Annotated in this window: 106 protein-coding genes, 1 tRNA gene and 1 pseudogene (1 of these 108 cut by a window edge); 53 read left to right on the top strand and 55 right to left on the bottom strand. The window is 68.5% G+C overall.

What is annotated here, in order from left to right; translation table 11 throughout:
* From mgtE to Q7J39_RS04555, 5 genes are all read left to right on the top strand, one after another.
* On the top strand, positions 1–1,245 hold the 3' portion of the coding sequence (gene mgtE, locus Q7J39_RS04575; protein ID WP_304820892.1) for a magnesium transporter. It extends 210 nt beyond the left edge of the window; the window shows 1,245 of its 1,455 coding nt (coding positions 211–1,455); the start codon falls outside the window, past its left edge; the stop codon is at positions 1,243–1,245.
* Between the two features lie 67 nt (positions 1,246–1,312).
* Positions 1,313–2,728 carry a lysozyme gene (locus Q7J39_RS04570; protein ID WP_304820890.1) on the top strand — a complete coding sequence of 472 codons (1,416 nt, stop codon included), beginning with the start codon at positions 1,313–1,315 and terminating at the stop codon, positions 2,726–2,728.
* Positions 2,729–2,820: 92 nt separating this feature from the next.
* Positions 2,821–3,987: an isovaleryl-CoA dehydrogenase gene (locus tag Q7J39_RS04565; RefSeq protein ID WP_304820888.1), complete on the top strand. Its 1,167-nt coding sequence runs from the start codon at positions 2,821–2,823 to the stop codon at positions 3,985–3,987.
* Positions 3,988–4,058: 71 nt separating this feature from the next.
* The gene (locus Q7J39_RS04560; protein ID WP_304820886.1) at positions 4,059–4,469 is read left to right on the top strand and encodes a DUF3574 domain-containing protein; all 411 of its coding nucleotides are present in this window, start codon (positions 4,059–4,061) and stop codon (positions 4,467–4,469) included.
* 60 nt (positions 4,470–4,529) lie between these two features.
* On the top strand, positions 4,530–4,733 hold the full coding sequence (locus Q7J39_RS04555) for a YMGG-like glycine zipper-containing protein (protein WP_304820884.1): 204 nt from the start codon (positions 4,530–4,532) through the stop codon (positions 4,731–4,733).
* A gap of 188 nt (positions 4,734–4,921) precedes the next feature.
* Here Q7J39_RS04555 and Q7J39_RS04550 read toward each other — a convergent pair whose 3' ends face one another.
* Positions 4,922–5,371 (bottom strand): hypothetical protein, encoded by a 450-nt coding sequence (locus tag Q7J39_RS04550; RefSeq protein WP_304820882.1) that lies wholly within the window; start codon positions 5,369–5,371, stop codon positions 4,922–4,924.
* A gap of 97 nt (positions 5,372–5,468) precedes the next feature.
* Positions 5,469–6,830: a S8 family serine peptidase gene (locus tag Q7J39_RS04545; protein WP_304820880.1), complete on the bottom strand. Its 1,362-nt coding sequence runs from the start codon at positions 6,828–6,830 to the stop codon at positions 5,469–5,471.
* A gap of 112 nt (positions 6,831–6,942) precedes the next feature.
* Between Q7J39_RS04545 and Q7J39_RS04540 the strand changes: the two genes are divergently transcribed.
* Together Q7J39_RS04540 and Q7J39_RS04535 are read left to right on the top strand one after the other, a co-directional pair.
* A complete protein-coding gene (locus Q7J39_RS04540; RefSeq protein ID WP_304820878.1) occupies positions 6,943–7,434 on the top strand; it encodes an RNA polymerase sigma factor in 492 nt (163 codons plus the stop codon).
* Positions 7,431–8,177, top strand: coding sequence for an anti-sigma factor (locus Q7J39_RS04535; RefSeq protein WP_304820876.1), 747 nt, complete (start codon positions 7,431–7,433; stop codon positions 8,175–8,177). The genes Q7J39_RS04540 and Q7J39_RS04535 overlap by 4 nt, the downstream gene beginning before the upstream one ends.
* A 40-nt stretch (positions 8,178–8,217) precedes the next feature.
* Here Q7J39_RS04535 and Q7J39_RS04530 read toward each other — a convergent pair whose 3' ends face one another.
* A complete protein-coding gene (locus Q7J39_RS04530; RefSeq protein ID WP_304820873.1) occupies positions 8,218–8,487 on the bottom strand; it encodes a hypothetical protein in 270 nt (89 codons plus the stop codon).
* 333 nt (positions 8,488–8,820) lie between these two features.
* Entirely contained in the window at positions 8,821–10,590 is a 1,770-nt protein-coding gene (locus Q7J39_RS04525) for a patatin-like phospholipase family protein (RefSeq protein ID WP_304820871.1), read from the bottom strand.
* 131 nt (positions 10,591–10,721) lie between these two features.
* Between Q7J39_RS04525 and Q7J39_RS04520 the strand changes: the two genes are divergently transcribed.
* The 3 genes from Q7J39_RS04520 to Q7J39_RS04510 all read left to right on the top strand — a co-directional run bounded on the left by Q7J39_RS04520 (position 10,722) and on the right by Q7J39_RS04510 (position 13,856).
* Positions 10,722–11,129, top strand: a complete 408-nt coding sequence (locus Q7J39_RS04520) for a ribonucleotide reductase subunit alpha (RefSeq protein ID WP_304820869.1) — start codon at positions 10,722–10,724, stop codon at positions 11,127–11,129.
* Positions 11,130–11,503: 374 nt separating this feature from the next.
* Positions 11,504–13,126: a carboxyl transferase domain-containing protein gene (locus Q7J39_RS04515; protein ID WP_304820867.1), complete on the top strand. Its 1,623-nt coding sequence runs from the start codon at positions 11,504–11,506 to the stop codon at positions 13,124–13,126.
* 22 nt (positions 13,127–13,148) lie between these two features.
* The gene (locus Q7J39_RS04510) at positions 13,149–13,856 is read left to right on the top strand and encodes a hypothetical protein (protein WP_304820865.1); all 708 of its coding nucleotides are present in this window, start codon (positions 13,149–13,151) and stop codon (positions 13,854–13,856) included.
* On the opposite strand, the gene Q7J39_RS04505 is transcribed toward Q7J39_RS04510, so the two are convergent.
* Complete coding sequence (locus Q7J39_RS04505) at positions 13,853–14,053, bottom strand: hypothetical protein (protein WP_304820863.1); 201 nt, start codon at positions 14,051–14,053, stop codon at positions 13,853–13,855. The genes Q7J39_RS04510 and Q7J39_RS04505 overlap by 4 nt on opposite strands.
* A gap of 226 nt (positions 14,054–14,279) precedes the next feature.
* On the opposite strand from Q7J39_RS04505, the gene Q7J39_RS04500 reads away from it, so the two are divergent.
* From Q7J39_RS04500 to Q7J39_RS04490, 3 genes are read left to right on the top strand one after another with little or no spacing between them, the layout of a single operon-like run.
* Positions 14,280–15,116, top strand: coding sequence for an enoyl-CoA hydratase-related protein (locus tag Q7J39_RS04500; RefSeq protein ID WP_304820861.1), 837 nt, complete (start codon positions 14,280–14,282; stop codon positions 15,114–15,116).
* Between the two features lie 43 nt (positions 15,117–15,159).
* The gene (locus Q7J39_RS04495) at positions 15,160–17,037 is read left to right on the top strand and encodes an acetyl/propionyl/methylcrotonyl-CoA carboxylase subunit alpha (RefSeq protein ID WP_304820860.1); all 1,878 of its coding nucleotides are present in this window, start codon (positions 15,160–15,162) and stop codon (positions 17,035–17,037) included.
* Positions 17,037–17,444, top strand: coding sequence for a DUF1489 family protein (locus tag Q7J39_RS04490; RefSeq protein ID WP_304820858.1), 408 nt, complete (start codon positions 17,037–17,039; stop codon positions 17,442–17,444). Before Q7J39_RS04495 ends, Q7J39_RS04490 begins: the two co-directional genes overlap by 1 nt.
* A gap of 182 nt (positions 17,445–17,626) precedes the next feature.
* Here Q7J39_RS04490 and panC read toward each other — a convergent pair whose 3' ends face one another.
* Positions 17,627–18,475: a pantoate--beta-alanine ligase gene (gene panC, locus Q7J39_RS04485; RefSeq protein WP_304820856.1), complete on the bottom strand. Its 849-nt coding sequence runs from the start codon at positions 18,473–18,475 to the stop codon at positions 17,627–17,629.
* Between the two features lie 170 nt (positions 18,476–18,645).
* Here panC and Q7J39_RS04480 point away from each other — a divergent pair, with 170 nt between their 5' ends.
* Both Q7J39_RS04480 and Q7J39_RS04475 read left to right on the top strand, forming a co-directional pair.
* Positions 18,646–19,461, top strand: a complete 816-nt coding sequence (locus Q7J39_RS04480) for a division plane positioning ATPase MipZ (RefSeq protein WP_304820854.1) — start codon at positions 18,646–18,648, stop codon at positions 19,459–19,461.
* Positions 19,461–19,880: a molecular chaperone DnaJ gene (locus Q7J39_RS04475; RefSeq protein ID WP_304820852.1), complete on the top strand. Its 420-nt coding sequence runs from the start codon at positions 19,461–19,463 to the stop codon at positions 19,878–19,880. Before Q7J39_RS04480 ends, Q7J39_RS04475 begins: the two co-directional genes overlap by 1 nt.
* Before the next feature lie 3 nt (positions 19,881–19,883).
* Here Q7J39_RS04475 and Q7J39_RS04470 read toward each other — a convergent pair whose 3' ends face one another.
* Positions 19,884–21,236, bottom strand: a complete 1,353-nt coding sequence (locus Q7J39_RS04470) for a D-alanyl-D-alanine carboxypeptidase (RefSeq protein WP_304820850.1) — start codon at positions 21,234–21,236, stop codon at positions 19,884–19,886.
* A gap of 298 nt (positions 21,237–21,534) precedes the next feature.
* Between Q7J39_RS04470 and Q7J39_RS04465 the strand changes: the two genes are divergently transcribed.
* From Q7J39_RS04465 to rpiB, 5 genes are all read left to right on the top strand, one after another.
* On the top strand, positions 21,535–21,969 hold the full coding sequence (locus Q7J39_RS04465; protein WP_304820848.1) for a phasin family protein: 435 nt from the start codon (positions 21,535–21,537) through the stop codon (positions 21,967–21,969).
* Between the two features lie 133 nt (positions 21,970–22,102).
* Positions 22,103–22,564: a RidA family protein gene (locus Q7J39_RS04460; RefSeq protein ID WP_304820845.1), complete on the top strand. Its 462-nt coding sequence runs from the start codon at positions 22,103–22,105 to the stop codon at positions 22,562–22,564.
* Entirely contained in the window at positions 22,561–23,319 is a 759-nt protein-coding gene (locus Q7J39_RS04455; protein WP_304820843.1) for a glycerophosphodiester phosphodiesterase, read from the top strand. Before Q7J39_RS04460 ends, Q7J39_RS04455 begins: the two co-directional genes overlap by 4 nt.
* Positions 23,316–24,479 (top strand): GNAT family N-acetyltransferase, encoded by a 1,164-nt coding sequence (locus tag Q7J39_RS04450; RefSeq protein ID WP_304820841.1) that lies wholly within the window; start codon positions 23,316–23,318, stop codon positions 24,477–24,479. Before Q7J39_RS04455 ends, Q7J39_RS04450 begins: the two co-directional genes overlap by 4 nt.
* A gap of 111 nt (positions 24,480–24,590) precedes the next feature.
* The gene (rpiB, locus tag Q7J39_RS04445; protein ID WP_304820839.1) at positions 24,591–25,040 is read left to right on the top strand and encodes a ribose 5-phosphate isomerase B; all 450 of its coding nucleotides are present in this window, start codon (positions 24,591–24,593) and stop codon (positions 25,038–25,040) included.
* Between the two features lie 12 nt (positions 25,041–25,052).
* Here rpiB and Q7J39_RS04440 read toward each other — a convergent pair whose 3' ends face one another.
* Both Q7J39_RS04440 and Q7J39_RS20865 read right to left on the bottom strand, forming a co-directional pair.
* Positions 25,053–25,430, bottom strand: coding sequence for a DUF5655 domain-containing protein (locus Q7J39_RS04440; RefSeq protein WP_370689995.1), 378 nt, complete (start codon positions 25,428–25,430; stop codon positions 25,053–25,055).
* 6 nt (positions 25,431–25,436) lie between these two features.
* A pseudogene (locus tag Q7J39_RS20865) lies at positions 25,437–25,574 on the bottom strand (DUF4287 domain-containing protein); the annotation flags it as partial.
* Positions 25,575–25,698: 124 nt separating this feature from the next.
* Here Q7J39_RS20865 and Q7J39_RS04435 point away from each other — a divergent pair.
* On the top strand, positions 25,699–26,136 hold the full coding sequence (locus Q7J39_RS04435; RefSeq protein ID WP_304820837.1) for an HIT family protein: 438 nt from the start codon (positions 25,699–25,701) through the stop codon (positions 26,134–26,136).
* A gap of 118 nt (positions 26,137–26,254) precedes the next feature.
* Here Q7J39_RS04435 and Q7J39_RS04430 read toward each other — a convergent pair whose 3' ends face one another.
* The 5 genes from Q7J39_RS04430 to Q7J39_RS04410 all read right to left on the bottom strand — a co-directional run bounded on the left by Q7J39_RS04430 (position 26,255) and on the right by Q7J39_RS04410 (position 33,485).
* Positions 26,255–28,369: an ATP-binding protein gene (locus Q7J39_RS04430; RefSeq protein ID WP_304820835.1), complete on the bottom strand. Its 2,115-nt coding sequence runs from the start codon at positions 28,367–28,369 to the stop codon at positions 26,255–26,257.
* A 184-nt stretch (positions 28,370–28,553) separates the two neighbouring features.
* Positions 28,554–30,887 carry an ATP-dependent Clp protease ATP-binding subunit ClpA gene (gene clpA / locus Q7J39_RS04425; protein ID WP_304820833.1) on the bottom strand — a complete coding sequence of 778 codons (2,334 nt, stop codon included), beginning with the start codon at positions 30,885–30,887 and terminating at the stop codon, positions 28,554–28,556.
* A gap of 8 nt (positions 30,888–30,895) precedes the next feature.
* Positions 30,896–31,225, bottom strand: coding sequence for an ATP-dependent Clp protease adapter ClpS (gene clpS / locus Q7J39_RS04420; protein ID WP_293493014.1), 330 nt, complete (start codon positions 31,223–31,225; stop codon positions 30,896–30,898).
* A gap of 166 nt (positions 31,226–31,391) precedes the next feature.
* Positions 31,392–32,669 carry a DNA polymerase IV gene (locus Q7J39_RS04415; RefSeq protein ID WP_304820831.1) on the bottom strand — a complete coding sequence of 426 codons (1,278 nt, stop codon included), beginning with the start codon at positions 32,667–32,669 and terminating at the stop codon, positions 31,392–31,394.
* A 165-nt stretch (positions 32,670–32,834) separates the two neighbouring features.
* Complete coding sequence (locus Q7J39_RS04410; protein WP_304820829.1) at positions 32,835–33,485, bottom strand: hypothetical protein; 651 nt, start codon at positions 33,483–33,485, stop codon at positions 32,835–32,837.
* A 107-nt stretch (positions 33,486–33,592) separates the two neighbouring features.
* Here Q7J39_RS04410 and Q7J39_RS04405 point away from each other — a divergent pair, with 107 nt between their 5' ends.
* Both Q7J39_RS04405 and Q7J39_RS04400 read left to right on the top strand, forming a co-directional pair.
* Positions 33,593–33,958, top strand: coding sequence for a response regulator (locus Q7J39_RS04405; RefSeq protein ID WP_293493017.1), 366 nt, complete (start codon positions 33,593–33,595; stop codon positions 33,956–33,958).
* 5 nt (positions 33,959–33,963) lie between these two features.
* The gene (locus Q7J39_RS04400; RefSeq protein WP_304820827.1) at positions 33,964–35,328 is read left to right on the top strand and encodes a PleD family two-component system response regulator; all 1,365 of its coding nucleotides are present in this window, start codon (positions 33,964–33,966) and stop codon (positions 35,326–35,328) included.
* A gap of 231 nt (positions 35,329–35,559) precedes the next feature.
* Here Q7J39_RS04400 and rpmG read toward each other — a convergent pair whose 3' ends face one another.
* The 16 genes from rpmG to Q7J39_RS04320 form a co-directional block, all read right to left on the bottom strand.
* Positions 35,560–35,727, bottom strand: a complete 168-nt coding sequence (rpmG, locus tag Q7J39_RS04395; protein ID WP_215340033.1) for a 50S ribosomal protein L33 — start codon at positions 35,725–35,727, stop codon at positions 35,560–35,562.
* 104 nt (positions 35,728–35,831) lie between these two features.
* Positions 35,832–36,563 carry an NUDIX domain-containing protein gene (locus Q7J39_RS04390; protein ID WP_304820825.1) on the bottom strand — a complete coding sequence of 244 codons (732 nt, stop codon included), beginning with the start codon at positions 36,561–36,563 and terminating at the stop codon, positions 35,832–35,834.
* A gap of 63 nt (positions 36,564–36,626) precedes the next feature.
* Complete coding sequence (rnr, locus tag Q7J39_RS04385) at positions 36,627–38,936, bottom strand: ribonuclease R (protein WP_304820823.1); 2,310 nt, start codon at positions 38,934–38,936, stop codon at positions 36,627–36,629.
* Between the two features lie 53 nt (positions 38,937–38,989).
* On the bottom strand, positions 38,990–39,391 hold the full coding sequence (locus Q7J39_RS04380; protein ID WP_304820821.1) for a GFA family protein: 402 nt from the start codon (positions 39,389–39,391) through the stop codon (positions 38,990–38,992).
* A 63-nt stretch (positions 39,392–39,454) separates the two neighbouring features.
* Entirely contained in the window at positions 39,455–40,591 is a 1,137-nt protein-coding gene (locus Q7J39_RS04375; protein ID WP_304820819.1) for an AAA family ATPase, read from the bottom strand.
* Positions 40,592–40,597: 6 nt separating this feature from the next.
* The gene (gene topA, locus Q7J39_RS04370) at positions 40,598–43,261 is read right to left on the bottom strand and encodes a type I DNA topoisomerase (protein WP_304820817.1); all 2,664 of its coding nucleotides are present in this window, start codon (positions 43,259–43,261) and stop codon (positions 40,598–40,600) included.
* Between the two features lie 354 nt (positions 43,262–43,615).
* Positions 43,616–44,716 (bottom strand): DNA-processing protein DprA, encoded by a 1,101-nt coding sequence (gene dprA, locus Q7J39_RS04365; protein ID WP_304820814.1) that lies wholly within the window; start codon positions 44,714–44,716, stop codon positions 43,616–43,618.
* A complete protein-coding gene (gene plsY, locus Q7J39_RS04360) occupies positions 44,713–45,354 on the bottom strand; it encodes a glycerol-3-phosphate 1-O-acyltransferase PlsY (RefSeq protein WP_304820812.1) in 642 nt (213 codons plus the stop codon). The genes dprA and plsY overlap by 4 nt, the downstream gene beginning before the upstream one ends.
* A 25-nt stretch (positions 45,355–45,379) precedes the next feature.
* On the bottom strand, positions 45,380–45,922 hold the full coding sequence (locus Q7J39_RS04355; protein WP_304820810.1) for an AAA family ATPase: 543 nt from the start codon (positions 45,920–45,922) through the stop codon (positions 45,380–45,382).
* Between the two features lie 3 nt (positions 45,923–45,925).
* Positions 45,926–46,228 (bottom strand): helix-turn-helix transcriptional regulator, encoded by a 303-nt coding sequence (locus Q7J39_RS04350; protein ID WP_304820808.1) that lies wholly within the window; start codon positions 46,226–46,228, stop codon positions 45,926–45,928.
* Positions 46,229–46,286: 58 nt separating this feature from the next.
* Positions 46,287–47,579, bottom strand: a complete 1,293-nt coding sequence (gene pyrC, locus Q7J39_RS04345; RefSeq protein WP_304820806.1) for a dihydroorotase — start codon at positions 47,577–47,579, stop codon at positions 46,287–46,289.
* Entirely contained in the window at positions 47,576–48,157 is a 582-nt protein-coding gene (locus tag Q7J39_RS04340) for a TIGR00730 family Rossman fold protein (RefSeq protein ID WP_304820804.1), read from the bottom strand. The genes pyrC and Q7J39_RS04340 overlap by 4 nt, the downstream gene beginning before the upstream one ends.
* Complete coding sequence (locus Q7J39_RS04335; protein ID WP_304820802.1) at positions 48,157–49,134, bottom strand: aspartate carbamoyltransferase catalytic subunit; 978 nt, start codon at positions 49,132–49,134, stop codon at positions 48,157–48,159. The genes Q7J39_RS04340 and Q7J39_RS04335 overlap by 1 nt, the downstream gene beginning before the upstream one ends.
* Positions 49,135–49,452: 318 nt before the next feature.
* Positions 49,453–49,929, bottom strand: coding sequence for a Holliday junction resolvase RuvX (ruvX, locus tag Q7J39_RS04330; protein ID WP_304820800.1), 477 nt, complete (start codon positions 49,927–49,929; stop codon positions 49,453–49,455).
* Between the two features lie 71 nt (positions 49,930–50,000).
* Positions 50,001–51,041: a hypothetical protein gene (locus tag Q7J39_RS04325; RefSeq protein ID WP_304820798.1), complete on the bottom strand. Its 1,041-nt coding sequence runs from the start codon at positions 51,039–51,041 to the stop codon at positions 50,001–50,003.
* 190 nt (positions 51,042–51,231) lie between these two features.
* A complete protein-coding gene (locus Q7J39_RS04320; RefSeq protein WP_304820795.1) occupies positions 51,232–52,107 on the bottom strand; it encodes a LysR family transcriptional regulator in 876 nt (291 codons plus the stop codon).
* Between the two features lie 86 nt (positions 52,108–52,193).
* Between Q7J39_RS04320 and Q7J39_RS04315 the strand changes: the two genes are divergently transcribed.
* Together Q7J39_RS04315 and Q7J39_RS04310 are read left to right on the top strand one after the other, a co-directional pair.
* Complete coding sequence (locus Q7J39_RS04315) at positions 52,194–52,853, top strand: class I SAM-dependent methyltransferase (RefSeq protein ID WP_304820793.1); 660 nt, start codon at positions 52,194–52,196, stop codon at positions 52,851–52,853.
* Positions 52,854–52,985: 132 nt separating this feature from the next.
* A complete protein-coding gene (locus Q7J39_RS04310) occupies positions 52,986–53,417 on the top strand; it encodes a DUF6326 family protein (RefSeq protein WP_304820791.1) in 432 nt (143 codons plus the stop codon).
* A gap of 76 nt (positions 53,418–53,493) precedes the next feature.
* Here the strand turns inward: Q7J39_RS04310 and Q7J39_RS04305 are convergent, their stop codons facing one another.
* A complete protein-coding gene (locus Q7J39_RS04305; protein WP_304820789.1) occupies positions 53,494–54,576 on the bottom strand; it encodes a hypothetical protein in 1,083 nt (360 codons plus the stop codon).
* Positions 54,577–55,198: 622 nt separating this feature from the next.
* Here Q7J39_RS04305 and Q7J39_RS04300 point away from each other — a divergent pair.
* From Q7J39_RS04300 to gatA, 3 genes are all read left to right on the top strand, one after another.
* Entirely contained in the window at positions 55,199–57,481 is a 2,283-nt protein-coding gene (locus Q7J39_RS04300) for an ATP-binding protein (protein WP_304820787.1), read from the top strand.
* Positions 57,482–57,560: 79 nt separating this feature from the next.
* Positions 57,561–57,848 carry an Asp-tRNA(Asn)/Glu-tRNA(Gln) amidotransferase subunit GatC gene (gatC, locus tag Q7J39_RS04295; protein ID WP_304820785.1) on the top strand — a complete coding sequence of 96 codons (288 nt, stop codon included), beginning with the start codon at positions 57,561–57,563 and terminating at the stop codon, positions 57,846–57,848.
* A gap of 4 nt (positions 57,849–57,852) precedes the next feature.
* The gene (gene gatA / locus Q7J39_RS04290) at positions 57,853–59,325 is read left to right on the top strand and encodes an Asp-tRNA(Asn)/Glu-tRNA(Gln) amidotransferase subunit GatA (RefSeq protein ID WP_304820783.1); all 1,473 of its coding nucleotides are present in this window, start codon (positions 57,853–57,855) and stop codon (positions 59,323–59,325) included.
* A gap of 60 nt (positions 59,326–59,385) precedes the next feature.
* Here gatA and Q7J39_RS04285 read toward each other — a convergent pair whose 3' ends face one another.
* On the bottom strand, positions 59,386–59,691 hold the full coding sequence (locus Q7J39_RS04285; RefSeq protein WP_304820781.1) for a hypothetical protein: 306 nt from the start codon (positions 59,689–59,691) through the stop codon (positions 59,386–59,388).
* A gap of 109 nt (positions 59,692–59,800) precedes the next feature.
* On the opposite strand from Q7J39_RS04285, the gene gatB reads away from it, so the two are divergent.
* Positions 59,801–61,297 (top strand): Asp-tRNA(Asn)/Glu-tRNA(Gln) amidotransferase subunit GatB, encoded by a 1,497-nt coding sequence (gene gatB / locus Q7J39_RS04280; RefSeq protein ID WP_304820780.1) that lies wholly within the window; start codon positions 59,801–59,803, stop codon positions 61,295–61,297.
* Between the two features lie 184 nt (positions 61,298–61,481).
* On the opposite strand, the gene Q7J39_RS04275 is transcribed toward gatB, so the two are convergent.
* Both Q7J39_RS04275 and Q7J39_RS04270 read right to left on the bottom strand, forming a co-directional pair.
* The gene (locus Q7J39_RS04275; protein WP_370689994.1) at positions 61,482–61,862 is read right to left on the bottom strand and encodes an RcnB family protein; all 381 of its coding nucleotides are present in this window, start codon (positions 61,860–61,862) and stop codon (positions 61,482–61,484) included.
* Positions 61,863–62,035: 173 nt separating this feature from the next.
* Positions 62,036–62,521 carry a hypothetical protein gene (locus Q7J39_RS04270; RefSeq protein ID WP_304820777.1) on the bottom strand — a complete coding sequence of 162 codons (486 nt, stop codon included), beginning with the start codon at positions 62,519–62,521 and terminating at the stop codon, positions 62,036–62,038.
* A 342-nt stretch (positions 62,522–62,863) separates the two neighbouring features.
* Between Q7J39_RS04270 and Q7J39_RS04265 the strand changes: the two genes are divergently transcribed.
* A complete protein-coding gene (locus Q7J39_RS04265; protein WP_304774321.1) occupies positions 62,864–63,133 on the top strand; it encodes a sel1 repeat family protein in 270 nt (89 codons plus the stop codon).
* Positions 63,134–63,192: 59 nt separating this feature from the next.
* On the opposite strand, the gene Q7J39_RS04260 is transcribed toward Q7J39_RS04265, so the two are convergent.
* Positions 63,193–63,993: a polysaccharide biosynthesis/export family protein gene (locus tag Q7J39_RS04260; RefSeq protein ID WP_304820775.1), complete on the bottom strand. Its 801-nt coding sequence runs from the start codon at positions 63,991–63,993 to the stop codon at positions 63,193–63,195.
* An 88-nt stretch (positions 63,994–64,081) separates the two neighbouring features.
* Here Q7J39_RS04260 and Q7J39_RS04255 point away from each other — a divergent pair, with 88 nt between their 5' ends.
* From Q7J39_RS04255 to Q7J39_RS04245, 3 genes are all read left to right on the top strand, one after another.
* On the top strand, positions 64,082–65,584 hold the full coding sequence (locus Q7J39_RS04255) for a GumC family protein (RefSeq protein ID WP_304820774.1): 1,503 nt from the start codon (positions 64,082–64,084) through the stop codon (positions 65,582–65,584).
* A 194-nt stretch (positions 65,585–65,778) separates the two neighbouring features.
* Complete coding sequence (locus tag Q7J39_RS04250; RefSeq protein WP_304820772.1) at positions 65,779–66,480, top strand: sugar kinase; 702 nt, start codon at positions 65,779–65,781, stop codon at positions 66,478–66,480.
* Positions 66,477–67,742, top strand: coding sequence for an O-antigen ligase (locus Q7J39_RS04245; RefSeq protein ID WP_304820770.1), 1,266 nt, complete (start codon positions 66,477–66,479; stop codon positions 67,740–67,742). Before Q7J39_RS04250 ends, Q7J39_RS04245 begins: the two co-directional genes overlap by 4 nt.
* On the opposite strand, the gene Q7J39_RS04240 is transcribed toward Q7J39_RS04245, so the two are convergent.
* The 4 genes from Q7J39_RS04240 to Q7J39_RS04225 all read right to left on the bottom strand — a co-directional run bounded on the left by Q7J39_RS04240 (position 67,739) and on the right by Q7J39_RS04225 (position 72,496).
* Positions 67,739–68,503: a polysaccharide deacetylase family protein gene (locus Q7J39_RS04240; protein ID WP_304820768.1), complete on the bottom strand. Its 765-nt coding sequence runs from the start codon at positions 68,501–68,503 to the stop codon at positions 67,739–67,741. The two genes, Q7J39_RS04245 and Q7J39_RS04240, sit on opposite strands and share 4 nt — an antisense overlap.
* Positions 68,503–69,420 (bottom strand): glycosyltransferase family 2 protein, encoded by a 918-nt coding sequence (locus tag Q7J39_RS04235; RefSeq protein WP_304820766.1) that lies wholly within the window; start codon positions 69,418–69,420, stop codon positions 68,503–68,505. The genes Q7J39_RS04240 and Q7J39_RS04235 overlap by 1 nt, the downstream gene beginning before the upstream one ends.
* On the bottom strand, positions 69,417–70,868 hold the full coding sequence (locus Q7J39_RS04230) for a lipopolysaccharide biosynthesis protein (RefSeq protein ID WP_370689991.1): 1,452 nt from the start codon (positions 70,866–70,868) through the stop codon (positions 69,417–69,419). The genes Q7J39_RS04235 and Q7J39_RS04230 overlap by 4 nt, the downstream gene beginning before the upstream one ends.
* Positions 70,869–70,936: 68 nt before the next feature.
* A complete protein-coding gene (locus Q7J39_RS04225; RefSeq protein ID WP_304820764.1) occupies positions 70,937–72,496 on the bottom strand; it encodes an exopolysaccharide biosynthesis polyprenyl glycosylphosphotransferase in 1,560 nt (519 codons plus the stop codon).
* Positions 72,497–72,671: 175 nt separating this feature from the next.
* Here Q7J39_RS04225 and Q7J39_RS04220 point away from each other — a divergent pair.
* Positions 72,672–72,761: transfer RNA gene (locus tag Q7J39_RS04220), tRNA-Ser, on the top strand.
* 11 nt (positions 72,762–72,772) lie between these two features.
* Here Q7J39_RS04220 and Q7J39_RS04215 read toward each other — a convergent pair.
* Positions 72,773–74,392 carry a peptide ABC transporter substrate-binding protein gene (locus tag Q7J39_RS04215; RefSeq protein ID WP_304820762.1) on the bottom strand — a complete coding sequence of 540 codons (1,620 nt, stop codon included), beginning with the start codon at positions 74,390–74,392 and terminating at the stop codon, positions 72,773–72,775.
* A gap of 127 nt (positions 74,393–74,519) precedes the next feature.
* On the opposite strand from Q7J39_RS04215, the gene Q7J39_RS04210 reads away from it, so the two are divergent.
* On the top strand, positions 74,520–75,383 hold the full coding sequence (locus Q7J39_RS04210; RefSeq protein ID WP_304820760.1) for an alpha/beta fold hydrolase: 864 nt from the start codon (positions 74,520–74,522) through the stop codon (positions 75,381–75,383).
* 9 nt (positions 75,384–75,392) lie between these two features.
* Here the strand turns inward: Q7J39_RS04210 and Q7J39_RS04205 are convergent, their stop codons facing one another.
* Positions 75,393–75,932: a sigma-70 family RNA polymerase sigma factor gene (locus Q7J39_RS04205; protein ID WP_304820758.1), complete on the bottom strand. Its 540-nt coding sequence runs from the start codon at positions 75,930–75,932 to the stop codon at positions 75,393–75,395.
* A 249-nt stretch (positions 75,933–76,181) separates the two neighbouring features.
* On the opposite strand from Q7J39_RS04205, the gene egtB reads away from it, so the two are divergent.
* Positions 76,182–78,377, top strand: a complete 2,196-nt coding sequence (gene egtB, locus Q7J39_RS04200; protein WP_304821079.1) for an ergothioneine biosynthesis protein EgtB — start codon at positions 76,182–76,184, stop codon at positions 78,375–78,377.
* A 58-nt stretch (positions 78,378–78,435) separates the two neighbouring features.
* Here egtB and Q7J39_RS04195 read toward each other — a convergent pair whose 3' ends face one another.
* From Q7J39_RS04195 to Q7J39_RS04175, 5 genes are all read right to left on the bottom strand, one after another.
* Complete coding sequence (locus tag Q7J39_RS04195) at positions 78,436–78,651, bottom strand: general stress protein (protein ID WP_293493056.1); 216 nt, start codon at positions 78,649–78,651, stop codon at positions 78,436–78,438.
* Between the two features lie 209 nt (positions 78,652–78,860).
* Complete coding sequence (locus tag Q7J39_RS04190; RefSeq protein WP_304820755.1) at positions 78,861–80,216, bottom strand: cell wall metabolism sensor histidine kinase WalK; 1,356 nt, start codon at positions 80,214–80,216, stop codon at positions 78,861–78,863.
* Positions 80,213–80,944 carry a response regulator gene (locus Q7J39_RS04185; protein ID WP_304820753.1) on the bottom strand — a complete coding sequence of 244 codons (732 nt, stop codon included), beginning with the start codon at positions 80,942–80,944 and terminating at the stop codon, positions 80,213–80,215. The genes Q7J39_RS04190 and Q7J39_RS04185 overlap by 4 nt, the downstream gene beginning before the upstream one ends.
* A gap of 54 nt (positions 80,945–80,998) precedes the next feature.
* Positions 80,999–81,670 carry an MBL fold metallo-hydrolase gene (locus Q7J39_RS04180; RefSeq protein ID WP_304820751.1) on the bottom strand — a complete coding sequence of 224 codons (672 nt, stop codon included), beginning with the start codon at positions 81,668–81,670 and terminating at the stop codon, positions 80,999–81,001.
* Positions 81,671–81,740: 70 nt separating this feature from the next.
* Complete coding sequence (locus Q7J39_RS04175) at positions 81,741–83,264, bottom strand: amino acid permease (protein ID WP_304820749.1); 1,524 nt, start codon at positions 83,262–83,264, stop codon at positions 81,741–81,743.
* Between the two features lie 126 nt (positions 83,265–83,390).
* Here Q7J39_RS04175 and hrpB point away from each other — a divergent pair, with 126 nt between their 5' ends.
* Entirely contained in the window at positions 83,391–85,823 is a 2,433-nt protein-coding gene (gene hrpB, locus Q7J39_RS04170; protein ID WP_304820747.1) for an ATP-dependent helicase HrpB, read from the top strand.
* Positions 85,824–85,826: 3 nt separating this feature from the next.
* Here hrpB and Q7J39_RS04165 read toward each other — a convergent pair whose 3' ends face one another.
* Together Q7J39_RS04165 and Q7J39_RS04160 are read right to left on the bottom strand one after the other, a co-directional pair.
* The gene (locus Q7J39_RS04165) at positions 85,827–86,618 is read right to left on the bottom strand and encodes an RNA methyltransferase (protein WP_304820745.1); all 792 of its coding nucleotides are present in this window, start codon (positions 86,616–86,618) and stop codon (positions 85,827–85,829) included.
* On the bottom strand, positions 86,615–87,517 hold the full coding sequence (locus Q7J39_RS04160) for a class I SAM-dependent methyltransferase (protein WP_304820743.1): 903 nt from the start codon (positions 87,515–87,517) through the stop codon (positions 86,615–86,617). Before Q7J39_RS04160 ends, Q7J39_RS04165 begins: the two co-directional genes overlap by 4 nt.
* Positions 87,518–87,699: 182 nt before the next feature.
* Here Q7J39_RS04160 and Q7J39_RS04155 point away from each other — a divergent pair, with 182 nt between their 5' ends.
* The 5 genes from Q7J39_RS04155 to Q7J39_RS04135 are packed head-to-tail and all read left to right on the top strand — an operon-like array spanning position 87,700 to position 91,358.
* A complete protein-coding gene (locus Q7J39_RS04155; protein WP_304820741.1) occupies positions 87,700–88,329 on the top strand; it encodes a TetR/AcrR family transcriptional regulator in 630 nt (209 codons plus the stop codon).
* Positions 88,330–88,349: 20 nt separating this feature from the next.
* Entirely contained in the window at positions 88,350–89,117 is a 768-nt protein-coding gene (locus Q7J39_RS04150) for an ABC transporter substrate-binding protein (RefSeq protein ID WP_304820739.1), read from the top strand.
* Positions 89,114–90,091, top strand: a complete 978-nt coding sequence (locus Q7J39_RS04145; protein WP_304820737.1) for an iron ABC transporter permease — start codon at positions 89,114–89,116, stop codon at positions 90,089–90,091. Before Q7J39_RS04150 ends, Q7J39_RS04145 begins: the two co-directional genes overlap by 4 nt.
* A complete protein-coding gene (locus Q7J39_RS04140) occupies positions 90,088–90,849 on the top strand; it encodes an ABC transporter ATP-binding protein (protein WP_304820735.1) in 762 nt (253 codons plus the stop codon). The genes Q7J39_RS04145 and Q7J39_RS04140 overlap by 4 nt, the downstream gene beginning before the upstream one ends.
* Positions 90,846–91,358, top strand: a complete 513-nt coding sequence (locus Q7J39_RS04135) for a hypothetical protein (protein ID WP_304820733.1) — start codon at positions 90,846–90,848, stop codon at positions 91,356–91,358. Before Q7J39_RS04140 ends, Q7J39_RS04135 begins: the two co-directional genes overlap by 4 nt.
* Here Q7J39_RS04135 and Q7J39_RS04130 read toward each other — a convergent pair.
* Complete coding sequence (locus tag Q7J39_RS04130) at positions 91,355–93,505, bottom strand: lytic transglycosylase domain-containing protein (RefSeq protein WP_304820731.1); 2,151 nt, start codon at positions 93,503–93,505, stop codon at positions 91,355–91,357. The genes Q7J39_RS04135 and Q7J39_RS04130 overlap by 4 nt on opposite strands.
* Positions 93,506–93,634: 129 nt before the next feature.
* Between Q7J39_RS04130 and dapA the strand changes: the two genes are divergently transcribed.
* The 3 genes from dapA to Q7J39_RS04115 are packed head-to-tail and all read left to right on the top strand — an operon-like array spanning position 93,635 to position 95,723.
* Positions 93,635–94,519 carry a 4-hydroxy-tetrahydrodipicolinate synthase gene (dapA, locus tag Q7J39_RS04125; RefSeq protein ID WP_304820729.1) on the top strand — a complete coding sequence of 295 codons (885 nt, stop codon included), beginning with the start codon at positions 93,635–93,637 and terminating at the stop codon, positions 94,517–94,519.
* Positions 94,519–94,974 carry an SsrA-binding protein SmpB gene (gene smpB / locus Q7J39_RS04120; protein WP_304820727.1) on the top strand — a complete coding sequence of 152 codons (456 nt, stop codon included), beginning with the start codon at positions 94,519–94,521 and terminating at the stop codon, positions 94,972–94,974. Before dapA ends, smpB begins: the two co-directional genes overlap by 1 nt.
* Positions 94,974–95,723 carry a GNAT family N-acetyltransferase gene (locus tag Q7J39_RS04115; protein ID WP_304820725.1) on the top strand — a complete coding sequence of 250 codons (750 nt, stop codon included), beginning with the start codon at positions 94,974–94,976 and terminating at the stop codon, positions 95,721–95,723. Before smpB ends, Q7J39_RS04115 begins: the two co-directional genes overlap by 1 nt.
* Here the strand turns inward: Q7J39_RS04115 and Q7J39_RS04110 are convergent.
* Together Q7J39_RS04110 and Q7J39_RS04105 are read right to left on the bottom strand one after the other, a co-directional pair.
* Positions 95,720–96,367 (bottom strand): uracil-DNA glycosylase, encoded by a 648-nt coding sequence (locus Q7J39_RS04110; protein WP_304820723.1) that lies wholly within the window; start codon positions 96,365–96,367, stop codon positions 95,720–95,722. The genes Q7J39_RS04115 and Q7J39_RS04110 overlap by 4 nt on opposite strands.
* The gene (locus tag Q7J39_RS04105) at positions 96,367–96,960 is read right to left on the bottom strand and encodes an NYN domain-containing protein (protein WP_304820721.1); all 594 of its coding nucleotides are present in this window, start codon (positions 96,958–96,960) and stop codon (positions 96,367–96,369) included. The genes Q7J39_RS04110 and Q7J39_RS04105 overlap by 1 nt, the downstream gene beginning before the upstream one ends.
* A gap of 35 nt (positions 96,961–96,995) precedes the next feature.
* Between Q7J39_RS04105 and folK the strand changes: the two genes are divergently transcribed.
* The 3 genes from folK to Q7J39_RS04090 all read left to right on the top strand — a co-directional run bounded on the left by folK (position 96,996) and on the right by Q7J39_RS04090 (position 100,220).
* The gene (gene folK, locus Q7J39_RS04100) at positions 96,996–97,523 is read left to right on the top strand and encodes a 2-amino-4-hydroxy-6-hydroxymethyldihydropteridine diphosphokinase (protein ID WP_304820719.1); all 528 of its coding nucleotides are present in this window, start codon (positions 96,996–96,998) and stop codon (positions 97,521–97,523) included.
* Positions 97,524–97,596: 73 nt separating this feature from the next.
* A complete protein-coding gene (gene rpoZ / locus Q7J39_RS04095) occupies positions 97,597–97,956 on the top strand; it encodes a DNA-directed RNA polymerase subunit omega (protein ID WP_215340105.1) in 360 nt (119 codons plus the stop codon).
* Between the two features lie 95 nt (positions 97,957–98,051).
* Positions 98,052–100,220 carry a bifunctional (p)ppGpp synthetase/guanosine-3',5'-bis(diphosphate) 3'-pyrophosphohydrolase gene (locus Q7J39_RS04090; RefSeq protein ID WP_304820717.1) on the top strand — a complete coding sequence of 723 codons (2,169 nt, stop codon included), beginning with the start codon at positions 98,052–98,054 and terminating at the stop codon, positions 100,218–100,220.
* A gap of 174 nt (positions 100,221–100,394) precedes the next feature.
* On the opposite strand, the gene Q7J39_RS04085 is transcribed toward Q7J39_RS04090, so the two are convergent.
* From Q7J39_RS04085 to Q7J39_RS04075, 3 genes are all read right to left on the bottom strand, one after another.
* Positions 100,395–103,502 (bottom strand): amidohydrolase family protein, encoded by a 3,108-nt coding sequence (locus tag Q7J39_RS04085; RefSeq protein ID WP_304820715.1) that lies wholly within the window; start codon positions 103,500–103,502, stop codon positions 100,395–100,397.
* An 85-nt stretch (positions 103,503–103,587) separates the two neighbouring features.
* Positions 103,588–106,026 (bottom strand): TonB-dependent siderophore receptor, encoded by a 2,439-nt coding sequence (locus tag Q7J39_RS04080; protein WP_304820712.1) that lies wholly within the window; start codon positions 106,024–106,026, stop codon positions 103,588–103,590.
* A gap of 399 nt (positions 106,027–106,425) precedes the next feature.
* Entirely contained in the window at positions 106,426–107,298 is an 873-nt protein-coding gene (locus tag Q7J39_RS04075; protein ID WP_304820710.1) for a TauD/TfdA family dioxygenase, read from the bottom strand.
* 179 nt (positions 107,299–107,477) lie between these two features.
* Here Q7J39_RS04075 and Q7J39_RS04070 point away from each other — a divergent pair, with 179 nt between their 5' ends.
* Complete coding sequence (locus tag Q7J39_RS04070; protein WP_304820708.1) at positions 107,478–108,374, top strand: EamA family transporter; 897 nt, start codon at positions 107,478–107,480, stop codon at positions 108,372–108,374.
* Here the strand turns inward: Q7J39_RS04070 and Q7J39_RS04065 are convergent.
* Positions 108,362–108,886: a GNAT family N-acetyltransferase gene (locus Q7J39_RS04065; protein WP_304820705.1), complete on the bottom strand. Its 525-nt coding sequence runs from the start codon at positions 108,884–108,886 to the stop codon at positions 108,362–108,364. The two genes, Q7J39_RS04070 and Q7J39_RS04065, sit on opposite strands and share 13 nt — an antisense overlap.
* Before the next feature lie 77 nt (positions 108,887–108,963).
* Between Q7J39_RS04065 and pyrE the strand changes: the two genes are divergently transcribed.
* The 4 genes from pyrE to Q7J39_RS04045 all read left to right on the top strand — a co-directional run.
* Positions 108,964–109,548, top strand: coding sequence for an orotate phosphoribosyltransferase (gene pyrE, locus Q7J39_RS04060; protein WP_304820703.1), 585 nt, complete (start codon positions 108,964–108,966; stop codon positions 109,546–109,548).
* Positions 109,545–110,303, top strand: a complete 759-nt coding sequence (locus Q7J39_RS04055; RefSeq protein WP_304820701.1) for a pyridoxine 5'-phosphate synthase — start codon at positions 109,545–109,547, stop codon at positions 110,301–110,303. Before pyrE ends, Q7J39_RS04055 begins: the two co-directional genes overlap by 4 nt.
* Complete coding sequence (acpS, locus tag Q7J39_RS04050; protein WP_304820699.1) at positions 110,300–110,698, top strand: holo-ACP synthase; 399 nt, start codon at positions 110,300–110,302, stop codon at positions 110,696–110,698. Before Q7J39_RS04055 ends, acpS begins: the two co-directional genes overlap by 4 nt.
* Positions 110,699–110,770: 72 nt before the next feature.
* Positions 110,771–111,796, top strand: a 1,026-nt coding sequence (locus Q7J39_RS04045) for a serine hydrolase (protein ID WP_304820697.1), incomplete at its 3' end; no start/stop codon positions are given.

The raw sequence follows: 111,796 nt of genomic DNA, 5'->3' as shown, positions 1-111,796 counted from the left end.
CCGGCCGACGTCGCCGACCTCATGGGGTTCCTGTCGTCGGACTACCGCGCCGAGGTTGTGGCTCACCTCGATCCCGAGGCCCTGGCCGAAATCCTTTCCGAACTGGACACCGAGATCCGCGAGGACGTGCTGGAGCATGTCCCGTCCGCGATTCTCGCCAAGGCCTTGGGCGAGATGGATTCCGATGACGCGGTGGACGTCGTCGACGACCTGGAGGACGACAAGCGCGCCCAGGTCCTGGCCGCCCTGCCGGAGATGGAACGCTCGGCCATCGAGAGCAGCCTGGCCTATGAGGACGAGACCGCCGGCCGCCTCATGCAGCGCGAGGTGGTGTGGGCCCCCCAGTTCTGGACCGTCGGCCAGACCATCGAGCACTTCCTGCGGGAAGGCGACGAGCTGCCCGAGCTGTTCTTCGACGTCTATGTGGTCGATCCGGCCCACAAGCCGGTGGGCGCGGTTCCCGTCAGCCACCTGCTGCGCACCCGGCGCGACGCGCCGCTCGCCCAGGTCATGGAGCCCATTACCGAGATCCCGGTCCAGATGGACCAGGAGGAGGTGGCCTACATCTTCGACAAGTACCACCTGATCTCCGCGCCGGTCGTGGAGCCGGGCGGCCGGCTGGTGGGACAGATCACCGTCGATGACATCGTCGGCGTCATCCAGGACGAGAGCGAAGAGGACATCCTGGCCCTGGCCGGGGTCTCCGACGCCGGCCGCGACGCCGGTGTCTTCGGCATCGTGCGCTCGCGCCTGCCGTGGCTGGTCCTCAACCTGCTGACCGCCACCGTCGCCGTCAGCGTCATCGCCGCCTTCCAGGCCGAGATCACCAAGCTGGTGACCCTGGCGGTCCTCATGCCCATCGTGGCGTCCCTGGGGGGCAATGCCGGCACCCAGACCCTGGCGGTCGCGGTCCGGGCCCTGGCCAACCGCGAGCTGAACGCCTCGAACGCCATGCGCATCTTCCTGCGTGAAATCAGCGTTGGGGTTCTCAACGGCGCGACCCTGGCCGCCATCATGTCCGTGGCGGTCTTCCTCTGGTTCCATGACCTGCGCCTGTCGGTCACCGTGGGATTGGCCCTGATCGTGAATGTCTCCATCGCCGCGGTGGTGGGAACCCTCGTGCCCCTGACCCTCGATCGCCTGGGGCGCGATCCGGCGGTTTCATCGTCGGTCTTCGTCACATTCGTGACCGACTTCATGGGTTTCCTGTCCTTCCTGGGCCTGGCGGCTGTGATCCTGTTGTAACCGGCCCCTATCTTGCCCGTTGAGGTCCAAGCGCTGCGGCGCCTGTCTCAAACTGGGTCAACTGGCCATGAAACCTCGTCATCAAGTTTCCCGAACTGCGATCGACCTGATCAAGCGGTTCGAAGGTTACCGCCGGAAGTCCGCTCAGCTCGCCGATGGCCGCTGGACGATCGGCTATGGCCACACGCTCACCGCCCGCGACGGCGCGGAAGTCTCGGAACAGGACGCCGAGGCGCTGCTGCTCTACGACCTGATCGCGGTCGCCCATTCGGTCAACGAGTGGACCTACACCCCGCTGACCCAGAACCAGTTCGATTCCCTCTGCGCCTTCGCCTTCAACATCGGCGTCGACAACTTCCGCCGCTCGTCGGTCCTGCGCCGGGTCAATGAGGGCCAGCTGCTGCAGGCCGCCTGCGCCATGGAGCTGTGGCGCAAGGCCGATTTCGAAGGCGAGCGCATCGTCATCGACGCCCTGGTCCGCCGCCGCTCGGCTGAGAAGACCCTGTTCCTGACCCCGACCCACGGCTGGGTCCCGGCCCCGTCCCCGATCCTGCGTCCCAATGTGGACATGGACGCCGCCGGCATGGTGCCGCGCGAAACCCCCACGGCCCTCAAGGCGCCGATGGACGGCCCGCGCGCCATTGTCGAACGTGAGACCGACGTGGTCGCCCCTCACGCCGCCCCGGTGTTGCCGGTGGAAGCCGTGGCGCCCGTGGCCGTGCTCACGCCTGAGCCGGCGCCGCCCATCGTGCCGGTCGTGCCGGAGGAGGAGCTGAGCCCCACCCAGACGGCCGCGGCCAGCGTCACCTCGCGCCTCTCCACCATCTTCCGCGACCCGCCGGCCGAGCAGCCCGCGCCTTTCCAACCCGCGCCCCTGACCGAGGCTGCGCCTGAAGCCGAACCGGTCGCCCCGATCGAGGCCGCGCCGCCGCCGGTGGCTCGCCAGGCGGCCTACGTCGAGCCGACCGCGCCGCCGCCCGCCGCGCCGGTCGCCATGGCCGGGGGCGACCGCGCCTTCGTCCTGACGCAGCCGGAAGAGAGCTACGAGCCGGCGCCTGTTGAGCGGCCCCGCCTGGAGCTGCCTGTCGCGGCCAACGAATCGCACCCGACCCTGTTCGACCGCCAGACCTCCGCGGCCAATGATCAGCTCGGCCTGCCATCGCCGCCGCAAGAGCGCCGCATCTACATCGACGACACCCTGGAGTACGACCCCGCCTTCGATCTGCTGGAGCCGGAACAGCCCAAGCTCAGCCTGCCTTTGCTGGTGGGCCTGACGGTGGTGGGCCTGGCCTTCTTCGCCGGCGGCCTGTTCTGGGCGGCCAGTGTCAGCCCCGACCGTGACGGGGGCCTGTTCAACCCCATGACCGTGGGCTGGATGGCGGCGCTCGCCGGCATCGGCTTCTTCGGGGTGGCGGTCTATCTCATGCTCGACCGGCTCGGCCGGGGCGATCTCGACGAAGAGGACGACCTCGACGCGCAATAGCCAGTTCCCGGGGGGGATTGAGTAGGGAAGGGGCCTGGCGCGTATCGCCGGGCCCTTTCTCGTTCTGGGCCAGTCTGTGCTACCACCGCGACATGATCCCGAACCCTGGACCTTCGCTGGACTTCGGACTTGGCGAGACCGCCGAGGCCATCCGAGACACCACGCAGCGCTTCGCCACTAACCGCATCGCGCCCCTGGCCGCCGACATCGACGCGACCAACACCTTCCCGCGCCAACTCTGGCCGCAGATGGGCGAGCTTGGCCTGCACGGCATCACCGTCGAGGAAGAGTTCGGCGGCCTTGGCCTGGGCTACCTCGAGCACGTGGTGGCCATGGAGGAGGTGAGCCGCGCCTCGGCCTCGGTTGGGCTCTCCTACGGCGCCCACTCCAACCTCTGCGTGAACCAGATTCGCCGCTGGGGCTCGGAGGATCAGAAGCGCCGCTACCTGCCGGGCCTGATCTCCGGCGAGCATGTCGGCTCCCTGGCCATGAGCGAAAGCGGCTCCGGCTCCGACGTGGTCTCCATGAGCCTGAAGGCCGAACGCCGCGGCGACCGCTATGTCCTGAACGGAACCAAGTTTTGGATCACCAACGCGCCGCACGCCGACGTCCTGGTGGTCTATGCCAAGACCGAGCCCGGCGAGAACAGCAAGGGGATCACCGCCTTCCTGATCGAGAAGGACTTCAAGGGTTTCTCGGTGGGCCAGAAGCTCGACAAGATGGGCATGCGCGGCTCCGACACCGGCGAGCTGGTGTTCGAGGACTGCGAGGTGCCGGAAGAGAACGTCATGGGGCCGGTCAATGGCGGCGTCGGCGTGCTGATGAGCGGCCTGGACTATGAGCGCACGGTGCTGTCGGGCGGGCCTCTGGGGATCATGCAGGCCTGCCTGGACGTGGTCCTACCCTATGTCCGCGAGCGCAAGCAGTTCGGCAAGCCGATCGGCTCGTTCCAGCTCATGCAGGGCAAGGTGGCCGACATGTATGTCGCCCTGAACTCGGCGCGGGCCTATGTCTATGCTGTCGCCAGGGCCTGCGACGCCGGTCAGACCACGCGGTTCGACGCCGCCGGCGCGATCCTGATGGCCTCGGAGAACGCCGTGAAGGTCAGCCTGGAGGCCATCCAGGCCCTGGGAGGCGCCGGCTACACCAAGGACTATCCGGCCGAGCGCCTGCTGCGGGACGCCAAGCTGTACGACATCGGCGCCGGGACCAACGAAATCCGCCGCTATCTGATCGGCCGGGAGCTGATCGGCGCCTAACGTCAACGCTTTCTACACCTGCGATTCACCTTAGATGGACGGACCACGCCGGGGGGGCGGAGGTGAGACTGATGCGTAACGCCCTTGTCCTGCTGCCGCTGATGCTGGTCGCGAGCTGCGCCAGCCTGGAGTCCCGCCTGACCTGCGCGGCGGGGGAGGAGCCCATGCGCACCGCCCAGCTGTTCTTCGGCCAGAACATCGGCGGCAAGCCGGGCGTCTCCGACGCCGACTTCCGCAAGTTCACCGACGAGGTCCTGACCCCGCGCTTCCCCGAGGGGCTCACCGTCCTGGACGGCGGCGGCCAATGGACGGGCGCGGAGAACAAGCTGATCCGTGAGGCCGCCAAGATCGTCGTGCTGGTCCTGCCCGCCACCCATGGCGAGAACCGTCGCAAACTGGGCGAGGTGCGGCAGGCCTATGTCGAGCGCTTCCACCAGGACAGCGTGATGATGATCAGCCAGCGGGCCTGCGTCTCGTTCTAAGCTCGGAACCCGACTCACCGCCCGTGGGTTCTGTCTCCCGAACTGAAGGAGAAGAACATCATGCGTAAGATCCTCGTCCTCACCGTCGCCGCCGCCGCGGCCATGACCCTTGCCGCCTGCGGCACCACCACCACCCAACGGGCCGCCACCGGCGCCCTGGGCGGCGCAGCCATCGGGGCCGCCGTCAGCGGTGACGCCAAGGGCGCGCTCGCGGGCGCGGCAATCGGCGGCGTCGCCGGCGCGGCCACCACCCCCCGCTACTAGACCAACCGCAGCGGCGGCCGGAAAGACCTCTCAAGGGTCATATCCGACAAGGTCACCTCCATCGGGGTGTCTCGACATACGAAAGGCCGCCGGGGATACCCGGCGGCCTTTCCGCTGTCAGACCTGGCGCGGCTCACGCAAGCCTCTCCAGGCACGCCAGGTCCGCAGCGTCCGCTCCAAGGGAAGCCTCAGCGGGGGCGCGAGACGGAACCCTGAGCAGATGCGTTGACGCCCACCGAGGCGTCGGCCCCGTTGGGCGAGGCGTCGGCCGAGGCGCCGGCGTCGGCGTCGACGCTGACCGAGCGGGCGGCGCGGGTCGCGGCGCGCTTGGCGGCGCGGGCTTCGGCCCGGGCTTGGCGCGCGGTCTGGGCGGCGGTGTCCCGGGCGTAGCCAGCCGTGCTGCTGGCGGCATCGCGGGCATAGCCAGAGGCGCCGCGCACCGTCGAGCCGGCCCCGCTGGCGTCCACCGAGCCGCCGAGCGAACCCGAGCCCATCACCCCGCCGCCGGCGCCACCGACCATGCCGCCGACATTGCCGCCGCCGCCAAGGGCGCCGCCGACAAGTTGAGCCTGGGCGCCCGTGCCGAGGGCGAGAAGAGCACTGGCGGCCGCGGCCGCGATCATCGTGGTCCTAAGCATGTTGTTCTCCCAATTTCTCAAGCCGAAGGTGCGGCTCTTGAGAGGTCAAACGTCCCGGGTGCGTCCTTTCATCCCGACCTTTTTGAAGTTTGTCCGGTCACTCCCCCGCCAGCACGCCGCGGCCGGCCCCCACGGCCACCGGCGAGGTGCGCAGGTCGAAGGCCACCAGGCCCTTGCCGTAGACGGGATCGGCGCCCTGCGCGCCCAGGTCCCTGGCCTGACGCGACAGGGTGGCCACCGCGCGGTCCGCATCGGCCTTGTCCGGCTCCGGAAGGTCGAGCGCCAGGCGTCCGGCCACCAACGGCGCGGCGAAGGAGGTGCCGCGCAGGGCCACATAGCCGCCCTGGCTGGACGCGCCCGCCATGTCGGCGCCGGGGGCGGCGAAGTCCACATGTCCGCCACGTCCGGCCTCGGGCAGCACCCGGCGCCGCGAATCGACCCCGGTGACCGCCACCACCCCCGGATAGGCCGCCGGATAGAGCGGCGGGGCGGCCGGTCCATCATTGCCCACGGCGGCCACCACCAGGTGCCCTCGGGCCGTCAGGGCGGCCACGGCGGCCCTCAGGGTGACGTTGGGCGGGCCCACCAAGCTGACATTGATCACCGGGACCTTGCTGCGGGCCATCCAGGCCAGGGCCTGGGCGATGATCGCCGCCGAGCCTCCGGTGGGGGAGCCGCCATAGACATCGGCCACCAGCAGCCGGGCGCCCGGCGCCGCGCCCCGGAAGGCGCGCGAGCGTCCCACCATCAGCGACGCCACCGCCGTGCCGTGGGCGCTGACCTTCAGACCGCCCGGCGCGAAGCCGCGCTGCTCCACCGGACCCAGGCTGGGATGAGCCGCCACGCCGCCGTCCACCAGGCCGATGCGGACGCCGGAACCGCCGCCCCCCGCGGCGCGGACACCGGCCTCGCCCGCGGCCGTCCCCGCGCCGAGATAGATGTGGTTGAAGTCATACTGTCCCTGCGGATCCAGGGCCTGCAGGCGCCGCACCGCCTCGCGGGCCGGGACTCCGGCGGGCGGGGTCAGGGTGACGGTGCTGAGGTCCAGTCCCTCAAGACGCGTCTCGTCCCCGACTCGGAAGCCGGCCTTCCTCGCGATGGCCAGGGACTGCGGGGAGGGCGACAGGATCAGCACCTCGCCGCGCACCACCGCCTGGCCGTGGTCGTCCACGTCGATGACGTCGGCATGGTCGCGGATCAGCGCCTGAACCTGCCGGCCGCGCAGGGCGCTGAGGGTCTGGCCTTCCAGAGACTGGGCTTGGCGCGCCAGGCCGCTTACCGTCGGCAAGCGTGGCGCCGCGACAGCCGGCAGGGGGAGGTCGGGGAAGCCGCCCATCGGCAGTCCGCCGCCTCCGGGTATCGACGGCAAGCCGCCCAGCTGCGCACTGGCCGGAAGCGCCACGACGCTCATGGCCACGACGCTCAGCGAGCCGACGATCCAACAATGACAGGGGCCCATCGTGAATTCCCGTTCCCGATGGGGACCTAAGCGCGGCAGTGGCGTTTTGTTCCTCATGACGGGGATGGAACGCCCCGGCTCCGTCGTTTCATCCCCAGACAGAGGCGAGGTCTTGGACGAAATTCAGCGTGAGATCGTCGAACTGCTTCCTCGCCTGCGCCGCCTGGCGCGGGCGATCACCCGGGATGTCGCCGACGCCGACGACCTGACCCAGCTTACCGTGGAGCGCGCTCTGCTGCGCGCCGCCCAGTGGACGCCGGGGACCCGCCTCGATAGCTGGATGTACAGGATCATGAAGAACGCCTGGATCGACGAAGCCCGCGCCCGCAGCCGCCAGGCCCGGGTGTTCGCCCCTGAAGAGCAGGGGCTGAACATCGGAACCGACGGCGCGGCGGCCATGGAGGCCCATCTGCAGGCCGCCTCCGTGGAGCAGGCCATGGCGCGGCTGCCCGATGACCAGAGACTGGCCGTGGCGCTGGTGCTGGTGGAGGGGTTATCCTATCGCGAAGCGGCCGCGGTGCTGGAGGTTCCCGAAGGAACTCTCACCAGCCGTCTGGTCCGGGGCCGCAACGCCCTGTTGGCGGATCTGAGGGGTGCGGCATGAAAATCGATGACCGGAAACTGATCGCCTATGTCGATGGCGAGCTCGACGCCTTTGGGCGGGCCGAGGTGGAGGCCGCGGTGGCCGCGGACCCGGTGCTGGGCGTCCGCCTGGAGGAACACCGCCTGCTGCGGGCCAAGGTGGCCGGCGCCTATGCGAACGTCGCCCGGGAGAGCGTGCCGGCTCAGCTGATGGCCGCCGCCAAGGCCGGCGCCGAGGCTGACCCGGACAATGTGGTGAAGCTCGCCGACCGCCGGAAGCCGCCTCCCGCCCCCAAGCCGCAGGTCAAGGTCACCTTGCCCGCCTGGAGTTCCGTGGCCGCGACCCTGATGGTTGGCGCGGTGGCGGGCTATCTGATCTCCCAACAGAACGCCGGTGTCCTGGCCCCCAGCATGGACGGGGCCCTGGTGGCGAAGGGCGGGCTGGCCAGGGCGTTGAACAACAACCTCTCGGCCAGTTCCGGGCCGGCGCGCCTGGCGATCAGCTTCAAGACCGCCGACGGCCGCTATTGCCGGACCTTCCAGGCCGATGCTCAGCGCATCGCCGGGATCGCCTGCCGCGAGGGCCCTCGCTGGATCGCGCGCATGACCACGGCCGCGCCGGCCCCCACCAAGACCTTCGACTACCGCACGGCGGCCAGCGCCACCGCGCCGGCGGTGCTGGCGGCGGTGGACGGAATGATCGAAGGCGAGCCGCTGGATCGGGCCGGTGAGATGGCCGCCAAGGCGCGTCGCTGGCGGGACTAGCAACCATCCTTCCCCCTCGATGGGGGAAGGCTTCTGAGGCCTAGGCTCGCAAATCGAACAGCGTGCCCATCCGTTTGTCCTCGGTGCGCTGACGGGTGACGTCCTCGTCGGCCTCGCGGTTCTTCACCTGGTCCGGCTTGGGCTGGTCAGGCTTCCGCGCCGCGACCGCGGTGGGGCCGTCCTGATTGGCGGTGAAGGGCGCGGCGTTCTGCGCCGGCTTGGGCGGGAAGATCAGCCGACGTGTGGCGTAGTCAGCGGCGGCCGGGGGGGCGTTGATCGGGTCCATGCCGCCAACCTGACAGGGCAGCATCAAGGTTTCGTTCAGACTTTGTGTTAATTGCCGGAAAGCCTGTTCCACATATGCGAACGGCCGGCCCGTTGTCGGGGCCGGCCGTTCCATTGTCGGACCGCTCAGCGGCCCCGCAACCTGAAGCGCTTACGCGCAAGCCTCGTAAGCGGAGGCCCAGAGCACGGTTTCCACCTGCGGATGAAGACAATGAGACACTGGGTCACCTCCTTTCAGTTGTTGAACAAGACCTCGAATATGGGACCGATTTGATCGATCCGCAAACGTCGCCGTTGACGCATGCCGATTTCGTGTTCCGGCGCCTGTTCTCCGCCCCCGTAAACAGGGGAGGAAAGCCTAGCGTCGTCCGCTGGCGGCGGCCTTTTGCTGCAGGCTGGGCCGGCGGCGCAGGTCGGTGACTGGCACGCTCAGCTTGTCCAGGGCCTCGATCATCGCCTTGTAGCCCCCGGCCACGGCGGGCTCGTAAGCGGCCCAGTCGCGGATTTCGACGCCCGCCACCTCCGGCGTCACCAGCACGTCGGTGGCGTCGCGCGCCGCGGCCAGATCACGGCCGGTGGAGACCGTCGCCGCCCGCATGAGCAGGGAGACAATGGGCGGGCCCTTGCGCCACTGGCCTGAGAAGATCCAGCGCCAGACCGAGGACGGCCGCGCCACGTCGGCCGCGGTGATCGAGCGGCCCCTTGAGACGTCGATGCCGATGATCGGGCCCAGCTCGTTGATGCGCATCACGTCGGCGGGGAAGTTCTTCATCACCGCCCCGTCCACCAGCACGTCGTTGTTGTGGGTGGCCGGCGGCAGGATGCCGGGCAGGGAGATGGTGGCCCGCAGCGCCTCGCGCAGCAGGCCGCGCCGGTGCAGCTGGTAGGTCCCTGTGGTCAGGTTCGATGACAGGCAGAAGAACGGCAGCCACATGTCGGCGATCTGCACCTCGCCGAAATGCTCGGCCAGGCGGTCGCGCACCTTCTCGCCCCGGGTCATGGCCAGCAGGGGGATGGCGATATCGTCCAGCGGACTGGTGTTCACGAAGGCGGCGCGGATGCGCCACTCCATCTCAGCCTCGTCCCAGCCCAGGGCCACACCGGCGGCGATGATGGCGCCCATGGAGACGCCGCCCACGAAGTCGATGGGCACCTTGCGTTCGCGCAGGGCCTTCACCGCGCCGATATGGGCATAGGCCCGCGCGCCGCCGCCCGAGAGAACCAGGCCGACCGCCTGGCCGGTGAGGACCCGGGCGATACGCTGAACGTCGCCAGCGTGGTCTCGGCGCATATGGAACAGGCGCGAGGGCTTGGCGGCGTCCATCCACGCCTCGGAGCCCGCCGGCGCCTTCGCGCCGCGCCTCTGGACCAGGATCAGGTCCACCAGGTTCTGGCCCTGCAGGGGTTCGTTGGCGTGGGGATGGTCGAGCGGCGGGGCGACGTCGCCCCGGCCGAGGCGAAACAGCCGGTCCACCTGACGCCCCACCACCTGGCGCCAGCCCAGGTCCTCGGCCTCGGCGCAGTAGAGGACGAAGTCGTAGTCCCGCTCGACCTCTGAGAACCATTCGGTGGGGGCGTGCTGCGCCTCCGCCCCGATGACCGTGACCGAATAGCCCAGCTTGCCGATCTCTCGGGCGATACGATCCACCTGGGGGCGCACGGCGACCGGGTCGCCGATGGTGACGAAGCCGAACACCGAGGGCGCCGCGCCCGATGACTTGGTGGCGGCCTGGCGGCTGCGCAGGATCATCAGCCGGGCCAGTTCGACCATGACTTCGGAGTCATCGTCGCAGGCGTCGAAGAAGGCCTCGCGGGGCAGGGCGAAGATTTCCGAATCCCGCAGGGCCACCACATGGCCCGAATGCGGCACGCCGGAGATCATCGACATCTCGCCGGCGGGCTCGCCGGGGCGGATCACGCCCAGGAACTGCGGCTCGTGGCCCTCCTCGCGGCGGAAGGCCCCCAGGCGCCCGGCGCGCACGAAGTAGAGATGATCGGCCGGCTCCCCGGCGTCGAACAGTGTCACGCCGCCGGGAAGGGAGAACCACGTGGCCTCGCCCTGGGCGCGCTCGTCCTCGAAGAGCCTGGACAGCGCTGAGTCGGTCGATATGCCGGGAAGGTTCGCCACGGAGCGGGAGCCTAAGGTGTGTTTCCTCCAACTGTGAACCGGTTTTGCGCGGGACAGGGTTCGGCTGCGGCGCGATGTCCGGTTTGACTTGGCGCAAGTTTCGCCGCGCCGATCTCGGCCAGGATCGCGCCATGACTCAAAGCTCTCATTTCCAGCAGCTCCTCGACGCCGCCACCGCCCAGCCCGATCCGCAGCGCCTGCTGTTCGTCTTCGCCGCCGCCGAACTGCCCGACGGCGCCACGCAGGCCCAGCGCGAACGCTTCCTGGCCGGGGAGGGCGGGGCGCTCGCCCCCCTGATGTGCGTGGACAAGGCGCCCGGCGAGCTGGCCGACTTCGGGGCCTTGCTGGCCGAATCGCGACGCGCCGGTCCGCCCTGGCAGGTGGCCTTCGCCGCCAGTCTGTCCGGAACGGGCGGTGTCGCCCCCACCACGGCCCAGATCGAGGTGGCCCTGCAGTCCATGGTCGACGCCGTCCGCGTCGGCGGGGTCGGCCGCTTCGCCGCCTATGGCCCGGATGGCGAGCCCATCCTGTTCCAATAGGGGGCGCACCCTCGGCGCTCCTTACGCCCCATGCGGGGTCGGATGGGGTCGATCTCCCTGTCCGATAAACCTCCAACGTCATCCCGGCCGCAGCGAAGCGGAGAGCCGGGACCCAGTGGCCGCAATCAATCCCCCTGGGTCCCGGGTCTCCCCTGCGGGTCGCCCGGGATGACGGGAGTTGTTGTTCTGAGGGGGAGCGTGACCCCCGACCCTGCACCGCAGGGCCACCTTCTCCCCTTGCGGAAGAAGGACAGGGACGCGCGCCCGAGCCCAGTGGAGAAGGGGCTATTCTCCGTTTCAGATCTATCCGCCTGAAGCGGAAGGGGTCCCGCGCGCCCCTAGCCTGGGTCGCCCGGCCCGGCTATGCCTTGCCCATGCCCCAACTGAAGTCCGCCATCGACACCAAAGGCGAGGCCTTCCAGGCCAACGAACAGGTCAACCGCGCCCTGGTGGCGCAGCTGCGCGAGCGGGTCGCCGCCGCGGCGCTCGGCGGCCCCGAAGACTCTCGGAAACGCCACGCCGGCCGCGGCAAGCTGCTGCCCCGCGAGCGGGTCATGCGCCTGCTGGACGCCGGATCGCCCTTCCTGGAGGTCGGCGCGCTCACCGCCCACGGCCTCTATGACGGCGAGGCGCCGGGCGCTGGCGTCATCACCGGCATCGGCCGGGTCTCGGGCCGCGAGGTGATGATCGTCGCCAACGACGCCACGGTGAAGGGCGGGGCCTATTTCCCCCTGACCGTGAAGAAGCACCTGCGCGCGCAAGAGGTGGCGATGCAGAACCGGCTGCCCTGCATCTACCTGGTGGATAGCGGCGGCGCGAACCTGCCTCACCAGGCCGAGGTCTTCCCCGACCGCGACCACTTCGGCCGAATCTTCTTCAACCAGGCCCGGATGAGCGGCGAGGGCATTGCCCAGATCGCCTGCGTCATGGGTTCCTGCACCGCTGGCGGGGCCTATGTCCCGGCCATGAGCGACGAGACGGTCATCGTGCGCGGGACCGGCGAGGAGAGCCAGGGTACCATCTTCCTGGGCGGTCCGCCCCTGGTGAAGGCCGCTACCGGCGAGGTGATCAGCGCCACCGAACTGGGGGGCGCCGACACCCACGGCCGACGCTCGGGCGTGGTGGACCATGTGGCGGTGGACGACGAGCACGCCCTGCAGATCGTCCGCTCCATCGTCGCCAACCTGAACACCCGCAAGCCCGACCAGGTCGTCCTGGCCGAACCCCGCGAGCCGCTGTTTGATCCCCACGAGCTCTACGGCATCGTCCCCACCGACGTCCGCGCGCCCTATGACGTGCGCGAGGTGATCGCCCGCATCGTCGACGGGTCGGAGTTCGACGAGTTCAAGGCGCTGTACGGCACGACCCTGGTCACCGGATTCGCCCGCATCTGGGGCCAGCCGGTCGCCATCCTGGCCAACAATGGCGTGCTGTTCTCGGAAAGCGCCCTGAAGGGCGCCCACTTCATCGAACTGGCCTGCAAGCGCGGGATCCCGCTGGTCTTCCTGCAAAACATCTCGGGCTTCATGGTCGGCGGAAAGTACGAGGCCGGCGGCATCGCCAAGGATGGCGCCAAGCTGGTCACAGCCGTCGCCTGCGCCGAGGTGCCCAAGTTCACCGTCCTGATCGGCGGCTCCTTCGGGGCCGGCAACTACGGCATGTGCGGCCGGGCCTATTCCCCGCGCTTCATGTGGACCTGGCCCAACAGCCGGATCAGCGTCATGGGCGGCGAACAGGCCGCCAGCGTGCTGGCCACGATTCGCCGCGACGGCGTGGAGGCGAGGGGCGGCGATTGGCCTGCGAGCGAGGAAGAGGCCTTCAAGGCCCCGATCCGCGACCGCTACGAAACCGAGGGCGACCCATATTTCGCCACTGCCAGGCTCTGGGACGACGGGATAATCGATCCGGTCCAGACCCGCGACGTGCTGGGCCTCTCGATCTCCGCGGCCCTCAACGCGCCTATTCCGGAAACCAGGTTCGGTATCTTCCGCATGTAGCGGCCTTCGGGGGGAGGACGGTTTGAACGCGCTCTGGAACGTCGGCACCCTCGACCGGGTGATCTTCATGTTCCCGGTGACGGTCTTCGCCGTGATCCTGGCGGGCGTCCTCTACCGCCTGGGCCGCAAGCGGCGGATCCGGACCACCGAATTCTGGGAGCCGATCGTCGCCTGCCTGACCGTGGTCCTGGTCTTCGTGGGTATCTACGCCGGTTACGCGTCCTTCCGGAACCAGACCCGGCTGGCGGCGGAGACCGCCCTGAACGAGGGCGCCGACAACCTGTTCGCCGTGGAAATCGACCACCCGGAACTCCGCTGCCTCTATTCCAACTTCGGCCACGACGACCCGGCCGGATGCGTCGCTCGCCTGGCCGCCGACCGCGATCGCTGGAGCCTGGCCATCTTCTATGTCGAGGAGAGCTGGTTCACCCTGGAGAAGGCCAGCGAGGACCGCGCCAACTGGGGCTCGCAGTATGCGGGTGACATCGGCTACTGGGCTGACGACGTCTCCGACGATCCCTCGGGAATGTTCGCCTTCTACCTTCTGAACCAGCACAGCGTGCCAGCCGCCAAGGCCCGCATGGCCCGGGCCGGCGTGTGCATCGCCGATCTCTGCGACGGCTATTCGAAGGTGCGCGGCGCGCTGATCAAGGCCCAGGCCGCCGAAGGTCCCGATCTCTGCGCGAGCCCTCAGGTGAGGGCGCAATCGCGGAGCCCTTGCCCGGACTAGCCGCCCATCAGGGCGCGGGCCACCTGGCCCACCAGGACGCCCAGGCTGACGGCGGTGGCCATCACGCCGAGGGTCAGGGCGAGGTTGGCGGTGGTGCGACGCGCAAGCTTGCCGCGGGGGCGCCGGGCCGGCCCGGCTGTCGCCTGGGCGCCGCCGAGCGCCTGGGTGAGGGACAGCGCATCTGCGGTCCTGGGCATGGTCATCCTTTCCGCGGGCGGCGGGGGGAAACCGCCGCGTATCGATCTCGGCGGATGTTTCGGACAGAGCGGCCCCCGGATCAACCGGCCTTCGGCCCGGATTGGGCCGTTATCTCCGGCATGGTGACAGAATCGCCATAGGCGCGTCGCGCGAAGTCAGGACCTATGTCAAAGCGTCGGCGTTGGGCTTATGTCCCCATCACGCAGTTCGAAAAACGAGGCTCCCATGACCAATCCCATCGCCGATCCCCTGGTCGAGGTTCTCGACACCGATGTGGACCAATCCCTGGTGCGGATCGAAGCCACGGTCGAAGGCGTCGCCATGGTGACCATCAACCGCCCGGAGCGGCGCAACGCCTTCGACGCCCGGCTGATCGCGGCGCTGCACGAAGCTTTCGAGACCCTGCAGGGCGCCGAGGGCGTCCGGGTGGTCTTCCTGCGCGGCGCGGGCGGGATCTTCAGCGCCGGCGCTGACCTCGACTGGATGCGCGAGGCCGCAGACCGCACTGAGAGCGACAATCGCGAAGACGCCTACGCCATGGCCAAGATGCTCAAGAGCCTCTGGGACATCCCGGCCCTGACCGTGGCCCTGGTGGAGGGCGGCGCCTATGGCGGTGGGGCCGGCCTGGCCGCCACCTGCGACATCGCCGTCGCCACGGCGGACGCCAAGTTCAGCTTCGCGGAGGTCCGTCTGGGCCTGATCGCCGCCACTGTCAGCCCCTATGTGGTGGGCGCGGTGGGGCCGCGCACGGCGCGGGCGCTGTTCGCCACCGGCTCGGTGTTCGATGCGGCCTATGCCGAGAAGGTCGGCCTGATCACCGAGGTGGTGGCCGACACGGCGGGACTCGACGCCGCCTGCGCCCGCATCGCCACCGAGATGATGGCCTGCGCGCCCATCGCGGTGGCCGATTCCAAGAAGCTGGTGGAGGATGTCGCCTATCGGCCCATCGCCGACATGATGGAAGAGACTTCCAAGCGCATCGCCCGCACCCGGGTCAGCCCCGAAGGGCAGGAGGGCGTCCGCGCCTTCCTCGACAAGCGCAAGCCGTCCTGGGCCGTCTGATCCTCCCCTGGCAGGACTCTCCGCGCCCCACTAGGATCGCGGCATGATCAGATCCGTCCTCGTCGCCAATCGCGGCGAAATCGCCCGGCGCGTCTTCAAGACCGCCCGCCGCATGGGTATCGCCACGGTGGCCGTCTATTCGGAGGCCGACGCCGACGCGCTCCATGTTCGCGAGGCTGACCAGGCGGTGCTGATCGGCCCCGCCGCCGCCCGCGAGAGCTATCTGGTGGGCGAGAAGATCATCGCCGCCGCGCGGCAGACCGGCGCCGAGGCTGTCCATCCCGGCTATGGCTTCCTGTCCGAGAACGCCGCCTTCGCCGAGGCGGTTATGGCGGCCGGGCTTATCTGGATCGGCCCGCCGCCGGCCGCCATCCAGGCCATGGGCTTGAAAGACGCCGCCAAGTCCTTGATGCAGAAGGCCAATGTCCCAGTGACGCCGGGCTATCTGGGCGACGACCAGTCCCTGGAACACCTGCAGGCGGTGACTGAAGTCATCGGCTATCCCGTGCTGATCAAGGCCGTGGCCGGCGGTGGCGGCAAGGGCATGCGCAGGGTCGACCGGCCGGAGGACTTCGCCGCCGCGCTCGCCTCCTGCCAGCGGGAGGCCGCCGCCAGCTTCGGCGACGCCAAGGTGCTGATCGAAACCTACGTCACCCGGCCGCGCCACATCGAGGTGCAGATCTTCGGGGACAGCCACGGCAATGTCGTCCACCTGTTCGAGCGCGACTGCTCCCTGCAGCGCCGCCACCAGAAGGTCATCGAGGAGGCGCCGGCGCCGGGCATGAGCGAAGCCGCCCGCGCCGCCGTGACCGCCGCCGCCGTCGCGGCCGCCCGGGCGGTGAACTATGTCGGCGCCGGCACGGTGGAGTTCATCGCCGACGCCAGTTCAGGCCTGCAGCCCGACCGCATCTGGTTCATGGAGATGAACACCCGCCTGCAGGTGGAGCACCCGGTCACCGAGGCCGTCACCGGGGTCGACCTGGTGGAGTGGCAGTTCCGCGTCGCCTCGGGCGAGCCGCTGCCGCTGGCCCAGGATCAGATCCGGCTGAACGGCCACGCGGTGGAAGCCCGCCTCTATGCCGAGAACCCGGCCGCGGGCTTCCTGCCCTCCATCGGCGTGCTGGAGCATTTCGTCCTGCCCGGCGACATCCGCGTCGATGCCGGCGTGGAGCAGGGCGGCGAGGTCAGCCCCTTCTATGATCCCATGATCGCCAAGCTGATCGCTCACGCGCCCACTCGTGAGGGCGCCAGCGATCAACTCGCCCAGGCCTGCGCAGAGGTGGAGGTATGGCCGGTGAAGACCAATGCCGGCTTCCTGGCCCGCTGTCTCGACCACCCCGACTTCATCGCCGGCGAGGTGGACACCGGCTTCATCGAGCGCAACCTGGAAGACCTCGTCTCGACTCCCGCGCCCTCCGACCAACTCCTGGCGGTGGCCGCCGCGGCGGCGCTGGCGGAGCGCGACGAAGACCAGGCCAATCCCTGGAAGGGCCTCACCGGCTTCCGCATGAACGCCGAGCCCCAGGCCACCGTGCGCCTGTTCCTGGAGGGGACCGCGGTCGACGCCCCCCTGCCGGAGGGCGATATCGAGGCCAACATCCTGATGACGCAGGACGGCGAGGTGGTGGTCTTCGAAGGCGGCGAGACCTATGTGCTCGCCACCCGCCCGCCCTTGCGCGATCTGGACGATGTGGCCGGCGACGCCCAGGTGCGCTCGCCCATGCCGGGCAAGGTGGTGGCCGTGGCGGTGTCTGTCGGCGACATGGTGGTGCGCGGCCAGCCCCTGCTGACCCTCGAGGCCATGAAGATGGAGCACGCGCTCACCGCGCCGTTCGACGGCGAGGTGGAGGCCCTGAACGTCTCTGTGGGCGACCAGGTCAGCGAGGGCGTGACCCTGGCGCGGCTGAAGGCGTCGGCCTGATGGCGTCCGGTCTGAACATGCTTCGCCTCTGCGTGGGCTGCGACACCATAGAGGACCTGCTGGCTTACCATCAGGACGAGAAAGAGCCCTGGCTGCTGCACACCCGCATGTCGCCCAAGCGCGGCGACGAACTGCTGGACGGCGGGTCCCTGTACCGCATCTTCAAGGGCATGATCCTGTGCCGCCAGAAGATCCTGGCCATCCGCACCGTGGGCGAACACCCCAACGTAAGGTGCGAGATCACCCTGGACCCGGAGATCATCCGCGTCGCGCCCACCCCGCGCCGCGCCTTCCAGGGCTGGCGATACTTCGACCAGAAGGACGTGCCGCCCGATCTGGACGCCGACGGCGACGGGGAGATTCCGACCGAGTTGGCGCGGCAGCTTCGGGAAGCCGGGGCCTGGTAGGCTCCGTCAATCCAATCACCACCGTCATCCCCGGGCTTGTCCCGGGGACCCATGATCTCCGCCCTGCCGCAGAACGCGGGGCGCGCGCCGGAGATCATTGCTGAACGACGGAGATCATGGGTGGCCGGGACAAGCCCGGCCATGACGATCAAGGGGAAAAGGGAGCCGGCAGGTCCCAGCCGCTAGACGGCCATGTTGTCGATCAGCCGGGTCTTGCCGAGGATGCCGGCGGCCAGGATGCGGGCCGGGCCGGTGATGGGGCCGGGCCCCAGGGGCTCCAGGCTCGAGGCGTCACGCACCTCGAAATAGTCGATGCGGGAAAAGCCCGCCCGCTCCAGGGCGGCGCGGCCGGTGTTCTCCACCCGATCCACCGCCACCCCGTCGCGCAGGCGCTCCACCGCGTCGCGCAGGGCCGCGGCCAGGCTGGGGGCGGCCTCGCGCTCGGCCGGCGTCAGGTAGGCGTTGCGGGAGGAGAGCGCCAGGCCGTCCTGCGCCCGCGCCGTGGGCGCGCCGATCACCTGCACCGGGATGTCCAGGTCGGCCACCAGCCGCTTGATCACCTGCAGCTGCTGATAGTCCTTCTCGCCGAACACCGCGACGTCGGGGCCGCACTGCAGCAGCAGCTTGCTCACCACCGTCGCCACGCCGGCGAAGTGGCCCGGCCGCGCCGCGCCGTCCAGGGGCCCGGAGACGCCGCTGACCGTCACCGTGGTGGAGAAGCCGGGCGCGTACATCTCTGCGACCGTCGGCGCGAACATCAGGTCGCAGCCTGCGCTCTCCAGCAGGTCGGCGTCCTTGGCCTCGTCGCGGGGATAGGCGTCGAAGTCCTCGTGCGGCGCGAACTGGGTCGGATTGACGAACACGCTGGCGACGACGCGCCGGGCCTTGGTCTTGGCCAGGGTCACCAGCGAAAGATGGCCGCTGTGCAGGGCGCCCATGGTGGGGACCAGGCCGACGGTCTCGCCGGCCTTGCGCCAGGTGGCCACCTGGGCGCGGAGGTCTGCGACGGTGCGGACGATGGTCAGCGGCATGGGGGAGGCTCCGTCACGAAAAGGCGGGCCGCTTATGACTTTGAAGTAGGCATCCGTCCACAGGCCGCGGCGTCTGTTGCGTTGACGGGGCAGGGGTGGCGGCCTCACCTGTTAACCAATCGAATCAGCGCAACGACGCTGGCTGAGATGGTGTGGAGTTTTTGAGAACCATGTCCCAACCCAAGGTCATTGTGGTCGGTAACGAGAAGGGTGGCGCGGGCAAGTCGACGCTGGCCATCCATATCGCCACGGCGCTGCTGCACTCGAACGCGCGGGTTTCCGTGCTGGATCTCGACCTGCGCCAGCAGTCCATGGGCCACTTCTTCGCCCACCGCGCCGCTTGGCTGGCCGCCAACGGCGTCAGCGCGCCCATGCCCGTCGAGCACCCGCTCAGCGCCGACCTGGCCAAGGCCACCGATGAAGAGGCGCTCGCCCGCTTCGAGGAGGCGTTCAGCGCCGCCGAGGCCTCGGACTACATCCTGATCGACACGCCCGGCGGCGACACCGCCGTCAGCCGCGCCGCCCACGGGATGGCTGACCTGATCGTCACGCCGATGAATGACAGCTTTGTCGACTTCGACATGCTGGGGGTCGTCGATCCGGTGACCCTCGATCTGAAGCGCCCCAGCCTCTATTCAGAGACCGTCTGGAACAGCCGCAAGATCCGCGCGGCGGCCAGCGGCAAGTCCATCGACTGGGTGGTGCTGCGCAACCGCCTGGCGCCCACCGAAGCCCGCAACCGTCGCCGGGTCGACGAGCGGGTCCAGGCCCTGTCGCGCCGCGTCGGCTTCCGCGTCGGCCCCGGCCTGCGGGATCGGGTGATCTACCGCGAGCTCTTCCCCTTCGGCCTGACCATCGCCGACCTGTCGCCTACCATCCGCCCCGTGGCCATGTCGCTGCAGCACGTGGCGGCTCGCCAGGAGTTGCGCGCCCTGGTGGGGTCGCTGGGCCTGGACGTGGGCGATGAGCTGATGGCCGCTCAGTAGTGACCTATATCGCGCTGGGCTGCGTGATCCTGGCGCTGCTGATGTGGGCGGGCGGCGGCAAGGCGATCCTGAAGCGCCGGGAGTGGCGGTTCCTCTCCGGGGGCTTTGCGATCATGGCCTTCGCCGGCGCCGCCTATGTCGGCCTGAAGGGCAGCTGGGGTTCGGCCATCGTCCTGGTGGTGCTGGGCCTAGGCCTGGCGATCTCCACCCGCCGCACCGGCGTCATGCCGCCGCGGGCCAGTGAGGCCATGAGCGAGGTCGAGGCGCGCGCGATCCTGGGAGTCCGGGCCGGCGCGTCTTCGGAGGAAGTCCAGGCCGCCTATAGCCGCCTGATGCGTCTGGCCCATCCCGACAAGGGCGGCACCGACGGCCTGGCCGCGCAGCTCAACGCGGCGCGGGACAGGCTCACGCGGAAGTAGGCCTCAGCCCGGCTTCACGACCATGCAGGGGAGCTTCTTGGCCTTCAAGGCGCCGCAGGCGCCCTTGGCCGAGGATTCGGTAAAGCCCGAGAAGCGGGCGCGGTAGGTGCCGCCGATGGAGTCAGTGTCGCCGTCGGCCTTGCTGAAGTGCTTGCCGAAGCGCTTCTCCACCAGGGCTAGCTGCTCCTTGGCCAGCGACTTGGATTTGAAGGCGCCGACCTGAACGATCCACTTGCCGGCCGGCTTCTTGTCATCCTTCTGGGCCTTCTTCGGGTCGGCCTTCGGGGTCGGCGCCGATTGCGAGCCGCGCAGCAGGTTGCGCCGGGGATCGACGAAGTCGTTGCTGGAGAAGGAGGCGGGCGGCGGGGCCGAGGCCAGAACGATCCGCAGGCCGTCCTGCTCGCCGTCCCCCTGCTCGACGGAGGGACGCTCGATCGGTCCGACCGGCTCCGGCTCGAACAGGTTCTGGGCGATGGTGATCTTCTCGCCCCGCTCGCGGCGGGTCATCACGTCGAAGCCCGTCAGCAGCAGGTCCTCGGCGTTGTTGTTGCGCTTGGCGGTCGACGGGGCGCCGAGCACCACGGCGATCAGGCGGCGATTGTCGCGCACCGCGGAGACCGCGATGTTGTAGCCCGAGGCGTTGGTGTAGCCGGTCTTCAGGCCATCGACCCCCGGCATGGAGCCTAGCAGGCCGTTGTGATTGTTCATCGACGTCCCGCGGAAGCTGAACTGCCGCTGGTTGAACAGGCGATAGTACTGGGGATAGTCGCGCATGACGGCCCGAGACAGGATGCCGATGTCGCGGGCGGTGGAGACCTGGCGGCTGTCGGGCAGGCCCGAGGCGTTCACGAAGCGCGTGTTGGCCATGCCCAGTTCCTGGGCGCGCAGGGTCATCATGGCCGCGAAGCGGGCCTCGCTGCCCCCGAGCTTCTCTGCCAGGGCGACGGCGATGTCGTTGGCCGACTTGATGGCCAGGGCCTGCATGGCCTCGTTGACGGTGAGGGATTCCCCCGGCGACAGGCCGAGCTTGGTGGGGGGTTGGGCCGCGGCGCGCGGCGAAATCATGATTGTGTCCTCAGGCCGCAGGCGGCCGGAGCTCAGGGCCTCGAAGGTGAGGTAGAGCGTCATGATCTTGGTGATCGAAGCCGGATAGCGGGGGCTGTCGGCGCGCTTGGCGTAGAGGACCTCGCCGGTCTTGGCGTCCACTACGATGGCCGCATACTTGGGCGCGGTGGTGGGCAGGGACGGCATCGAGAGGTAGGGGATCTGCGCCTGGGCGGATGTCGCCAGGGGCGAAACCGCCGTCAGGGCGGCGGCGCCAAGGGCGACAAACAGGCGGCGGGCGCGCTCGAACATTGCGGTTCGTCCGTCGAATCAAAGGGTTGGGCGACCCCCCGGTCGCCGTACTGAAACCCTATCATGACACCTCGGAGCTTGCGCGAGAGTAAACACCTCTTGAGCGAGCCGATTTGTCGCGTCGCGGGTTTGTGCGGCAGCCCGGACGAATTCGCGCACGGGGTGATGTTGCACTGCAACAAAGTTGCTTGACTGCTGCACCGCAACATGAGAAATAGGCTGCGAGATCAAAGAGCCGCAACGCCCGACTGGTGCGACGCGGCAGAGCCCGTCAACCACGTTTCCGGAGTTTACCCTCATGGCCGCCGCCGAAACCGTCAAGAACACCGTCGAGCAGTTCACCACCGCTGGTAACGCCGCCTTCAAGGACGCCATCGAAAAGTCCCTGGCCGGCCTGGCCGACGCCAACGCCCATTCCAAGAAGAACCTGGAAGCCGTCATCGCCTCGGTGACCGCCGCCACCAAGGGCGCTGAAGCCCTCGGCGCCCAGGCCACCGCCTATTCCAAGAAGGCCGTGGAAGCCAACGTCGCCGCCGCCAAGTCGCTGTCGGGCGCCAAGTCGATCCAGGAAGTTGTCGAGCTGCAAACCAGCTTCGCCAAGTCCGCCATGGAAGCCTACATGGCCGAGCTCTCCAAGATGGGCGAGATCGTGCAAGCCTCGTTGAAGGACTCCATGAAGCCCCTCAACGAGCGCGTCACCGCCGCCGTCGAGAAGCTCCAGGCCGTCCGCTAAGCCTTTCAAAGTCCCTCCAGCCGCGCCGGCGTATTTGGCGCGGACCCTGCGGAGGCCCGGATCGGAAATGGTCCGGGCCTTTTGCGTTTTCAACCCGTGACCGGACCCCTGAATCCGCGCTAGACCTCTGGCTATGTCACAGGTCGAAGAACGCTTGGCCGCGCAGGGGATCACCCTCCCGCAGCCTGTCGCCCCGGTCGCCAACTATGTCCCGTTCGTACGGGTCGGCGGCCTTGTCCACATATCTGGTCAAGTATCCCTGGACGCCTCGGGCGGCGTCCGCGGGATCGTTGGGGAGGATGTCGACATGGAGACCGCCAAGGGCGCCGCGCGCCTGTGCGGCATCAACCTGATCGCGCAGATGCGCGCGGCCTGCGACGGTGACCTCGACCGGGTCGTCCGGGTGGTGAAGTTGGGGGGCTTTGTGCAGGCCGGCCCGGCCTTCTTCGAGATCCCCCAGGTGGTGAATGGAGCCTCCGACGTCATGGTGGCGGCTTTCGGAGACGCCGGTAAGCACGCGCGATCGGCGGTCGGGGTCTATCGCCTGCCGATGAACTTCGCCGTCGAGGTCGACGCTGTGGTGGAAATCCGGTGAAGCACCCCAAGGATCAGTTTGGCGAAGCCTGGGACTTCCTGTTCCACCCGCCCGTCGCCCACCGTGGCCTCTGGACGCCGGACGGCGCGCCGGAGAACTCCCTGGGCGCCTTCCAGGCCGCATGCCAGGCCGGCTACGGCATTGAGCTGGATGTGCATCTTTCGGCCGACGGCGAGGCCATGGTCTTCCACGATCACGGCCTGAAGCGAATGACCGGGGCCGAGGGCAAGCTGAGGGACCGCACGGCGGCCGAGCTGGCCGAACTGCGGCTGAAGGCAACCGATGAGCGTATCCCAACCCTGATGGAGACCCTGGCCCTGATCGGTCACCGGGCCATGGTCCATGTGGAGCTGAAGACCGACTTCGGGGCCGTCGGGCCCCTGGAGCAGCGGGTCCATGAGATCCTCATCGACCACGCCGGCCCCACCTGCGTGATCGGCTTCAATCCCTATTCCCACGCCTGGTTCGCCGACCGGTTCCCCGGCGTCCTGCGAGGCCTCGACAGCTACAGCTGGGAGGAGGACACCCCCCATCTCTCGGCCGAACAGCGCAAGTCGTTCGCCAAGCTGGAGCAGGTTTCCATCGCCCGGCCCCACTTCCTGGCCATGAGCCTGGACATGGTGGCCTCGCCGGAGGTCTTGAAGCACCGCGAGAACGGCATGCCGGTGGTGGCCTGGACGGTGCGGAAACCCGAGCAGTGGGACACGGTCAAGGATCACTGCGACAACCTCATCTTCGAGGGCTGGGCCGCGTGAGTCTGACGTCGGCGGTGAAGGTCAGCCGCCGGATCGCCGAGATTGGCCGCGAAGGCTGGGACGCCTGCGCCGGCAATCCGGACTACGCCGCCAACCCCTTCGTTTCCTTTGACTTCCTGGACATTGTCGAGGAGTCCGGCTGCGCCGTCGAGCGCATGGGCTGGGGCCCGCAGCACCTCTCCGTCGACGACGAGGACGGGAAGGTGGCGGCGGTCATGCCGCTCTATCTGAAGTCCCACAGCCAGGGCGAATACATCTTCGACCACAGCTGGGCCGAGGCCTATGAGCGGGCCGGCGGGCAGTACTATCCCAAGCTGATCTCGGCGGCGCCCTTCACGCCGGCGACCGGGCCGCGTCTGCTGGTGCGGCCGGGCGTCGATGTGGAGGCGGCGCGCAGGACCCTGCTGACCGGCGCGGTCACGCTGTGCGAGCGCTATGGGTCCTCGGGGGTCCACATCAACTTCCCCACCGACGAAGAGTGGACCTGGTTGGGCGGGCAGGGGCTCTCGATGCGCGAGGGCCAGCAGTACCATTGGGAAAACGCCGGCTACGCCGACTTCGACGCCTTCCTGGCGGCCCTGTCCTCAGGCCGCCGCAAGACCATCCGGCGCGAACGGCGCGACGCCCAGGCCGCCGTCGAGATCCTGGCCCTGACCGGCGCCGACCTCACCGAGGAACACTGGGACGCCTTCTATGGCTTCTACATGGACACCGGCTCGCGCAAGTGGGGCCGGCCCTATCTGAACCGCCTGTTCTTCTCCCTGCTGGGGGAGCGGATGGCCGACCGGGTGCTGCTGTTGATGGCCCGCAAGAACGGCCGCTGGGTGGCGGGCGCGCTGAACCTGATCGGCGGCGACTGCCTCTACGGCCGCAACTGGGGCTGCACCGAGGACATTCCTTTCCTGCACTTCGAGCTCTGCTACTACCAGGCCATCGAATGGGCCATCCGCCGCGGCCTGGCCCGGGTCGAGGCCGGCGCCCAGGGCCAGCACAAGATCGCCCGCGGCTACCTGCCCAGCCCCGTCCGCTCGGCCCACTTCATCGCCGACCCCATGCTGCGCGGACCGGTCGAGGACTTCGTCGCCCGCGAGCGTGAAGCCGTTGAGGGCGAGATGGAATGGCTGGCCGAGGAGTTCTCGCCGTTCCGGCAGGAGAGCTAGAGCGACCGCCCGCCGGCCGCTGCCGGGAATCGGAAGATTTGACGAAACAGAAGGCGGCTGATCCAAGTCGGCCAGTCCGCCAAAGTGCTTCGGGAAACGGGACGACTGTCCATGACCGCCAACAACCGCATCGTCCTGACCAGCGATCACACCGCCATTCCGCTACGACAGGCCATCGCTGCTCATGTCTCGGCCCAGGGCTGGGTGGTGGTCGACATCGGACCGACGGCCCCGGACAGCACGCCCTACCCCAAGCAGGGCGAAGCGGCGGCGCGGCGCGTCGCCACCGGAGACTGCCGGTTCGGCATCATCCTCTGCGGCACCGGCCAGGGCATCATGATGGCGGCCAACAAGGTGAGGGCCATCCGCTGCGGCGTCTGCGCGGACACCTTCTCGGCCCGCATGATCCGCCAGCACAACGACGCCAACATGCTGTCGATCGGCGCGCGCGTGGTGGGCGAAGGCCTGGCGCTCGATATCGTGGACGCGTTCCTGACCGCCCAGTTCGACGGCGGCCGGCATACGCCGCGGGTGGAGATGATCACGGCGCTGGAGGCGTAGCGCCGCGCCTTGCTAGGAGGCCTCCCAGGCCTGCCGGATCAGCGCCACCAGCTTCGCATCGACATCAGCCGGCGAGGCGAGGGTGAGCTTGGATTTCAACCGCTCAGACCAGCCTTCCGCCTTGGGCTTGGTCAGCCGCCGATCGGCGTCCACCGGCACGGCCAAACCCAGCACCACCTGGCCGTCCTTTGCGGGCTTGGCCGAAGCGAACTGGAAGTTGCGGGAAAATCCGGTGAAGGCTTTTCGCTGGCCGGTGACCACGTCGGGCAGGGCGGTGGCCGCGCGCTCGATGGCCTCGAAGATCGCGGTCGCGGCCGGATCGCTCCACACCCCGGCCCGCAGCTTCTCCGGCTGGTCCCAGCCCGAGCCGGTGGGGAAGGCAGCCGACATCACCATGTTGGCGCGGTTCATCCCCAGGCCGTGATGTTCCTTCATCCAGGCGATCCGGGTCATGGTCTTGGTCTCGGCGCAGGTTCTGGCGATGGTCACCCATTCGTCCATCGTCTTGCCTGTCTCCTTCTCGAGGCTGGCGAGGGCGGTGGCGAAATACTTCTGCTGGCGTGGGGCTCAGGCCCTTGGTGTTCTCGGCGTCGCCGGTTCCCATACAGGGCTCCCTCTGTGCTAGGACGCTTCCAAGACCTCAGCAGGAGCGCGCGCCATGAGCTTGGACGGGACCTACGACGACGGCAACATCTTCGCCAAGATCCTGCGCGGCGAGATGCCCAGCGCCCGAGTGTTCGAGGACAGCCACGTCTACGCCTTCATGGACGTCTTCCCCCAGGCCCGCGGCCACACCCTGGTGATTCCGAAACACTCGGCCGCCCGGAACCTGCTGGAGGAGGAGCCCGACGTCCTGGCGCCCTTGATCCTGGGCGTTCAGCGCGTCACCCGCGCCGTCCGCGCGGCGCTGAAACCCGACGGCATCGTGGTCACGCAGTTCAATGGATCGACGGCTGGCCAGACCATCTTCCATCTGCACTTTCACATCATCCCACGCTGGGAGGGGCAGGCGTTGGGCCGACACGGCGCCGGCGGGATGGCCGATCCCACGGAGCTGAAGGCCTTGGCGGACCAGATCGCCGCCCAGATCGCCTAGAGCCGTTTCCCTTTAGACGGAATCGTCCAAAGGGATAAAAAAGGCTATAATTCAAAAAATTAGAGCATATTTCGATCCGATAACCGGTTCCACTTATCGGATCATGCTCTAAATCGCGTCACCCGGAGACCGAGTCGCGCCACTTGGGCCCCTCAGCCGACCGCCAGGAATGGCGGGCGGCCGCCAACAGGCTCTCCTGCTCGATGGGTTTGGAAAGATGAGCGTCCATCCCGGCGGCGCGGCAGCGGGCGACGTCCTCGGGCAGGGTAGCGGCCGTCATCGCCACCACAGGCGTCTGGGCGCGGACCCCGTCCAGGGTGCGGATCGCGCGGCAGGCAGCAATGCCGTCCATGATCGGCATGTGGATGTCCATGAACACCACGTCGAAGGGGCGGCTGCGAACCGCCTCCACAGCCTGGACACCGTCGTCGGCCGTCTCGACCTCGAATCCCGCGGCCGCCAGCATCATTGAGGCGACCTGACGGTTCACCGGGTGGTCGTCCACCACCAGGATCCGGCCCGTGCCCGTGCCCGAGCCAAGGGGCTCGGCCTCTGCCGCCTCGGGCAGGGCGGTGAGGCGCGAAAGCGGGATCTCGAACCAGAATTCCGAGCCCTGACCCGCGACGCTCTCAACGCCGATCCGACCGTTCATCTGCTCGACAAGGGACTTGCAGATGGCGAGTCCCAGGCCGGCGCCCTCGAACCGACGCGTGGGGCTGGTGTCGACCTGGGTGAAGGGCTGGAACAGCTGTGAGAGCGCCTCGGGGTGCAGGCCGACACCGGTGTCCCGTACGCTCACCCGCACCCGGTCGGCTTCGCCGGCGAGCTGCAACTCCACCCGCACCTCTATCTGGCCCTGATCGGTGAACTTCACGGCATTGCCCAGCAGGTTGAGCAGGACCTGAAGAATGTGATTCTCGTCCCCATGGTGGGTCAGGCCCTCCACCGCCGAGACATCCAGGTTCAGGGTTAGGGGCCGGTCCGCCAAGCTGGGCCGAACGATGTCGCCAGCTGTCTCTACGAGGTCGCCAAGCGCGAAGGGCGCGGGAGTCAAGCGGACCGCGCCGGCGCCCAGCCGCGAGTAGTCCAGGATATTGTTGATCAAGGAGAGTAGAACCTTGCATGAGGCCTCGATCACGCCCAGTTGCTGCCGCGCCTGGGGGGGCAGGTCAGCGTGCGCGCGCAACAACTGAGCATGGCCCCCGATGCCGTTGAGGGGGGTTCGCATCTCGTGGCTCATCACCGCGAGGAAACGGCCCTTGGCGCCATCGGCGGCCACGGCCTCGCGACGCGCGGCGCGGGCCACGGCCAGAGCCCGACGCAGGCTGGCCTGGGCCGCGGCGCGCTGGGCCAGGACGCTGGACAGGATGATGGCCGAGCCCACAATGGTCGCAAGATAGAGCTGCAGCACCAGGATCTGGCGCGACATGTCACCTGGGAACTGAGCGGCGATGGGCCCGTGGCCTGCCACGGTGGCGCTAGCTGCGATGAACGAGACCAGCATCACCATCAGCGCCGTGTAGGGGCTGCTGAGTCGTATGACCATCAACAGGCCAAGAGGGAAGAGCAGGAACAGGGTGGGGAGGGGGGTGGCGAACACCAGCGCCGCCGCCGCCGCCGCCAGTCCGATCAGACCGAGGCTCTCGAAGCGCGAGGCCGCCGCGCCCAGGTCATAGCGGCGGAAACGGGCCAGGAGCAGGGCGGCGGGCGCGCCGACGATCATGCCCAGGAAGTCGCCAAACACCCAGGTCTTCCAGCCGCTCAGGAAGTCGTCCTGGAACATCAGGGCTGCGCCGCTAGCGCCAAGGGTGCCCATGGTCAGGGTGGCGGGCAGCGCCGCCAGCAGGACGAAGTTCCGGAAGCGGGGGAGGACATTCATGTCCAACCCGGCCCCGCAGAAACGCCGGATCAGTATCGCCGCCAAGACCGCCTCGGTCACGTCGCAGCCGGCGATCAAGAGGCTGCGCGCCAGGGAGCTGCCGCTGGCGAGCGCCGCCATCAGGTCGATGGATGCGCAGAGCAGGGCCAGGACCAGGGCCTGCTGGCGCGGCAGCAGGAGCAGTCCGGCCGTCAGGAGGCCGTTGCAGATCCACAGCACCGCGAGGCCGTTGAGGGCGGTTGTCCAGCTGTAGGCCAGGACGGCGCAGACGGCGTAGGTCGCCAGGAAGGCCAGCTCAAGGCCGTCCGCGCGGGGGGACTGTTCGGGTCGAAACAGCCGGAAGCCCGACGCCATTATTTTGCCACCCCTTAGCTACGCACAGGCCGGAGGCTTGAGTTTCACTCTCAGTCTGTGGACGCCACTTCGACGGAACTAATGACGGATTGAATGATTCGGCCAGCAACCAGGGATGGCGCGACGAAAAACCCCAGGCTCGAGGCCTGGGGTTCAATGGGTTCCGAACGCTTGGCGCGAGATCTTAGTCGGCTAGCTCCGGGGCGGCGGCCGCCGCGTCCTCGGCCGGGTTCTCGATGATCGGCGCGCCGGGCTCGGTGTTCTCGCCCTCGATCTCGAAGGCCAGCTTGGAGTCCTTCAGCACCACCTTCACGTGGCCACCCTTCACCAGCTTGCCGAACAGGATCTCGTCGGCGAGCGGCTTCTTGATGTGCTCCTGGATGACCCGGGCCAGAGGCCGGGCGCCGTAGAGCTCGTCGAACCCGTTCTTGGCCAGCCAGTCGGCGGCTTCGTCGGTGGTCTCGATGGTGACGTGACGATCGGCCAGTTGCGCCTCCAGCTGGATGACGAACTTCTGGACGACCTGGCGGATGATGTCCTGGGTCAGCGGCTTGAACTGCACCACCGCGTCGAGGCGGTTGCGGAATTCCGGCGTGAACAGGCGCTTCAGGGCCTCGTCGACCTCGTCGGCCTGCTTCCCGCGGCCAAAGCCGATGGAATTGCGCTGGGCGTCCGAGGCGCCGGCGTTGGTGGTCATGATCAGGACCACGTTGCGGAAATCGACCTTCTTGCCGTTGGAGTCGGTGAGGACCCCGTGATCCATGACCTGCAGCAGGATGTTGAAGACGTCCGGGTGGGCCTTCTCGATTTCGTCCAGCAGCACCACGCAATGCGGATGCTGGTCGACGGCGTCGGTCAGCAGGCCGCCCTGGTCGAACCCGACATAGCCGGGAGGCGCGCCGATCAGACGGCTGACCGTGTGGCGCTCCATGTATTCCGACATGTCGAACCGCAGCAGCTCGATGCCCATGGTCCCGGCCAGTTGCCGCGCGGTCTCGGTCTTGCCGGTGCCGGTAGGGCCAGAGAACAGGTAGCAGCCGATCGGCTTGTTGGGATCGCGCAGGCCGGCGCGGGCCATCTTCATGGCCGCCGACAGTTGCTCGATGGCGTCGTCCTGACCGTAGACGGCGCGCTTCAGGTCCTCGTGCAGCTGCTTCAGCGCCTCGGTGTCGGTCTTGGAGACCGATTTCGGCGGGATGCGGGCGATCTTGGCCACGACGGCCTCGACCTCCTTCAGGCCGATGGTCTTCTTGCGACGACCCTCCGGCAGCAGCATCTGGCTCGCGCCCGCCTCATCGATGATGTCGATGGCCTTGTCGGGCAGCTTGCGGTCGGTGATGTAGCGGGCCGACAGCTCTACCGCCGCCTTGATGGCGTCGTTGGTGTAGCGGAGCTTGTGGAAGTCCTCGTAGTAGGTCTTCAGACCCTTGAGGATCTTGATGGTGTCCTCGATCGTCGGCTCGTTCACGTCGATCTTCTGGAAGCGCCGGACCAGGGCCCGATCCTTCTCGAAGTGCTGACGGAACTCCTTGTAGGTCGTCGAGCCCATGCAGCGCAGGGAGCCCGAGGCCAGGGCCGGCTTCAGCAGGTTCGACGCGTCCATGGCCCCGCCGCTGGTGGCGCCGGCGCCGATCACCGTGTGGATCTCGTCGATGAACAGGATCGCGTCGGCGTGGTTCTCCAGTTCCTTGACCACCTGCTTCACGCGCTCTTCGAAGTCGCCACGATAGCGGGTGCCCGCCAGCAGGCTGCCCATGTCGAGGGAGAAGATGGTGGCGTTGGCCAGGACCTCGGGAACCTGGTGGTTGACGATCTTGCGCGCCAGGCCCTCGGCGATGGCGGTCTTGCCCACGCCGGGGTCGCCCACCAGCAAGGGATTGTTCTTGGTCCGCCGGCACAGGATCTGGATGCAGCGCTCGACCTCGGACGACCGCCCGATCAGGGGATCGACCTTGCCCTGCTTGGCCTTCTCGTTGAGGTTGACGCAGTAGGCGTCGAGGGCCTCGCCGCCGGTCTTCACCGCTGGCTTCTCCTCGTCTTCCGAGCCCTTGACGGGCTTGGCCGCACCCTCGGCGCCGGCCTTCTTGGCGATGCCGTGGGCGATGTAGTTCACCGCGTCATAGCGGGTCATGTCCTGCTCTTGCAGGAAGTAGGCGGCGTGGCTCTCGCGCTCGGAGAAGATCGCCACCAGCACGTTGGCGCCGGTGACCTCCTCGCGGCCCGAGGACTGCACATGGATGACCGCGCGCTGGATCACGCGTTGGAAGCTGGGCGTGGGCTTGGCGTCCTCGCCATCATCCACCACCAGCGAACGCAGCTCGTTGTCCACGTAGTTGGTCAGGGTCGTCTTCAGCGACGGAAGCTCGACGTCGCAGGCGCCCATGACGCCGGCCGCGTCCTCATCGTCGATGAGGGACAGGAGCAGATGCTCCAGGGTCGCGTACTCGTGCTTTCGCTGATTGGCGAAGGCCACCGCGCGGTGAAGGGATTCTTCTAAGTGGCGTGAGAATGACGGCAATCTGGGCCTCAATCCTTTTCCATGGTGCATTGCAACGGATGCTGATGCCGGCGCGCGGTATCAACGACCTGGGCCACCTTTGTTTCCGCCACTTCGTAAGTGAACACGCCGCACACGCCCACACCGTGTTGGTGGACATGCAGCATGATCGTCGTCGCTTCTTCGCGCGACTTATGGAAGTACTGCTCAAGCACATAAACGACGAACTCCATGGGAGTATAGTCGTCGTTGAGGAGCAGCACCCGGTACAGAGACGGCTTCTGCGTCTTCGGCTTGGTCTTCGTGATGACCGCCGATTTCACGCCCGTCTCTTGATCACCTTGCTTTCGCTCGGCCATCGAACAGGTCTCCTCGGCGGCCACGGGACCGCCCTACAGATGGATTAGATATGGAAAAGACGGCCGTATGGAAGGGTCGAAATGGTCGCGCGGGGCGAGTTCGTCCGAAAGGCCACAGTTTTTACCATGCTAACAGGGTGCCAGATGGGCGCCGGCCCTCAGGTTTTCAATCCTGGGCCGAGGATTTCCCGCGTAGGGCGCGTGCCGAGGTCAAGGCCGTGGCTCCGAATCGCGCTCGGATCGCGTCGGCGGTCTTCTCTCCCGCCAGGGTCCGGCGCTCGTCGCCGCCGAAGAAGTCATCCTCCACGTCCTGAGGTTCGATCAGATCGGTGATCCCAACCCCGATCAGCCGCCAGGACCGGTGGGCCCCGCCGCTCTTCAACTCCGCCGCCAGCAGCTCCTTGCCGATCGCCAGGATGGATCGCGTCGTCTGGGTGGGGACGGGCAGGGTCTTGCGCCGGGTGATGATCTTGAAATCCGCGCCTCGCAGCTTCAGCGTGACCACCCGGCCGGCGACATTTCCGGCCCGCGCCTGACGCCCGACCTTCTCGGCCAGCCAGGGCAGTTGCTCCTCCAGATCGGCCTGGCTGCGCAGGTCCTCGTTGAAGGTGGTCTCGGCGCTGATCGACTTGCGGATCTGGTCGGGGTTCACCACCCGGGTGTCGCGGCCGTGGGCCAGCGCGTGCAGGCGCAGGCCGTTGGGACCGAAGCGGGCGGCCAGGTCCTTGATGTCGGCCCGGGCGATATCGCCGACGGTGACGAAGTTGGAGCCTTCCAGGCTGGAGACCATGGCCGGTCCCACCCCCGGCAGGATTCCCACCGGTTTCTGAGCCAGGAACGCCTGGGCGTCGGCGCCGATCACCGAGAAGCCGCGCGGCTTGTCCAGGTCCGAGGCGATCTTGGCCAGGAACTTGTTGGCCGCCAGCCCGATGGAGACGGTGATCCCCACCTCGGCCTCGATGCGGGTCTGCAATCGGGCCAGGGTTTGCGCCGGCGTCGCGCCATGCAGGCGCTGCGTCCCCGAAAGGTCCATCCAGGCCTCGTCCAGCGACAGCGGCTGCACCAGGGGCGTCAGGTCGGCCATCATCGCCATGATCCGCCGGCTCTCGGTGCGGTACTTGGCGAAGTCCGGCTTGATGATCACCGCCTGGGGGCAGGCCTTGATGGCCTTGAACATCGGCATGGCCGAACGCACGCCGTTGATGCGGGCGATGTAGCAGCAGGTGGTCACCACCCCGCGCCGTCCGCCGCCGACGATCACCGGAAGGTCCCGCAGCTCGGGCCGGTCGCGCTTCTCCACCGAGGCGTAGAAGGCGTCGCAGTCCATGTGGGCGATGGAGAGGCTGTCCAGCTCGCCGTGCGCCACGATCCGCGGCGAGCCGCAGGCGGGGCAGCGGCGCTCGAAGCCGCCGTGATGGAAGCAGTCGCGGCAGAGCGCGCTCACGGCCTTGTCTCCACGGCGACGGTCATGCGCGCAGATATACCTGATTTGTTCCTAGAGCATGTCAGGCGCAAGTGGGAACCGGTTCGCCGCCCGGACATGCTCAAGATTCAAGAAGATAGACCCTTTTTATCCGATCAGGTTGATTCAACCTGATCCGGAAAGGGTCTAGCCGATCACCCGTTCGATCGCCGCCCGCAGTTCCGCCCAGTCGTCGATCCGCGTGTGCAGGTCGGGCTTTGCAGGCGCCAGGGCGCGCAGCCGGATGTCGGCCACGTGCTGGAACCGCGTCACCTGCGGGGCCGACTCCGCCACGGAGTCGAGGTTTGAGATCAGGTCGTCGATGAACACCGACGGCCCGCCCGCCTGGGACGCCAGGCCCGCCGCCAGCGGCCCCTTGGGCCCGGTATTGAGGATCAGCGGATAGTCCATGCCGTGGCGGCCCAGCCAGCGGGCGCGGGCCAGGCGGGCGGGGCCCGGCGCATTGGTCAGGATCACGATCTCCGCCTGCTCCGACAGCGATGAAAGGGCCAAGGCGCCCCCCGGCGTGGGCGTCATGTCGCCGCAGCCGTATCGAAAGAAGTCCTCGTAGTGCTTACGTCCGTCCTCGATCGCCAGGTGTTCGCTCTCGCCGGGCTGATAGATGTTCTGAAACAACGCGAACTTGTCGACCCGGAACTCCAGACCCCGGCCCTCCAGAAAGGTCCCGAAGCCTTGCATGAACAGGCCCAGCACCTCGTCGACATCGACGATCAGCAGCGGTCTATCGGTCTTGACGCCCAGGTCGGTGAGCCGAGGGGCGCGGGGCGGTTCGGCCACGGGGGCCTCCGAATGCGACTAACGTGGATTTAAGGATATCCGTGGGATCAAGGGGCTCAAGGTGAGGTCGGTTACCGATTCGCCAGACCAAGGATCGTCAGACGAAAATGGCCAAGAAGGTCCTCATCGTCGAGGATAACGAGCTGAACATGAAGCTCTTTCATGATCTGCTCGATGCCCAAGGCTACGAAACGCTGCAGACCCGCGAGGGATTGCAGGCGCTGGCGCTCGCCCGCGAACACCGTCCGGACCTGATCCTGATGGACATCCAGCTCCCCGAGATCTCGGGCCTGGAGGTCACCAAGTGGCTCAAGGAAGATGACGAACTGGCCCACATCCCCGTGGTCGCCGTCACCGCCTTCGCCATGAAGGGGGATGAGGAGCGTATCCGCGAGGGCGGCTGCGAGGCCTACATCTCCAAACCCATTTCGGTGTCGCACTTCCTCGACACCATCCGCCGCCTGTTGAGTTAGCCGCCATGACCGCGCGCATCCTGGTTGTCGACGACATCGAGGCCAACGTCCGCCTCCTCGAAGCCAAGCTCTCGGCCGAGTACTACGAAGTGCTCATCGCCTATGACGGCCCGACAGCACTGGCCATCGCCGCCAAGGAAAAGCCCGACATCGTCCTGCTGGACGTCATGATGCCCGGCATGGACGGCTTCCAGGTCTGCCGCCGGCTGAAGGACGATCCCGAGACCCGCCACGTGCCGGTGGTGCTGGTGACGGCCCTGGACGGCCGCGCCGACCGCATCGCCGGTCTTGAGGCCGGGGCCGACGAATTCCTCACCAAGCCCATCGACGACGTCATGCTGTTTGCCCGCGTGCGCAGCCTGACCCGCCTGAAGATGGTGATCGACGAACTGCGCGATCGGGAGGCCTCGGGCCGCCGGATGGGCGTCATCGCCGGCGCCGCCTCGCGCCTGGGCGGTTCGGGCGGCCGGGTGCTGATCGTCGACGACCACGAACGCCAGGCCCAGCGCGTCGCCAGCGAACTGGCCATCGAGCACCGCCCGATCATCGAGAGCGACCCCGAAAAGGCCCTGATGACCGCCAAGGGTCCGGTGGACCTGGTGATCGTCAACGCCGCCGCCAGATCCTTCGACGGCCTGCGCTTCACCGCCCAGCTCCGCTCCGACGAGGCCACGCGCCACCTGCCGGTCCTGGCCATCGTCGACTTTGACGAGCGCCAGCGCCTGGTGAAGGCCCTGGAGATCGGGGTCAACGACATCCTGACCAAGCCGATCGACCCCCAGGAGCTGTCGGCCCGCGCCAAGACCCAGATCCGGCGCAAGCGCTACACCGACTATCTGCGCGACAACCTCGACCACTCCCTGGAACTGGCGGTCACCGACCAGCTCACCGGCCTACACAACCGCCGCTACATGGTGGGGCAGCTCGAGGCCCTGGTGAAGCGCGCCACGCTCGGGGGCGACCCGGTCGCCTGCCTGCTGATCGACATCGACCACTTCAAGAAGATCAACGACGGCTACGGCCACGACGTCGGCGACGAGGTGCTGCGCGAGTTCGCCGTGCGCCTGGCCTCCAATGTGCGCGCCATTGACCTGCCGTGCCGCTACGGCGGCGAGGAGTTCGTGGTGGTCATGCCAGACACCAAGATCGAGGACGCCGAGCGCATCGCCGAGCGCATCCGGCTGCACGTGGCCGGCTCGCCGTTCCGCGTCATGAACGGCTCGGAACTGCTGACCGTCACCATCTCCATCGGCGTGGCCGCGACCCTGGGGGCAGGGGACAAGCCCGAATCCCTGCTCAAGCGCGCCGACGAGGCCGTCTACGAGGCCAAGGCCTCGGGCCGCAACAAGGTCATCGCCCGCGCGGCCTGAGGCCGCCGACGCCTTCCGCCACCTGTGTCATCCCGGAAAGCGCGCAGCGATTGTCCGGGACCCATATGCGCGGGGCTTGCAGGATGGAACGGTGAGTATGGGCGCCGGTCCTCCGCTTCGCGAAAACCGGCATGACACCTGTTGGCGCTGTCGCGCAACAGGTTGAGGACAAACGAAAAACGCCCGGTCTCGCGACCGGGCGTTTTCGTGTTGTCGTGTGGGTCGGCAGACCTACTTGATCTTGCCTTCCTTGAACTCGACGTGCTTGCGCACGACGGGATCGTATTTCTTCATGACCAGCTTGTCGGTCTTGGTGCGGGCGTTCTTCTTCGTCACGTAGAAGAAGCCGGTGTCGGCCGACGAGTTCAGGCGGATCTTAATTGAGGCGGGCTTCGCCATGGTACGTCCTCGCGCGGCCGGCTGCGCAGTCGCGCCGGCTGGGTTCTAAAGAGCCGCGGACAATACGAATCCGCAACCCAAAGTCAATCGCCTCCAGGCGCCGCCTAGATATGAGTGATCTGCGAGCCCTTGCGGACGAAGCGCATATAGGGGATCGGCCGCTCGGGAACCTCAAGGCGGTGGGCCACCTCGCGCACCACAAACCGGGTGACGCTGGGCAGGTCGAGCGCCAGGGCCTCGTCCAGGTCCACCCAGGCGATCTCGTCCAGCTCGCCGCAGTCGGCCTGGCGCTCCAGGCTGATCAGCCGGTCGGCCTCGGCCATGAAGAAGCGGGCGTCGAAGCGCTTGCCCACCATCGGCGGGGTGACGGCGCGGGCGACGAACTGCATGGCCGCGAGGTCCGGCGCGGCGCCCTGCTGCAGGAACTCCCGCCAGGGACCGGCGCCAGGCCGCTCAGGGGCCTTCTTGGCCAGCAGCAGGCCGGCCTCCTCGAAGGTCTCGCGGATGGCGGTCAGAGCCAGGGCCCGCGCCCGCCGCTCAGGCGTGTTGTAGGTGAGCTTGGCGGTCACCTCCGGCGTCAGGTCGGTGGCGTAGGGGGCGCTGAAGTCCGAACGGTCGATTCGGCCGCCCGGGAACACCCACTTGTCGGGCATGAAGTCGTGGCCCTTGGCCCGCCTGCCCATCAGCAGGCGCGGCTTGGCGGCGTCGCGGCGCACGATGATCAGGGTGGCGGCGTCGCGGGGACGCACGGCCTTCTGACCGGGCTTGCGGGGCGGACCGCCGCCATTGCCGCGGCCGCCCAGCGGGTTCTCGGATTCGTTCTGACTCTCTGACATCAAACAACTGTATGACCCAGGCCGCCCGCCTGGGAAGCCTGCCGTTAGGTCAATTCGTGCGGCCTAGCGCCGCTTGCCCTTCCGAACCCCCTTGGGCGGCCCACCCTTGCGCTTGGCGTCGAAGGAGCCGGGGTTGCGGCGGATGGCGCCCAGGCGCGGCCGGGCGGCGTTGGGATCGCGGGGCTGCGGCTCGCTGAGCATCTCGAACAGCAGGCCCCCGGTGATCGGGGTGGCCTCCACCAGCTTGACCTCCACCTGCATGCCCAGCGGCCAGCGGGCGCCGGAGCGTTCCCCCACCAGGGCGTGGCTGCGGTCGTCATGGATGAAGAACTCGCCCCCCAGCCGGGAGACCGGGACCAGGCCGTCGGCGCCGGTCTCGGCCAGGCGGATGAACAGTCCGAACCGCGTCACCCCGGTGATCCGGCCGGCGAAGGTCGCCCCCACACGATCGGCCAGGAAGGCGGCGACGTAGCGGTCGGTGGCGTCGCGCTCGGCGGCCATGGCTCGCCGCTCAGCCACGGTGATCTGCTCGGCCGTGGACTTCATCTGGCTGATATCCTGGTCGCTCAACCCGTCGTCGCCCAAGCCCAGCGACCGGATCAGCCCTCGGTGCACGATCAGGTCGGCATAGCGCCGGATCGGCGAGGTGAAGTGGGCGTAGCGCGCCAGGTTCAAACCAAAGTGGCCGATGTTCTCGGTGGAATAGATCGCCTGCATCTGGCTGCGCAGCACCACCTCGTTGATGATGTCGGCGTTCGGCCCCTCGCGGGTCTCGGCCAGCAGCTTGTTGAATCGCTCGGTGCGCGGCGCCTCGCCCTTGTTCCAGGGGATGTCCAGGGTGGCCAGGAACTCGGCCAGGGACTGCACCTTCTCCTGGCTCGGCGTGTCGTGGATCCGGTAGATCAGCGGGGTCTTCTTGGCCTCCAGCGTCTCGGCGGCGCAGACATTGGCCTGCACCATCATCTCCTCGATCAGCTTGTGGGCCTCGAGGGCCGCGCGCGGGGTGATGGCGGTGATCTCGCCCTGCGGGTTGATCAGGATGCGGCGCTCGGCGCTTTCGATGGCCAGGGGCGAGCGGGCGAGCCTTCCCTGCAGCATGCACCGGTAGGCGGCCCACAGGGGCTCCAGGATGGGCGCCAGCAGCGGTCCGGTCACATCGTCGGCCTCGCCGTCGATGGCGGCCTGGGCCTGCTCGTAGGAGAGCTTGGCGGCCGAGCGCATCAGGCCGCGCACGAACTTGTGGCCCTTCTTGCGGCCCGACTTGTCGAACACCATCCGCACGGCCAGGCAGGCGCGGTTCTCACCCTCGCGCAGGGAGCACAGACCCGCCGACAGCCGCTCGGGCAGCATCGGCTCCACCCGGTCGGGGAAATAGACGCTGTTGGCCTTCTCGCGGGCCGTGACGTCCAGGGACGAGCCGGGGCGCACATAGGCGGCGACATCGGCGATGGCGACCCAGACGACCCAGCCGTCCTTGTTTCCGGCGTCGGTGTCGGGCTCGGCATAGACCGCGTCGTCGTGGTCGCGGGCGTCCGGGGGATCGATGGTGATCAGGGGGACCTGGCGCAGGTCCTCGCGTCCGCTCAGGGTCGGCGGCTGGGCGGCTTCGGCCTCGGCCTCCGCGGCCGCCGGGAAGCCCGTCGGGATGCCGTGGGAGTGGATGGCGATCAGCGAGGCGGCGCGGGGCTGGTCCTCGCGGCCCACCACCTCCAGCAGCTTGCCGCGCTTCGGTCCGTAACGCTGCTCGGACGTGCCGACCTGGGCCAGGACCAGGTCGCCGTCCCGCAGCTCCTGGGCCTTGGGATCGGTGAGGATCAGGCTTTCCTTGGACTTGCGGTCCACCGGCTCGACGCGAACCTCGCGGTTGGACTTGCGGATCACCCCCAGGATCTTGTGGACGCTGGCCCCCAGCTTCTTGATCAGCCGGGCCTCGGTCTCGCCGTTCTCCAGGGTCTCGAACCGCACCAGCAGGCGGTCGCCGATGCCGGGCGCAGGCCCGGTGGGATCGGCCCGTCCCGGAGCCAGGCGCACCAGGGCGGTGTCGTCGCCCTTGGTCAGGCGGACCATCAGGTCGCCGTCGGTGTCCTTCTCGATGACGTCCACCACCCCCACCGGGGGCAGGGCGCCGGCCTGGGCCAGGCCCCGGCGGCCGCGGCGGCCCAGCTCGCCGCCCTCCTGCAGCTCCTTGAGCATCTCGCGCAGGGCCTTGCGGTCGGCGCCCTTCAGCCCGAAGGCCTTGGCGATCTCGGCCTTGTCGGTCTCACCCGCCTCGCGGATGTACTTCAGCAGGGTCTCGCGGTCGGGCAGACCCTGGGTCGGCTTGGCGGCGGCGGACTTGAAGCGGGACGACTTGGGCGCGCGGGTCTTGGGCATGCCGCCTTGTAACGTGGAACGGCCGACCTCGCCTCCCCAATCCTGGGCCCGGTCTAGCCCGGCAGCCGCTCGAAGCTCGGAATGCCGTCCGGCACGTGGTGGAAGGCCTGCTTGTCCACCGTGAAGATCGCCATGCCTGGGGTGAACACGCTGGGATCGTCGAGGGAGCCGACCTTGAGGATCACCGCCGGGAAGCCCGGCGAGCGGGCCAGGATATGGGATCCGCACTCGGCGCAGAATTCCCGGGTGACCGGGCGCTCCAGATCGGCGCGGGTGAAGCTCTTGGGGGTCCCCTTGGTGTAGTGGAACCCGGGGATGGGCATGGCCATGAACACGTTGGGCGAGCCGCCGCTGATGTGCTGGCACTCCCGGCAGTGGCATTGGGCCTGCATCATCGGCTCGCCCTCGGCCTCATAGCGCAGAGCGCCGCAGTAGCATCCGCCTTGAAGTTTCATGGGTGTCCTCCCGACCTGTTGGGTGAACTCTAGGGGAGGGGCGGGGCCTGTAAAGCCTGACCCTCAGTCATCCTCGCGGAAGGTCCCCAGCCGGGTCAGGCCCTCGATGGTGGTGGCGCCGTCCTGCTTGGTGACGGTCCGCACCGTGCCCACAGTGGTCGCCGCGATCTGCGCGGCCAGGGCCTCGGAGTGGGTGACCAGCCAGACCTGCGACCGCTCCGAGGCCTGGCCCACCAGCCGCGCCAGGGGCGTCATCAGCGCCGGATGCAGGCTGGACTCGGGCTCGTTCAGGGCCACGAAGGCCGGCAGGCGGTAGGCCATCAGGGCGCCGGCCAGGGCCAGGAACTTCAGGGTGCCGTCCGAAAGCTCGGCGGCCTCGAACACGCGCCTGGGAAAGTCCGGGAAGCTCATGCCGAAACTGGCCGTCCGGTCCGGCTGCGGAACCACCAGCCGCGCGCCGGGAAACGCCTGATCGATCACCGCGTCGAGATCCGCCGTGTCCTGGCGGATATGGGCCAGGGTGGCGAACACCGCCGCCAGGTTGGAGCCGTCCGAGGTCAGGGTCGGGCTGGCCACCGCCGTGCAGGGCCGCCGCAGGGGCGAGGCGGCATCGGTGCGCAGGTCGTGATAGAACCGCCACTCCAGCAGGGTGCGCCGCACGATATCCAGGCCCGGATACTTGCCGGGGTCCTCCAGCCGCGCCAGCACGGTCTCCGAGGCCAGAAGGTCGATATCCAGCTCCTGCGGCCGGCCGTCCTCGTCACGGGCCATCACAGAGGCGTTCTTGCGGTCCAGCAGCCGCACGGGCCGGCCCCCGCTCAGATGGGACAGCTGCTCGGTCTTGATCTGCGGCTCGGTCTCGAAGGCCGGCGAGGTCGGGAAGGGGAAGCCTACCTCCACCTCGTAGCGATAGCCGACGCCGGGTCGGCCCGGCACGGACAGGTCCACCGAGAAGCTCATCCGCGCCGGCTGGTTCTTCTGCCGCGTCCCAGCCCAGAAGGCCGCCGCCATGCCCTCGCGGGCCAGCTCGGCCCCAAGGGTGTTGGTGGCCGCCGCCCGCAGCAGTTCCAGGGCCCGATAGAGGTTGGACTTGCCGACCCCGTTGGCGCCGACGAAGACCTCCAGGTTGGAGACCGGATAGGCGATCTGCCTGAGCGACCGGTAGCCCGAAGCGGAGAAGTCGCTGACGGGCAGCAGCATCAGAACCTAGGCCTCGACCGCCTTCTTCGCCGCCGGCTTCTTGGCGGCGGTTTTCTTGGCGGCCGGTTTCTTGGCCGCGGGCTTCTTCACCGCCGCCGTGGCGCCGGCCTCGGCCTCGGCCTTGGGCTTGGCCGCGGCCTTCGCCTTGGGGGCCGCCTTCTTCTTCACCGGCTTCTTGCCGCCGCCCTTTTCCACCCGCTCGGCGATCAGTTTGACCGCCTCTTCGAGGGTCAGGTCCTGCGGGTCGCTTCCCTTGGGCACATTGGCGTTGGTGGAGCCGTGCTTGATGTAGGGGCCATAGCGGCCGGCCAGCACCTTCACCGGCTGTCCGTCCACCGGGTGGGCGCCCAGGTCCTTGAGCGCCGCGGTCTCGCCGCGACCGCCCCGGCCACCGGCGCGCTTCTCGGCCAGCAGGGTGACGGCGCGGTTCAGCCCCACCTCGAACACCTCGTCGGCGGTGGGCAGGTTGGCATAGGTGCCGTTGTGCAGGACGAAGGGCCCGAACCGGCCGATGCCGGCGGTGATCATGATGCCGTCTTCCGGATGCGCGCCGACCTCACGGGGCAGGCGCAGCAGGCGCAGGCCCTTTTCCAGGTCCATGGCCTGGGCCGACCAGCCCTTGGGCAGGCTGGAGCGCTTGGGCTTCTCGCCGTCACCCAGTTGGACATAGGGGCCAAAGCGCCCGGACTTCAGGAACACGATCTCGCCGGTCTCCGGGTCGACGCCGAGTTCACGGTCGCCGCTCTCGCCCTCGGCGTCATCAGCCGATTGCGCGATGGGCCGGGTGTAGCGGCACTCCGGATAGTTGGAGCAGCCGATGAAGGCCCCGAACTTGCCGGTCTTCAGGGACAGCTGTCCCGCGCCGCAGGTGGGGCAGGCGCGCGGATCGGAGCCGTCTTCCTTCTGCGGGAAGATGTGGGGGCCGAGCGCCTCGTTCAGGGCGTCCAGCACGTGGGTCACCCGTAGTTCGGCGATCTCGCCGACGGCGGCGTGGAAGTCCTGCCAGAACTCCCGCAGCAGCGCCTTCCAGTTCAACTCCCCGGCCGAGACCAGGTCGAGCTTCTCTTCCAGGGCGGCGGTGAAGTCGTACTGGACGTAGCGGTTGAAGAACTGCTCCAGGAAGGCGGTGACCAGCCGGCCCTTGTCCTCCGGGATGAAGCGGTTCTTGTCCATGCGAACATATTCGCGGTCCCGCAGCACGGTCAGCACCGAGGCGTAGGTGGAGGGCCGGCCGATGCCGAGCTCTTCCATCTTCTTCACCAGGCTGGCTTCCGAATAGCGCGGCGGCGGTTCAGTGAAGTGCTGGTCGGCGCGGGCGGTGATCACCTTGGCGGCGGCGCCCTCGTTGACCTGGGGCAGGCGGCCGCTTTCCTCGTCGGCGTCGTCGTCTCGGCCTTCCTCGTAGACGGCCAGGTAGCCGTCAAACAGGATCACCTGGCCCGTGGCGCGCAGGCCGGTCTTACCGTCGGCGCTCTCCAGCTCGATGGTGGTCCGCTCGATGCGGGCGGCCTCCATCTGCGAGGCGATCATGCGCTTCCAGATCAGCTCATAGAGCCGGCCTAGGTCGCTCTCCAGCCGCAGGGAGCCGGGGTTGCGGGTCAGGCTGGTGGGGCGAATGGCTTCGTGCGCCTCCTGGGCGTTCTTGGCCTTGGTCTTGTAGATCCGGGCGGCTTCGGGAACGTATTCCTTCCCGTAGACGCCGGCGATCACCTCACGGGCCTCGTCCAGCGCCTCGGGCGCCGACTGCACGCCGTCGGTCCGCATATAGGTGATGAGACCGACGGTCTCGCCGCCGATGTCGATGCCCTCGTACAGCTTCTGCGCGGCCTGCATGGTGCGCTGGGTGGAGAAGCCCAGCTTGCGCGCGGCCTCCTGTTGCAGGGTCGAGGTGGTGAAGGGCGGGGCAGGGGACCTGCGGGCCGGCTTCTTCTCCACCGACGCGACCTTCAGGGTCGCGCCGTCCACCGCGGCCTTGGCGGCCAGGGCCGTGGTCTCGTCGCCCAGGTCGAACTTGGTCAGGCGCTTGCCGTCATGCTTGACCATGCGGGCCAGGAAGGGGTCGCCGCCGGCGCTGACATCGGCCTCGACGGTCCAGTATTCCTGGTTCTTGAAGCGCTCGATCTCGATCTCGCGGTCGACCACGAGACGCAGGGACACCGACTGCACCCGACCAGCCGAGCGCGAGCCCGGCAGCTTGCGCCACAGCACCGGCGAAAGGGTGAAGCCCACCAGGTAGTCCAGGGCCCGGCGGGCGAGATAGGCCTCCACCAGCTCCATGTCGATGTCGCGCGGATGCTTCATCGCCTCGGTGACGGCCGACTTGGTGATGGCGTTGAACACCACCCGCTGGACGATCGCGCCTTTGACGGCCTTCTTCTTCTGCAGGACTTCCAGCACGTGCCAGGAAATCGCCTCACCCTCGCGGTCGGGGTCGGTGGCCAGGATGATCTTGTCGGCGGTCTTGGCGAAGTCGGCGATCTCGGACAGACGCTTGGCGGACTTGGCGTCCACATCCCACAGCATCAGGAAGTCCTCGTCGGGCTTCACCGAGCCGTCCTTGGCCGGCAGGTCGCGCACGTGGCCGTACGAGGCCAGGACCTTATAGTCCGAGCCCAGGTATTTATTGATGGTTTTGGCCTTGGCCGGGCTCTCGACGACGACGAGGTTCATGCGGTTTTAAGGGTGGTCCAAGGGCCGAAGCGCCCGAAATTCAAGGGCCCGGAAGGTGGGGTGTCCACCTAGGGCCTGTCAACGGGCCGATTTCACTTCAAGCTCTGCAATGGGAGGTTGTGCCACAACCTTTCCGCGCGTGTGGCGTTAGAATCTGTTAGAGTCCGATGCCAGACAGATGGAACAGTGGAACCCCAAGGCCTCGCCCCAGGCGACAGCGACCTTTATCGAAGAGGTCTTGAACCAGTTGGCGGAATTGGCCTCGACACGGGGCTACCGGTCTCTGGCGACAACCCTGATGATGGCCGCGTTGGACGCCGCCCGAGCGGCTGCCGGTCCGCCGGATAAGCCAAGCTAGGCGCGCGACACCATGCCGCCGGGCAGCAGTTCGGCTCGGCCCGCCAGCGACAGCTCCATCAGAGCCGCCAGCACCTGGGGCGCCGGCGCCCGCGCCGCGCGCACGATCTCGTCCCGCGACACCGGGGTGGGGGACAGCAGATCGGCGATGGTTTCCCGCAGCTTTTCGGCCTGCGGGTCCGGCAGCTCGCCCGACACGGCATAGCGATCCTGGTCGGGTTCCCGGAAGCCGCCGAACCCATCCAGCGCCCGCAGCACGTCCTCCGCGCCCTCGCAGATCGCCGCGCCCTGGCGGATCAGGTCATTGGTCCCCTTGGCGCGCGGGTCCAGCGGCGAGCCCGGCACGGCCAGCACCTCGCGCCCCTGTTCGGCGGCCAGGCGGGCGGTGATCAGCGAGCCGGAGCGGATCTCGGCCTCCACCACCACGACGGCGCGGGAGAGCCCGGAGATGATTCGGTTGCGGCGGGGGAAGTCCTTGGCCTGGGCAGTCTGCTTGGGCCGGCTCTCGGAGATCACGCAGCCGGCCTCGACGATCCGGGCATGCAGGTCGCGGTGCTCGGGGGGATAGATGTCGGCGATCCCACCGCCCAGCACGGCGATGGTCCCGGTCGCCAGCGAACCCTCGTGCGCCGCGCCGTCGACCCCGCGCGCCAGGCCCGAAACGATCACCTGTCCGGCCTGGCCCAGATCGCTGGCCAGCCCGCGCGCGAACCTCTGGCCCGCCGCCGAGGCCACTCGCGCCCCGACGATGGCGACGATGGAGCGTTGCAGCAGGCTGGCGTCACCCCAGACCCACAGCAGGGGTGGCGGCGGATCGAGCGCCGCCAGGGCCTGCGGAAAGTCGGCTTCGCAGGCGCAGATCAGGCGCGCGCCCAGGGCCGCGCCGTCTTCCAGTTCGGCCTGCACATCCTCGACGCTCGGCACGCCCAGCGGCGAGACCCGCCCCCCGCGCCGCGCCAGGTCGGGAAGGGCGGCCAGCGCCACGGACGCCTCGCCATAGCGGGCGATCAACTGGTCGAAGGTGACCGGCCCCACGTTCTCGGTGCGCGCCAGCCGCAGCCAGTCGCGCCGCCCGGCCTCGGTCAGCGCTCGGCTCAAGCGGCGTCCTTCTTGCCGGCCCCGATGCGCGGCTCCTGCCCCTTCAGCAGCCGGCGGATGTTGTCGGCATGGCGGAAGAACACCAGCACCGCCATGAACAGTGTCAGGTAGATGATCGGTAGCCCGCGGTGGAAGACGAAGGCGTAGAGCGGCGCGAGCGCTACCGCCGTCAGCCCCGCCAGGGACGAGATGCGGAACAGGAAGGCCACCACCAGCCAGGTGGCGCCCGCCGCGATCCCCACCGGCCAGGCGGCGGCCAGCAGGGTGCCGAAGAAGGTGGCCACCCCCTTGCCGCCCTTGAACTTCAGCCAGACCGGGAACAGGTGACCGAGGAAGGCGCTGGCGGCGGCCAGGGCGATCAGCACCCTCTGGGCCTCCTGCGGCCCGTCCTTCGTCGCCAGCCAGGCGATCAGCACCGCCACCGCGCCCTTGCCGCCGTCGCCGAGCAGGGTGATGGCCGCCAGGTCCTTGCGGCCGGTGCGCAGGACATTGGTCGCCCCGATGCTGCCCGAGCCGATGCTGCGCACGTCGCCCGCGCCCCCCATCCGGGTGGCGATGACGCCGAAGGGAATGGAGCCCAGCAGATAGCCCCCGAAGACGGCGGCGGCGATCAGTACGGGACTGAGTGACTCAAGCATGTGGTTCCCCCCAATTGCCGAGAGCCTAGCTGCCCGGATCGCTCTCGTCATCCAGCAGCGCGCGGACGCTGGCGGCCAGGGCGGCGATTTCCACCGGCACGGTGGTGTCGACCTCGATCACCGCGCCCAGGCCCACCGGCCCGTCGTACTCCGCCAGCAGGGCGGCGGGCAGGTCGCGCAGGGTGTGGATGGCGTGGCGTTCCCCGATCATCGACCGCGCCGAATAGCGCCGGCTGGCCTCTTCTGGCGGGCAGCGGCAATAGACCTCCACCAGCCGGCCGCCGAGGCCGCTCAGCATTCGCCGCTCGTAGGGGTTCTTGGGCCGGAAATTGGCCTCCAGCACCACGGCGGGCGACAGCGCCGCCAGCGTCCAGATCAGCTCCATCGAGGCGCTGCCCAGCGCCTGGGTCCAGACCTCGGGTTCGGCCCGCTGACCCAGCACGTCGGCCAGCCGCTCCTTGATCACGTCCTTTGAGAGCAGGGGCATCGCCAGGGCCTGCGCCAGCGGCAAGGCCAGGGTCGACTTGCCCGCCCCCGGCGCGCCCGAGACCATCACCACCAGCCGCACGCCTCAGACCTCGTCGGCCAGGGCCGCGGTCAGGGCGGCCAGCGCCGCCTCGTCCCGGCGATAGAAGGTCCACTGCTTGATCCGCTTGGGCGTCACCAGACCCGCCTGGGTCAGCACCCGCATGTGCTCCGACAGGGTCGGCTGGCTGACCCCCAGCTTCTCGGCGATCCGCACGCCGCAGACCCCATCGGCCACCAGGTCGCCGTCCACCTGCGGCGGGAAGTTGGCGCGCGGGTCCTTTAGCCAGGCCAGGATCTGCAGCCGGCGGTCGTTGCCGAGGGCCTTGAAGGCGAGTGCGTTCGTCATATCGCCAATTGCCTAAGCTTCGCCCCGAACCTAGGTCGCGGCCGGTCCCGAGACAACCTCAGACCCGGTAGACCACCCGGCCGTCCACCAGGGTCATGCGGATTTCGCCCTGCAGCCGCCGTCCGTCGAAGGGCGAGTTCTTGGACTTCGAGCGCAGCTTGTCGGCGTCGATGACGATCGGCGCATTGAGGTCGCACAGCACCAGGTCGGCGGACGCGCCCTTGGCGAGCGTCCCGGCGTTCAGGCCCAGCAGCTTCGCGGGCTTGCTGGTCACCGCGGCCATCAGGTCGATCAGCGGGATGCGCCCGTCGTGGTGGAAGGCCAGCAGGGCCGGCAGCAGGGTCTGCAGCCCGATGGCGCCCGGCGCCGCCTCGTCATAGGGCAGGCGCTTGTCCTCGGCCGGCGCGGGGGCGTGGGCGGAGACCACGATGTCGATCAGGCCGCTGGCCAGGGCCTCGATCACCGCCTGGCGGTCGTCCTCGCTGCGCACCGGCGGGTCGAACTTCATGAAGGTGCGGTAGTCGCCGATGTCGAGTTCGTTGAACGACAGGTGGTTGATCGAGGTCGTCGCGGTGATCGGCAGGCCCCTGGCCTTGCCCCGCGCCAGGGTTTCCAGGGCGCAGGCTGTCGTCACCTGGTCCACCAGGAACGGCGCCCCGGTCAGTTCCACCAGGGCCAGGTCCCGCTCCAGCATGATCTTCTCGGCGATCGGCGGCACGCTGGGCAGGCCGTTGCGGCCGGCGAACTCGCCCTCTGTGGCCGCCGCGCCGGCGCTCAGCCACGGATCGGCCGGGCGGTGGGCCACCAGCACCCCGAAGCTCTTGGCGTAGGCCAGCACCCGGCGCAGCACCTTGGAGTCGACGATCGGCCGGTCGGCGTCGGTGACATAGACGCAGCCGGCCTCGGCCATCAGGCCGATCTCGGCCATCCGCTCGCCCCGCGCCCCCTTGGTGGCGGCGCCGGCCGGATAGACGTGGACCAGCTCGATGTCGCGCGTCCGGCGCAGGATGAAGTCCACCACCGAGGCCTCGTCGATCACCGGGTCGGTGTCAGGCTGCAGCACAATGGAGGTGACCCCGCCGGCCGCCGCCGCCAGGCCCGCCGACTTGAGCGTCTCCTTGGTCTCAGAGCCGGGCTCACCGGTCTTGACCCGCAGGTCCACCAGGCCCGGCGCCAGCATGGCGCCCCGGGCGTCGATGATCTCGATATCGGGTGACAGGGTTCCCAGGTCGCCCCCATGCACCACGTCGGCGATCTTGCCGTCGCGCACCAGCAGGGCGCCGGGGCCGTCCCAGCCGCTGGCCGGGTCGACGATGCGGGCATTGATGAAGGCGGTCGGCTGCGCGCTCATAGTTCCTGCCGTCCGATCCACTTCTCGACCTTGGGGGGCTTGTAGGCGGCCAGGGCGTCCAGCATCTCCCTGCAGTCCTGGCTGAACACCAGCATGTCGCGGTGCGGCGCCTTCAGGAACGCCTCGCCCACCGCGTGGTCCACAAAGGCCCGCAGGTGGTCGAAATAGCCCAGCACGTTCAGGAACCCCGCCGGCTTGGCGTGAAAGCCCAGCTGGCCCCAGGTCCAGATCTCGAAGATCTCTTCCATCGTGCCCACCCCGCCGGGCAGGGCGACGAAGCCGTCGGACAGCTCCGCCATCCGCGCCTTGCGCTCGTGCATGGAGGGCACGACCTCCAGCCGCGTCAGGCCGGTATGGGCGATCTCCTTGTCCATCAGCGCCTCGGGCATCACCCCGAACACCTCGCCCCCGGCCGCCAGGGCCGCGTCGGCCAGGCCGCCCATCAGCCCGACCTTGGCCCCGCCATAGACCAGCGCCAGGCCCCGGCCGGCGATCGCCGCCCCCATTGCCCGCGCCGCGGCCATATAGGCCGGGTCGCCGCCCGGGCTCGCGCCGCAGAACACCCCCACCGCGCGCATCAGGCGTTGTCCAGCCGCGCGGCCATGGAGGCCAGCACCGCCATCCGCGCGGCCACCCCCATCTCCACCTGATCCTGGATCAGGCTGACGGTCAGGTCGTCGGCGACGTCGGAATCGATCTCCACGCCCCGGTTCATGGGGCCCGGATGCATGACGCGGACGCCCGGCGCGGCGCAGGCCAGCTTCTCGCGGTCCAGCCCGTAGAACCGGAAATACTCCCGCTGCGACGGGGCCATCACCCCGTCCATGCGCTCCAGCTGCAGGCGCAGCATCATCACCACGTCGCAGCCCTCGATGCCCTCGCGCATGTTGTGGAACACCTCCGCCTTCCAGCGGTCGACGGCCGCCGGCATCAGGGTCGGCGGCCCCACCAGCCGCACCTCGGCGCCCAGCATCTGCAGCAGGCTGACATTGGACCGCGCCACGCGGCTGTGCAGGACGTCGCCGCAGATGGCGACCCGCAGGCCCGCGATCCGCCCGAAGGCGCGCCGCATGGACAGGGCGTCCAGCAGCGCCTGGGTCGGGTGCTCGTGCTGCCCGTCGCCGGCGTTGATCACCGAGCAGGTGACCTTCTGCGCCAGCAGGCTGGCCGCGCCGGAGGAGGCGTGCCGCACCACCAGCAGGTCCGGCTGCATGGCGTTGAGCGTCACGGCGGTGTCGATCAGGGTCTCGCCCTTGGAGATCGACGACGAGCGCGGGCTCATGTTCACGACATCGGCCCCCAGCCGCTTGCCGGCCAGCTCGAAGGAGCTCTGGGTCCGCGTCGAATTCTCGAAGAACAGATTCATCAGCGTCCGACCCTTCAGCAGGTCGAGCTTCTTGGAGGTTTGGCGGTTGAGCGACACAAAGCCGTCGGCGAGGTCGAGGAGGCTGGCCACCTCCACCTCGTTCAAATCGGTGACCGACAGGAAGTGTCGCCGCGGGAACGGGAAGGTTCTGCCAAGAACCTCGTTCAGACCAGGGGGCAAAGTTGTCATTAAAGGCGCGTCGTAACGGAGGCCGCGCACGGCGCCAAGCGAACTCGCCTATTCGCCCACAGGTCTGCGGCGGAAAGCGCGCCGCTAGCGCGAATGCTAGGTGCGTCCTTCTCCCCTTGCGGGAGAAGGTGGCCCTGCGGAGCAGGGTCGGATGAGGGGTCGATAGACCTATCGGGTTAGGCGGCTGGATGATTTGCGGAGAGGGGAGTGCGACCCCTCATCCGACCGGTCTCCGACCGGCCACCTTCTCCCGCAAGGGGAGAAGGGACATCGGTGCGACTTGAGATGAGATCGACTCCAGGATCAGTGAGGGGGCGCCTAGGCCCCCAACCCCCGCAACCGCTCCAACGCCCCCTGCAAAATCCACCCCGCCGCCATCTTGTCCACCACCTCGGCGCGGCGTGCGCGGTTGATGTCGGCTTCCTCGATCAGGAAGCGGTTGATGGCCATCGAGCTCATCCGCTCGTCCCAGAAGACGATCACCAGCTCGGGGCGCAGGCGCAGCAGGTTGCGGGCGAAGGCGCGGCTGGACTGGGCGCGCGGCCCCTCGGTCCCGTCCATGTTCACCGGCAGGCCGATGACGATGCCAGCCACCTCGCGCCCGTCCATCAGCTTGAACAGCGCCGCCGCGTCGTCGGTGAACTTGGTCTTGCGGATCAGCTCCAGGGGGCTGGCCACCATCCGCGTGGTGTCCGACACCGCCACCCCGATGGTCTTCTCCCCCAGGTCGAGCCCCACGAGCGCGCCGTAGCGGGGCAGGAGAGGGGGGAGGTCTGTGATGTCGACGACGGCCATGGCCTTCCATAGGCGTTCGGGCCCCGCGCCGCCAACCCGTGACGCTGGCCGGGCCGCTACCGGACCGACGCCTAGCCCGAGATCAGCCAGCCGACGGGCAAGGTTGAAGCCTCGACCCCCACCAGGATCATCTGGGTTCCTTCGAGCTCGATGACCGTATCGGCGCCGACCTGGCGCAGGACGTAGGCCGTGCCGGCCTGCTCGAACTTGACCCGGTCGCCCTCGGCGACCGAGAAATCCAGCACCCGATCGACGCCGGCCCCGGCGAAGGTATGAAAGATGTCCCGCCCGGCGCCCCCCGACAGGGTGTCGTCGCCCCGGTCGCCGGAGAGAAAGTCGGCGCCGCTATCCCCCTTGAGCTCGTCGTTGTTCTGGCCCCCGCGGAGCAGATCGTCGCCATACGAGCCGATCAGGGTGTCATCCCCCATATTGCCGAAAACCAGATCTCCGCTCAGGCCATAGCTGTACGGCCCGTCCCCATTCAGCAGATCGTTTCCCTGGCCGCCAACGACCCAGTCGTAACCGTACCCGCCATAGACGGTGTCATCGCCCATGTTTCCGTGCAGGTCGTCGAAGCCAGCTTCGCCGAACAGCTGGTCGTCGCCCGCGCCGCCCCGCTGAAAATCGTCCCAGACCGTTCCGGTGACGGTGTCGTCTCCGCCACCCCCGACGATGGACCGGCCGGCGAGATCATCGTCGCCCTCGGTGGGTGCGCCGGGCAGGTCGACCCGAACGCGGATCAGCGCCTCGCCGGGCTTCGTGTTCGGGCTCCACAGGGCGTTGATGAAGTAGAGGCCCGTATAGGGGGCCACAAAACCCGACAGTTCCTCGGAATAGGGCTGGGAGCCGGAATCCTGCGCCAGGCTCACGCCGTCCTGATCGTAAAGAACCAGCCCCCCGGGGCGTACCCAGAGGTTCAGGTTGTAAATCTCGATCTTGGATCCGGCCGTCAGCTGAATCGCGAAGATGTCGCTCGCCCCGATATTGGACTGGGGGCGGAACTCGGCGCTCTGATCCCAATGGCCGTTGGCGTCCGGCGCCGGCTGTAGCCTTATCGCGGTCTCGCGAAGCGCGAGCGGCAGCGGCGTGGCGATGGTGATTGTGTAGCCCATGACGCCCCCCGAACCCGACTGCGCCGCAACCTACACGAGCTTGGCGGCGTGACTAGCTCCATCCACGATGGGGCTACGGCGTGATTTGAACGAGATCTGGCGGGGTCGGAGATCGACGACGGCCATGACCTTCCATAGGCGTTGGCGGCCGGCGCGGCTATCCCGCGCGCCGTACCCGAAAGGCCCGCCCCTACATCCGGGCCAGCTCCTCGGCCACGATCGTCTGGACCAGGCGGATGCGAGGGCTGGATTGCAGTTCCTGATGGGTGACCAGCCAGATCGGGACCGGAATCGGCGCCATGTCCGGCAAGAGATTGACCACGCCGGTCGTCCGCTCAGCGACTTCGCGCATCATCGCGGCCACACCCATCCCGCGTTTGACCATTTCCCAGATCACCACCGAGGCCTCCGACACGATCCGGAGATCCTCGGTGGCGATCGGAATGCCGATCTCCCGCAGAAACTCGGAGAAGCGGGGGTCATCGAAGCCCATCAGTTCCGCCCGGGCCAGATCGGCGGGACGCTCGGGCAGGCCGTTGCGGGCGACCCAGTCCTCGGAGGCGAAGAACCCCGCCTCGGTGTCGCGGATATGCCGGCCCACCAGGCCGGGGCGATCAGGTCGCACATGGCGTATGGCGATGTCGGCCTCCCCGCGGTGAAGATCGCTGATCTCGTTGGAGGCGACGATCGCGATCGTGATCTGCGGCGCTTCTGACCGGATGCGCGCGACGATCTCGGGAAGAACATAGGCCGCATATGTGTCGGTGGCGGAGATGCAGACCCGTCCGCCGGTGTCCTGCACCCGGCCGCTGGCGGCGAGAACGAGCGTGTCCGCCGCCTCACCCATGATGCGCGTGTGATCGAGCAGGTCCATCCCGGTCTGGTTCAGAACCAGCTTGCGGCCCCGCCGTTCAAACAGGGTCACCCCGAGGTCGGCCTCCAGCGCCAGGACCTGCCGCGACAAGGTGGGCTGGGTCAGACCCAGCTGCCGCGCCGCGGCCGACAGCGATCCGGCGGCGGCCGTGGCGTGAAACGCGCGAATATGGTTCCAGTCCATCGCCTTCATGCATATGCGTATATCATGGCTGCGAATTTCGGCAATTTGTTCGATTTACGCATATGCTATTCGGCGTCGCACAGGAGCACTCCAGCATGAGTACAGCCAGCGACGCGCGGTTCTGGGACAGGATCTCGCGCAAATACGCCAAGGACGCCATCGCTGACCTGGGCGGCTATGAGCGCACCCTGGATCGGACCCGGGCGCTGCTGAGACCGGCCGACCAGGTGCTCGAACTGGGCTGCGGGACCGGCAGCACGGCGCTGCGGCTGGCCGGCGATGTGCGGCGCTATCTGGCGACCGACCTTTCCGCCGGAATGATCGCGATCGCCAGGGAGAAGCAGGCCGCCAGTGCTGTCCCGGCGCTGGCCTTCCAGATCGCGACCGCCGAGGCCTCGACCCTCGAGACCGGGCGGTTCAATGCGGTTCTGGGGTTCAACTATCTGCATATGGTCCGCGGCCTGCCGGGAACGCTACGCCGGATCCACGCCCTGCTTGCCCCGGGTGGCCTGTTCATTTCCAAGACGCCCTGTCTGGGAGACATGAACCCGCTCCTGAGCCTTGTCCTGTTGCCGGGCATGCGCGCCATCGGCCTGGCGCCCTATGTCAGCGTCTTCAGCCAGGCCGAACTCTGCAAGCTGGTCAGCTCAGCCGGTTTCGACATCCTCGCTACCGAAAACCACGCCACCAAGGGCAATGATCGCCGTCCCTGCATCGTGGCCCGCAAACGGTCCGAGGCGCCGGCTGCGCCCTAGCAAGCCTTGGCGCATCTCTTTGGGAACAACCATTCCGCGCCTGTTGCTTGCGGCCGCCATCTGTCTGGTCGGCCTGCGCCGTCGCGAATTACGGTCTATCTCGGTAGACGTTAGATAATAAGGGCGAATAATATGAGTGCGCAAACAACACAACAAAGCGCACTTGAGGAAATCAAGGTCAGTGTGAAACTGAAACTGGCAGCCCTGTGGGCGAGCTTTATGTTTCTCTACATCTATGTAGACTATTTCCACCTGTACATGCCGGGATCACTGGAAGATTTGCTGGCCCGCAAGGTTTTTGTATTTGATATCACTCAAGCCTATCTCTTGGTTGCGCTCGCCTCTGTGGCGATTCCGGCCCTGATGATTTTCCTGTCCGTCGCCTTGTCAGCTAAAGTAAGTCGCTGGACAAACCTAGTCGTGGCGACGATCTATATTCCTTACACATTGGTCAATCTGGTCGGTGAGGCGTGGATACATATGGCGTTCGGCGCCTCTGTAGAAATCGGTCTTCTCTTGCTGGTTATTCGCTATGCATGGAAATGGCCTCGTGCTGAAATTTGAAGACCTTTTCTTCGCAAAAGGCGCGGGAATAGGGGGACAGGAACACCATTCTCGGACAGCAGGAAATCCGGTCCGGTTAGGCGTCACCGGCAAGCGCTTCAAGCTCGGTGTCGTGCAGCAGAGCTGCCGGACTGACATCCTGCGGCTCGGATTTGTCTTCCCTTAAGCGGGGAGCCTTTGCCTGCCAGGCTTTCACCTGCTGCATCACTTGGCTGTAGAAGATCGGCACAGCTGCTTCGAGTTCGGTAAGGAAGATTTTGCGCTGGCCGAATTTCGCGCCCAGATCCTTGAAGAACAGCACTTCGAAAGACTGAAGCGCCTGTCCCTCACGATCGCGGCTGACTAGATCAGGATCGGCACGCAAGGCCTCTAGCGTCTGTTGAGTGGCGGCCGTCTTGCCTGGCCAATAGCAGCGAATATGTAGGCCGTTCGGGTCAGATTTCTGTAGCTGCTTCAGCAGCCAGTTGAGGCGGGCCTTGGCGCTCTTGGGTTCGTCGGGCGCACGCAGCCACATCGAAATGGTGATGGAGCGCGAGCGAAGATCGGCGCAGATGCGGATGGGCGCTGCTGTGTCCGGAACCACCAAACTGGTGGTTAGCTGTGTCTCCTGCGCGAGTTCTCTTTGATCTGCTTTTTGTCGCTCAGTCGGATCGGCGGCATGCGCTTTGGGCATACGCACATCGACTGGCAGTTCCAACTGACGGCTCAACACAAGACTGAGGTCACCCACCTCTTGATGCCATGCGCCAACGATCTCTTTTACTTCCGGTGAAGTCGCTGAAATCGCCCCTCCGGCCAGAACCTTGGCGACCACGTCGGACCAACTGGCGGGCATCTGATCGAAGCCTTTGACGCCCGAGCTGGGATGGAGAAGGAATCTATTCATCTCCCGAAGGATCACTCGTTGTTCGCGATCAACCAGTTCATCGTTGCTCAGCAGCAAGGTTGATTGGGTCACGACGTACATCCACGACCAGTGGAAGAGGGGAACTTTCTTCCGAGCAGCGCCGGTGACGACAATCGGATGATGGGTAGGAAGAGATGCAAATTGGTTGGACAGCGTGATCAGCGCGTCGACGCCGTTCAGGCGAACGAGGTCTAGATAGCCCTCCACCTGCTCAGTCGTAAGGTCAACATTTCCGACCTTCGCCTCAACCAACGCCGACCACTGTTGCTGCCAGATTTGACCACGATAAGGCCGTCTGGCCGGTAGGCTTGCTTGTCATCGCCCTTCTTCAAGACAACTTCGGTGTAGGTCTCGATCTGTGTCTTGGCTCCGGTCTTCACGTTGATATCGGATAGAAGCGCACGTCCGAATTCCGGCACGGTCTCAAGACACGCAAGGAAGATAGACAACGTTCTCCCTTCTCGTGAGGTGTCCGCCAGAACTGGGAAAAGGCGTGCACGCTCGCCGCGAAGAAGAGTGTCCGGTAGAGTTGTCATGCGCCCCCCGCATTGTCGTACTGAGGCGGATCTTGATGGTCCGCGTTCGCAGACGACAATCTACGCTATGCGCACGCACCCAATGCTGGCTAGGTTCTTCTTTCGAACCCGCGTCATTTGTCCTTCGGAGTTCCTTGTTACCGAGGCGCTTATCCAGTGCGACAGCGCCACCGCGGCCCGGTAACCGCCTGAGGCGAAATCCCGAGTAGCCCATCTCGCCCCCCACCGCGGCGTCCTGCCGCACCCTGCGCGAACGGCGTTCACCGGACCTTAGAATCTGAAGCCTACTCATCGCTCGACTTCAGGTGGCGGTCGCCGCCCTGGGATGACGGACAGGAATGCCCAAGCTTCCGAACCTGGCGGGGATGTTCGCACGTGGCGCGCCGCTGCGCGCGCCCCGCTTCACCCACCTGCGCGCCAAGCTGACCGTGCTCTATGCCGGGCTGTTCGTCGCCATCCTGTTCGTGATCCTCTCGGCGGTCTACGCCGCCGTGGCCCGCAACGCCGAGCGCATCGTCCGTGACGAGCTGGCGGCCAGCGGCCAGGTCTTCGACCGCATCTGGACCCTGCGCGCCCGCGAGCTGGAGAGCGGGGCCAATGTGCTGGCCCGCGACTTCGGCTTCCGCGCCGCCGTGGCGACCCAGGACGCGGCCACCATCCAGTCGGCCCTCGACAACCTGCGCGCCCGCCTCGGCATCGATGCGGCCTTCGTGGTGGGCCTCGACGGACGGGTCCTCACCGCGTCCAGCAGGTCGCGCGCCCGTCCCAACGACGCGGTGCTCCAGGCCATCGCCGGGCAGGACGCCGCCTCCGGGGTCTTCGTCATGGCCGGCGCCCCCTATCAGGCGGTCGCCGCTCCCATCCTGACTCCCATGCTCAGCGGCTGGGTGGTGTTCGCCGTCCGCCTGGACCAGGCCGAGATGAAGGCCCTGGAGCAGCTCTCGGCCATTCCCCTGCAGCCGGTGGTGCTGGTGCGCGGCGCCGACGGCGGCTGGAAGGCCAACACCTGGGCGGCCTCCACCGCCGAGCTGGAGGCGGTCAGCGCCTTCCTCGACGCGCCCAAGTCCCGGCGCCAGGCCAGCGTCACCCGCATCGGCCCCGCCGTCGCGGTCATCCAGCCGCTCGCCGCCATCGCCCAGGACCGCGTCGTCCTGCTGCTGCGCTATCCCCTGGCCCAGGCCCTGGAACCCTATAGCTGGCTGCTGGGGGCCCTGCTGCTGCTGGCCCTGTTGGGCGTCGGGGTGATCGCCGCCGGCAGCTGGGCCCTGGCCCGCAACGTCACCCGGCCCCTGCTGGCCCTGCGCGACGCCGCCGCGCGTCTGGAACGCGGCGAGACGGTTCAGGTCGAGGCGGCCGGAACCGATGAGATCGGCGCCCTGGAGCGCAGCTTCAACGCCATGGCCCAGGGCATCGCCCAACGCGAGCGCGCCCTGAAGCTCTCGACCGAAAAAGCCGAGGCCGCCAACCGCGCCAAGAGCGACTTCCTCTCCAATATGAGCCACGAGATCCGCACGCCCCTGAACGGCATCCTGGGCATGGCGCAGATCATGGCGCGTGAGCCGGCCGACGCCGCCCACGGCCAGCGCCTGGCGGTGATCCGCGAGTCGGGCGAGGCCCTGCTGAAGATCCTCAACGGCATCCTGGAGATCTCCAAGGCCGACCCCGCGAGCCTGGAGGCGCGGGACTTCGACCTTGGCGCCCTGGTGCGCGCCGCCTGCGCCGCCGACGCCAAGGCCGCGGGCGCCAAGCGCCTGACCTTCGACATCGCCGTGGCCGCCGAGAGCCAGGGACGCTGGCGCGGCGACGCCCGGCGGCTGACCCAGGTGCTGTCCAACCTGGTCTCCAACGCCGTGAAGTTCACGCCACAGGGGGGCGTCACGGTGGCCGTGGACCATGGCGACGGCGTCGTCCGCTTCCGGATCGCCGACACCGGTGTCGGCATTCCCGCCCGGTGGATCGAGGAGGTGTTCGAGGCCTTCAGCCAGGTGGACGCCTCGGCCACGCGGGCGGCCGGCGGGATGGGCCTGGGCCTCTCCGTCGCCCGCGAAATGGCGACCCTGATGGGCGGCAAGGTCTCCGTGGCCAGCGAGGAGGGCAGGGGCTCGGTCTTCACCCTGGAGGTTCCGCTGGTGAAGCTGTCAGGCGCCGCGCCGGCCGAGCCCGCCGCAGATCCCCTGGCCGACCTCGAACCCGAGGGGGAGGCGCCGCCGCTGCGGGTGCTGGCCGCCGAGGACAACAAGACCAACCAGCTGATCCTGACCTCCCTGCTGGAGCCCTTCGGGGTCGACCTCACCCTCGCCGAGAACGGGCGCGAGGCGGCCGAGATGTTCGCCGCCGGGGCCTTCGACCTGGTGCTGATGGATATCCAGATGCCCGAGATGACCGGGGTCGAGGCGACCCTGGCCATCCGCCAGGGCGAGGCCAAGCGCGGGGCGGCCCCCACCCCCATCGTGGCGGTCACCGCCAATGTCATGTCCGAGCAGGTGGCCGAATACCTGGCCGCCGGCATGAGCGGCGTGGTCGCAAAGCCCATCGAGGCCGAGAAGCTGTTCGCCGCCATCGCAAGCGCCCTCGACGGCGCCGCTCAGGCCGCCGCGCAAACAGCCGTCCAGGCCGCCTGAGGCGGTTTCCCCTCAGGGATCGCTTGTCAAAGGCGGGGCCGCGCGGCTAACCCCTGCATCGAACAATCAGGAGGCCCCCATGGCCATCGACGCGGCGACCGTCCGAAAGGTCGCCAGACTGGCCCGCATCGCCGAGCCCGAAGACCGGATCGAACCGCTGGCCAGGGAGCTCAGCGGCATCATGGACTGGATCGAGCAGCTGGCCGAAGTGGACACCGACGGCGTGGAGCCGATGACCTCGGCCGTCGCCGTGGCCGCCCCCATGCGCGAGGACGTGGTCACCGAGGGCGGCGACTCCGCCCGCGTGCTGTCCAATGCCCCCAAGACCGTCGGCGGCTTCTTCGTTGTCCCCAAGGTGGTCGAGTAGGATCATGAGCAACCTCACCTCCCTGACCCTCAAGGCGGCGCTCACGGGCCTCGCCGACAAGTCCTTCTCCTCGGTGGAGCTGACCCAGGCCCACATCGAGGCTGTCGCCGCCGCCAAGCCGCTGAACGCCTACGTCCTGGAAACCCCGGACAAGGCCCTCGACATGGCCGCCGCCTCCGACGCCCGCCGGGCGAAGGGGCAGGCCGGCGCCCTGGACGGCGCGCCGCTGGGCATCAAGGACCTGTTCTGCACCGAAGGCGTCCGCACCACCGCCTGCTCGAACATCCTGGGCAATTTCGTCCCCACCTACGAATCCACCATCACCGCCAACCTGTGGCGCGATGGGGCGGTGATGCTGGGCAAGCTCAACCTGGATGAGTTCGCCATGGGTTCGTCCAACGAAACCAGCGCCTTCGGGCCGGTGGTTAATCCGTGGCGCGCCCAGGGTTCGGACGCCAAGCTGACACCCGGCGGCTCGTCGGGCGGTTCGGCCACCGCCGTGGCGGCCGACCTCTGCCTGGGGGCCACGGCCACCGACACCGGTGGCAGCATCCGTCAGCCCGCCGCCTTCACCGGCACGGTCGGGATCAAGCCGACCTATGGCCGCTGCTCGCGCTGGGGCGTGGTGGCCTTCGCCTCGTCCCTGGACCAGGCCGGGCCGATCGCCAAGACGGTGGAAGACGCCGCCATCCTGCTGAAGTCGATGTCCGGCCACGACGCAAAGGATTCGACCAGCCTGGACATCGCGGTCCCCGACTTCCCCGCCTTCGTGGGCAAGTCTGTGAAGGGCCTGCGGATCGGCATTCCCAAGGAATACCGCGTCGACGGCATGCCCGCCGAGATCGAACAGCTCTGGGAAAAGGGCATCGCCTGGCTGAAGGACGCCGGCTGCGAGATCGTCGAGGTCAGCCTGCCGCACACCAAGTACGCCCTGCCGGCCTATTACATCGTGGCGCCCGCCGAGGCCTCGTCGAACCTGGCCCGCTATGACGGCATGCGCTACGGCCTGCGCGTCGAGGGAGCCAACCTCACCGAGACCTACGAGAACACCCGCGCCGCCGGCTTCGGGACCGAGGTGAAGCGCCGCATCATGATCGGCACCTATGTGCTGTCGGCCGGCTATTACGACGCCTATTACGTCAAGGCGCTCAAGGTCCGCCGCCGCATCGCCGATGACTTCGACCAGGCCTTCCAGAAGGTCGACGCCCTGCTGACCCCCACCGCGCCGTCGGCCGCCTTCGCCCTGGGCGAGAACGCCGACGATCCGGTGGCCATGTACCTCAACGACATCTTCACGGTGACGGTGAACCTGGCGGGCCTGCCCGGCATGTCCATCCCGGCGGGCGTGGACCACAAGGGCCTGCCCTTGGGCCTCCAACTGATCGGCAAGGCGCTGGACGAGGGGACCCTGTTCTCCCTCGGCGGAGCCATTGAAAAGGCTGCGGATTTCCGCGCCAAGCCCAGCCGCTGGTGGTGACGAAAAAGGCCCCCGCCGTCGCCGGCGGGGGCCCCTCGATCTACTCGATAGTAAACCTACCTATTTCGGCAGGGCGTCCAGGTCGGCCTGGACCTGCTTGATAATGTCGTCGGTCACGGCACCCTGGCTCATCGGGGCGACCTGGGTCAGCGTCATGGCCTTGAACTGGTCATAGGCTTCATGGGTGCTGATGCCCGGGATGTTCTTTTCCAGCACCGCCTTGGCGGCCGGGTTGGCGACCAGGGTTTCGATCGGCGTGGTCTCGGTCGAGAGCGCCGCGGGCGCCTGGGCCAGGGCCGGAGCGGCGGCCATCAGGCCGAACGAGAGCGACAGGCCAACGAGGCCGGCGGCGAGTGTCTTCTTCATGGTGGGTTCCCTTCCCCGAGGGGGTGTTTTTACGCTGTCAGCAAAGCTGCAAAATCAGCGGCGGCGCAAGGTGCTTTCGTTGACGCGCGGCCCGGTTTAGGAAGGCGGCATGACTGATACGTCCAAGCAGATCGAAGGCCGCACCGGCCCGTGGGAAATTGTTCTGGGGCTGGAAATCCACGCCCAGGTGGCCTCGAAGGCCAAGCTGTTCTCCGGCGCGGCCGTCGGCTTCGGCGCCGGCCCCAACGAGCAGGTCAGCCTCGTCGACGCCGCCATGCCGGGTATGCTGCCGGTGATCAACCGCTTCTGCGTCGAGCAGGCTGTGAAGACCGGCCTGGGCCTGAAGGCGCAGATCAACCTGCGCTCCAGCTTCGACCGCAAGAACTACTTCTATCCCGACCTGCCGCAGGGCTATCAGATCAGCCAGTTCAAGGACCCGGTGGTGGGCGAGGGCGAGGTCATCGTCGAGCATGACGACGGCTCCACCTTCACCGTGCGCATCGAGCGCCTGCACCTGGAGCAGGACGCCGGCAAGTCGCTGCACGACCAGGACCCCAACGCCACCTATGTCGACCTGAACCGCGCCGGCACCGCCCTGATGGAGATCGTCTCCAAGCCCGACATGCGCTCGTCGGCGGAGGCCGCGGCCTATGTGAAGAAGGTCCGCACCATCCTGGTCTATCTGGGCACCTGCGACGGCGACATGGAGAAGGGCAACCTGCGCGCCGACGTCAACGTCTCGGTCTGCCGCCCGGGCGCCTACGAGAAGTTCCGCGAGACCGGCGACTTCAGCCACCTGGGCACGCGCTGCGAGATCAAGAACGTCAACTCCTACCGCTACATCCAGCAGGCCATCGAGTACGAGGCCCGCCGGCAGATCGAGATCCTGGAGGACGGGGGTTCGATCACCCAGGAGACCCGGCTGTTCGACCCCACCAAGCTCGAGACCCGCTCCATGCGGTCCAAGGAAGAGGCGCACGACTACCGCTACTTCCCTGATCCCGACCTGCTGCCCCTGATCCTCGACCCGGCCTGGGTGAAGCGGATCGAGGAGTCCCTGCCGGAACTGCCGGACGCCAAGAAGGCCCGGCTGCAGACCCAGTACGGCCTGTCGGCCTATGACGCCGGCGTGCTGATCACCGAGCAGGCCCGCGCCGACTTCTTCGAGGAGGCCGCCAAGGGCCGCGACGCCAAGCTGACCTCCAACTGGGTGACCAACGAACTGGCCGCCCGGCTGACGGCGGCCGGCCAGGACATCGGCGACAGCCCGCTGAAGCCGGCCGACATCGCCGAGATGGTCCAACTGATCGAAGAGGACGTGATCTCCTCCAAGATCGCCAAGGACGTCTTCGACCGCATGTGGGCCGGCGAGGGCGGCGCGCGCGCCATTGTTGAGAAGCAGGGCCTGCAGCAGGTCTCCGACACTGGCGCCCTGGAGGCGATGATCGACAAGCTGATCGCCGCCAATCCCGGTCAGGCCGCGGCGGTGAAGGAAAAGCCCCAGGCCATCGGCTGGTTCGTCGGCCAGCTGATGAAGGAAACCGGTGGCAAGGCCAATCCGGGCACGGTCAACCAGCTGCTCAAGGCCAAGCTCGGGATCGACTGATCTGCGGACGCAAGACAAAGGCCCCGGCGCGTGAGCTCCGGGGCCTTTTTCACGTCCTGTGGCGGGCCGCCCAGAGCGGGATGCGAAAAAGTGGGAACCGGTTTTTCGCGTCAATCCCGCTCCAAATATAAGGAATCGATCACGTTTATGATCTTGGATCGGTTCGATCCAAGATCATCGTGATCTAGTTGTTGGCGATGATCTCGAAGATGATGCCGGTGGCGATGGCCGCCAGGATGTAGTCGTCGCCGGCCCGGTACCAGGCGTAGCCGCGCGGCGGCTGGCGCAGGCGGTAGCGGCCGTAGTCATAGACCGGCGCGCCCCGGTAGTAGGCGGGAAGCGGCGCCCCGCGGCGCCACTGATTGTAGCCCGGCCGGTAGTAGGGGTTGCCGTAATAGACCTGGGGCGGCGGGCCGTAGTTCCAGCGGTCGCCATAGTAGTAGCCGTTGTGGCGGCCACGATCCCAGTCGCGGCGATCATAACGATCGGGTCCGCGATGGTCGCGGCGATCCCGGTGATCACGATAATAGCCCTGCGCCTGGGCCGCGGTGGCGGTGGCGGCCATGGGGCCGGCGACGGCCGCGACGGCGGCCAGGCTCAAGATCAGACGTTTCATGCCCACGTCTCCTTCACCACGCCCTGACGGGCGGACATCCCTCGAACCTCACGATGGCGGGGTCAGGCTGAACCGCGCCTGAACGCCTCGTGCGGGGAAGAACGCCGCGCCCGCGGTGCGGTTCAGGGGAAGGTGACGATGCTCGTGACTTCGCCGGTGGAGGTGCTGGCCCGGATGTATTCGTTGCCGACCTTGTACCAGGCGTAGCCGCGCTTGCGGGCCAGGCGGTTGTCGGTGACCATGTAGCCGCGGAAGTAGGGCGGCAGGATCAGGCCGGGCCGGAAGGCGCTGCGGCCCGGCTCGTACTGCTCGAAATAGCCCATGTTGTTCTGTCCGCCACCGGGCGGGGCGTAGTAGCTGCTGCCCACCGGCGGCGGCGGGCCATAGCCTTGACGGTTGTCTTGATGGCCGCCGTGATAGCCGGAGTTCCGATTGTCCTGCGGGTAGCTGTCGCGCCGCGCGTCGTAGTCGTAGCAGTCGCAGCGTTCCTCACGGCTCTCGCGGACGTAGGACCGGGAATCCCAGGACTGGGCCTGGGCCGCGGCGGAGATCGCCAGGCCGCCCGAAAGCGCCGCCAGGGCGGTCATGCTCAAACCAAAACGCTTCACGCCGATCTCTCCCGCTCGAATCGCCCCCGGACGCAGCCAGGGGGTGTGTGCAACAGGGCTACGCAATCTAAGCGCGGCTGTAAGCCCTCTTCGCGCGGCGGGCGATGCAGGCTCGCGCCGGGCGTTAACCGCTGGGCTCAAAAGCACCCAATATGGGTATACATCGGCGGCGGAGACTTCCCGGCGAGTAACGGCGGCGAATGCTGCGTTGAACTGCGGCCGAACAACGCAGTCTTTCAGTTTAACCATATGTTTAGTCGCTATCGACTTCTCTGGTGCCGTGAGGATCGGAGACACGCCCCCAGAATGGGGGATGGCCGGTCAGGAGAGGGAAACTTAGTCATGCTTACGAGCGTGGAACCGGAAGGCGGCCTGCCGTTGCCGACCGCCGAGGCCTCCGGGGACGAACTGTTCCGCATGGGCCTGCTGTACTCGACCGGTCAGGGCGGCGCGCCGCTGGACTACGTCTCGGCCCACATGCTGTTCAATCTGGCCGCCATGCGCGGTTCGATGGAAGCCAAGATCTACCGCAAGGAACTGAGCCAGGAGATGGCCTCCGACGAGGTCGCCGAAGCCCAGCGCCAGGCGCGCGAGTGGCTGGCCCACGGCTGAGCGGCCGATCCCGGTCTTGACCCCACGACGCCGGCGTCCGCTGGCGTCGTCGTCTGCGGCTACTGACCCGCGGCCTGCGCGCCGAGCGCATAGCTGAATCCAAACTGGATCGGCGAGAGGTCGCGGAAGTACTGCTGGATGAACAGTCCCGCATTGGCCACGCCGCTGCGTGGCACATAGACGATATCGAACCGGCGCAAGGGCACGAGGTCCGCGTTCGGGTTCCGAAGACCCTTCCCCAGTTTCACCGTCCGCATCATGCCGCGTCCGTCCGCCCCGCGCCGCAGGATGATGACCCCGTCGCGATTGGCGGTGGTCTTGAAGTCGCCGGCCTGGATCACCGCCCGCAGGGCGTCGGCGTCGCCGGCCATGTCAAAGATGCCCGGACTGCCCACCTCGCCCCCCACGAACACCTTCAGCGGCGCGGCCTTCGGCGAGACATCCACCGCCGGCCGCAGCAGCAGGCTGGCATAGGCCTGGGACAGCGACCCCTGCACCTCGGGGATCGTGCGGTCCGCCGCCATCACCGCCGGGATCAGCGGCAGGGAAATACGGCCATCCGGCTGCACCGTGACGGTCTTGTTCAATTCCGGCGCGGAGGGGAGGGACACCTCGATCTCGTCGCCGGGATAGAAGCGGTAGGGCGGCTCGTAGTCGCTCCAACTCGCATAGGGGATGTTGCTGAAGCTGGCGCCCTGTTCTCGGGCGGCGCGCGCCTCGCGATCCTCGCGGGACTCCGGTTCGTCGATCCGGCCCAGCATGTCCATGCGCGGCAGGCGGGGAATGTGGGCGCCGCACGCGCCGAGCGCGACACTTGCGCAGGCCATCAGAGCGGAGGCGAATTTCAGGCTGGGACGCATGACCGCAAACCTTAACGACAATGGGTAATGGAACGTTAATCGTCCCCCGCCACGGTCCCCTTCGTAGGGCTAGAACAGTCGGAATCGCATGGCCGCGCCAGGGGCTTGGACAATCAGACCGCACGATCAGGCGATCCGGACCGACTGGGCCGGACGGCCGCGCTATGCCGTCTCCGATTTCGCCACCCTGCTGTGGCGCGAACGCTATCTGATGATCGCCGTCTTCGCGATCATCTTCGTCCTGGGGGCCGCCGCCGCCTTCACGATGAAGACCACCTATCCCGCCTATTCCAGCGTCCTGGTCCGCCTGGGCCAGGAATATGTCTATGAGCCGCTCTCCGGCGACGCCGCCCGCGGGGCGGTGCCCGAGGCCGACGCCCTGATCCAGTCGGAAACCGAGATCATGGGCTCGGCTGTTCTCAAGCAGCGGGTGATCGACAAGCTGGGCCTGGCCCGCATCTATCCCCAGCTGGCGGCCAAGTACGCCGGGGCCAGCGCTTTGGAGAAGAAGCTGCTGATGGGCCAGGCCCTGCGCAGCCTTGAGACCAACACCAAGATCGAGACCGCGCCCGACACCCCGATCATCCGGCTGAGCTTCACCCACGAGAACCCCGATACTGCCGCCCTGGTGCTCAACACCCTGCTGGAAGAGTATCTGGTCTATCGACGCTCGGTGCTGATCGACCCCACCTCGCCGGCGCTGGGCCGTCAGCGCGAGGCCTTCGAGCAGCGCCTGATCGAGGCCGACGCCGCCTACGAAGCCTTCCTGAACAACAACCGGATCGGCGACTTCGTGGCGGAGAAGGTCTCCCTCGGCCAGCTCCAGCAGCAGATCGAGCAGCAGAAGTACCAGACCGACGCCCAGCTCCAGGACCGCATCGGGCGGCTGGCCATGCTGGATTCGCAGTTGGGCCAAGTGTCGCAGGAGGTCGGTCTCTATCGGGACGTTTCCAGCGCCGTCGGCGACAAGCTGGTGACCCTGAAGCTGCAGCGGGAGGACCTGCTTTCGCGCTACAAGAATGACGCCCGGCCGGTGCAGGAACTCGACGCCCAGATCGCCCAGCTGGAGGCCGGCATCGCCGCGGGCCGCACCCAGGCCGATGGGGCCAAGCGGTTCGGGATCAATCCCGTCTACCAGACCATCCAGACCGAGAAGATCCAGCTGACCGCCGAGGTGGCCGCCCTGCGCCAGTCGCAGTCCGCCCTGGCGGGCCAGGTGAACCAGCTCACGGAGCGCCGGCTGCGCCTGGCGGAGTTGGAGCCGCGCTTCCAGGCCCTGTCCCTGGACCGCGATGTCCTGCAGGCCAATGTGCGCGACTTCACCGTCAAGGAAGAGCAGAGCCGCGCGGCCAACGAGATCGCCTCGACCACCAACGACAACATCCGCATCGTCAGCCGGGCCGTGGCGCCCACCAAGGGCAAGAGCCTCAAGAAGCCGGTGATCGTGCTGGCCTTCCTGTTCGCCGCCTTCACCGCCCTGTGCGCCGGTCTGCTGCGGATGTTCCTGCGGCCGGGCCTGCCGACCGCGCAGTCCGCCGCGCGTACCTTCGACCTTCCCGTGCTCGCCACGGCCTCGATGAAGGTTCGCTAGAGCATGTCAGGCGCAAGTGGCAACCGGTTCGCCGCCCGGACATGCTCTAGATTCAAGAAGATAGACCCTTTTCATCCGATCAGGTTGTTTCAACCTGATCCGGAAAGGGTCTAGGACGGCGACGGAACCGGCGCCGTTCGTTCGCCTTGAACTTGCGGTAGTTTGGAAGCCTTACGCTTGTATCGATTCGAGGGATGGTGGACCTGAACGCCGAGATGGCCGACCTCTGGGCGTCACTGGGCGCGCCGGCCGCAGGCCGGGCGCGGGTGATCCAGGTCGTGTCCGCACGCCGGGGGGAGGGCACGTCCACGGTGGCGCGCGAGCTTGCCTGGTTCGCGGCCAAGCGCGCCGGGCGTTCGGTGTGGCTGGTGGATCTCGACCTGCTGGCCTCGCCGCAGTATCTCGCCGTTCGCGATGAGGCCGAGCGCTACGGCGCCCTGGGCGAGCCCGCGGCCGCCAGCCCCGACGGCTCGATCTTCTTCACCGTCCAGCCGGCTTCCCACAGTCCCGACGGCCAGCCCTGGCCCGACGCCCGCTATCTCTCGGCCCATCGGGTGGGCGCGGCCCGTTGGTGGGTCACCCGGTTTCGGCGCGAGAGCCTGAAAGGCCGCCAGGGCGTCCACATCCTGCCCACGGGGGACTACTGGAACGCCCTGCGGAAATATGCCGACCTGATCATCGTCGACTGCCCCTCGCCCGAGCGGTCGCAGGCCGCGCTCACCGTCGCGCCCTTCATGGACCAGACCGTCCTGGTGGTGGCCGCCGACGAGGCCGATGTTCGCGCGCCGGCCCAGCTTCGCGACGCCCTCGTCGCCGCCGGCGCCACGGTGGCCGGCATCTTCTTCAATCGGGTCACGGTGACCGCACCCGGCTTCCTGAAGGCTCTCCGGCCGTGACCCAGGCCACCTGGAGCGGGGTGGAGGTCGCAGGCCGACCCCTGGTCAGCCCCTGGAAGCTGGTGGTTTTCGCCGCCAGCCTGCTCATCCTGCTGACCTTCAGCGAGGGATGGGTCTTCCCGCTGCGCGGCGACGCCAACAACACCGCCTTCGACAAGCTAATCCCCCTCGGCTACCTGCCGGCCTATGCGGCGGGGGCGCTGCTGTTCGCCGTGGCCCCGGTCAGCACGGTCATGGCCTTGATCCGGCAACCGTTCCTGATCGCCCTGATGCTGGTGGTCGGGGCGTCGATCTTCTGGTCCACAGCGCCGGACATCACCTTGCGCCGGATCGTCGCGGTTTACGCCACCACCCTGGGGGGGATCGTCCTGGGCGCCCGCTATCGCTGGGCCGACCTCGCCGAGGTGTTCGCCACCGCCTTCGCCGTCCTGGCCGTCGTTTGCTTCCTCATGTCCCTGGCCGTGCCCTCCATCGGGGTGATGCATGAACTCTTCCCCGGCGCCTGGCGCGGGGTCTGGGCCGACAAGAACGCGATGGGCGGCATCATGACCCTCGGCTTCGCCATTCTGGCGGGCGCGGCCATGCTGAACCCTGCTCGGGCGAAGATCTGGTGGCCCTTCGCCGCCCTGGCCGTGCTGCTGGTGATCATGTCCACCTCCAAGACCTCCCTGGTCTCGGTGATCCTGGCGCTGGGCGGGCTGATGTTCGTCGCCATCGTGCGGCGCGGCCCGGCCGTCAGCGTCGCCAGTTCCTGGCTGGCGGTCCTGGGTCTGGTGGCGGCCATGTCCGTGGCCCTGTTCGCCTCGGACATGGTCTTCAAGGCCCTCGGCAAGGACGCGACCCTCACCGGCCGGACCGAGATCTGGGCCGCCGCCATGCACCAGATCGAGAAGCGCCCGTGGACCGGCTACGGCTACAGCGCGATCTATGACGACGAAAGCCGCTGGGGCCCCCGGGCCAAGATCGTCAAGGAGGCCGGCTGGAAGCCGCACCACTCCCACAACACCTGGATCGAACAGTGGCTGGGCCTGGGCATCTTCGGCCTGGCCGCCTGGGCCATGTGCTTCCTGCAGACCGTGATCCTGGCGGTCGTCGCGATCTATCGGGACAAGGGAGCCTATCTGGCGGTGCCGTTCCTGATCGTCTACGGCCTGACCTCGCTCACCGAGAGCGTGGCGGTGAACTACAACGACTTCCGCTGGGTGATCTTCGTGGCCCTGGCGGTGAAGCTTTGCTGGCCCGACCGCAACGTGCGGACCTAGAGGCCCAGACGCCGGGCTGCCTCGCGCACCGTCACCACGTCAAAGCCGTCCGCCGTCGCCTGATCGATCAGCCGCGCCAGGACCTCGGGGGTGCAGCCCCAGGGAGAGGGGTCTGGCCGCACGTCGTGGGTATAGAGGATCAGCCAGGCGTTCCGGGCCTTGGCCTGCGCCAGCCACTTCCGCGCGACGGTCTCGCCCTCTGGCCCCTCGATGCCGACCGCCGGGAGCTGGTTGAGGTCCGTGCCCTTCTCGACAAGACCGTGGTGCAGGGCGCGCAGAGTCGAGAACCGCTTGGCGAGCGTCCCCTTGGGCCCGCCGGCCACCTCGCCATAAGGGTAGGCGAAGCTCACCATTTCACCCACGTCCCAGGCGGCGACCGCCTGGGCGTTGCGGACCACGTCGGCCAGGGCCGCCGGCCCTGTGGCCCGGCCGCAATCGAGGTGGGAATAGGTGTGGCAGGCGATCTCGTGCCCGGCCTTGGCCAGGCGCCGGTAGTCCACCGGCTCGGCGCAGACGCCCATGGGCGCCTCGGTTCCGGCCAGGCCCGCGGAGACGTAATAGGTGCCCGCCAGCCCGCGGGTCTCCAGCAGGGCGGCGCCGGCCACCGCCGAGGTCATGGGGGCGTCGTCGAAGGTGAAGGAGACCATGGGCCGGCTCGGGGCCGTGGCCAGCGGCCGGGTGTTGACCAGGCGGACCAGACGGCGGCGCAGCTTGCCCTTCAGGGAGCGGTCGGCGGAATAGGCTTGCGCATAGCTCGTCATCACACCGCCTCGGCATAGAGCGCGGCGCGATAGAGCCGCAGGGCGAAGGCGCGCGTCTTCAGGGGGGCGGCCTCGGTCAAGGCGTAGGCCTTCAGCAGGGGGCGCCACCAGGATCGCAGGGGCGCGCGCTTCAGGAGGCGGGCGACCTTGTAGCTGGGGTAGCGGCTGATCACCGCGTGATGGCTGGCCACCACCCGAGCGAAATTGCCGGTGGACTGTTCGTACTTGTCGGCCAGGGTCCTGGCGGTATCCAGGCCCAGGTGCGTGGCGGTGTTCTCCACGTGCAGGATCGGCCAGCGGCTGGCGACCCGCATGCCCCATTCCACGTCCTCCCAGCCCCAGCCGGCGAAGCCCTCGTCGAAGCTCTCGGCGGCGAACACATCGGCGCGCACCAGCAGGTTGGAGGTGAAGATCTTCTCGGGCATCAGCGCCCGCTCGGTGGCGGGCAGGCAGTCGGATTGGCCGGCCATGGCGCGGTGCAGGGCATGGTCGCGGTTGGGCGGCGCCTGGTCCAGCGAGAAGCCGCCGAAGGCCACCGCCGGGTTCTGCCTGGCGATCAGGGCCAGCCAGTCGCCGATGAAGCTGGGTGTGTCGGGCAGCATGTCGCTGTCCAGGAACAGGTAGTGGCCCGCCCGGGCGTGGCTCACCAGCCGGTTGCGGCCCTTGGAGCGGCCCTCGTTCTTGGCCAGCCGCACGAAACGGGCCGGGAAGGGCAGGGCGGCGACGGCGATCTCCACCCTGGCGGCCAGTTCGGCGTCATTCGTGCCGTCGTCCAGGAGCACCAGCTCGGCGTCGCCGCTTTCGCGGGCCAGAGCCGCCAGCAGCGGCGTCGGGTCATCGCCCTTGAAGGGGGTCAGGATGGAGAGCGCGGGGCGGCCCTTCGCCCACAGCCTGTTGTCGAACAGAACCTCGGTCATGCGGCGCTCCGGGCGCGGAAGGTGCGAAGGGCGTCCCGGCCGCGGCTGCGCAGGTCGCCGGCGTCCACCAGGGCGATCACCGCGCCATAGACGACGGCGCCGGCTGCGGCCTTCAGGGCCAGTTCCAGCAGGCCCCCGAAGGCCGGGATGGCGCTGACCGCCAGGGCCATCAGGGCGCTGGCGCCCACCGCCTGGGCCAGGGTCAGCCAGGGCACGGGCAGGTTCACGCTGCGGCGGCCCAGCCAGGCCGAGGCTGCGAGACCCAGGCCGTAGCTGGCGGGGGTCGCCCACAGGGCGCCGTCCAGGCCGAAGCGCGGGATCAGGAGGACGTTGAGCCCCACATTGGCCGCCGCCGGGATCGCCATCGCCACCAGCAGGAAGCTGGTCTTGCGTCCCAGGGTGAAGGCCTGGTGGAAATAGTAGGTGGTCAGGCCCGCCAGCAAGCCGGAAAGCGCGATCCACGGCGTGACGTGCGCCGCGCCGGCGCTCAGCGTCGGGCCGATCATCAGCTGCGCCAGGGGGGCGGCCACCAGGGCCAGGCCGGTGGCGGCCGGCACGGTCAGCAGCAGCATCAGCTGGGCCTGTTCCCGCGCCGCGTCGCGCAACGCCCTGCGCCCGCCGCGCTCGAGCGCCATGATCAGGGCGGGCCCGCCGGCCGCGCCCAGCCAGATGAACACCACGTCCAGGCTGCGGTTGGCGAGGCTGTAACCCGCATGATAGACGCCCACCGCGCTCTCATCGAGGAAGGCCGCCAGCAGGAACCGGTCGGTGGTGGACAGCACCAGGGCCAGGATCAGTGACAGGGCCACCGGCACGCCATAGGCGGCGTGGCCGCGCAGCCGGGGCCCCTCAACCCGTCCGCCCGCCTGATGCCTGTGTTCCGTTGTCAGGATGAAAGGCAGGCAGGCCAGGGCCGCCAGACCCATGCCGGCCACCGGGGCCGCGCCGCCAAGGCCCGCCAGGGCCAGGGCCGCGCCGATCAGAAAACCACCCAGGGTCTGGCCCATGTCGAGCAGGGCCGCGCTCCTGACCTCGCCCGCGGCGCGCCGGCGCTCCTGGGCGATCTTGACGAAGGTGCGCGGGGCCACGGTCGCCAGGCCCGCCAGCACCGCGACCTTCAGGCCGGGCGTCATCGGCACGGCCAGGGTGATCAGGGCGGCGACGGGCAGGACCGCCAGCAACAGCAGCCAGGCGCGATAGATCGTGGCCGCGTGGTCGGCGCCGTCGCCCCGATCGGACTCCCCGGCCCAGAACCGCGCCATGGCGGCCTCGTTCCAGGTGAAGACGGCGGTGTGGACGATGGCCATGACCGAGATGCCCAGGGCGTAGTCGCCGAACTGGGCCGGGGTCAGCAGGCGGGTGAAGGCGACAATGGTCAGCAGGCCGACGACGCCCTGCACCACATTGACGGGCAGGTATCCGATCACCCCGCGCCAGAACATCGCCATAACCTCTTGAACCGATCTGGCCTCAGTGTGCCCGACCAGGCGGTTTCAAACGGTTAAGCCAGACCGCCTCAGCGGATGTTTTCGCGATCGCCCAACAGACAGGGCAGGGTCATGACGATGATGTAGAGGTCGAGCAGGAAGGACTGCCGCTCGATGTACTCCACGTCCAGCGCCACCCGGCGCTTCACCAGCTCGGGCGTGTCCACCGGCCCGCGCGAGCCGTGGATGGCCGCCCAGCCGGTCATGCCGGGCTTCATGCGGTGGCGGTGGGCGTATTCGGCCACCAGGCGGGCCGACTCGATATCGCCGGTCATCATCCCCACCGGGTGCGGGCGAGGCCCCACCAGGGACATCTCGCCGGCCAGCACGTTGAAGATCTGCGGCAGCTCGTCGAGCGAGGTCTTGCGGATGAAGCGGCCGACCCGGGTGACCCGGTCGTCGTCGGCCTGGGTCTGGCGGACCTTGCTCTGCGGCGCGGCCTGCACCCGCATGGAGCGGAACTTCCAGACCACGATCTCTTCGTTGTTGAAGCCGTGGCGGCGCTGGCGGAACAGGGCCGGGCCGGGGCTGTCGAGCTTGATCGCCAGGGCCACCAGCAGCATCACCGGGGCCGCCACCACCAGGGCCGCCAGGCCCACCAGCAGGTCCTGGCCGCGCTTGGCCACCGCGCGGCGGTCGTCCATCGGCGCGCCGGAAATGTGGGCCAGGGGCACGTCGGCGATGCGACTGATGGCGGCGGCCTCGTGGGCGGCGTCCTCGCCGTCCAGCAGCAGGCTGACCTCGTTGGGCAGGACGCCCAGGCGTTCGATCATCTGGCCGACGCGGGCGCGGGCCTGGGACGGCACCGTGATCACGATGCGGTCCACATAGGGCATGATGCGGTGGGCCAGCAGGGCGTTGGTGTCGCCCAGCACCGGAACGCCTCGGATGCCGGCTGGGCTGCGGGCCGCGCGGTCGTCGAACACGCCGAGGATATTGGCCTCGCGGCTCAGCAGGGTGGCGACGATCAGGCGCTCGGCCGCGCCCGTGGCGCCCACCACCACGATATTGGGGGTCAGGCGGCCGCTGGCCCGCCAGCGCCGCACGCACAGCCACCAGACGATGTGCATCAGATAGGTCGCCGCGAAGGTCGCCGGCGCCCAGGCGCCCATGGCCTGGGCCAGGGTCGCCATCGGGATGAAGGGCAGCAGCAGGGCGAAGGCCGCCCCCGCGCCGACCATGAACGCCCCGGTGAGGCGGACCAGATGGACGGCCAGCTCCTCGCGGCGGTTGAAGCCGTAGGCGCGGAAGATCGACAGGCTGAGCAGGACGGTGAGCGCCCCGGCGCAGGTCACCGAGAGGCCCGCCGACCCGACCGCGCCCAGTGCGTGGGCGACGGCGCCGGCGATCACCAGCAGGACAGCGTCGCCGCCCTGGAACAGGCGGGCCACCACGCGGCCTTGCAGGCGCGCGCGGGTGGGGATCAGGGACTGGGGCCGGAAGGGACCGCGGCGGTTCTCCGACGCGTCACGTTCGGCGGGCGGCAGGTCGGCGCGCGGGTCGGCGATGCGGGGATCAGCTTCGCGCGCTGGCGACTCAGGACCACTCTCCGGGACGGCCTTACGCTGAAACTGGACGACGGAGGACATGGGGAGGGGGCCGCGCAAGCACAAATGTGAAGCTGTATTGTGCCGCAGCGGTCTGATCTTCGAGTTAACGACCGAGCTTGTTCTTTGAATCGCCGGCTTTTGGCGCGCCCCGGACGAAACCGCTCGACCTCGATTGCCAGCCGCATTCGAAACGGCTATCGGTCCCGCCCTTGATGGTGACGTGGCCGAGTGGCTGAAGGCAACGGTTTGCTAAATCGTCATACGTGAAAGCGTATCCAGGGTTCGAATCCCTGCGTCACCGCCAAGACCTTCCGCCTATTTCGTCACGCACAGCCACCGCGCGCGGTGGAAGTTGGAGACGTTGTCGACCCATCCGGTGACCTTCGGGCTCACCAGGTTTCGGCTCACGACGTAGTAGATCGGGGCGATCGCCTCATCGGCCAACATCATCTGTTCCGCCCGTTTCAGGATCTCGGCGCGCTTGCCCCCGTCCGGCTCACGGTCGGCGGCGTTGAGCAGGGCGTCATAGGCGGGGTTCTTGTAGTCGCCATAGTTCTGCCCGCCGGTGTCGGACTTCATCAGGGCCAGGAAGGTGACGGGGTCGTTGAAGTCGGCGAACCAGCTCATGACGCCGATCCCGAAGTCGCGGTTGCGATAGGCCGCGAAGGCCACCTGGCCCTCGTTCTGGGCGATCCTGGCGTCGACGCCGATGGCCGCCCAGTCGGCCTGGACGGCGCTGGCCAGCAGGATGGTGTCGGGGCTGTTGGCGATCTTCAGCTCAAAGCTCAGCGCTCGGTCGGGGCCGTATCCGGCGGCGGCCAGCAGCTTGCGAGCCTCGGCCTGCCGCTCGGCCAGGGGCTTGTCGGCCCAGACCGTCCTGGCCCCCTTGGCGTAGTTGGCCGTGCCGGGCGGCACGAAGGCATAGGCGGGAATCTGGCCCGCCCGCAGCAGCTTGCCGGTGATGAACTCGCGGTCGATGGACTCCGACAGGGCGCGGCGCACGCGGATATCTCGGAAGGCCGCGATCTCGCGGGTGTTGAAGGACAGGTAGGCGGTGGCCAGGGCGTTCTTCGCCCGCACCACCTGGGGCATGGTGTCCTTCAGCCGGATGAAGCGGTTGGACTGGAACGAGGTGTTCACATCCAGCTCGCCGCGCTGCACGCGGCGCTCGGCCATCACCGAGTCCGGGGTCGGGAAATAGTTGATGCGGTCCACGCACACGTTCGCCGCGTCGTAGAAATAGGGGTTCTTCACCACCTCGATGTGGTCGCCAAGCTTCCAGCTCATCAGCCTGTAGGGGCCGTTGCTGACATAGCGGCCGGGCTTCACCCAGCCGTCGCCCCACCTTTCCACCGCGTGCCGGGGCACAGGGAAGAAGCTCTGGTGCTTCAGCAGTTCCGGCAGGTAAGGGGCCGGGTGTTCCAGGGTCAGTTCCAGGGTCCTGGCGTCGAGGGCGCGGGCGCCCACCGCGGTCAGCGGCGCCTTGCCCTCGTTCACCGCCTGGCCGTTCTTCAGCAGGTAGACCAGGTAGGAATAGATCGAGGCGGTCTTCGGATCGAGAATGCGACGATAGGCGAAGACGAAGTCGTCGGCGGTCACCGCAACCCCGTCCGACCACTTGGCCTCGCGCAGGTGGAAGGTCCAGACCAGGCCGTCGGGGCTGGTTTCCCAGGAGGTGGCCATGGCCGGGATCGGCGTGCCCTCCGGCGAGTCGGTGGTCAGGCCGAAGATCAGGTCGGCGATGATGGTGAATTCGTCCACCAGGTTGGAGGTCTGCGGGTCCAGCGAGCCGGCCTCGTTGTTGCTGCCATAGGCCAGGCACACCTCGCCGGCGGGGCAGGGGGGGCGGCTGACCTTGGCCTGGCAGCCGGCGAGCAGAACCGCCGCGAGGCCGAGGCCGGCGAGCAGGGTGGGGCGGAGACTGTTGGACACCATGGCCTAGTCGTCCCACCGCCCGCGCGCCCTGTCGAGGCTTGGCCGCACGGCGGTGAAATACCGCGTGCATCGCCGCCGCCGCGCGCTATGTCGGACCCATCGCGCCGCCAGAGCGTACGGAGGGATCATGGGCTATTCCGAAAAGCAGTTCCGGTTTGACGGCGCGGACGGCGCCTCCATCGCCGGCTTCCGCTGGGCCGACGAGGCCGTCGCCCCGCGCGCCATCCTGCAGATCGCCCACGGTATGGGCGAGCACGCCCGGCGCTATCCTGAGCCGCTGATCCCGATCATGGCCGACGGCTTCGTGCTCTATGCCGACGATCATCGCGGCCACGGCTATACCGCCCCCACCAAGGACGCCCTGGGCGACTTCGGCGAGAATGGCGCCGAGCTGGTGGTGGAGGACATCGCCCGCCTGACCGACCTGGCGCGCGCCGAGAACCCCGGCCTGCCGCTGGTCTTGCTGGGCCACAGCCTGGGCTCGTTCTTCTCCCAGGCCTACGCCTTCGACCATGCCGGCAAGATCGACGGTCTGGTGCTGTCGGGCACGGCGGCCTTCGGCGACCGCACCGGGCCGGCCAAGAAGCTGGACGAAATGAACGCCGACGGGCCTGCGCCGCGCACCCCCTATGACTGGCTGTCGCGCGACGACGCCGAGGTCGACAAGTACATCGCCGACCCGCTGTGCGGCTTCTCCCGCCAGCCCAGCGCCGCCGACAGCTTCGCCCGGGTCAGCGCCCGCCTGCGCGACCCCGCCGAGATCGCCAGGATCCCCAAGGACCTGCCGCTCTACATCTTCGTGGGCGACAAGGACCCCATCAACCGCGACCTCGAACTGCTGCATCCCCTGGTCAACCGCTACCGGGAGGCCGGCCTCACCCGGATGGAGGTCAAGGTCTATGAGGGCGGTCGCCACGAGATGCTCAACGAGACCAATCGCGAGGAGGTGGTGGCCGACCTCCTGGCCTGGCTGCGCAGGACGGTGGGCTGAACCCGAGGCTCAGCCCCGGTTCGCCGCCACCGTGGTCTCGTTGGCCATGACGTCGGAGGCGTCGTCGGCGTCCATGATCTTCAGCAGCTTGGCCCGCGCCCGGTTCACCCGGCTCTTGATGGTGCCCACGGCGCAGCCGCAGATCGCGGCGGCCTCCTCGTAGGAGAGGCCGGCCGCGCCCACCAGGATCAGGGCCTCGCGGTGTTCGATAGGCAGGTGTTTCAGGGCGTCCTGCATGGCGTGCATCGCCACGCTCCAGTCCTGGGTCGGCGGCGTCTTCAGCGCCCCGGCATATTCCCCCAACTCATCGCGCACCTCGCGCCGCCGGCGGATGACCTGGGTGTAGTAGGTGTTGCGCAGGATCGTGAACAGCCAGGCCCGCAGATTGGTGCCGGGCTCGAACTTGTCCCGGTTGGTCCAGGCCTTGATCAAGGTGTCCTGCACCAGATCGTCGGCGTCGGAACCGTTGTGGCAGAGCGACCATCCGAACGCACGGAGCGCCGGGATCATCTGCACGACATCGTCGCGCCAGTCGGTCTCGCCGGTCATGGGTTCCTCGATCCGCCCCCACCGTCTGGATGAGGGCCGTGGCCACCACCGGTTCTGTGATCCAACGCGGCCGGACTCCATCTGTTCCAGCTTGCGCTCGCGCCTGGACGACCCAATCTAGGGAACGAGGAACGCCGTTCGGCGTTTGCCGAAGCTTAGGGGCAGGTTTCGCCGTGGCGTCGCCACGGCCGTTAGGCGCCTCACTGTTTTCAGGAGTATCCCATGGCGCATTCCGACGACGCAGGGCCTATGCCCGCACCGCTTCGCAGCGCCCTGGGACAGCCGGCCGCCCGCTATCATCGCATCCGCCAGGCGAGTGAAGACTTGGTGCGCCACCTGTCGCCCGAGGACATGGCGGCCCAGTCCATGCCGGACGCCAGCCCCGCCAAATGGCACCTGGCCCATACCAGCTGGTTCTTCGAGACCTTCCTGTTGAAGCCGAACCTGGCGGGCTACCGGCCCTTCGATGAGCGCTACGCCTACCTTTTCAACTCCTATTACGAGGCGCTTGGCCCCCGTCAGCCGCGTCCCGAGCGTGGCCTGCTGACGAGACCCTCCCGCGACGAGATCCTGGCCTACCGGGCCCATGTGGACGAGGCGATGCACCACCTGCTGTCCTCGGGCGCCACGGGTCTCACCGACCTGCTGGACCTGGGCCTGGCCCATGAGGAGCAGCATCAGGAGCTGATCCTGATGGACATCCTCCACCTCTTCGCCCAGTCGCCCCTGAAGCCCGCCTACTCCCCCACCACCGCCCTGCCGGTCAGCGCCGATCCGGGGCCGGCCGGCGTGGTCGCCTTCGAGGGCGGCCTGGTGGAGATCGGCCATTCGGGACCGGCCTTCGCCTTCGACAACGAGGGGCCGCGCCATCAGGTCTTCGTGGCCCCCTTCAAGCTGGCCGACCGGCTGGTGACCAATGGCGAGTGGCTGGCCTTTATGGCCGACGGCGGCTACGCCAAGCCCGAACTCTGGCTGGCCGAAGGTTGGGCCCAGATTAACGCGCAGGGCTGGACCGCGCCGCTCTATTGGCAGCAGGGCGATCATGGTTGGCTGGCCATGACCCTGCAGGGCCTGCGCGCCATCGCCCCCCACGCCCCGGTCACCCATATCAGCTTCTACGAGGCCGACGCCTACGCCGCCTGGGCCGGCGCCCGCCTGCCCACCGAGGCCGAGTGGGAGCACGCCGCCGCGGGCTTGCCGGCCACCGGAAACCTCATGGGCTCTGGACAGCTCGGCCCTGCCGCCGCCACGGCGGGCGAGGGGCTGCGGCAGATGTTCGGCGATGTCTGGGAATGGACGCGCAGCGCCTACTGCCCCTATCCCGGCTTCCAGCCGGCCGCCGGCGCGGTGGGCGAGTACAACGGCAAGTTCATGAGCGGCCAGATGGTGCTGCGCGGCGGCTGTCACGCCACCCCGGCGGGCCACGCGCGGGCCACCTACCGCAACTTCTTCCATCCCGATAAGCGTTGGATGTTCTCAGGCCTGCGCCTGGCCTGGGACGGCGAGCCCCGCACGCGCGCCGAGACAGACGGCAGTTTCGCCGCCGACGTCCTGGCGGGTCTGGCCAGGACGCAGAAGACCATCCCGGCGAAATATTTCTACGACGCCGAGGGCTCGCGCCTGTTCGAGGAGATCTGCGACCTGCCGGAATACTATCCCACCCGCACCGAGGCCGCCCTGCTGCGCGCCAAGGCCGGTGAGATGGCGAGCACCATTCCGGTGGGGGCCGCCCTCGTGGAGTTCGGCAGCGGGGCCAGCACCAAGACCCGGCTGCTACTGGACGCCGCGCCGCAGCTTGCGGCCTATGTCCCCATCGACATCAGCAAGTCTGCCCTGGACGACGCCGCCGGGGCCATCGGCCGCGACTATCCCGATCTCGTGGTGGCGCCCCTGGTGGACGACTTCACCACCGCGCTCAGCCTGCCCGCGCGGGTCGAGGGGCTGACCCGCATCGGCTTCTTCCCCGGCTCAACGATCGGCAACTTCCGGCCTGAGGAGGCCATCGCCTTCCTGGCCAGCGCGCGCCGGCTGCTGGGCCATGGCTCGGCCTTCCTGGTGGGCATGGACATGGTCAAGGACGAGGCGGTGCTGGTGGCCGCCTATGACGACGCGCAAGGCGTGACGGCGGCCTTCAACCTGAACCTGCTGACCCGCATCAACCGCGAGCTCGGCGGCGACTTCGACCCGGACGCCTTCCAGCACCGCGCGGTGTGGAATGCGCAGGAGAGCCGGATGGAGATGCATCTTCTGAGCCGCCGCGACCAGGTCGTCCAGGTCGCGGGCGCCACCTTCCATTTCGCGGCCGGCGAGAGTCTGCACACCGAGAACTCCTACAAGTTCACCGTCGAGGGCTTCGGCAAGCTGGCGGCCGCGGCCGGCTGGCGGATGGAAAACCAGTGGGAGAGCGCAGAGCCCACCTTCGCCATGGTCCTGCTCCGCGCATAGGCAAACGGCCCCGAGTGAAATCGGGGCCGTGGCTTTGTTCGGTCGAGGTCTCGGAGGCTTAGTCTTCCAGCGGCCCCCGGGTGCGACCACCGCCGCGCGAAGATTCTCCGCCCTTGCGACCGGCCGCAGCCGCGAGGTCGCGGTCCTTGGCGAAGCTGCGCTTTTCGCCCGGCACACTCGCGCCACCCTTGCGGGCGATCTCACGCCGGCGCTCGGGGTTCATGGCGGCGAATCCGCGACGGGACTTCGGCTTGGCGTTGGGATCGAGGTCCATGGGGTTGCTCCTGCTATGCGGGCCTTGAGGAGATGCGGGGGGCTGCATCAACTACGGTTACGCTCAGACAACCCTCAAGGCGCCGCAGAGGTTGCGAGGAAATTTGCGAGCCGTTCGCGGCGCGGGCCTCAGAACGGGAGGAACCCCCGCCGGCGCGGGCCCGCAACCCCGATCAACAGTCCGGGATGTCCGTGCCCGGAGGGCCACGCCTACAGGGGGAGTTGCACGCGCGCGGTCAGGCCGCCGCCCGAACGGTTTATCATCACCGCGTCGCCGCCGTGGCCGCGCGCCACCGAGCGGACCACGGCCAGGCCCAGGCCAATCCCGCCGGTCTGCCGGCTGCGGGAGGGTTCGCGGCGATAGAAGGGCTCGAACACCCGCTCTGCGTCCTCGGGTGGGATGCCGGGGCCGTCGTCCTCGATCTCGACATAAGCGCTGGCGCCGTCGCGATAGACCCGGGCCCGCGCCCGGCCGCCGAACTTCACGGCGTTCTCCAGCAGATTGGTGAACAGGCGACGCAGCGCCACCGGGTCGCCTTCGATGACCACCTTGTCACCCAGCGCCGCCTGGGTGTCGGCGCCGGTCTCGGCCATCTCATCACAAATGCTCTCCAGCAGGGAGGAGAGCTCCAACGGGGTCCGCTCGGCGGGCCCGCTGGCGTCGCGTACGAAGGTCAGGGCGGCGGAGATCATCTCCTCCATCTGGTCCAGGTCCCCCGCCATCTTGGCGCGAACCTCCTCCGGCACGTTCTCGATGCGGAAACGCAGGCGGGTGAGGGGGGTGCGCAGGTCGTGGGCGATGGCGCCCACCATGGCGGTGCGGTCCTCGACGTAGCGGCGCAGGCGGTCCTGCATCTCGTTGAAGGCGCTGACGGCGACATTGATCTCAGCCGTTCCCTTCAGGGAGACCGGCAGGCGGGCGCCGCGCGGGTCGCGGCCCAGCCGCTCGGCGGCGTCGGCGAACAGCTGGAACGGCTCGGCCAGGCGCCGCGCGAAGATATAGGCCACCGGCGCCAGGGCCAGGGCCGAAAGCAGCAGCCACCAGACCAGGCGCTGCTGCCAGGCGTCGAGGCCGATGCGAGGGGCCGGGCGGACGAGATTCCAACGTCCGTCGGGCCGTTGCACCCCTACGTCGAACGGCGCGATCAGGAAGTGGTCCTCCCGCTCGCCGCCTTCACGCGCCATCCGATCGCGGATGATGCGGAACACCCGGCGGTCGGACACCTTGACGCGAGATGGCGCGGCGAACACGACTCGCTCAGGCGCCACGCCCAGTTCGCGGGCCAGTTCGGCGCGCATGTTGGGCACCATCAGGCCCTCCATCGCCGGAGCCGGCGCCTTGTCGACGATCTTCAGTTCCAGCGGTCGGCGTTCGGTCAGGGTCGGCGCGCGGCCCTCGAAAGTCTGGGCCACTTCACTCAGCCGGTAGAAGTCCGGCGCGGGCGGCGGCAGGACGAAGACCATGGTCAGGATGATCGCCTGCGACGCCACCAGGGTGATGCCGATCAGGGTCAGCAGCCGGCCGAACAGCGACGCGGTCGGCCGGCCCGACCAGGGCGGCCTCATGTCCGCTTCACCTTGGCGGTGAACATGTAGCCTTCGTTGCGGATGGTGCGGATCAGGTCGGTGCCGCCGCCGCCGTCGTCCAGCTTGCGGCGCAGGCGGCTGATCTGCACGTCGATGGCGCGGTCGAAGGCGTCGGAGGCGGGGCCTCGGGCGAAGTCCAGCAACTGGTCGCGGGTCAGCACCCGCTGTGGCCGCTCCACGAAGGCGCGCAGCAGGGAGAACTCGCCCGAGGACAGGTTCACCACCACACCGGGCGGTGAGCGCAGCTCGCGCCGCACCAGGTCCAGCCGCCAGCCGGCGAACTCGCAGCCGGCGCCGATGCTGTTGGCCTGGCCCCGCTGCTCGGCGCGGCGCAGGACGGCGCGGACCCGGGCCAGCAGTTCCCGGGGATTGCAGGGCTTGGCCAGGTAGTCGTCGGCGCCCAGCTCCAGGCCGACGATGCGGTCGGTGTCCTCGCCCATGGCCGACAACATGATGATCGGCGGACCTTCGCCGCTCAGCCGCCGGGCGATGGACAGCCCGTCCTCGCCCGGCAACATCACATCCAGCACGATCAGGTCGACGGGCCCGCGTTCCAGCGCCTGCTCCATCTCGCGCGCGTCCCCGGCCGTCTCCACGTGGTAGCCGTGCTTGCCGAGGAAGTCGGAGACCACATCCAGGATGCCCGGGTCGTCATCGACCATCAGGATGCGGGCGGTCGCGGGGACCTGTTCGGTGCTGGGTTCCATTCGCGCCATTTTCAGCCCCTCCCGTAACGCACAGATTTCACGGCTGAAACCGCTCTAGTCGCCGGCCAGAACGTCGTCTGCGACGTAGCCGTTGGTCTTCCTCTCGACCCCGAACCGCGACATCGGGCCATGGCCCGACACGAAGGCCACGTCATCGCCCAGGGGCCAGAGCTTGCCGGTGATGGACCTGATCAGTTGCTGGAAGTCGCCGCGCGGGAAGTCGGTGCGGCCGATCGATCCCTGGAACAGCACGTCGCCCACCTGGGCGAAGCGCGCCTCGCGGTGGAAGAACACCACGTGGCCCGGCGTGTGGCCGGGGCAATGATAGACCTCGAAGCTGGTCTCCCCGAGGGTGACGGTGTCGCCGTCCTCCAGCCAGCGGTCCGGCGTGAAGCCCTTGGCCTCCGGCATGCCCCACCTGGCGCCGCTCTCCTCCATCTGGTCGATCCAGAAGGCGTCGTCGCGGTGTGGGCCCTCGATGGGGACCCCGGTGATCGCCTTCAGCGCCGCCGTGCCACCGGCATGGTCGAGGTGGCCGTGGGTGATCCAGATCTTCTCCAGCGTCAAGCCGTGGGCCTCCAGCGCCGCCAGCAGTCGCGGGACCTCACCGCCCGGATCGATGATCGCCGCCTTCAGGGTCTTCACGCACCAGACGAGGGTGCAGTTCTGCGCCAGGGGGGTGACCGGGGCGATGATCGCGCGGATGGGGGAGGCCGTCTCGGACATGACGCCAGCATCGTTGCTCACGGCCCATAAGAAAAGGCCCGGGATGTGATCCCGGGCCTGTCCTTGTCGGCTATTGCGCGCCGGGCATCGGAGGCACGGAGTCTGGCGGCGCGTCGGCCGCCAGTTCGGGCACGTCAATGATGCCCCGGCCCAGATGGCTGTTGCGGAAGCCGTAGGCGAAATAGACCACCAGCCCGATCGCCGCCCAGATCAGGAACATCATCTTGGTGTCCCGCCCGAGGCTGAAGAACAGGAAGCCGCATCCGAGGATGGCGACGGGCGCCACGATCCAGACCATCGGTGTGCGGAACGGACGCTTCCGTCTTGGATCGGTCTTTCGCAGCACCATCACCGCGATCGCCACCATGGCGAAGGCGAACAGGGTGCCGGAGTTGGAGATGTCGGCCAGCACGCCCACCGGGAAGAACGCCGCGAAGGCCGAGACGCAGACCCCGGTGATGATCGTGATCACGTGGGGGGTGTGGAACTTCGGGTGAATCTTGGACAGGCCCGAAGGCAGAAGCCCGTCACGGCTCATCACGAAGAAGATGCGGGTCTGACCAAACATCATCATCAGGATCACCGAGGGGAGGGCCAGGCCGGCGGCGAGGCCGAGCAGGTTCCCGATCTGCACCCAGCCGATCTCCCGCAGGGTCCAGGCGAGAGCCTCCTTGGAGCACACCACGTGGGTGTCAGCCAGCGACTGACAGGCCGCGGTCAGCTCGGGGCTGCCGGGGCGCAGGCCGACGCCTGCGGCGTCCATCACCGGTTGGGCGCCCACCGTGCCGATCACGCCGGAGGCCACCAGGATGTAGAAGAGGGTGCAGACCGCCAACGAACCGATCAGGCCGATGGGCATGTTGCGCTGGGGGTTCTTGGTTTCCTCGGCGGCCGTGGATACCGCGTCGAAACCCACATAGGCGAAGAAGATCGAGGCCGCCGCCGCCACCCCTGAGAACCCCAGGGGGGCGAAGGGGGTGAAGTTCTCCATCTTCATCACCGGCAGCGCCAAGACGCAGAACAGGGTGAGGGCGGCCACCTTCACCAGCACCAGGACGGCGTTCACCGCCGCCGATTCACGGGTGCCGATCACCAGCAGCCAGGTCACCAGCAGGGCGACGCCGGCGGCCGGCAGGTTGACGATCCCGCCGTCCATGGGGCCCAGCACCAGGGCGTTGGGGATATCGATGGCGAAGGCGTTTTCGATCAAGCCGACCACATAGCCCGACCAGCCCACGGAGACCGCGCCGGCGGCGACGGCGTATTCCAGGATCAGGGCCCAGCCCACCATCCAGGCGATCATCTCGCCCATGACCGCGTAGCTGTAGGTGTAGGCGGAGCCGGAAACCGGCACCATGGCCGACATCTCGGAGTAGCAGAGGGCGGCCACGGCGCAGACGAAGCCGGCGATGATGAAGGCCGCGATCATGCCGGGGCCCGCCTTCTGGGCCGCCTCGGCGGTCAGAACGAAGATCCCGGTGCCGATGATGGCCCCGATGCCCAGCATGGTGAGCTGGAACGCCCCCAAGGTGCGGTGCAGTGATTTCTTCTCAGCGGTCGCGAGGATCGCGTCCAGCGGCTTTACACGCCACATATTCCCTCCCAATCGCGGCGGTCCCCCCGCCGCGCGAATTAAGCTTGCGCGGACCGTGCGGTCTGCTCATGCAGCGGTCAAGCGGCAAGGCTTGGCGTGGCCCCTGGGCGCGGATAGACCCCCTGCATGCTGCCTGTTGAGGAAATCCTGCCTGCCTTGCAGGCGGCCCTGGTGGAAAACACCTCGGCCGTCCTGGTGGCGCCGCCCGGGGCGGGCAAGACGACCCTGGTCCCCCTGCGCCTGCTGGACGCCGCCTGGCTGGCCGGCGCCAAGATCATCATGCTGGAGCCCCGCCGGCTGGCCGCCCGCGCCGCCGCCGACCGCATGGCCAAGACCCTGGGTGAGCGGGTGGGGGAAACCGTCGGCTATCGGGTGCGGATGCAGTCGCGCATCTCGGCCACGACCCGCATCGAGGTGGTGACCGAAGGCGTCTTCAGCCGGATGATTTTGGGCGACCCTACCCTTCAGGGCGTCGGGCTTGTGATCTTCGACGAGTTCCACGAGCGCAGCCTGGACGCCGACCTCGGCCTCGCCCTGGCCCGTGACGCCCAGGGGCTGCTGCGCGATGACCTGCGCCTACTGGTGATGTCGGCCACCCTGGACGGGGCCGCCGTCGCCCGGCTGCTGGACGCACCGGTGGTGGAGAGCCAGGGCCGCGCCTTTCCCGTCGACACCCGCTATCTCGGCCGCGACGACCGCCAGCGCCTGGAGGACCGCACGGTCCGCGCCGTGGAGCGGGCGCTCGCCGAGGAGACCGGCAGCATCCTGGTCTTCCTGCCGGGCCAGGGGGAGATCCGCCGCACCGCTGACTTGTTGGCCGAACGTATCCGCCGCCCTGACGTGCAGATCGCCCCACTCTTTGGCGCGCTGGACCCCGCCGAGCAGGACCGCGCCATCTCCCCGGCGCCGGCGGGCGTCCGCAAGGTGGTCCTGGCCACCTCCATCGCCGAGACCAGCCTGACCATCGAGGGCGTCCGCGTGGTGATCGACTCAGGCGTCGCCCGCGTGCCGCGCTTCGACCCGGCCAGCGGCCTCACCCGCCTGGCCACCGTCCGCGTCAGCCGCGCCGCCGCCGACCAGCGCCGGGGCCGGGCCGGCCGCACCGAGCCCGGCGTCGCCTACCGCCTGTGGGACGAGGCCGAGACCCGCGCCCTGCCGGCCTATGCCGACCCGGAAATCCTCGACGCGGACCTCTCGGGCCTGGCTTTGGATCTCGCCCGCTGGGGCGCGAAGGATGCGGGGACCCTGGCCTTCCTCGATGCTCCGCCGGTCGCCGCATTCGCCGAGGCGCGAACCCTGCTGCGCCGTCTGCAGGCTCTCACCGACGACGGCGTCCTCACCCCGCACGGCGAGGCGCTCAGCGAGATGCCGCTGGCCCCGCGCCTGGCTCACATGATCCTCAAGGCCGCGGAGACCGGCCAGGCGCCCCGCGCCGCCCGCATCGCCGCCTTGGTGACCGAGCGCAATCTCGGCGGCCGCGACGCCGACCTGCGTCACCGGCTGGAGAGTTTTGAGCGCGACCGCTCGCCGCGCGCCCGCGACGCGAAGGTCCTGGCCGACCGCTGGGCCGGCATGGTGGGGCGGGCCGGGAAGGGCGAGCCCCTGGACGACGGCCTACTGCTGGCCTTCGCCTATCCCGAGCGCATCGCCAAGGCGCGCGGGCCCACCGGCGAGTTTCAGCTGGTCAGCGGCCGAGGCGCCTTTGTCGAGCCTACGGACGCCTTGGCCAGAGAGGGGTGGCTGGCCGTCGCCGAACTGGGGGGCGGTGACCGCCGCGACCGCATCCTGCTGGCAGCGCCCCTGGACGAAGCCGAGCTCATCTCCGCCTTCTCCGACCAACTCGTCGTCGAGAGCCGACTGGAGGAGAGCGGCGGCGGCCGTCTGCGCGCCAAGCAGATCACCCGCCTGGGCCGTCTAACCGTGCGCGAACAGATCGACGAAAACCCCGATCCCAAGCTGATCGCCGCCGCCCTGGCCGCCCGTGTGCGCACCGAGGGCCTGGGCGCCCTGAACTTCGGACCCGCCGCCGAGGCTCTGCGGGCGCGGATCGGGTTCCTGCGCGCCGCCGGTGGCGACTGGCCTGATCTCTCGGATGCGGCGCTTCTGGAGAAGCTCGACGACTGGCTGGTCCCGCTGCTGTCCGGCGCCCGGTCCCTGGCCGCCCTCAAACCCGACGCCCTTGACGGGGCCCTGCGCAGCCTGATCCCCTGGGACCAGCAGCGCCGCCTGGAGGCCGCCGCCCCGCCCCGCTGGACGGCGCCCACCGGCAACGCCTTCATCATCGACTACACGGCTGAGGGCGGCCCTCGGGTCGATGTCCGAGTGCAGGAGGTGTTCGGCTTGACCCAGCATCCCACCGTCGCCGGCGTTCCGCTCACCCTGTCCCTGCTGTCGCCCGGCCACCGGCCGGTGCAGACCACCAAGGACCTGCCGGGCTTCTGGAAGGGCTCGTGGAAGGACGTCCGCTCCGACATGCGCGGCCGCTATCCCAAGCACGTCTGGCCCGAGGACCCGGCCAACACCGCGCCGACCGCCCGGGCCAAGCCGCGTGGGACCTAGCGCCTAGGCCGTGGCCGCGTAGATCATCACACCGGTGGCCACCGAGAGGTTCAGGCTGTCGGCCCGGCCGCGCATGGGGATCTTGACGTTGACGTCGCACAGCGCCGCCATCTCCGGCGTCAGGCCCTGCTGCTCGTTGCCCATGAACACCAGGGCGGGCTTGGCATAGGTCGCCTCATGGTGGGCCATGGTGGCGGTCAGCAGCGTCCCGATCACCGAACCCGGCCACTTCGTGCGCCATTCGGCGAAGGCCTCTTCCGTCGCCCGCACGATCGGCACCGCGAACACCGAGCCCATGGTGGCGCGCACCGCCTCCACCGAGAACGGGTCGCAGCATTCGCCCACCAGGATCACCGCGCCGCAGCCCGCGGCGTCAGCGGTGCGCACGATGGTCCCAAGGTTGCCGGGGTCGCGCACCCTGTGCAGGGCGACGAAGCAGGGCGCCGACGAAGGGGCCAGGGCCCCCAGCGGCATGAACACCTGGTGGAACACGCCGACTACGGCCTGCGGATTGTCGCGGCGCGAAACCTTGGCGAGAATCTCCTGCGTGACCTCGATCACCTCCCCGCCGCCGGCGCGGGTGGCGGTCATGGCCGCGCGGAGCAGGGGGTGGCCGTCGGCCTGCGCGCCGTACATCAGGATAGCCGGGGCGTGGCCGGTCTCGATCGCCTCGGTGACGATCTTCAAACCCTCGGCCACGAACAGGCCGGTCTCGTCGCGTTCCTTGCGCAGATGCAGGGCGCGGACCGCCTTGACTGTCGGATTGGTGAGCGAGGTGACGGTGCGGTCGCTCACGGCGCCCACCGGGCATAGAAGGACATGCCGATCTGACGCTGGCCGTCCTGCTGCACCAGGGCGAGTTCGCCCCACTCGATGTTTCCGCCGCGATCCTTCAGCTTCTCCGAAAGCAGACCGGCGAGCGCCGCGCCGGAGATGCGCTCCGCATAGGCGTTCAGCAGCAGAAACTCCGCCTTATCTGAAAGAAGTTCGGCGCATAGGGTGGAAAGCTCGGGCAGGTTCTCAAACAGCTTCCAGACCTCGCCGTCCGGCCCGCGGCCGTATTTCGGCGGATCGAGGATGATGCCCTCGTACTTCGAGCCTCGCCGCACCTCGCGCTGGACGTAGCGTCGCGCGTCCTCGCAGATCCAGCGGATCGGCTTGTCGGCCAGGCCGGAGGCCTCGGCGTTCTCGCGGGCCCAGCCGATGGCCTTCTTCGAGGCGTCGACATGGGTCACCGCCGCGCCCGCCGCCGCGCAGACCAGGCTGGCGACACCGGTATAGCCGAACAGGTTCAGCACCTTGGGCTGGCCTTCTGCGGCGCGCACCTTCTGGTCCAGCCAGGCCCAGTTGGCCGCCTGTTCGGGAAAGAAGGCCAGGTGCCGGAAGGCGGTGAAGCGGGCCTTGAAGGTCACGTCCTGCCAGGAGAGCGGCCAGGTGTCCTTCGGCTGTTCACGGAAACGCCAGCGGCCGGCGTCCTCCTCGTCGGTGGGATCGAAGACCGCGTCGGCGGCGGCCCAGACCTCTTCCCCAAGCGACGGCGTCCACAGGCACTGCGGTTCGGGCCGCACCACCGAGTAGCGGCCGTAGCGCTCCAGCTTGCGCCCATTGCCGCTGTCGATCAGGGCGTAGTCGGCCCAGCCGGTGGTGCGCATGACGCCGGGGGCTTCGGCCACGATGGGGGCAGGCTTGCTCATGTCCTTGGCCTTACCCGTTCCGGCCTCGCGGCGTCCAGTCGGGCGCGCGTCGGTTGATGGGGTCAGTATGGAAGGGTGGGTATGGCGCGAAGGGCCTTCATGCCGCATTGTCACAGGTCTGACTTGCGCCGGATGGCCTTTTGGCTTCCGCTGCAAGCTGTTCGGATGACGAAAGGATTCCCGTGACGACGGCAGTGACCACGAGGCGCTCGGCGCGCAAGCCCAAGGGCGATGGCCACCTTCGCAGGGCGGAAATCCTCGAGGCTGCGGAACGCATCTTCGTGGCCGAAGGCTACGAGGGCGCCACCATCCGCAAGATCGCCGACGAGGTCGGCGTTTCCTCCACCGCCCTCTACATGCACTTCCCGGACAAGGGCGGCATCCTGCTGGAAATCTGCGAGCGGACCATCATCCAGCTCCTGGAGCGCAACGCCGCCATCGCCGCCAAGCCGCTGGACGCCGTCACGCGGGTCAAGCTGATGCTGGACTCCTATATGCGCTGGGGTTTCGAGCACCCGAACGCCTATCTGCTTGTGTTCGCGGGCGTTCACCCCGTATCGACCGTCTGGCACGAAGGCACGGCGGACATGGGCGCGCGATGCTACGAAATCTTCAGCGGCGCGGTGCGCGAGATCGCGGCCGAGGGACGGCTGCGGACCGGCACCGGCGACAGTGCGGCCCAGGCGCTTTGGGCCGCCTGCCATGGCGTGGTGGCCCTGATGAACGGGCGCCCGAACTTCGACTGGGCCCCGGTGGACGAAGTGATCAAGGTCACCCTGGACGGGCTGATGCACGGCCTCGTCGTCGACTGATCGCGGCTCTCGTCGCGGCCTTGACCTTTGCGGGCGCCGCCCAGGCGGCTCCGCGGGTCCTCTCCCTGGACCAATGCGCCGATCAGTACGTCCTGACCCTCAGTCCCCGCGCCTCGATCGTGGGCCTGTCGACCCGGGCCGACGATGCGGATTCTCGGCTGCGCGCTCTGGCTCGGGGCCTGCCGCAACGCCGCACCACCCTGGAGTCCGCCTTGGCGGCGAAGCCGGACCTGGTCGTCCGCTACTGGGCTGGCGACCCGCGCTTCATCGCCCAGGTCGAAAAGCGCGGGGTTCGCGTCGTCACCATCGAGGACGCCTCGGACTTTCACGGCGTGCGGGCCAATGTCCGCCGGGTGGCCGCCGCCATGGACCGGCAGGCGCAGGGCGAGGCGGTGATCGCGAAGATGGACGCCCGGCTGGATCGTTCCGCCGGCGCCTGGCGCGGGGCCACGGCGCTCTATATCACCCCGGGCGGCTTCACCGGTGGGGACGGCACCATGGTCCACCATATCCTGAAGTCCGCGGGCCTGACCCCCAAGCCCCCCGGACCGGGCTTCCAGCCCATCTCGCTCGAACAACTGGCGATCAAGCCTCCGCGCGCCCTGGTGCTGGGGTTCTTCGACGACTTCATGCTGGCCAATAACCGTTGGGGGCTCGGCCGCCACCAGGTCATGCGCCGGGTCGCCGCCGAGCGCACGGTGGCCAGCCTGCCGGGCGCGATGCTGGGCTGCCCCGATCCGTCCGCCGCCGAGGCCGTGGAGATCCTGGCCGCCAAGGCCCCGCGATGAAGCTGAACCTGATCCTCATGGCCGCCCTGCTGGTCCTGCTGGCGCTCGGCCTGCTGCTGGGGGAGACGACCCTTAGCGCCGCCCAGTACGGTCAGGCCTTCGGCGACCCGGCCTCGGGACCGGCGGAAATCCTCTGGGCGATCCGCGCGCCCCGCGTCGTGGCCGCCGCCGTGGTGGGCGCCGCCCTGGGCCTGGCCGGGGCGGTGATGCAGGGTCTGCTGCGCAACCCCCTGGCCGATCCCGGTGTGCTGGGGGTTTCGGCGGGGGCGGGCCTCGGCGCCTCCCTGGCCATCGCGCTCGGCATCGCCGCCATCCCCGGCGGGACGGAGGCCGCGGCTCTGGCGGCGGCGCTGGCCACCGGACTGCTTCTCACCGCCCTGGCCGGCCGGTTCCGCGAGCCCGAGACCCTGATCCTGTTCGGCGTCGCGCTCTCGGCCTTCGCCGGCGCCCTGACCTCGCTGATCTTCAACCTGTCGCCCTCGCCGGTGACCACGGTGGAGATCCTGTCCTGGCTGATGGGCTCGGTGGCCAATCGCAGCTGGAGTGATATCGGCTGGGAACTCGCGCCCATGACCCTCGGGGCCGCCCTGTGTGTCTACGCCGCCCGAGGCCTGGTGATGCTGACCCTTGGCGAGGAGACGGCGGCCATGTCGGGCCTGCCCATGGGCCGCCTGCGCGCCGCCGCCGTCGCTGGGGCCTCGCTCCTCACGGGCGCCGCCGTCGCCATGGCCGGCATCATCGGCTTCGTGGGCCTGGCCGCGCCGCACCTGGTGCGGGCAGGGGCGGGGGCTGACCCCGGCAAGGCGCTCGCGCCATCCGCCCTGGCCGGCGCCATCCTGCTGACCGCGGCCGACATCGCCGCCCGGATGATCCCCACCGACCAGGAGCTGAAGCTGGGGGTGGTCACCGCCCTGTTCGGTGCGCCGCTGTTCGCCCTGATCGCCTGGCGGGCGGCTCGGAGCTGGCGCGCATGACCGCGGCCCTTTCCCTGCATGGGGCCACGGTCCGCCGTGGCGATGTCGAGGTGCTCTCCGGCGCGTCCTTGAGCGTCCACGCCGGCGAGGTGGTCGGCGTCGTCGGCCCCAACGGCGCGGGCAAGACCACCCTGCTGCGCGCCGCCCTGGGTCTGGCCAAGCTGGCCGCCGGCCGCGCCGAACTGGCCGGACGCGATGTGGCGCGTCTCGACGACGCCAGCCGCGCAGCCCTGGCCGGTTACCTACCCCAGGAGCGCCGCATCGGCTGGAACCTGCCGGCCTGGCGCATCGCCAGCCTGGGCGCGGCCGGCAAGCCGCCGGCCCTGGCGCGGGCCGCCGCCCTGGAGGCCCTGGACCGCGTCGGTCTCTCAGGCCTTGCCGGGCGCGGCGTGCTGGACCTTTCCGGCGGCGAGCGCGCCCGGGTGCTGCTGGCCCGCCTGCTGGCCACCGCCGCGCCGCTGCTGGTGGCCGACGAGCCTGTCGCCGGCCTCGACCCCGACGCGCAGCTGCTGTCTCTGGACCTGTTTCGCGAGCAGGCCGCGCGCGGCGCCGCCGTCGTCCTGACGCTCCACGACCTGGGTCTCGCGGCGCGAGCCTGCAACCGGCTGGTGGTGGTGAGCGCGGGCGCCATCGTGGCCGACGGCGCCCCCCGCGACGCCCTGACGCCCGCCGTCCTGCGCGAGGTCTTCGGGCTGAAAGGCGCTCTGGAGGAAACCTCCGCCGGTCTCACCTTGGCGGCGCGGCGGGCTCGGTCATGAACCTGCTGGGTCTGCCCGGACGCGAGCCGTCCACCCTGGCTCAGATGGAGGCGCTCCTCGCCCGCCTCGAGATCGGCCAGACCGAGACCGTGATCCGCCACCACGGCTTCTGGGCGACCGACTGGAGCCATCCCGACCTGTCGCCAGAGGCCCAGGCCGTCGGCCAACTCTCGGCCGACCTGATCATCGCCAAGTCCATCGGGACCTTGGTGGCCATGCTGGCCATCGCCCGCCATGGCTTCGCGCCCACGGCCTGCGTCTTCATCGCCACGCCCTTGAACCGGCTGGTCGCCGAGGACCGGATCGCGCTGCTGGACGCCCACTGTGACGCCATCCCGACCCTGTTCATCCAGCAGACGGACGATCTCAACGGCGCATTCGCGCCGCTGGGGGCGATCGTGGCGCGCCATCCAGGCTGCATGGCGGTGGAAATCCCCGGCGGGGACCACCTCTATGAGGACCTGGAATTGATCGCGCCGCTGATCGAGGCCTGGGTCAACGAGGCCTAGTTGGGGATGGGCTGCATGCCACCGCTGGCCTGGGTCGGGACGGCGTTCTGGGTCTGCACCATGGCGCCGGCGGGCGCATAGCCCGTGCCGTAACCGCCGCGTTTCAGGTCCTGCGACAGGGTGATGGTGGTCGTGCCGCCGTTCAGCCGGGCGCGATAGACCTGCATGCCCTCCATCACCCGCATGACGTAGTTGCGGGTCTCGGAGAACGGGATGCACTCGATGAAGTCGATCGGGTCAGTCGCCGCCCCGCGCGGGTCGCCGCAGAACGCGGTCCAACTGGCGGGCCGCCCGGGACCGGCGTTGTAGGCCGCGATGGCCATCGGGTAGGAGCCGGAGAAGTTGCCCACCATCTGACCGAGATAGGTGGCGCCGAGGCGCATATTGTAGTCCGGCTCGTCCAGCATGCCGGGCGAATAGCTCACACCCATGCCCCGGGCGACCACCGAGGCCGTGGCGGGCATCAGCTGCATCATGCCGCGCGCGCCGGCGCCGGAGCGGATCAACGGGTCGAAGCCGCTCTCCTGCCGAGTGATCCCCAGAATCAGGGCCGGCTCCGGCGCCCTGGCGACATTGGGGGTAGAGCGCATCGGGTAGCCCCGCTCGGGCAGGATGAAGCCCCGCTGAGCGGCGGCGCGGACCACCTTCATGCCGGTGTCGATGTCGCCATAGCCGCGGACCATGTCCACCAGCAGCGCCTCTTCCTCAGCCGTGGGCAGGACGTCGTCCAGCGTCAGGACGAAGGTCTTGAACAGGTCCTTGTTGCCGATCTCGTACAGCATCCGGGCGGCGCGCACCGCGTCGCGGCCCTCGAAGCGGTTGCGGTCGGACTGGGTGATTGTGGGGTCGCGGCCCAGGTTCAGCCTGTGGGCGCCCACCTTCTCGCCGGCCAGCTGGCCATAGAAGGTCGTGCTGTGCTTGGCCGCCGCGCCGTAAAAGCCCTGGGCGCGGTCCTGCTGGCCGCGGGCCTCCGCCGCGCGGCCGCGCCAATAGAGGGCCCGGGCCCGGGTGATGGGGGAGGAGCCGATCTTCTCGATGGCGGCGAAGTGGCGGTCGGCGTCCTCCGGACGCTTCAGCCGGGTCAGGGCGACCCAGCCCGCATAGAACTCCGCCTCGGCGGCGTCCGCGCCCTCCGTCAGGCCCGTATTGGCCGCGGCCAGATAGGCGCCCTGGGAGTCGCCATTGCGAAGTGAGCTGATCACCAGTTGGTAGCGCTCGTCCCAAATGCGGGCGCCCATCTCAGGGAAGGCGATCTCGGTGGGGAAGCTGCGCACTAGTCCCAGCGCCACCTGATCCATGCCCCGACGGCGCATATAGGCCGCTCGCTCGAAGGCCAGGCCCGAGGAATTGGAGACGCTGGCTGGCAGGTTGTTCACCAGGGCGTTGGCGCTGGCCGAGTTCTGCCGAAGGGCCATCCGGGCCTGGGCGAGCTGGGCCTGGTCGGCGGGGAGCAAGGGGATCATGTCCCGGGCCGCCGGACCCTGGCTGCCGAACAGGATGACGTCGGCGCGGCGGACGTGGTCGTCCTGGGTCAGGAGGTCGCCGAACCTGGCAAGCATCGAGCGCTGAGGGTCGGCCTCGAACAGCGTATTGCGCCAGGTGTTGCGGATCAGGAGGGCCGCCTCCTTGTTGCGACCGGCGGCGCGGTAGGCCGAGGCCAGGGCGATGGCGCCCTCGGCGGTCACCGGATCGGCGCCGCCGAACCAGTCGATGGTGCGCTGCGGGCCAAGGCCGCCGGTCTCCAGCAGCTTTTCGGCGGCCACCTGGCGGCGTGAGGCCCGAGGCCAGCCGGCTAGGTCACGGCGCGCTTGGTCCACCTCGAAGAAGCTCAGCGCGTCGGCATTGGCGTCGGCCATCGCCCAGATGGCGATCTTCTTGGCGATCGGGTCGTTGATCATGGCGATGGCGGTGCGGGCGCCTGTGACGTCGGCGCGCTTGGCCGATTCCAGTGCGCCGCGCAGCGCCGCGCCGTCCGCGTCGGACAGTCCGCGCCGATAGACGACCGGCGGGGTCTGGGTCAGTTCGATCGGCGGCGGCGGCCCCTCATAGGGCGCGGGCCCCTGCGCCGGCTGTTGCGCCTCGGCCACGCCGGTCAACAGAACGGCCGCGGCTGCGGTGAAGAGTGCCTTGCGGGCCTTGGACGCCAAAACGAATATCTCCGGATCGATCGAATAACGGAACAAGTCTGGTTGCGGCTTAGGGGGTGCCCGCCATATTGTCCGGCCAAATCTTGAGGCCGCAACAATTGGCCTGGCTTTCACGGCTTTTTGCAGACCATGTCCGAACCTTTGTTCAAGGGCGTCATGCCGGCCCTGGTGACGCCGTTTCGCGATGGCGCTATCGATGAGCAGGCCTTTATCGCCCTTGTCGAGCGCCAGATCGCGGGCGGTGTCCACGGCTTGGTGCCGGTTGGCACCACAGGCGAAACCGCCACGCTTAGCCACGACGAACACCGTCGGGTTGTGGAGCTGTGTGTCGCCACCGCCGCGGGACGTGTGCCGATTATCGCCGGCGCGGGCTCCAACTCGACGGCCGAGGCCATCGAACTGGTGCGCCACGCCAAGATCGTGGGCGCCGACGCCGCCCTGGTGGTGACCCCCTATTACAATCGTCCGAGCCAAGAGGGTCTCTACGCCCACTATGCCGCGATCAACGAGGCGGTGCAGCTTCCGGTCCTGGTCTACAATGTGCCGGGCCGCACCAGCATCGACATCGCCGACGCCACCCTGGGAAGGCTCTCCAAGCTGCCGAACATCGTCGGCGTCAAGGACGCCACGGGCGACATGACGCGGGCCACCATGCAGCGCCTGCTGTGCGGGCCCGACTGGGTGATGCTGTCGGGGGACGATCCCACGGCGCTGGGCTACATGGCCCATGGCGGCCATGGCTGCATCTCGGTGACGTCCAATGTCGCTCCCGACCTCTGCGCCGCCTTCTACAACGCCGCGATGGGCGAAGACTGGAAGACCGCCCTCTATTGGCAGGATCGCCTGCTGCTGCTGCACAAGTCGCTGTTCGCCGACGCCTCGCCGGCGCCCACCAAGTTCGCCCTCTCGCACCTTGGCCTTTGCCGGGAAGACGTCCGTCTACCGATCACCGCCTGCTCTGAATCGGCGCGGCACGAGGTTCTCGCCGCGCTGCGGGAAACCGGCCTGATCTGATGGCCGGCAAGCTGATCGCCGAAAACCGCCGCGCGCGGTACGACTACTTCCTCGAGGAGACCTTCGAGGCCGGCCTCATGCTGACCGGCACTGAGGTGAAGTCGCTGCGGGTCGGGCGTGCGAACATCGCGGAGTCCTACGCCTCCGTCGAAGGTCGCGAGATCGTGCTGATCAACGCCGACATCCCGCCCTACGGCCAGGCCAACCGCTTCAACCACGAGCCGCGTCGGCACCGGAAGCTGCTGCTGCACAAGAAGCAGATCGAAAAACTGATCGGCGCCGTGCAGCGCGAGGGCCGCACCCTCATTCCGATGAAGCTTTATTGGAACGAGAAGGGCATCGCCAAGCTCGAGATCGCGCTCGCCAAGGGCAAGCAGAACCACGACAAGCGCCAGGCCACCGCCGACCGCGACTGGCAGCGCGACAAGGCCCGCCTGCTGCGCGACCGGGGCTGATGACGGGCGCCGCTCACGTCGAGACCATCGAGCGCGCGACCCTCGCCGCCGTGGCGCCGGAAGAGGTTCTGGAGATCGACGGCTGGCTCGTGGGCCTCGATCCGGGCTCCATCCGCCGCGCGGCCAGCGCCGTACCCCTGCGCCATGACCTGCCCGCCGATCCCGCCGTCCTCGATCAGATCGAGGCCGCCTATGTCCAACGCGGCCTGAAGCCGGCCTTCCGGGTCGCCGACGACCCGGGCCTTGAAGCCGTTCGCGCGGAACTGGCCCGCCGCGGCTATGCCTTCGAGCAGCCGACCCTGGTCAAGACCGCCGCCGCCGGCGCCATCGCCGCGGTCACCGATCGTCCGACCGCCGAGATCGCCGACCGCCCCGACGACGCCTGGGCCGCGGTCTTCCTGGGGGAGGGGTTCGATCCCGTCGACGGCGCCTATCGGGTCAAGGCGCTCAGCCGCGCGCCCGGCGGCCGTTTCGGCATGGTCCGGGACGGGGGCAGGACCGTCGCCGTCGGCTGCGGATCCTTTGGCCATGGCTGGGTCAGCTTTCACGGCATGCGCACCGATCTGAGCCGCCGCGGCGAAGGCCTGGCCGGCCGCGTGCTGGCGGGGCTGGCAAATGAGGCGCTGGCCCGCGGTGTCGATCGCGCCTTCCTGCAGGTGGAAGAAAAGAACACGCCGGCCCGCGCGCTCTATCGCCGCGCCGGCTTTGCGCAGGCCTGGCGCTACTTCTACTGGAGCAAGCCCGCCTAGCTTTCGATCAGCTCGCGGGCGCGCCGGAACACCGCCTCGAACATCTCGCCCGTCAGCCGTCCGGTGTTCGTGTTGAGCCGAGAGCAGTGATAGCTGTTGAGGATCACATAGGGTCCGGCCTGGAACTCCGTCCCATGACCGGGCGGCCCGGCCGAGGCCTTCAAGCCCACCGCCTTCAGCACATTGCGCCGTGAGACGTCGCCCAGGGTGACGATCACCTTCAGGCGGGGCAGGGCGGCCAGCCGCGCCGTCAGGAACGGCCGGCAGGTGTTCTCCTCGCTGGTCTCGGGCTTGTTCAGCGGCGGGGCGCAGCGCACGGCATTGGTGATCATGCAGTCCGTCAGCTCCAGCCCGTCGTCAGGGCGCGCCTGATAGACGCCCTTCGCAAACCCGGTCTTCAAGAGGGTTTCGTAGAGCATCACCCCGGCGCCATCCCCGGTGAAGGGCCGCCCTGTGCGGTTGGCGCCGGTGCGGCCAGGCGCCAGGCCCGCCACCAGCAGGCGCGCGTTCTCATCGCCGAAGGAGGGGGCGGGCCCGTTCCACCAGTCGGGATGCTCGGCGCGGTTGACCATCCGATAGGTCACCAGCCGCGGGCAGAGCGGGCAGTCCCGTGGCGGCTCGGCCACGGCGGTCGCGTTGGACATCAGGCCTCGGCGTCCGCCTCGCGGTCGGCCCCGGTGCGGCTTTCCTGGATGAAGCGCGGCAGGCGCGACGGCCGGCCGATGATGTCGGCCAGGTCGGACAGATCGATGAAGTGGTCGGCCTGACGGCGCAGGTCGTCGCTGGCCATCGGCGGTTGGGACTTCACGGTGGAGACGACGGTCACCCGCGCGCCCTTGCGCTGCACAGCCTCCACGAGACAGCGGAAGTCGCCATCGCCGGAGAACAGCACAAGGTGGTCGGCGTGGCCGGCCATTTCCAGCATGTCGACGGCGATCTCGACATCCATGTCGCCGCGCCAGCGCTTGCGCCCCTGGGCGTCGGTGTATTCCCGGGCCGGCTTGGTCACCAGGCGGAAGCCGTTATAGTCCAGCCAGTCCACCAGCGGGCGGATCGGCGAATACTCCTGATCCTCCACCAAGGCGGTGTAGTAGTAGGCGCGCACCAGGACTCCGCGCGTGCGGAACTCTTCCAGCAGCTTGCGATAGTCGATATCGAAGCCGAGCCCCTTGGCGGCCGAATACAGGTTCGCACCGTCAATGAAGAGCGCCAGCCTGTCCGTGGGGTAAAATGTCATCGGGATCGGAAATCCAAAAAGGGGGCGGGGGGCGCATGGACCTGGACGGGGCCGTCATCGTCGCGCTGGGCGGTAATATGGCCGGCGACTATGGTTCGTCCGAAGCTCTTCTTGAGGCGGCGCTCGCTCGTTTCGCCCAGGCGGGATTGCCTGTGATTGCCCGGTCGTCCTGGTGGAGCTCTGCCGCCTGGCCGGACCCGACCGCCAACGAGTATCGCAACGGCGTCGCGCTTGTCGAGACGAAGCTGAGCCCGCTGGAAGCTCTGCATACCCTTTTTTCAATCGAGGCGGAGTTTGGTCGCGTGCGGGGCGAGAAAAACGCAGCCCGGACTCTGGACCTAGACCTGATCGCCTACGGCCAAGCTTTGCTGGCGACGAACGATCTGGTCCTGCCGCATCCGCGCGCCCACGAGCGGCTGTTCGTCATGGGGCCGCTCGCGGAAATCGCTCCGGAATGGCGCCATCCGACCTTCGGAAAGACGGCCCGCGAGCTGGCGGCGGCCGTCTCCGTGGGCCTCGACGCCCGTCCCATCTCGAAAAAGCCGCAAAACGAGCCGATCTGACGCGCCATGCGGCGTTGCACAACGCCGTCAAACCCTCTATTTTGTTCGGTTCTACCCCCGACCTGAGGATTCCATGGCCCGCGTCACCGTCGAAGATTGCATCGAACGAGTTCCGAACCGCTTCAGCCTCGTGCTGCTGGCGGCCCACCGGGCCCGCGCCATTTCGGCCGGCTCGGCCATCCTGGTCGATCGCGACAACGACAAGAACCCCGTGGTCTCCCTGCGTGAAATCGCCGATGACGTGGTCGACGCCGAGGAACTGCGCGAGACCCTGATCGGCACCCTGCAGCGCGTCGACGAGCGCTCGGAAGCCGAGGAAGAGGCCGAAACCCTCGCCCTGCTGGCCGACCCGACCCACATGCAGATGAGCGAGCTGGAACTGGTCCGCGCGCTGCAGAGCGACCGCGACGGCGGCCAGGAGGAGCGGTACTGAGCCCGGAAGGCTCAGAACCCCTCACGCTTACGGCGGCGCCTCAACCCGCCGCCGACCAGAAGATTGCGCCGCCGAGTCCGGTTCGGCCTCCGCGCATGCTCCGCCAGTATGAGCTGATCGAGAAGGTCCGCTCCTACGACCCGACCGCCGACGAGGCGATCCTGAACCGCGCCTATGTCTACGCCATGCGCATGCACGGCTCGCAGAAGCGCGCCTCCGGCGACCCCTATTTCGCCCACCCGATCGAGGTGGCGGGCATCCTCACCGACTACCGGCTGGACACCGCGACCATCGTCACGGCCCTGCTGCACGACGTGATCGAGGACACCCCGGTCAGCGCCCAGGACATCACCGACCTGTTCGGGGGCGAGATCAGCGAGCTGGTGGAGGGCGTCACCAAGCTCACCAAGCTGGAGCTCAACAGCGAGCACACCAAGCAGGCCGAGAACCTGCGCAAGTTCATCCTGGCCATTTCCAAGGACGTCCGCGTCCTGATGGTCAAGCTGGCCGACCGCCTGCACAACATGCGGACGCTGCACTACATCAAGAGCCCGGCCAAGCGCGAGCGGATCGCCCGCGAGACCCTCGACATCTACGCGCCGCTCGCCCGCTCCATCGGCTGTCACCGCATCTGTTCGGAGCTGGAGGAGCTGGCCTTCGAGCACCTGAACCCGGTGGCCCGCGACGCCATCGGCCGCCGGCTGGAGGCGCTGCGCATCGAGCAGGGCGGGGCGGTCGCCGTGGTGTCCGCCGAAATCGCCGCCAAGCTGGACGCTCGAGGGCTCTCGGCGCGGGTCTTCGGCCGCGAGAAGAACCCCTATTCCATCTGGCGCAAGCTGCAGCGCAAGTCGATCGGCTTCTCCCAGCTCTCCGACATCTACGCCTTCCGCGTGATCGTGGACTCCGAGGAGGACTGCTACCGCGCCTTGGGCGTCATCCACCGGGCCTGGCCCAGCGTGCCCGAGCGGTTCAAGGACTTCATCTCCACCCCCAAGCGGAACAACTACCGCTCGATCCATACGACCGTGGTTGGCCCGCGTGGGATGCGTATCGAGATGCAGATCCGCACCGAGGCCATGGACCGGGTGGCGGAGGAGGGCGTGGCCGCCCACTGGCGTTACAAGGACAAGTCCTACGGCTTCGACGCCGAGGCCCAGGCTGACGCCGGCGGCCGCGACCCGCTGCTCAACCTGCGCCATCTGGTCCAGGTGCTGGAGCATGGCGGCGACGTCGAGGAGCTGGTGGAGCACGCCAAGCTCGAGATGTATCTCGACCAGGCCTTCGTCTTCACCCCCAAGGGCAAGCTGGTCAGCCTCCCGCGCGGCGCCATGCCGCTCGACTTCGCCTATGCCGTCCACACCGACGTGGGCGACACCTGCATCGGGGTGAAGATCAACGGCGAACTCAAGCCCTTACGTACGACTCTTCAGAACGGAGATGTGGTCGAGGTGATCCGCGGCGCCAAGCCTGTGGTACCGCCCGACTGGCGCTCCCTGACCGTCACGGGCCGCGCCCGCTCCGCCATCCGCCGCCATATCCGCCAGACGGAAAAGGAGGAGTTCACGAGGCTTGGCCGCGCCACGGTGGACCAGACCTTCGAGCGCGCCGGCAAGGCCCGCAAGGACGTCGCCCTGAAACCCGCCCTGGAACGCTTCGCCGTCGCCAGCGAGGACGACCTGTTCGAGATCGTCGGCCGCGGCCGCATCTCGCCGACCCAGGTGCTGGACGTGATCTTCCCCGGCCTCAAGGCGTCGGACCGCGAGGCGGCCACGGCCGTGCGCCGGATCGAGGGCGGCAAGGCCGCGCGGCTCTATGTGCGCGGCGGCGGCCTGACCCCCGGTGTCAGCCTCCATTTCGGCCAGTGCTGCACTCCGGTGCCGGGCGACCGCATCGTCGGCATCATCGAGCCGGACGGCGGCGGCCTGACGGTTCACACCATCGATTGCGCCAAGCTGGCGGAATACGAGGACAAGGAGGAGCTCTGGCGGGACCTGCAATGGACGCCGGAGGCCGAGCGCAACACCGTCACCCTGTCGCGCCTCACCGCCACCATCCGTAACGCGCCGGGGGTTCTGGGCCAGGCCTGCACGGTGATCGGCGAAGCCGGCGGCAACATCGTCAACCTGCGCATGCACCGCCGCCATGCCGACTTCTTCGACGTCGACTTCGATGTCGAGGTGAAGGACGCCCGCCACCTCACCCACATCGGCGCCGCCCTGCGCGCCAACCCCGCCGTCGAGACGGTGGAGCGCGGTAAAGGCTAGGGTCGCGGAGAGGGCAAAGCCCCCTCCGTCTCCTCGCGATGCTCGGATCCACCTCCCCCGAAACGCGCTTCGCGCTGGGGGAGGAATTTTCGTGCTCCCAATTCCTCCCCCAGGCCGCAGGCCGTATCGGGGGAGGTGGCGCGCGCGTCAGCGCGTGACGGAGGGGGCTAGAGCCTAAACCTCCGTCGCCACGAACCGACGCCGACCATTCTGCTGCACCGCGCAGAACGGATCGACGCAGCAGGCCGCCCGGCCAGATTCCACATAGGCCGCCTCGTGCCACCATTGGCCGCCCTTGCGGGCCGCCAGCGCCTTCACTTGCGTCGCCTGAGCATGGGCCACGTCCTTGAAGGGCGCGATCAGGGTGGCGATGTCGAACACCTCGCCGCCCTTCATCACCTGACGCACGGCCGCGGCGTCCTCGATACGGACCAGGGGATTGCCCTCCGTCACCACCAGGTCGGCCAGGGCGCCAACGGTGAGCGTTCCGAACGGCTGGTCCAGGAACTCGCCGGAGAACCGCGTCGCCGTCACCAGGGCCTCGTAGGGGGTGAGGCCGTACTTGACCATCGCCCGCAGGTTCATATGCAGACTGATCCCATTGAAATCGATTGGAGAATCGGTCCCGGTCACTACCCGTCCACCGCTCCGCAGGATGTCGCGCAGGTGTTCGACGTTCCGGGCCAGGGCCGACAGCGCCACCGAGGAATCCCCCTTCGCGGCCTGCTCCGCCCGCTCCAGCAGGCGGGCATATTCCCACGGCGGATAGAGGGCCTTGGTGCGCGGGTCGTCCACCAGGGAGCGGTCGGTCCCGTACATGGCCGAGGATGAGAACAGGGTCGGCGTTCGCCGCGCGCCGCTCTGCACGAACAGGGCGGTGACGTCCTGGTAGCTGGTCCCGAGCGCGCTGGTGGTCCGCGAATAGCCGAACCGGCTGGTGGCCCCCATGTGCTCCATGCCGTCCAGGCCGAAGCTGACCGCCGGATAGTGGTAGTGGGAGGTGACGTGCATCCCGCGCGCGTGGGCCCACTGGGTGATCTCGCGGCTGGCGGCCAGCGGCATGCGCACATAGGACTTCAGCAGGTCGTAGGAGAGCGCCTCGGCCCGATCCAGCTCCAGCTTCATCTGGCCGGTCTCGGTCACCGGCCGCATGAAGTTGTAGTAGATGCGCGAGCCGTCGATGGCCTCGCCGGTGGAGAAGTAGCGCGGGCCGACCCGGGCGCCGGCGTCCAGGGATTCCCGGTCCTCCACCATGTGATAGGCGGGCGAACCCGGCGAGCGGGTGCTGGTGACGCCCAGCGCCAGCCACAGCCGGCCCTCGCGGTCGCCATAGCCATAGCCCTGCATCTGCCGGTGGGCGTGGATCTCCACCAGGCCCGGGATCACCGTGGCGTCGCGGGCGTCGATCAGCCTGGCGTCGGTGGGACCCTGGCCGGCAGGCAGGATCGCGGCGATGCGATTGCCGTCCACCACGATATCGACGTCGTGTTTCAGGTCGGGGCCCAGGCCGTCCCACAGCTTGCCGGCCCGGATCACCGTCTTGCCCTTCGGCTTGGCGTTGGCCCAGGTCAGCGGCACGGGAATGGTCTTGGCGGTCCCGCCGGCGGCCGCGATCAGCTTCAGCTTGCCGCCCGACAGATAGAGCAGCTGGCTGGAATCCCCACTCCAGGTGGGGGCGTCGGTGACCTCGTCGGTCAGGGCCTTGGGCGCTGAGGTGAACTTGCCCTTGGCGTCCACCTCGACCGTCCACAGCCGGCTGGCGAACACATAGGCGATGGACTTGCCGTCCGGCGACCAGACCGGTCCGTCGTCGCCTCGGGTGCCCAGGGACTTGTTGGGGGCGTGGGGCTGGTAGGTCGCGGCCCCGGTGGCCACGTCCACGGTCATGATCTCTGAGAGGCCTTCGCGGAAGCGGGCGTTGTAGGGCTTGAAGGCCGCCAGCGCGAGGGTCTGACCGTCCAGGCTCCAGGTCGGCTTGCCCGGCTCCCAGATCGCCCCGAAGCGCTGCTTGATGGCGCCGGTGGCCACGTCGACGGTGTGTAGCGAACCCGTTTGATCGAGGAAGGCGATCTGCTTGCCGTCCTTGGACCAGGCGGCCGAAACCGCCGCGCCGGCGTGCCGGGTGACCTGCCGGTCGGTCCCGGCCGCCAGGTCCCGCACCCAGATGTCCAGGCTGCCGGCCTTGTCGGTGGAGTAGGCCAGCAAGGTCCCATCCGGAGACCAGGCTGGGTCGCACTTCCAGAAGCCGTCCTTGATCAGGGCCACGGGCTTGCCGCCCAGCGGCATGATCCACAGGTCGTTCAGGGCGCGGAACGCCACCGACTTGCCGTCCGGCGACAGGGCCGGGCTGCCGATTCCCACCACGGGCCGGGCCTTGGTGGAGTCATAGTCGCGCTGCTTCTTGGCGTAGCTGGCCTTGCGGACCGGCACCGCCAGGGAGAATTCGATGGTCTTCGCGCCGTCCGCGCCCCGGCGCTTGATCTTGCCGTCGGCGGCATAGACCAGGTCGCCGCCGGGCAGCCAGGTCGGGCGGAAGGGGAAGATGTCCTCGCCGGTCACCAGGGCGCCCTTGGACCCGCGCAGCTCGGCGGCGCCCGAGGCCAGCACGTGATAGACGATGTCGCTCCCGTCCGGCGTGAAGCTGGGACTGTGCAGCTCGGTAGGGTTCATGCGGTCGGCCGAGACCGCCAGGGTCGCCGCCGTCACCGTCCTGCCGCTGGCGTCGGCCACCTCGATGCGGGCGCGGTCGACGGCAAAGGCGATCTTGCTCCCGTCCGGCGACCAGCAGGGTTCGCACGCCTGGCCCTTGGCCTGGGCCCACAGCTTGATGGCCCCGGTCGCTACATCCAGCACGTGGATCGCGTAGGGGCCGCTGCTGTCGGAGGAGAAGGCGATCGACTTGCCGTCCGGCGACCAGCGCGGTTCCCGGCAGTCATAGGGGCCCTTGGTGAGTTGCCTCAGGCCTGAGCCGTCGGCGCCCACCGTCCAGATATGGAAGTTGCCGTCGCGATAGGACTGGAAGGCCAGGGTCATGGAATCCGGCGACCAGTCGGGTTGGGCGCCGTCGGTGAGATCGTCCGTCAGGCGGGTGGCCCCGCCGCCCTCGATCGGCACGGACCACATGATCCCGAACAGGTCGAAGGCGACGGCCTTGCCGTTAGGGGCCGCCGTCACCGCGATATTGGTGCCCTCCACCACGGTGACGTACTGCGGAGCGACCTCGATCGGAGGGTCCAGGGGCTTGGCGGCCGAGGCGGCCGCGGGGAGGGAGACGGCGGCCATGACCGTCCCCCCCAAGGATAGCAACCGACGACGATCCACTCCGCCGCCACGCCCGTCGTCCATCTTGCTCTCCCCGCGGTGTGGCTCAGAATTTGACGTTGAGCCGAGTGTAGTAGAAGCCGCCGGTGATCCCGAACGGCGAGTACTGGTTGAAGTAGGTGAAGGGGTTGGTTCCCCCGCGGTTCGCCGGCTGGACCACGTCCGGATAGGTGTCGAGGAAGTTGTTGGCCCCGATGGACACCCGCACGGCGTCGGTCACGTCGTAGCTGAGGTCCAGGTCGACGATGCCGGTGGGGGAGATCCGCTCATCCAGGATCGGATTGACGGAGTTGCGCTGCAAAACCTCGCCATAACGGGTGACCCGGACGTTGGCGTTGAACCCGCCGCGGGTGTAGTCGGCCGACAGGATCTGCTTCTCTCGCGGCGTGCCGACCGTGAAGTCGCCGATCCGCGCGCGGCCCACCAGGACCAGGCCGGCCGCGGCCAGCTGGGGCGGCGGGGCGGTGATGCGGTCGAACTCGCTCTTGTTGTAATTGGCCGAGAAGGTCCAGCGCACCGCGCCGAAGTCACCGAAGTCGGTCTTGTAGTCGATGACGAAGTCGACCCCCCGCGTCGTCATGTCCGCGGCGTTGGCGTAGTAGAACGCCGCCTGGCCGGGATTGAGCCCCTGGCTCACCAGGGCCGCGTTGACCGCGGCGTTGGGGCCCAGCTGCTCGCTCTGCAGGATGCGGTTCTTGATCTCGATCTGGTAGACGTCGAGGGTCGCGCTGAGCGAGGGCAGGGGGTTCATCACCAGGCCCATGGAGTAGCTGGTGGACTCCTCGGGCTCCAGCGGCTTGGCGCCCAGGGCGATGGCTGCCGGGTTGTCAGAGGGCAGGATCTGGGACGGCCCGAGCTGGGTCGGCTGACCTGGCAGGGCGACGTTGATGGTGCTGGCCGAACCGTAGTGCTGCTGCTGCAGGGACGGGGCGCGGAATCCGGTGGAGGCGGTGCCGCGAACCGCGACCCCCGAGAAGGGCTCCCAGCGCATGGAAACCTTGGCGGTCTCGGCCTCTCCAAAGTCCGAATAGCTCTCAAAGCGCCCGGCCAGCGAGATCTCGAGATTGTCGGTCAGGGCCTGCTCGACATTGACGTAGAAGCTCTTGTTGTCGCGCTCGAAGGTCCCGGCCGCGAAGGGCGGGAAGCCCGACACACCCTGGGACCCGCCGGCGGTCAACTGGCCGGCCAGGGGCGTTCCCGCCGGCGCGACATAGCCCCCCAGGACATAGGAGGCCGGCTCGCCCACCCCGATGGTGAACTCGTCCTTGCGATATTCGGCGCCGATGGCGAGGAACATCGGCTTGGTCAGCCCGATGTCGAACTCGCGGCTGAGGTCGAAGTTGGTGGTCCATTCCTTGAAGGTCAGGGTCCCCAGATAGAAGGCGCTGGGGCTGGCCGGACCGAGGGAGGCGTTGAGGGAGTTCTCGTAGTAGCCCACCTCGTTCTGGCTGAGCGTGGTGGAGAGGTCCCAGGCGAAGGACAGCAGGTTGTCGCCCTTGGCGCCCACGGCGAACTGATAGTCGCGATCCTTCAGGATCAGCCGCGGCACATAGCCGTCGGGATAGACCGCGACATTGTTCAGGATGCTGCTCGGCGGCCGGAAGGTCAGCCAGGCGGCGGTGTTGCGGCTCGACACCGTGCCGAAGGAGTAGAGCTTGATCCCGCTCTCAAGCTCGTAGCCGCCATTGTAGGCCAGGGAATAGAGCTGGGATTGCGGGCTGCCCGGGTGGGCGGTGTGGCGGCTGGCGGTGCTTTCGCGCGGGTCGGGCTTCCCGGCCACCGGGAAGTAGAGCACCCCCGTGTTGGGCGTGAAGGCGCCGCGGTCGGCCAGGTTGGTGGTGCGGGCGTCCAGGGTCAGGTTCAGGTAGCCGGTCTCCAGGAATGACAGGCCATAGTTCAGCGAGCCCTGCAGGGTCTGGCCGTCGCCCTTGCCGGTCATGCCGGCCAGGGCGGTGAAGCGGCCCCCCTGGGCGTCGTCCTTGAGGATCACGTTGATCACCCCGGCGAGGGCGTCGGAGCCGTACTGCGCCGAGGCGCCGTCGCGCAGAACCTCGATGCGCTCGATGGCCGAGGAGGGGATCAGGTCTAGGTCGGGCGGCGATTGGCCGTTCTGGGTGGTGCCGTTGACGAACAGGATGGCGGTGTTGTGCCGGCGCTTGCCGTTCACCAGCACCAGTGTCTGGTCGCCTCCCAGGCCGCGCAGGGAGACGGTCTTGATGGCGAAGCTGGCGCCGGCCCCTGAATTGGAGGTGTTGGCCGAGGGCACCAGGGTCGAGATCAGGTCGCGGGTCGATTGCTTGCCGCTCTTGGCCATCACCTCCGACGACAGGACATCAATGGGCGCCAAGCTCGTGGTCACCGTGCGCGAGGTCGAGCGCGTGCCGGTGACGATGACCTCGTCCAGTTCGGCCGAGCCTTGCGCCAGGACCGGCGTGGCCGCCAGGCCCAGGACCAGCAGGCTGGCCGCCGTCAGATATGATTTCATGCCGTCTATCCCCCGTTACGGATGATGAATTGCCTGCCCGGATGTCCTCCTTGTGGGAGCGCTCAATTTTGACAGCGGAGTTGAAAATATCCGCAAAGAGTCGCTCGTCTTCCGCGCCGGAAAAGCTCGCAAAGACGAGTCTTCTCCGGCGTTGTGCCCGCCTGATTACTTTCATGGGTGGACGGTCAGCCCCGTCCGCTCGCCGGACCAACAGAGGCGGGTAGGTGAACGCCGTCAATATACCTGAGGCGAGGAGGGAATATTGCCTCGGCCATGGCGGCGCATTCAGCAATCCTAGGTTTGCTTGCTCAATCGCACGCCAGCGTCAGGACGGGCCAGTTCGTTGGGGTTGCAGGACGCGCGAACTCGCCTCGAGCCTTGGCGAAGGCCGGTTCGACTTCAGGAGGCGCGCGCCAGGCGCGGGGCGCCCACGTAGCAGGCGGGATCGGCGTCCACCGTCACCCGGCGCATGTGCCGCCTCTGGCCCGGATAGTCGTTCAGGGCATAGTGCCAGACCGACCGGTTGTCCCAGAAGGCCACCGAGCCCGGGCTCCAGGCGAAGCGGGTGGTGAACCGCTCGCCCCGGCAATGCTCGAACAGGAAGTCCAGCAACGGCTTGGACTCCCGCGTGCTCCAGCCGTCGATCTTCATCGTGAAGGCCGGATTGACGTACAGCGCCTTGCGGCCGCTCTCCGGGTGGGTGAGCACGACGGGGTGGATGAATTCCCCGGTCACTCCCTCCGCCTCGGCGACGTTCATTGAGGAGCGCTTCTGGGCCGAGTGGCCACTGGACGAATATTCCCGCCCCGCCGAGTGGACGGCGTTGAGGGTCTCCAGCGTGGCGCGCAGGCCCGGCGTCAGCGCCTCGAAGGTGGCGGCCTGGCTGGCGAACAGGGTGTCCCCGCCATAGTCCGGCAGGTCCACGGCATAGAGGATGGAGGCGATGGAGGGATGCTCCAGGAAGCTCATGTCGGAGTGCCAGCCGCCACCGAAGTTCACCTTGTCCTGCGGCTCCTTGATCACCTCCATCACCTCGGGGTGGTCGGCCATGCCGGCGACATAGGGGTGGATGTTCAGGCGCCCGAACCGCCGTCCAAAGGCCAGTTGCTGCTCGGGGCTCAGGGTCTGGTCGCGGAAGAAGATCACCTGGTGTTCCACGAAGGCCGCGCGAATCTCGGCGATGGTCCCCTCTTCCAGGTCGCGCGAGAGATCGACTCCGGAGATCTCGGCGCCCAGGGCGCCGGCGGTGCGGCGGATGCGCAGGTTCGACATGGCTGTTGTCCTCCGGGAGGTCTGCTCGCCCCCATGGGGGGATTTCGTCATGTCCGGCCCGCCCGTTCAATCCCCGGCGTCCGCAGTTTTTCTGCCGCGGGGCCGAGAGGCGACCGGCTGGCTTTCCGGGGCGCCGAAGCTTAAGTCCGTCCGCAGGCTCCGCTTCCAAGGATACCGCCATGACCGCCAACGCCCTGACCTGGCGCGCCGCCCTGCTGGCGCTGGCCGTGGTGGCGGTGTGGGGGACCAATTTCGTGGTGATCAAGGTGGCGTTGGCCCACCTGCCGCCGCTGACCTTCGCGGCCCTGCGCTTCACCTTCGCCTTGCTGCCGGCCGTCTTCTTCCTCAAGCGGCCCGACGTGCCGTGGCGCAACCTGGCGGCCTATGGGGTGCTGATCGGGCTCGGCCAGTTCGGCATGCTCTACCTGGCCATGCAGCACGACATCTCGCCGGGCCTGGCCTCCCTGGTGGTGCAGGTCCAGGTGTTCTTCACCATCGGCCTGTCCATGTGGCTGACCGGCGAGCGGGTGAAGCGGTTCCAGATCGCCGCCCTGGTGCTGGCCACCGGTGGTCTGGCGGTGATCCTGATGCATACCGACGGCTCCACCACGCCGCTGGGCCTGGGCCTGGTGCTGATCGCGGCCGCGAGCTGGGCCGGCGGTAACATGGTGCAGCGGGCGACGCCCGGGGTGAATTCGCTCGCCTATGTGGTCTGGGCCAGCCTGTTCTCCATCCCGCCGCTGCTGATCCTGGCCCTGGTCTTCGAGGGCCCCGAACGGATGCTGCTCGGCGTCCAGAACGCCGACCTCGGAACCTGGGGCGCGGTCCTCTGGCAGTCGGTGGGCAACACCCTGTTCGGCTACGCCGCCTGGGGCTGGCTGCTGGCCCGTTACCCCGCCGCCACCATCTCGCCGCTCGCCTTCTTCGTGCCGGTGTTCGGCATGGCGGCCTCGGCGGCCCTGCTGAACGAGCCGATGCAGGACTGGAAGCTGATGGCGGCGGGCCTGGTGCTGGGCGGTCTGGCGCTCAACATGTTCTGGCCGATGCTGCGCCGCCCGGCGGCTCAGGCCTCGTAGGCGTACATGCGGTAGGGGACTTCGGCCCCCTGCGGCTTGGAGAACTTCAGGGTGTCCCCCACGAAGTGGAACCCCAGCCGCTTGAGCACCGCGCCCGAGGCCGGGTTCTCGGCATTGTGCCCGGCGACGATGCGCTTCAGCTTCACCGTCTGGATCGCGAAATCCATCAGCGCCGCGGCGGCCTCGCGGGCGAAGCCCTGGCCCCAATAGGGCTCGTCGAACCAGTAGCCGATCTCGCCCTCGTCACCCTTGATGTCGTCGATGTCGGCCATGCCGATCATCACCCCATCCAGCAGCACGGCGAATCGGTAGGCCGTGCCCGCTGCCCATTCCTCGGCGTGCAGATCGGCCCACGCGGTCATGGCCGCATCCGTGGCGGGCCACGGCGCCAGGCGCAGCATGCGGGTGACCTTCCAGTTGGACTGGATCTGCGCCATGCGCTGGGCGTCGCAGGCCTCGGTCGGGCGCATCACCAGTCGGGGCGTCGTCAAACGGATGTCGCGGCTCAGCATGGATTGCGTCTCGTCCTCCACCATCCCAGATGACAGCCTGAGGCGGGTTCGCTATGCCGCGTCAAGGAGGCGCCATCATGAACACCGAACAGGTCCTGGAAGAATTCCGCGCGGCAGGCGCCCTTCGCGAGGGACACTTCGTGCTCTCCAGTGGCCTGCATTCCGGCACCTTCCTGCAAAAGAACCTCGTCTTCCAATATCCCGACCGCACCGAGCGCCTGTGCAAGGCCCTGGCGGCGAGGATCCTCGAAGAGGTCGGCCCGGTAGATCTGTGCATTTCCCCGGCGGTGGGTGGCATCATTCCGGGCTACGAGACCGCCCGCGCCCTGGGCGTTCCGTCCATGTATGTCGAGCGGGAAGGGGGCGGCTTCAAGCTGCGCCGCGCCTTCTCCATTCCGCCAGGGGCCCGCATCGCCATGGTGGAGGACATCGTCTCCACCGGCCTGTCGTCCCGCGAATGCGTCGAGGCCATCAAGGCGGCCGGCGGCAATGTCGTAGTGGCCGCCGCCATCGTCGACCGCTCGGGCGGCCGGGCCGATCCGGGCGCGCCCTTCGTGGCCCTGGCCCGCCTGGACGTGCCCGCCTATCCCGCCGATCAGCTGCCGCCCGAACTGGCGGCCATCCCGGTGGAAGACCCGGGCAGCCGGAGACTGCACGGATGAGCCGTCTGCGCCTGGGCGTGAACATCGACCACGTGGCCACCATCCGGAACGCCCGGGGCGCCACCTATCCTGATCCGGTGCGGGCCGCCGAGATGGCCATGGCCGCCGGCGCCGACGGCATCACCGCCCATCTGCGCGAGGACCGCCGCCATATCTCCGACGCGGACATGGATGCGCTCGCCACCATCACCCGGCGGCGCGGCATTCCGCTGAACTTCGAGATGGCGGTGACCGCCGAGATGGAGGCCATCTGCCTGGCCCATCTTCCCCACGCCGCCTGCCTGGTGCCTGAGCGTCGCGAGGAGGTCACCACCGAAGGCGGCCTCGACGTCGTGAAGGGCCACAACGTCATCGCCGCCACCGTGCGCCGCTTCGTCGACGCCGGCATCCGGGTCTCCTGCTTCGTGGACGCCGACCTGGACCAGGTGACCGCCGCCAAGTCGGTCGGCGCCCAGGTGGTCGAGCTGACCACCGGCCCCTATTGCGACGCCGTCCGCGACCGCTCGCCCGAGGCGCCGCGCCTGCTGGAGAAGCTGCGCGCCACCGCGGCCGAGGCCCACCGGATCGGCCTGGAGGTGCATGCCGGCCACGGGATGGACTACGAGACCGCCAAGCCCATCGCCTCGATCCCGGAGCTGATGGAGCTGAACATCGGCCACTTCCTGATCGGTGAGGCGATCTTCGTCGGCCTGACCCCGGCCATCCAGCGGATGCGCGCCCTGATGGATGAAGCCCGCGCCGAGCGCGCCGCGTGATCCTCGGCATCGGCTCGGACCTGTCGGACATCCGCCGCATCCAGGGCAGCCTCGACCGCTTCGGCGAGCGCTTCACGAACCGCATCTTCACCGAGATTGAGCGCACCCGCTCGGAGCGCAAGCCGGACAAGGCCTCGAGCTACGCCAAGCGCTTCGCCGCCAAGGAGGCCTGCGCCAAGGCGCTGGGCACCGGCATGCGGGCCGGTGTCTTCTGGCGCGACATGGGGGTGGTCAACATGCGCTCGGGCCAGCCCACCATGGCGCTCGCCAACGGCGCACTGGCCCGGCTGGAGAAGATGGTCCCGGCCGGCCACAAGCCGGTGATCCACCTCTCGCTCACCGATGACCATCCCTACGCCCAGGCCTTCGTGATCATCGAGGCCGTGCCGGAATAGGGCTCTGACGCCTCCCGCAATCGGCGGGCGAGGGCAGGTGAGCCCCCCGTCGATTGTGCTAGGCTGGCGCGCATGACGGGGGTTTCCGGAGCATCGCGGCGCAGGGTCGCCCACGGCCAGCGCTGGTGGTTCGGCCTGGTGGCATTGCCGCTCGGCCTGCTCCTGACCCTGCCCTCGCCGGGGGAACGCCCGCCGGAGGGCCGCTCGGTGCAGCAGACCGTGGCCGCCCAGGCCGCGCCCGAGCTGTCGGCCCGGATCAAGGCCCTGGGACGCGGCTTCGATGGCCGGGTCGGCATCGCCATCCGCGACGTCGACGAAGGCTGGACCGTCGCCTTCGACGGCGACAACAGGTACCCGCAGCAGAGCGTGTCCAAGCTCTGGGTGGCGCTGGCCGCCCTCGACGCGGTGGATAAGGGGCGGATGACGCTCGGCGACACCCTGGTGGTCCGCAAGGGCGACCTCAGCATCTTCCACCAGCCGCTGCGCAAACATGTCGGCGAAAACGGCTACCCCGTCTCGGTGCTGGACCTGATCGCCGGGGCCATCGCCCAGAGCGACAACGCCGCCAACGACGTCCTGGTGGGCCATGTCGGCGGCCAGGCCGCGGTGCAGGCGATCCTGGATCGTCACCGGCTCAAAGGCGTCTGGGCCAGTCCGCCGGAGAAGGTGATGCAGACCCAGATCGCGGGCCTGGACTGGAAGCCGGCCTACTCCTTCGCCCACACCTTTTGGGAGGAGCGAGACACCCTGTCGCCCGAGGCCCGCGCGGTGAACCTCGACGCCTACCTGGCCGACCCCTATGACGCTGCCACCCCGGTGGGGATCGCCACCGGCCTGGCGCGGCTGAAGCGGGGCGACCTGCTGTCGCCGGCCTCCACCGACCTGCTGCTGAAGATCATGGGCGAGACCGCCACCGGCCCCGGCCGCCTGCCGGCGGGCCTCGCGCCGGGCTGGAGCCTGGCCCACAAGACCGGCACCGGCCAGGTCTGGGGGGCGGTGGCCACCGGCTTCAACGACGTGGGGATCATGACCGCCCCGGACGGCCACAGCTATGCGGTCGCGGTGATGATCGCCCAGACCCGCCGCCCAGTGTCGGAG

The organism is Phenylobacterium sp. (genome assembly GCF_030651185.1).
Taxonomy (GTDB): Bacteria; Pseudomonadota; Alphaproteobacteria; order Caulobacterales; family Caulobacteraceae; genus Phenylobacterium.
This window is presented reverse-complemented; position numbering and strand designations above follow the sequence as displayed.

Coding starts and splice junctions, on each gene's coding strand:
- Q7J39_RS04570 (WP_304820890.1), top strand. CDS start 1,313: ATGAAACCTCGTCATCAAGTTTCCCGAACTGCGATCGACCTGATCAAG.
- Q7J39_RS04565 (WP_304820888.1), top strand. CDS start 2,821: ATGATCCCGAACCCTGGACCTTCGCTGGACTTCGGACTTGGCGAGACC.
- Q7J39_RS04560 (WP_304820886.1), top strand. CDS start 4,059: ATGCGTAACGCCCTTGTCCTGCTGCCGCTGATGCTGGTCGCGAGCTGC.
- Q7J39_RS04555 (WP_304820884.1), top strand. CDS start 4,530: ATGCGTAAGATCCTCGTCCTCACCGTCGCCGCCGCCGCGGCCATGACC.
- Q7J39_RS04550 (WP_304820882.1), bottom strand. CDS start 5,371: ATGCTTAGGACCACGATGATCGCGGCCGCGGCCGCCAGTGCTCTTCTC.
- Q7J39_RS04545 (WP_304820880.1), bottom strand. CDS start 6,830: ATGGGCCCCTGTCATTGTTGGATCGTCGGCTCGCTGAGCGTCGTGGCC.
- Q7J39_RS04535 (WP_304820876.1), top strand. CDS start 7,431: ATGAAAATCGATGACCGGAAACTGATCGCCTATGTCGATGGCGAGCTC.
- Q7J39_RS04530 (WP_304820873.1), bottom strand. CDS start 8,487: ATGCTGCCCTGTCAGGTTGGCGGCATGGACCCGATCAACGCCCCCCCG.
- Q7J39_RS04520 (WP_304820869.1), top strand. CDS start 10,722: ATGACTCAAAGCTCTCATTTCCAGCAGCTCCTCGACGCCGCCACCGCC.
- Q7J39_RS04515 (WP_304820867.1), top strand. CDS start 11,504: ATGCCCCAACTGAAGTCCGCCATCGACACCAAAGGCGAGGCCTTCCAG.
- Q7J39_RS04505 (WP_304820863.1), bottom strand. CDS start 14,053: ATGCCCAGGACCGCAGATGCGCTGTCCCTCACCCAGGCGCTCGGCGGC.
- Q7J39_RS04500 (WP_304820861.1), top strand. CDS start 14,280: ATGACCAATCCCATCGCCGATCCCCTGGTCGAGGTTCTCGACACCGAT.
- Q7J39_RS04495 (WP_304820860.1), top strand. CDS start 15,160: ATGATCAGATCCGTCCTCGTCGCCAATCGCGGCGAAATCGCCCGGCGC.
- Q7J39_RS04490 (WP_304820858.1), top strand. CDS start 17,037: ATGGCGTCCGGTCTGAACATGCTTCGCCTCTGCGTGGGCTGCGACACC.
- panC (WP_304820856.1), bottom strand. CDS start 18,475: ATGCCGCTGACCATCGTCCGCACCGTCGCAGACCTCCGCGCCCAGGTG.
- Q7J39_RS04480 (WP_304820854.1), top strand. CDS start 18,646: ATGTCCCAACCCAAGGTCATTGTGGTCGGTAACGAGAAGGGTGGCGCG.
- Q7J39_RS04470 (WP_304820850.1), bottom strand. CDS start 21,236: ATGTTCGAGCGCGCCCGCCGCCTGTTTGTCGCCCTTGGCGCCGCCGCC.
- Q7J39_RS04465 (WP_304820848.1), top strand. CDS start 21,535: ATGGCCGCCGCCGAAACCGTCAAGAACACCGTCGAGCAGTTCACCACC.
- Q7J39_RS04460 (WP_304820845.1), top strand. CDS start 22,103: ATGTCACAGGTCGAAGAACGCTTGGCCGCGCAGGGGATCACCCTCCCG.
- rpiB (WP_304820839.1), top strand. CDS start 24,591: ATGACCGCCAACAACCGCATCGTCCTGACCAGCGATCACACCGCCATT.
- Q7J39_RS04440 (WP_370689995.1), bottom strand. CDS start 25,430: ATGTCGGCTGCCTTCCCCACCGGCTCGGGCTGGGACCAGCCGGAGAAG.
- Q7J39_RS04435 (WP_304820837.1), top strand. CDS start 25,699: ATGAGCTTGGACGGGACCTACGACGACGGCAACATCTTCGCCAAGATC.
- Q7J39_RS04430 (WP_304820835.1), bottom strand. CDS start 28,369: ATGGCGTCGGGCTTCCGGCTGTTTCGACCCGAACAGTCCCCCCGCGCG.
- clpS (WP_293493014.1), bottom strand. CDS start 31,225: ATGGCCGAGCGAAAGCAAGGTGATCAAGAGACGGGCGTGAAATCGGCG.
- Q7J39_RS04405 (WP_293493017.1), top strand. CDS start 33,593: ATGGCCAAGAAGGTCCTCATCGTCGAGGATAACGAGCTGAACATGAAG.
- Q7J39_RS04400 (WP_304820827.1), top strand. CDS start 33,964: ATGACCGCGCGCATCCTGGTTGTCGACGACATCGAGGCCAACGTCCGC.
- rpmG (WP_215340033.1), bottom strand. CDS start 35,727: ATGGCGAAGCCCGCCTCAATTAAGATCCGCCTGAACTCGTCGGCCGAC.
- Q7J39_RS04390 (WP_304820825.1), bottom strand. CDS start 36,563: ATGTCAGAGAGTCAGAACGAATCCGAGAACCCGCTGGGCGGCCGCGGC.
- rnr (WP_304820823.1), bottom strand. CDS start 38,936: ATGCCCAAGACCCGCGCGCCCAAGTCGTCCCGCTTCAAGTCCGCCGCC.
- Q7J39_RS04380 (WP_304820821.1), bottom strand. CDS start 39,391: ATGAAACTTCAAGGCGGATGCTACTGCGGCGCTCTGCGCTATGAGGCC.
- Q7J39_RS04375 (WP_304820819.1), bottom strand. CDS start 40,591: ATGCTGCTGCCCGTCAGCGACTTCTCCGCTTCGGGCTACCGGTCGCTC.
- topA (WP_304820817.1), bottom strand. CDS start 43,261: ATGAACCTCGTCGTCGTCGAGAGCCCGGCCAAGGCCAAAACCATCAAT.
- plsY (WP_304820812.1), bottom strand. CDS start 45,354: ATGCTTGAGTCACTCAGTCCCGTACTGATCGCCGCCGCCGTCTTCGGG.
- Q7J39_RS04350 (WP_304820808.1), bottom strand. CDS start 46,228: ATGACGAACGCACTCGCCTTCAAGGCCCTCGGCAACGACCGCCGGCTG.
- pyrC (WP_304820806.1), bottom strand. CDS start 47,579: ATGAGCGCGCAGCCGACCGCCTTCATCAATGCCCGCATCGTCGACCCG.
- Q7J39_RS04340 (WP_304820804.1), bottom strand. CDS start 48,157: ATGCGCGCGGTGGGGGTGTTCTGCGGCGCGAGCCCGGGCGGCGACCCG.
- Q7J39_RS04335 (WP_304820802.1), bottom strand. CDS start 49,134: ATGACAACTTTGCCCCCTGGTCTGAACGAGGTTCTTGGCAGAACCTTC.
- ruvX (WP_304820800.1), bottom strand. CDS start 49,929: ATGGCCGTCGTCGACATCACAGACCTCCCCCCTCTCCTGCCCCGCTAC.
- Q7J39_RS04325 (WP_304820798.1), bottom strand. CDS start 51,041: ATGGGCTACACAATCACCATCGCCACGCCGCTGCCGCTCGCGCTTCGC.
- Q7J39_RS04320 (WP_304820795.1), bottom strand. CDS start 52,107: ATGAAGGCGATGGACTGGAACCATATTCGCGCGTTTCACGCCACGGCC.
- Q7J39_RS04315 (WP_304820793.1), top strand. CDS start 52,194: ATGAGTACAGCCAGCGACGCGCGGTTCTGGGACAGGATCTCGCGCAAA.
- Q7J39_RS04310 (WP_304820791.1), top strand. CDS start 52,986: ATGAGTGCGCAAACAACACAACAAAGCGCACTTGAGGAAATCAAGGTC.
- Q7J39_RS04300 (WP_304820787.1), top strand. CDS start 55,199: ATGCCCAAGCTTCCGAACCTGGCGGGGATGTTCGCACGTGGCGCGCCG.
- gatC (WP_304820785.1), top strand. CDS start 57,561: ATGGCCATCGACGCGGCGACCGTCCGAAAGGTCGCCAGACTGGCCCGC.
- gatA (WP_304820783.1), top strand. CDS start 57,853: ATGAGCAACCTCACCTCCCTGACCCTCAAGGCGGCGCTCACGGGCCTC.
- Q7J39_RS04285 (WP_304820781.1), bottom strand. CDS start 59,691: ATGAAGAAGACACTCGCCGCCGGCCTCGTTGGCCTGTCGCTCTCGTTC.
- gatB (WP_304820780.1), top strand. CDS start 59,801: ATGACTGATACGTCCAAGCAGATCGAAGGCCGCACCGGCCCGTGGGAA.
- Q7J39_RS04275 (WP_370689994.1), bottom strand. CDS start 61,862: ATGGCCGCCACCGCCACCGCGGCCCAGGCGCAGGGCTATTATCGTGAT.
- Q7J39_RS04265 (WP_304774321.1), top strand. CDS start 62,864: ATGCTTACGAGCGTGGAACCGGAAGGCGGCCTGCCGTTGCCGACCGCC.
- Q7J39_RS04260 (WP_304820775.1), bottom strand. CDS start 63,993: ATGCGTCCCAGCCTGAAATTCGCCTCCGCTCTGATGGCCTGCGCAAGT.
- Q7J39_RS04255 (WP_304820774.1), top strand. CDS start 64,082: ATGGCCGCGCCAGGGGCTTGGACAATCAGACCGCACGATCAGGCGATC.
- Q7J39_RS04250 (WP_304820772.1), top strand. CDS start 65,779: ATGGTGGACCTGAACGCCGAGATGGCCGACCTCTGGGCGTCACTGGGC.
- Q7J39_RS04240 (WP_304820768.1), bottom strand. CDS start 68,503: ATGACGAGCTATGCGCAAGCCTATTCCGCCGACCGCTCCCTGAAGGGC.
- Q7J39_RS04235 (WP_304820766.1), bottom strand. CDS start 69,420: ATGACCGAGGTTCTGTTCGACAACAGGCTGTGGGCGAAGGGCCGCCCC.
- Q7J39_RS04230 (WP_370689991.1), bottom strand. CDS start 70,868: ATGGCGATGTTCTGGCGCGGGGTGATCGGATACCTGCCCGTCAATGTG.
- Q7J39_RS04225 (WP_304820764.1), bottom strand. CDS start 72,496: ATGTCCTCCGTCGTCCAGTTTCAGCGTAAGGCCGTCCCGGAGAGTGGT.
- Q7J39_RS04215 (WP_304820762.1), bottom strand. CDS start 74,392: ATGGTGTCCAACAGTCTCCGCCCCACCCTGCTCGCCGGCCTCGGCCTC.
- Q7J39_RS04210 (WP_304820760.1), top strand. CDS start 74,520: ATGGGCTATTCCGAAAAGCAGTTCCGGTTTGACGGCGCGGACGGCGCC.
- Q7J39_RS04205 (WP_304820758.1), bottom strand. CDS start 75,932: ATGACCGGCGAGACCGACTGGCGCGACGATGTCGTGCAGATGATCCCG.
- egtB (WP_304821079.1), top strand. CDS start 76,182: ATGCCCGCACCGCTTCGCAGCGCCCTGGGACAGCCGGCCGCCCGCTAT.
- Q7J39_RS04195 (WP_293493056.1), bottom strand. CDS start 78,651: ATGGACCTCGATCCCAACGCCAAGCCGAAGTCCCGTCGCGGATTCGCC.
- Q7J39_RS04190 (WP_304820755.1), bottom strand. CDS start 80,216: ATGAGGCCGCCCTGGTCGGGCCGGCCGACCGCGTCGCTGTTCGGCCGG.
- Q7J39_RS04185 (WP_304820753.1), bottom strand. CDS start 80,944: ATGGAACCCAGCACCGAACAGGTCCCCGCGACCGCCCGCATCCTGATG.
- Q7J39_RS04180 (WP_304820751.1), bottom strand. CDS start 81,670: ATGTCCGAGACGGCCTCCCCCATCCGCGCGATCATCGCCCCGGTCACC.
- Q7J39_RS04175 (WP_304820749.1), bottom strand. CDS start 83,264: ATGTGGCGTGTAAAGCCGCTGGACGCGATCCTCGCGACCGCTGAGAAG.
- hrpB (WP_304820747.1), top strand. CDS start 83,391: ATGCTGCCTGTTGAGGAAATCCTGCCTGCCTTGCAGGCGGCCCTGGTG.
- Q7J39_RS04160 (WP_304820743.1), bottom strand. CDS start 87,517: ATGAGCAAGCCTGCCCCCATCGTGGCCGAAGCCCCCGGCGTCATGCGC.
- Q7J39_RS04145 (WP_304820737.1), top strand. CDS start 89,114: ATGAAGCTGAACCTGATCCTCATGGCCGCCCTGCTGGTCCTGCTGGCG.
- Q7J39_RS04140 (WP_304820735.1), top strand. CDS start 90,088: ATGACCGCGGCCCTTTCCCTGCATGGGGCCACGGTCCGCCGTGGCGAT.
- Q7J39_RS04135 (WP_304820733.1), top strand. CDS start 90,846: ATGAACCTGCTGGGTCTGCCCGGACGCGAGCCGTCCACCCTGGCTCAG.
- dapA (WP_304820729.1), top strand. CDS start 93,635: ATGTCCGAACCTTTGTTCAAGGGCGTCATGCCGGCCCTGGTGACGCCG.
- smpB (WP_304820727.1), top strand. CDS start 94,519: ATGGCCGGCAAGCTGATCGCCGAAAACCGCCGCGCGCGGTACGACTAC.
- Q7J39_RS04115 (WP_304820725.1), top strand. CDS start 94,974: ATGACGGGCGCCGCTCACGTCGAGACCATCGAGCGCGCGACCCTCGCC.
- Q7J39_RS04110 (WP_304820723.1), bottom strand. CDS start 96,367: ATGTCCAACGCGACCGCCGTGGCCGAGCCGCCACGGGACTGCCCGCTC.
- Q7J39_RS04105 (WP_304820721.1), bottom strand. CDS start 96,960: ATGACATTTTACCCCACGGACAGGCTGGCGCTCTTCATTGACGGTGCG.
- folK (WP_304820719.1), top strand. CDS start 96,996: ATGGACCTGGACGGGGCCGTCATCGTCGCGCTGGGCGGTAATATGGCC.
- rpoZ (WP_215340105.1), top strand. CDS start 97,597: ATGGCCCGCGTCACCGTCGAAGATTGCATCGAACGAGTTCCGAACCGC.
- Q7J39_RS04090 (WP_304820717.1), top strand. CDS start 98,052: ATGCTCCGCCAGTATGAGCTGATCGAGAAGGTCCGCTCCTACGACCCG.
- Q7J39_RS04085 (WP_304820715.1), bottom strand. CDS start 103,502: ATGGCCGCCGTCTCCCTCCCCGCGGCCGCCTCGGCCGCCAAGCCCCTG.
- Q7J39_RS04080 (WP_304820712.1), bottom strand. CDS start 106,026: ATGAAATCATATCTGACGGCGGCCAGCCTGCTGGTCCTGGGCCTGGCG.
- Q7J39_RS04075 (WP_304820710.1), bottom strand. CDS start 107,298: ATGTCGAACCTGCGCATCCGCCGCACCGCCGGCGCCCTGGGCGCCGAG.
- Q7J39_RS04070 (WP_304820708.1), top strand. CDS start 107,478: ATGACCGCCAACGCCCTGACCTGGCGCGCCGCCCTGCTGGCGCTGGCC.
- Q7J39_RS04065 (WP_304820705.1), bottom strand. CDS start 108,886: ATGCTGAGCCGCGACATCCGTTTGACGACGCCCCGACTGGTGATGCGC.
- pyrE (WP_304820703.1), top strand. CDS start 108,964: ATGAACACCGAACAGGTCCTGGAAGAATTCCGCGCGGCAGGCGCCCTT.
- Q7J39_RS04055 (WP_304820701.1), top strand. CDS start 109,545: ATGAGCCGTCTGCGCCTGGGCGTGAACATCGACCACGTGGCCACCATC.